The organism is Vreelandella piezotolerans (assembly GCF_012427705.1).
Classification (GTDB): domain Bacteria; phylum Pseudomonadota; class Gammaproteobacteria; order Pseudomonadales; family Halomonadaceae; genus Vreelandella; species Vreelandella piezotolerans.
The window spans coordinates 3,102,595-3,216,585 of record NZ_CP048602.1; the positions used below are offsets into that span (position 1 = coordinate 3,102,595).

At 59.3% G+C, this 113,991-nt stretch carries 107 protein-coding genes and 5 tRNA genes (2 of these 112 cut by a window edge); 53 read left to right on the top strand and 59 right to left on the bottom strand.

All coding sequences use genetic code 11. The annotated features are described in order from the left end of the window. Together GYM47_RS14225 and dapA are read right to left on the bottom strand one after the other, a co-directional pair. Window positions 1-641, bottom strand: the 5' portion of a protein-coding gene (locus GYM47_RS14225; RefSeq protein WP_139526361.1) for an outer membrane protein assembly factor BamC. 340 nt of this gene lie to the left of the window's left edge; 641 of the gene's 981 nt are visible here — the first part of the coding sequence; it begins with the start codon at window positions 639-641; the stop codon falls past the left edge of the window. 81 nt (window positions 642-722) lie between these two features. Continuing rightward, window positions 723-1,607: a 4-hydroxy-tetrahydrodipicolinate synthase gene (gene dapA / locus GYM47_RS14230; RefSeq protein WP_139526360.1), complete on the bottom strand. Its 885-nt coding sequence runs from the start codon at window positions 1,605-1,607 to the stop codon at window positions 723-725. A gap of 247 nt (window positions 1,608-1,854) precedes the next feature. On the opposite strand from dapA, the gene GYM47_RS14235 reads away from it, so the two are divergent. Further along, complete coding sequence (locus GYM47_RS14235) at window positions 1,855-2,328, top strand: peroxiredoxin (protein ID WP_153842505.1); 474 nt, start codon at window positions 1,855-1,857, stop codon at window positions 2,326-2,328. Window positions 2,329-2,368: 40 nt separating this feature from the next. On the opposite strand, the gene GYM47_RS14240 is transcribed toward GYM47_RS14235, so the two are convergent. Beyond that, window positions 2,369-3,472 (bottom strand): AI-2E family transporter, encoded by a 1,104-nt coding sequence (locus GYM47_RS14240; protein WP_139526358.1) that lies wholly within the window; start codon window positions 3,470-3,472, stop codon window positions 2,369-2,371. Further along, the gene (locus GYM47_RS14245; RefSeq protein ID WP_139526357.1) at window positions 3,469-3,747 is read right to left on the bottom strand and encodes a sulfurtransferase TusA family protein; all 279 of its coding nucleotides are present in this window, start codon (window positions 3,745-3,747) and stop codon (window positions 3,469-3,471) included. The genes GYM47_RS14240 and GYM47_RS14245 overlap by 4 nt, the downstream gene beginning before the upstream one ends. 182 nt (window positions 3,748-3,929) lie before the next feature. On the opposite strand from GYM47_RS14245, the gene GYM47_RS14250 reads away from it, so the two are divergent. After that, on the top strand, window positions 3,930-5,390 hold the full coding sequence (locus tag GYM47_RS14250) for a M48 family metalloprotease (protein WP_153842504.1): 1,461 nt from the start codon (window positions 3,930-3,932) through the stop codon (window positions 5,388-5,390). A gap of 76 nt (window positions 5,391-5,466) precedes the next feature. On the opposite strand, the gene nadA is transcribed toward GYM47_RS14250, so the two are convergent. The 8 genes from nadA to purL form a co-directional block, all read right to left on the bottom strand. Beyond that, window positions 5,467-6,495: a quinolinate synthase NadA gene (nadA, locus tag GYM47_RS14255; protein ID WP_153842503.1), complete on the bottom strand. Its 1,029-nt coding sequence runs from the start codon at window positions 6,493-6,495 to the stop codon at window positions 5,467-5,469. Window positions 6,496-6,768: 273 nt separating this feature from the next. Then, window positions 6,769-6,844 (bottom strand) — tRNA-Lys (locus GYM47_RS14260). A 108-nt stretch (window positions 6,845-6,952) separates the two neighbouring features. Next, window positions 6,953-7,028 (bottom strand) — tRNA-Lys (locus tag GYM47_RS14265). Window positions 7,029-7,146: 118 nt separating this feature from the next. Next, window positions 7,147-8,022: a 23S rRNA pseudouridine(2605) synthase RluB gene (rluB, locus tag GYM47_RS14270; protein WP_139526354.1), complete on the bottom strand. Its 876-nt coding sequence runs from the start codon at window positions 8,020-8,022 to the stop codon at window positions 7,147-7,149. Continuing rightward, on the bottom strand, window positions 8,009-8,809 hold the full coding sequence (gene scpB / locus GYM47_RS14275) for an SMC-Scp complex subunit ScpB (RefSeq protein ID WP_153842502.1): 801 nt from the start codon (window positions 8,807-8,809) through the stop codon (window positions 8,009-8,011). Before scpB ends, rluB begins: the two co-directional genes overlap by 14 nt. Next, window positions 8,806-9,771, bottom strand: coding sequence for a segregation and condensation protein A (locus GYM47_RS14280; RefSeq protein WP_153842501.1), 966 nt, complete (start codon window positions 9,769-9,771; stop codon window positions 8,806-8,808). Before GYM47_RS14280 ends, scpB begins: the two co-directional genes overlap by 4 nt. Window positions 9,772-9,837: 66 nt before the next feature. After that, window positions 9,838-11,646 carry a DNA repair helicase RadD gene (gene radD, locus GYM47_RS14285; RefSeq protein ID WP_153842500.1) on the bottom strand — a complete coding sequence of 603 codons (1,809 nt, stop codon included), beginning with the start codon at window positions 11,644-11,646 and terminating at the stop codon, window positions 9,838-9,840. 29 nt (window positions 11,647-11,675) lie between these two features. Next, the gene (gene purL, locus GYM47_RS14290) at window positions 11,676-15,602 is read right to left on the bottom strand and encodes a phosphoribosylformylglycinamidine synthase (protein ID WP_153842499.1); all 3,927 of its coding nucleotides are present in this window, start codon (window positions 15,600-15,602) and stop codon (window positions 11,676-11,678) included. A gap of 165 nt (window positions 15,603-15,767) precedes the next feature. Between purL and mltF the strand changes: the two genes are divergently transcribed. Beyond that, window positions 15,768-17,234, top strand: a complete 1,467-nt coding sequence (gene mltF / locus GYM47_RS14295) for a membrane-bound lytic murein transglycosylase MltF (protein ID WP_153842498.1) — start codon at window positions 15,768-15,770, stop codon at window positions 17,232-17,234. 5 nt (window positions 17,235-17,239) lie between these two features. Here mltF and tadA read toward each other — a convergent pair whose 3' ends face one another. Beyond that, the gene (gene tadA, locus GYM47_RS14300; RefSeq protein WP_269202165.1) at window positions 17,240-17,692 is read right to left on the bottom strand and encodes a tRNA adenosine(34) deaminase TadA; all 453 of its coding nucleotides are present in this window, start codon (window positions 17,690-17,692) and stop codon (window positions 17,240-17,242) included. A 110-nt stretch (window positions 17,693-17,802) separates the two neighbouring features. On the opposite strand from tadA, the gene GYM47_RS14305 reads away from it, so the two are divergent. Next, window positions 17,803-18,624 carry an acyl-CoA thioesterase gene (locus GYM47_RS14305; protein ID WP_153842496.1) on the top strand — a complete coding sequence of 274 codons (822 nt, stop codon included), beginning with the start codon at window positions 17,803-17,805 and terminating at the stop codon, window positions 18,622-18,624. 220 nt (window positions 18,625-18,844) lie between these two features. On the opposite strand, the gene GYM47_RS14310 is transcribed toward GYM47_RS14305, so the two are convergent. Both GYM47_RS14310 and rpmE read right to left on the bottom strand, forming a co-directional pair. Next, window positions 18,845-20,116 carry a malic enzyme-like NAD(P)-binding protein gene (locus GYM47_RS14310; protein WP_139526346.1) on the bottom strand — a complete coding sequence of 424 codons (1,272 nt, stop codon included), beginning with the start codon at window positions 20,114-20,116 and terminating at the stop codon, window positions 18,845-18,847. A 485-nt stretch (window positions 20,117-20,601) separates the two neighbouring features. Then, the gene (gene rpmE / locus GYM47_RS14315) at window positions 20,602-20,817 is read right to left on the bottom strand and encodes a 50S ribosomal protein L31 (protein ID WP_139526345.1); all 216 of its coding nucleotides are present in this window, start codon (window positions 20,815-20,817) and stop codon (window positions 20,602-20,604) included. A gap of 19 nt (window positions 20,818-20,836) precedes the next feature. On the opposite strand from rpmE, the gene GYM47_RS14320 reads away from it, so the two are divergent. The 13 genes from GYM47_RS14320 (at window position 20,837) to tatC (ending at window position 33,373) form a co-directional block, all read left to right on the top strand. After that, window positions 20,837-23,218, top strand: coding sequence for a primosomal protein N' (locus GYM47_RS14320; RefSeq protein ID WP_153842495.1), 2,382 nt, complete (start codon window positions 20,837-20,839; stop codon window positions 23,216-23,218). Between the two features lie 107 nt (window positions 23,219-23,325). Then, window positions 23,326-25,011 carry an arginine--tRNA ligase gene (argS, locus tag GYM47_RS14325; protein WP_153842494.1) on the top strand — a complete coding sequence of 562 codons (1,686 nt, stop codon included), beginning with the start codon at window positions 23,326-23,328 and terminating at the stop codon, window positions 25,009-25,011. Between the two features lie 3 nt (window positions 25,012-25,014). Then, window positions 25,015-25,779 carry an SPOR domain-containing protein gene (locus GYM47_RS14330; RefSeq protein ID WP_139526342.1) on the top strand — a complete coding sequence of 255 codons (765 nt, stop codon included), beginning with the start codon at window positions 25,015-25,017 and terminating at the stop codon, window positions 25,777-25,779. Between the two features lie 167 nt (window positions 25,780-25,946). Continuing rightward, window positions 25,947-26,480, top strand: a complete 534-nt coding sequence (gene hslV / locus GYM47_RS14335; protein WP_139526341.1) for an ATP-dependent protease subunit HslV — start codon at window positions 25,947-25,949, stop codon at window positions 26,478-26,480. Between the two features lie 9 nt (window positions 26,481-26,489). Beyond that, the gene (gene hslU / locus GYM47_RS14340; protein ID WP_139526340.1) at window positions 26,490-27,812 is read left to right on the top strand and encodes an ATP-dependent protease ATPase subunit HslU; all 1,323 of its coding nucleotides are present in this window, start codon (window positions 26,490-26,492) and stop codon (window positions 27,810-27,812) included. Window positions 27,813-27,897: 85 nt separating this feature from the next. Next, entirely contained in the window at window positions 27,898-28,281 is a 384-nt protein-coding gene (locus GYM47_RS14345; RefSeq protein WP_153842493.1) for a gamma-butyrobetaine hydroxylase family protein, read from the top strand. Between the two features lie 121 nt (window positions 28,282-28,402). After that, on the top strand, window positions 28,403-29,158 hold the full coding sequence (ubiE, locus tag GYM47_RS14350) for a bifunctional demethylmenaquinone methyltransferase/2-methoxy-6-polyprenyl-1,4-benzoquinol methylase UbiE (protein ID WP_139526338.1): 756 nt from the start codon (window positions 28,403-28,405) through the stop codon (window positions 29,156-29,158). A 22-nt stretch (window positions 29,159-29,180) separates the two neighbouring features. Beyond that, a complete protein-coding gene (locus GYM47_RS14355) occupies window positions 29,181-29,858 on the top strand; it encodes a ubiquinone biosynthesis accessory factor UbiJ (RefSeq protein WP_139526337.1) in 678 nt (225 codons plus the stop codon). Further along, a complete protein-coding gene (gene ubiB / locus GYM47_RS14360; protein ID WP_153842492.1) occupies window positions 29,855-31,477 on the top strand; it encodes a ubiquinone biosynthesis regulatory protein kinase UbiB in 1,623 nt (540 codons plus the stop codon). Before GYM47_RS14355 ends, ubiB begins: the two co-directional genes overlap by 4 nt. A gap of 52 nt (window positions 31,478-31,529) precedes the next feature. Next, the gene (locus tag GYM47_RS14365) at window positions 31,530-31,883 is read left to right on the top strand and encodes a phosphoribosyl-ATP diphosphatase (RefSeq protein WP_139526335.1); all 354 of its coding nucleotides are present in this window, start codon (window positions 31,530-31,532) and stop codon (window positions 31,881-31,883) included. A 24-nt stretch (window positions 31,884-31,907) separates the two neighbouring features. Beyond that, window positions 31,908-32,180: a Sec-independent protein translocase subunit TatA gene (gene tatA / locus GYM47_RS14370; protein WP_139526334.1), complete on the top strand. Its 273-nt coding sequence runs from the start codon at window positions 31,908-31,910 to the stop codon at window positions 32,178-32,180. A gap of 3 nt (window positions 32,181-32,183) precedes the next feature. Further along, entirely contained in the window at window positions 32,184-32,603 is a 420-nt protein-coding gene (tatB, locus tag GYM47_RS14375) for a Sec-independent protein translocase protein TatB (protein ID WP_153842491.1), read from the top strand. Beyond that, the gene (gene tatC / locus GYM47_RS14380; protein WP_139526332.1) at window positions 32,600-33,373 is read left to right on the top strand and encodes a twin-arginine translocase subunit TatC; all 774 of its coding nucleotides are present in this window, start codon (window positions 32,600-32,602) and stop codon (window positions 33,371-33,373) included. Before tatB ends, tatC begins: the two co-directional genes overlap by 4 nt. Before the next feature lie 102 nt (window positions 33,374-33,475). Here tatC and elbB read toward each other — a convergent pair whose 3' ends face one another. After that, window positions 33,476-34,135, bottom strand: a complete 660-nt coding sequence (elbB, locus tag GYM47_RS14385; RefSeq protein WP_153842490.1) for an isoprenoid biosynthesis glyoxalase ElbB — start codon at window positions 34,133-34,135, stop codon at window positions 33,476-33,478. 157 nt (window positions 34,136-34,292) lie between these two features. Between elbB and hemB the strand changes: the two genes are divergently transcribed. Together hemB and ppk1 are read left to right on the top strand one after the other, a co-directional pair. Continuing rightward, entirely contained in the window at window positions 34,293-35,300 is a 1,008-nt protein-coding gene (gene hemB, locus GYM47_RS14390; RefSeq protein ID WP_153842489.1) for a porphobilinogen synthase, read from the top strand. 122 nt (window positions 35,301-35,422) lie between these two features. Then, window positions 35,423-37,630, top strand: a complete 2,208-nt coding sequence (gene ppk1 / locus GYM47_RS14395) for a polyphosphate kinase 1 (RefSeq protein ID WP_139526329.1) — start codon at window positions 35,423-35,425, stop codon at window positions 37,628-37,630. A 52-nt stretch (window positions 37,631-37,682) separates the two neighbouring features. Here ppk1 and metE read toward each other — a convergent pair whose 3' ends face one another. Next, the gene (gene metE, locus GYM47_RS14400) at window positions 37,683-39,980 is read right to left on the bottom strand and encodes a 5-methyltetrahydropteroyltriglutamate--homocysteine S-methyltransferase (protein ID WP_153842488.1); all 2,298 of its coding nucleotides are present in this window, start codon (window positions 39,978-39,980) and stop codon (window positions 37,683-37,685) included. A 99-nt stretch (window positions 39,981-40,079) separates the two neighbouring features. Here metE and GYM47_RS14405 point away from each other — a divergent pair, with 99 nt between their 5' ends. After that, on the top strand, window positions 40,080-41,018 hold the full coding sequence (locus GYM47_RS14405; RefSeq protein ID WP_139526327.1) for a LysR family transcriptional regulator: 939 nt from the start codon (window positions 40,080-40,082) through the stop codon (window positions 41,016-41,018). On the opposite strand, the gene GYM47_RS14410 is transcribed toward GYM47_RS14405, so the two are convergent. Together GYM47_RS14410 and GYM47_RS14415 are read right to left on the bottom strand one after the other, a co-directional pair. Further along, window positions 40,981-42,600: an ATP-binding protein gene (locus tag GYM47_RS14410; RefSeq protein WP_139526326.1), complete on the bottom strand. Its 1,620-nt coding sequence runs from the start codon at window positions 42,598-42,600 to the stop codon at window positions 40,981-40,983. The genes GYM47_RS14405 and GYM47_RS14410 overlap by 38 nt on opposite strands. A gap of 13 nt (window positions 42,601-42,613) precedes the next feature. After that, window positions 42,614-43,372, bottom strand: coding sequence for a winged helix-turn-helix domain-containing protein (locus GYM47_RS14415; protein WP_139526325.1), 759 nt, complete (start codon window positions 43,370-43,372; stop codon window positions 42,614-42,616). 225 nt (window positions 43,373-43,597) lie between these two features. Here GYM47_RS14415 and GYM47_RS14420 point away from each other — a divergent pair, with 225 nt between their 5' ends. Continuing rightward, window positions 43,598-43,741, top strand: a complete 144-nt coding sequence (locus GYM47_RS14420) for a hypothetical protein (protein WP_168444470.1) — start codon at window positions 43,598-43,600, stop codon at window positions 43,739-43,741. 78 nt (window positions 43,742-43,819) lie between these two features. Here the strand turns inward: GYM47_RS14420 and GYM47_RS14425 are convergent, their stop codons facing one another. The 3 genes from GYM47_RS14425 to GYM47_RS14435 form a co-directional block, all read right to left on the bottom strand. Further along, a complete protein-coding gene (locus tag GYM47_RS14425) occupies window positions 43,820-43,999 on the bottom strand; it encodes a PLDc N-terminal domain-containing protein (protein WP_139526324.1) in 180 nt (59 codons plus the stop codon). Between the two features lie 71 nt (window positions 44,000-44,070). Beyond that, window positions 44,071-44,586, bottom strand: a complete 516-nt coding sequence (locus GYM47_RS14430) for a retropepsin-like aspartic protease family protein (RefSeq protein WP_139526323.1) — start codon at window positions 44,584-44,586, stop codon at window positions 44,071-44,073. Between the two features lie 16 nt (window positions 44,587-44,602). After that, window positions 44,603-45,949 carry an MFS transporter gene (locus GYM47_RS14435; protein WP_231125549.1) on the bottom strand — a complete coding sequence of 449 codons (1,347 nt, stop codon included), beginning with the start codon at window positions 45,947-45,949 and terminating at the stop codon, window positions 44,603-44,605. Window positions 45,950-46,092: 143 nt separating this feature from the next. Here GYM47_RS14435 and GYM47_RS14440 point away from each other — a divergent pair, with 143 nt between their 5' ends. From GYM47_RS14440 to GYM47_RS14450, 3 genes are read left to right on the top strand one after another with little or no spacing between them, the layout of a single operon-like run. After that, window positions 46,093-46,896 (top strand): substrate-binding periplasmic protein, encoded by an 804-nt coding sequence (locus tag GYM47_RS14440; RefSeq protein WP_139526322.1) that lies wholly within the window; start codon window positions 46,093-46,095, stop codon window positions 46,894-46,896. Then, entirely contained in the window at window positions 46,889-47,623 is a 735-nt protein-coding gene (locus tag GYM47_RS14445; protein WP_231125548.1) for a substrate-binding periplasmic protein, read from the top strand. The genes GYM47_RS14440 and GYM47_RS14445 overlap by 8 nt, the downstream gene beginning before the upstream one ends. Then, complete coding sequence (locus GYM47_RS14450) at window positions 47,620-48,885, top strand: GGDEF domain-containing protein (protein ID WP_139526321.1); 1,266 nt, start codon at window positions 47,620-47,622, stop codon at window positions 48,883-48,885. The genes GYM47_RS14445 and GYM47_RS14450 overlap by 4 nt, the downstream gene beginning before the upstream one ends. A 33-nt stretch (window positions 48,886-48,918) precedes the next feature. On the opposite strand, the gene GYM47_RS14455 is transcribed toward GYM47_RS14450, so the two are convergent. Both GYM47_RS14455 and GYM47_RS14460 read right to left on the bottom strand, forming a co-directional pair. Continuing rightward, window positions 48,919-49,065, bottom strand: coding sequence for a hypothetical protein (locus GYM47_RS14455; RefSeq protein ID WP_168444471.1), 147 nt, complete (start codon window positions 49,063-49,065; stop codon window positions 48,919-48,921). 44 nt (window positions 49,066-49,109) lie between these two features. Further along, the gene (locus tag GYM47_RS14460; protein ID WP_139526320.1) at window positions 49,110-50,735 is read right to left on the bottom strand and encodes a BCCT family transporter; all 1,626 of its coding nucleotides are present in this window, start codon (window positions 50,733-50,735) and stop codon (window positions 49,110-49,112) included. 294 nt (window positions 50,736-51,029) lie between these two features. Between GYM47_RS14460 and GYM47_RS14465 the strand changes: the two genes are divergently transcribed. Beyond that, on the top strand, window positions 51,030-51,380 hold the full coding sequence (locus GYM47_RS14465; protein ID WP_139526319.1) for a hypothetical protein: 351 nt from the start codon (window positions 51,030-51,032) through the stop codon (window positions 51,378-51,380). A gap of 58 nt (window positions 51,381-51,438) precedes the next feature. Here the strand turns inward: GYM47_RS14465 and GYM47_RS14470 are convergent, their stop codons facing one another. The 6 genes from GYM47_RS14470 to trmB form a co-directional block, all read right to left on the bottom strand. Next, complete coding sequence (locus GYM47_RS14470) at window positions 51,439-52,332, bottom strand: AEC family transporter (RefSeq protein WP_153842487.1); 894 nt, start codon at window positions 52,330-52,332, stop codon at window positions 51,439-51,441. A 143-nt stretch (window positions 52,333-52,475) separates the two neighbouring features. Continuing rightward, entirely contained in the window at window positions 52,476-55,439 is a 2,964-nt protein-coding gene (gene glnE / locus GYM47_RS14475) for a bifunctional [glutamate--ammonia ligase]-adenylyl-L-tyrosine phosphorylase/[glutamate--ammonia-ligase] adenylyltransferase (protein WP_153842486.1), read from the bottom strand. Between the two features lie 53 nt (window positions 55,440-55,492). Further along, window positions 55,493-55,864 carry a diacylglycerol kinase gene (locus tag GYM47_RS14480; protein ID WP_062362369.1) on the bottom strand — a complete coding sequence of 124 codons (372 nt, stop codon included), beginning with the start codon at window positions 55,862-55,864 and terminating at the stop codon, window positions 55,493-55,495. A gap of 28 nt (window positions 55,865-55,892) precedes the next feature. Further along, a complete protein-coding gene (gene dacB / locus GYM47_RS14485; RefSeq protein WP_422822479.1) occupies window positions 55,893-57,371 on the bottom strand; it encodes a D-alanyl-D-alanine carboxypeptidase/D-alanyl-D-alanine endopeptidase in 1,479 nt (492 codons plus the stop codon). 11 nt (window positions 57,372-57,382) lie between these two features. Continuing rightward, window positions 57,383-57,712: a DMT family transporter gene (locus GYM47_RS14490; protein WP_139526316.1), complete on the bottom strand. Its 330-nt coding sequence runs from the start codon at window positions 57,710-57,712 to the stop codon at window positions 57,383-57,385. Next, window positions 57,709-58,374 (bottom strand): tRNA (guanine(46)-N(7))-methyltransferase TrmB, encoded by a 666-nt coding sequence (gene trmB, locus GYM47_RS14495; protein ID WP_139526315.1) that lies wholly within the window; start codon window positions 58,372-58,374, stop codon window positions 57,709-57,711. The genes GYM47_RS14490 and trmB overlap by 4 nt, the downstream gene beginning before the upstream one ends. Window positions 58,375-58,596: 222 nt before the next feature. On the opposite strand from trmB, the gene GYM47_RS14500 reads away from it, so the two are divergent. The 7 genes from GYM47_RS14500 (at window position 58,597) to GYM47_RS14530 (ending at window position 65,790) form a co-directional block, all read left to right on the top strand. Beyond that, window positions 58,597-60,480 carry a beta-ketoacyl synthase gene (locus tag GYM47_RS14500; RefSeq protein WP_139526874.1) on the top strand — a complete coding sequence of 628 codons (1,884 nt, stop codon included), beginning with the start codon at window positions 58,597-58,599 and terminating at the stop codon, window positions 60,478-60,480. Further along, window positions 60,477-60,971: a pantetheine-phosphate adenylyltransferase gene (coaD, locus tag GYM47_RS14505; protein WP_153842485.1), complete on the top strand. Its 495-nt coding sequence runs from the start codon at window positions 60,477-60,479 to the stop codon at window positions 60,969-60,971. Before GYM47_RS14500 ends, coaD begins: the two co-directional genes overlap by 4 nt. Window positions 60,972-61,044: 73 nt before the next feature. Further along, window positions 61,045-61,293 carry a YfhL family 4Fe-4S dicluster ferredoxin gene (locus GYM47_RS14510; protein ID WP_016916102.1) on the top strand — a complete coding sequence of 83 codons (249 nt, stop codon included), beginning with the start codon at window positions 61,045-61,047 and terminating at the stop codon, window positions 61,291-61,293. A gap of 50 nt (window positions 61,294-61,343) precedes the next feature. Then, window positions 61,344-62,657 carry an MATE family efflux transporter gene (locus GYM47_RS14515; RefSeq protein ID WP_153842484.1) on the top strand — a complete coding sequence of 438 codons (1,314 nt, stop codon included), beginning with the start codon at window positions 61,344-61,346 and terminating at the stop codon, window positions 62,655-62,657. A 166-nt stretch (window positions 62,658-62,823) separates the two neighbouring features. Beyond that, the gene (locus GYM47_RS14520) at window positions 62,824-64,134 is read left to right on the top strand and encodes a short-chain fatty acid transporter (RefSeq protein ID WP_139526311.1); all 1,311 of its coding nucleotides are present in this window, start codon (window positions 62,824-62,826) and stop codon (window positions 64,132-64,134) included. Window positions 64,135-64,206: 72 nt separating this feature from the next. Further along, window positions 64,207-64,752: an acyl-CoA thioesterase gene (locus tag GYM47_RS14525; RefSeq protein ID WP_153842483.1), complete on the top strand. Its 546-nt coding sequence runs from the start codon at window positions 64,207-64,209 to the stop codon at window positions 64,750-64,752. Window positions 64,753-64,785: 33 nt separating this feature from the next. Continuing rightward, complete coding sequence (locus GYM47_RS14530; RefSeq protein WP_139526309.1) at window positions 64,786-65,790, top strand: ion transporter; 1,005 nt, start codon at window positions 64,786-64,788, stop codon at window positions 65,788-65,790. Here GYM47_RS14530 and GYM47_RS14535 read toward each other — a convergent pair whose 3' ends face one another. Beyond that, on the bottom strand, window positions 65,791-67,185 hold the full coding sequence (locus GYM47_RS14535; RefSeq protein WP_153842482.1) for an aminotransferase-like domain-containing protein: 1,395 nt from the start codon (window positions 67,183-67,185) through the stop codon (window positions 65,791-65,793). A 95-nt stretch (window positions 67,186-67,280) separates the two neighbouring features. Between GYM47_RS14535 and GYM47_RS14540 the strand changes: the two genes are divergently transcribed. Then, window positions 67,281-67,886: a LysE family translocator gene (locus tag GYM47_RS14540; RefSeq protein WP_153842481.1), complete on the top strand. Its 606-nt coding sequence runs from the start codon at window positions 67,281-67,283 to the stop codon at window positions 67,884-67,886. Here the strand turns inward: GYM47_RS14540 and GYM47_RS14545 are convergent. Then, window positions 67,883-68,242 (bottom strand): I78 family peptidase inhibitor, encoded by a 360-nt coding sequence (locus GYM47_RS14545; protein ID WP_231125547.1) that lies wholly within the window; start codon window positions 68,240-68,242, stop codon window positions 67,883-67,885. The genes GYM47_RS14540 and GYM47_RS14545 overlap by 4 nt on opposite strands. 121 nt (window positions 68,243-68,363) lie before the next feature. Next, the gene (locus tag GYM47_RS14550; RefSeq protein WP_139526306.1) at window positions 68,364-68,495 is read right to left on the bottom strand and encodes an entericidin A/B family lipoprotein; all 132 of its coding nucleotides are present in this window, start codon (window positions 68,493-68,495) and stop codon (window positions 68,364-68,366) included. A gap of 166 nt (window positions 68,496-68,661) precedes the next feature. Between GYM47_RS14550 and GYM47_RS14555 the strand changes: the two genes are divergently transcribed. Further along, on the top strand, window positions 68,662-69,081 hold the full coding sequence (locus GYM47_RS14555; protein WP_153842480.1) for an HIT domain-containing protein: 420 nt from the start codon (window positions 68,662-68,664) through the stop codon (window positions 69,079-69,081). A 2-nt stretch (window positions 69,082-69,083) separates the two neighbouring features. Here GYM47_RS14555 and GYM47_RS14560 read toward each other — a convergent pair whose 3' ends face one another. The 4 genes from GYM47_RS14560 to GYM47_RS14575 are packed head-to-tail and all read right to left on the bottom strand — an operon-like array spanning window position 69,084 to window position 71,759. Beyond that, window positions 69,084-70,094 (bottom strand): nickel/cobalt transporter, encoded by a 1,011-nt coding sequence (locus tag GYM47_RS14560; protein ID WP_153842479.1) that lies wholly within the window; start codon window positions 70,092-70,094, stop codon window positions 69,084-69,086. A gap of 59 nt (window positions 70,095-70,153) precedes the next feature. Beyond that, window positions 70,154-70,825, bottom strand: a complete 672-nt coding sequence (locus GYM47_RS14565) for a DUF1007 family protein (protein WP_153842709.1) — start codon at window positions 70,823-70,825, stop codon at window positions 70,154-70,156. Further along, window positions 70,825-71,199, bottom strand: a complete 375-nt coding sequence (locus GYM47_RS14570) for a hypothetical protein (RefSeq protein WP_153842478.1) — start codon at window positions 71,197-71,199, stop codon at window positions 70,825-70,827. Before GYM47_RS14570 ends, GYM47_RS14565 begins: the two co-directional genes overlap by 1 nt. Beyond that, window positions 71,196-71,759 carry a hypothetical protein gene (locus GYM47_RS14575; protein ID WP_153842477.1) on the bottom strand — a complete coding sequence of 188 codons (564 nt, stop codon included), beginning with the start codon at window positions 71,757-71,759 and terminating at the stop codon, window positions 71,196-71,198. The genes GYM47_RS14570 and GYM47_RS14575 overlap by 4 nt, the downstream gene beginning before the upstream one ends. Window positions 71,760-71,875: 116 nt before the next feature. On the opposite strand from GYM47_RS14575, the gene GYM47_RS14580 reads away from it, so the two are divergent. Both GYM47_RS14580 and GYM47_RS14585 read left to right on the top strand, forming a co-directional pair. Further along, entirely contained in the window at window positions 71,876-73,009 is a 1,134-nt protein-coding gene (locus GYM47_RS14580; RefSeq protein WP_153842476.1) for a glycerate kinase, read from the top strand. A 161-nt stretch (window positions 73,010-73,170) separates the two neighbouring features. After that, window positions 73,171-73,647, top strand: coding sequence for a Dps family protein (locus GYM47_RS14585; RefSeq protein ID WP_139526300.1), 477 nt, complete (start codon window positions 73,171-73,173; stop codon window positions 73,645-73,647). Between the two features lie 106 nt (window positions 73,648-73,753). On the opposite strand, the gene GYM47_RS14590 is transcribed toward GYM47_RS14585, so the two are convergent. Together GYM47_RS14590 and GYM47_RS14595 are read right to left on the bottom strand one after the other, a co-directional pair. After that, complete coding sequence (locus GYM47_RS14590; protein ID WP_153842475.1) at window positions 73,754-75,211, bottom strand: aminoacyl-histidine dipeptidase; 1,458 nt, start codon at window positions 75,209-75,211, stop codon at window positions 73,754-73,756. Between the two features lie 32 nt (window positions 75,212-75,243). Further along, window positions 75,244-77,445 carry a tRNA(Met) cytidine acetyltransferase TmcA gene (locus GYM47_RS14595; RefSeq protein WP_153842474.1) on the bottom strand — a complete coding sequence of 734 codons (2,202 nt, stop codon included), beginning with the start codon at window positions 77,443-77,445 and terminating at the stop codon, window positions 75,244-75,246. A 331-nt stretch (window positions 77,446-77,776) separates the two neighbouring features. On the opposite strand from GYM47_RS14595, the gene dctP reads away from it, so the two are divergent. From dctP to GYM47_RS14615, 4 genes are all read left to right on the top strand, one after another. Continuing rightward, on the top strand, window positions 77,777-78,880 hold the full coding sequence (dctP, locus tag GYM47_RS14600; protein WP_153842473.1) for a TRAP transporter substrate-binding protein DctP: 1,104 nt from the start codon (window positions 77,777-77,779) through the stop codon (window positions 78,878-78,880). 77 nt (window positions 78,881-78,957) lie between these two features. Further along, entirely contained in the window at window positions 78,958-79,461 is a 504-nt protein-coding gene (locus tag GYM47_RS14605; RefSeq protein ID WP_139526296.1) for a TRAP transporter small permease subunit, read from the top strand. After that, on the top strand, window positions 79,458-80,786 hold the full coding sequence (locus GYM47_RS14610) for a TRAP transporter large permease (RefSeq protein WP_196781559.1): 1,329 nt from the start codon (window positions 79,458-79,460) through the stop codon (window positions 80,784-80,786). Before GYM47_RS14605 ends, GYM47_RS14610 begins: the two co-directional genes overlap by 4 nt. 173 nt (window positions 80,787-80,959) lie before the next feature. Next, window positions 80,960-82,660 (top strand): ABC transporter permease, encoded by a 1,701-nt coding sequence (locus GYM47_RS14615; protein WP_153842472.1) that lies wholly within the window; start codon window positions 80,960-80,962, stop codon window positions 82,658-82,660. 25 nt (window positions 82,661-82,685) lie between these two features. On the opposite strand, the gene GYM47_RS14620 is transcribed toward GYM47_RS14615, so the two are convergent. After that, entirely contained in the window at window positions 82,686-83,783 is a 1,098-nt protein-coding gene (locus tag GYM47_RS14620; protein ID WP_139526293.1) for an ABC transporter ATP-binding protein, read from the bottom strand. 237 nt (window positions 83,784-84,020) lie between these two features. On the opposite strand from GYM47_RS14620, the gene GYM47_RS14625 reads away from it, so the two are divergent. Then, a complete protein-coding gene (locus tag GYM47_RS14625) occupies window positions 84,021-85,046 on the top strand; it encodes a Fe(3+) ABC transporter substrate-binding protein (protein ID WP_139526292.1) in 1,026 nt (341 codons plus the stop codon). 112 nt (window positions 85,047-85,158) lie between these two features. Here GYM47_RS14625 and polA read toward each other — a convergent pair whose 3' ends face one another. After that, window positions 85,159-87,924, bottom strand: coding sequence for a DNA polymerase I (polA, locus tag GYM47_RS14630; protein ID WP_139526291.1), 2,766 nt, complete (start codon window positions 87,922-87,924; stop codon window positions 85,159-85,161). A 173-nt stretch (window positions 87,925-88,097) separates the two neighbouring features. On the opposite strand from polA, the gene GYM47_RS14635 reads away from it, so the two are divergent. Next, window positions 88,098-89,057, top strand: coding sequence for a homoserine kinase (locus tag GYM47_RS14635; RefSeq protein ID WP_153842471.1), 960 nt, complete (start codon window positions 88,098-88,100; stop codon window positions 89,055-89,057). Continuing rightward, on the top strand, window positions 89,054-90,976 hold the full coding sequence (gene speA, locus GYM47_RS14640) for a biosynthetic arginine decarboxylase (protein ID WP_139526289.1): 1,923 nt from the start codon (window positions 89,054-89,056) through the stop codon (window positions 90,974-90,976). Before GYM47_RS14635 ends, speA begins: the two co-directional genes overlap by 4 nt. 80 nt (window positions 90,977-91,056) lie before the next feature. Here speA and GYM47_RS14645 read toward each other — a convergent pair whose 3' ends face one another. The 3 genes from GYM47_RS14645 to GYM47_RS14655 all read right to left on the bottom strand — a co-directional run bounded on the left by GYM47_RS14645 (window position 91,057) and on the right by GYM47_RS14655 (window position 93,955). After that, window positions 91,057-91,722: a fumarylacetoacetate hydrolase family protein gene (locus tag GYM47_RS14645; RefSeq protein ID WP_139526288.1), complete on the bottom strand. Its 666-nt coding sequence runs from the start codon at window positions 91,720-91,722 to the stop codon at window positions 91,057-91,059. A gap of 127 nt (window positions 91,723-91,849) precedes the next feature. Then, window positions 91,850-92,833: an ectoine hydroxylase gene (gene thpD, locus GYM47_RS14650; RefSeq protein WP_153842470.1), complete on the bottom strand. Its 984-nt coding sequence runs from the start codon at window positions 92,831-92,833 to the stop codon at window positions 91,850-91,852. A gap of 318 nt (window positions 92,834-93,151) precedes the next feature. Then, window positions 93,152-93,955: a Crp/Fnr family transcriptional regulator gene (locus tag GYM47_RS14655; protein ID WP_153842469.1), complete on the bottom strand. Its 804-nt coding sequence runs from the start codon at window positions 93,953-93,955 to the stop codon at window positions 93,152-93,154. A 425-nt stretch (window positions 93,956-94,380) separates the two neighbouring features. Between GYM47_RS14655 and GYM47_RS14660 the strand changes: the two genes are divergently transcribed. Then, window positions 94,381-95,673, top strand: a complete 1,293-nt coding sequence (locus GYM47_RS14660) for an ATP-grasp domain-containing protein (protein ID WP_153842468.1) — start codon at window positions 94,381-94,383, stop codon at window positions 95,671-95,673. 10 nt (window positions 95,674-95,683) lie between these two features. Then, complete coding sequence (locus tag GYM47_RS14665) at window positions 95,684-97,708, top strand: CocE/NonD family hydrolase (RefSeq protein ID WP_153842467.1); 2,025 nt, start codon at window positions 95,684-95,686, stop codon at window positions 97,706-97,708. Window positions 97,709-97,992: 284 nt separating this feature from the next. Here GYM47_RS14665 and GYM47_RS14670 read toward each other — a convergent pair. The 5 genes from GYM47_RS14670 to GYM47_RS18625 all read right to left on the bottom strand — a co-directional run bounded on the left by GYM47_RS14670 (window position 97,993) and on the right by GYM47_RS18625 (window position 101,143). Then, a protein-coding gene (locus GYM47_RS14670; protein WP_168444466.1) for an IS3 family transposase occupies window positions 97,993-99,158 on the bottom strand; the annotation gives its coding sequence in 2 pieces (ribosomal slippage) (window positions 97,993-98,897 and window positions 98,897-99,158; 1,167 coding nt in all). A 57-nt stretch (window positions 99,159-99,215) separates the two neighbouring features. Further along, window positions 99,216-99,650, bottom strand: coding sequence for a YciE/YciF ferroxidase family protein (locus tag GYM47_RS14675; protein ID WP_153844173.1), 435 nt, complete (start codon window positions 99,648-99,650; stop codon window positions 99,216-99,218). A gap of 42 nt (window positions 99,651-99,692) precedes the next feature. Continuing rightward, complete coding sequence (locus GYM47_RS14680) at window positions 99,693-100,529, bottom strand: manganese catalase family protein (RefSeq protein WP_153844174.1); 837 nt, start codon at window positions 100,527-100,529, stop codon at window positions 99,693-99,695. A gap of 52 nt (window positions 100,530-100,581) precedes the next feature. Further along, a complete protein-coding gene (locus tag GYM47_RS14685) occupies window positions 100,582-100,785 on the bottom strand; it encodes a hypothetical protein (RefSeq protein WP_153844175.1) in 204 nt (67 codons plus the stop codon). A gap of 76 nt (window positions 100,786-100,861) precedes the next feature. Next, the gene (locus tag GYM47_RS18625; protein WP_139526280.1) at window positions 100,862-101,143 is read right to left on the bottom strand and encodes a con-10 family general stress protein; all 282 of its coding nucleotides are present in this window, start codon (window positions 101,141-101,143) and stop codon (window positions 100,862-100,864) included. Window positions 101,144-101,414: 271 nt separating this feature from the next. Here GYM47_RS18625 and GYM47_RS14695 point away from each other — a divergent pair, with 271 nt between their 5' ends. Further along, complete coding sequence (locus GYM47_RS14695; protein WP_153844176.1) at window positions 101,415-101,864, top strand: META domain-containing protein; 450 nt, start codon at window positions 101,415-101,417, stop codon at window positions 101,862-101,864. Between the two features lie 249 nt (window positions 101,865-102,113). Further along, on the top strand, window positions 102,114-102,434 hold the full coding sequence (locus tag GYM47_RS14700) for a DUF4124 domain-containing protein (protein ID WP_153844177.1): 321 nt from the start codon (window positions 102,114-102,116) through the stop codon (window positions 102,432-102,434). A gap of 390 nt (window positions 102,435-102,824) precedes the next feature. Here GYM47_RS14700 and GYM47_RS14705 read toward each other — a convergent pair. The 7 genes from GYM47_RS14705 to GYM47_RS14735 all read right to left on the bottom strand — a co-directional run bounded on the left by GYM47_RS14705 (window position 102,825) and on the right by GYM47_RS14735 (window position 107,613). Further along, window positions 102,825-102,900: transfer RNA gene (locus GYM47_RS14705), tRNA-Thr, on the bottom strand. Window positions 102,901-102,972: 72 nt separating this feature from the next. Beyond that, window positions 102,973-103,047 (bottom strand) — tRNA-Gln (locus GYM47_RS14710). A 6-nt stretch (window positions 103,048-103,053) separates the two neighbouring features. Beyond that, a tRNA-Phe gene (locus GYM47_RS14715) sits at window positions 103,054-103,129 on the bottom strand. 152 nt (window positions 103,130-103,281) lie between these two features. Next, the gene (locus GYM47_RS14720) at window positions 103,282-103,557 is read right to left on the bottom strand and encodes an oxidative damage protection protein (protein ID WP_139526277.1); all 276 of its coding nucleotides are present in this window, start codon (window positions 103,555-103,557) and stop codon (window positions 103,282-103,284) included. Between the two features lie 48 nt (window positions 103,558-103,605). Then, window positions 103,606-104,697 carry an A/G-specific adenine glycosylase gene (gene mutY, locus GYM47_RS14725; RefSeq protein ID WP_153844178.1) on the bottom strand — a complete coding sequence of 364 codons (1,092 nt, stop codon included), beginning with the start codon at window positions 104,695-104,697 and terminating at the stop codon, window positions 103,606-103,608. A 102-nt stretch (window positions 104,698-104,799) separates the two neighbouring features. Further along, window positions 104,800-107,133: an AsmA family protein gene (locus tag GYM47_RS14730; RefSeq protein WP_153844179.1), complete on the bottom strand. Its 2,334-nt coding sequence runs from the start codon at window positions 107,131-107,133 to the stop codon at window positions 104,800-104,802. Next, the gene (locus GYM47_RS14735) at window positions 107,134-107,613 is read right to left on the bottom strand and encodes an acetyl-CoA sensor PanZ family protein (protein ID WP_139526274.1); all 480 of its coding nucleotides are present in this window, start codon (window positions 107,611-107,613) and stop codon (window positions 107,134-107,136) included. It abuts the gene before it with no gap. 172 nt (window positions 107,614-107,785) lie between these two features. Here GYM47_RS14735 and hisB point away from each other — a divergent pair, with 172 nt between their 5' ends. The 5 genes from hisB (at window position 107,786) to GYM47_RS14760 (ending at window position 111,181) form a co-directional block, all read left to right on the top strand. Beyond that, window positions 107,786-108,379, top strand: coding sequence for an imidazoleglycerol-phosphate dehydratase HisB (gene hisB / locus GYM47_RS14740; RefSeq protein WP_153844180.1), 594 nt, complete (start codon window positions 107,786-107,788; stop codon window positions 108,377-108,379). Window positions 108,380-108,473: 94 nt separating this feature from the next. After that, window positions 108,474-109,115 carry an imidazole glycerol phosphate synthase subunit HisH gene (gene hisH, locus GYM47_RS14745; RefSeq protein ID WP_139526272.1) on the top strand — a complete coding sequence of 214 codons (642 nt, stop codon included), beginning with the start codon at window positions 108,474-108,476 and terminating at the stop codon, window positions 109,113-109,115. Window positions 109,116-109,126: 11 nt separating this feature from the next. Beyond that, window positions 109,127-109,873 carry a 1-(5-phosphoribosyl)-5-[(5-phosphoribosylamino)methylideneamino]imidazole-4-carboxamide isomerase gene (gene hisA, locus GYM47_RS14750; RefSeq protein WP_139526271.1) on the top strand — a complete coding sequence of 249 codons (747 nt, stop codon included), beginning with the start codon at window positions 109,127-109,129 and terminating at the stop codon, window positions 109,871-109,873. Next, a complete protein-coding gene (hisF, locus tag GYM47_RS14755) occupies window positions 109,870-110,643 on the top strand; it encodes an imidazole glycerol phosphate synthase subunit HisF (RefSeq protein WP_139526270.1) in 774 nt (257 codons plus the stop codon). Before hisA ends, hisF begins: the two co-directional genes overlap by 4 nt. Before the next feature lie 31 nt (window positions 110,644-110,674). Next, window positions 110,675-111,181 (top strand): hypothetical protein, encoded by a 507-nt coding sequence (locus GYM47_RS14760; protein ID WP_153844181.1) that lies wholly within the window; start codon window positions 110,675-110,677, stop codon window positions 111,179-111,181. A gap of 4 nt (window positions 111,182-111,185) precedes the next feature. Here the strand turns inward: GYM47_RS14760 and GYM47_RS14765 are convergent, their stop codons facing one another. Beyond that, window positions 111,186-111,788 carry a YjaG family protein gene (locus GYM47_RS14765; RefSeq protein ID WP_153844182.1) on the bottom strand — a complete coding sequence of 201 codons (603 nt, stop codon included), beginning with the start codon at window positions 111,786-111,788 and terminating at the stop codon, window positions 111,186-111,188. A 153-nt stretch (window positions 111,789-111,941) separates the two neighbouring features. Here GYM47_RS14765 and GYM47_RS14770 point away from each other — a divergent pair, with 153 nt between their 5' ends. After that, a complete protein-coding gene (locus tag GYM47_RS14770) occupies window positions 111,942-112,634 on the top strand; it encodes a type 1 glutamine amidotransferase (protein ID WP_153844183.1) in 693 nt (230 codons plus the stop codon). Between the two features lie 25 nt (window positions 112,635-112,659). Here the strand turns inward: GYM47_RS14770 and mnmH are convergent, their stop codons facing one another. Both mnmH and selD read right to left on the bottom strand, forming a co-directional pair. After that, window positions 112,660-113,748 (bottom strand): tRNA 2-selenouridine(34) synthase MnmH, encoded by a 1,089-nt coding sequence (gene mnmH, locus GYM47_RS14775; protein WP_153844184.1) that lies wholly within the window; start codon window positions 113,746-113,748, stop codon window positions 112,660-112,662. After that, on the bottom strand, window positions 113,745-113,991 hold the 3' portion of the coding sequence (gene selD, locus GYM47_RS14780) for a selenide, water dikinase SelD (RefSeq protein ID WP_422822500.1). Its footprint extends 794 nt past the window's final position; only the last 247 of its 1,041 coding nucleotides appear in the window; its start codon lies off the right edge, out of view; it ends in the stop codon at window positions 113,745-113,747. The genes mnmH and selD overlap by 4 nt, the downstream gene beginning before the upstream one ends.

The following is a 113,991-nucleotide window of genomic DNA, read 5'->3' on the forward strand; positions in this document are numbered from 1 at the left end:
TCCTCACCTTGCTGACGTAGCTGAAGCGTTTGCTCATTGGCCAAACGCTGGGCAGTCCACGAAGAGGAGCTGGCAGTGGCACTGCGTGCGCCCAAATACTGTTCTAGGGCAGCAAGACAGCTCTCGACGCTTTGGCCGTTCTGGTCGCAGCGTACTTCGCTGCTACCGGCACGCAGAGCGCTTTGCAGCCTTAGCGTCGCTTGTGGGGTTACGATGACGCCTTGATTGGCACTGCTGTCTTGAACGGGAAGCTGGCGGCTGCGCACGAAGGCTTCCAGCTGTGGCCACACGCTGCCAGGGTCTGCCGCCACGACCAGCCAGCTTTGATCGCCGACTTGGCGACGCTCGACGTAGTCGGGCTCCAATCCGCTGCCAATGGCCAGTGACTGCGGCGGCTGAATCTCGGCCGGCTCATCGAGCCGCGTGCCCTGCATGGCCACCTGGGGGACCGGCATTGCGTCGCGGTAACGCTGGGTGTCGCGGGTGTCAGGCAGCACGAGAGGCGGCGCAGGAGCCGCTTCGGTGTAGTCCAAGTTGCGGTCGTGGTAGTAACCATCGCGCGCGCAACCTGCCAGTGTGACAGCGGCTGCGAGTGCCAGCGGTATCCATTTAAGCGCACGTTGTTCAAGCACAGAGCTCATCAAGCCACCTTAACAGTCAACAGATCGGTTACCCGGCAGGCACTGCCTTCACCGGGTAGCAAAAGGGTTTCGAGCGCCGGACTACTCCTCTACGACGCCCGCCAGCTGTAGCGCTTCGCTGACCGTGCCGTGGTACTTCTCCGACAGCCAGGTCAGCGGCAGGCGAATACCGGCGTCCATATAGCCCATGCGGTGCAACGCCCACTTGACGGGAATGGGGTTGGATTCGATGCCCAGATTGGTATGTAGCGGCATCAGGCGCGTATTGATTTGGTGCGCCTTGTCAGCGTCACCGGCCACAGCGGCCACGCAAAGATCGTGCATCGCTTTTGGGGCCACGTTCGCGGTGACGGAGATGTCACCGTGGCCGCCCATCAGCATGAAATCACAGGCCGTGGCGTCGTCACCGGAGTAGAGCATGAAGTCGCTACCTTTCAGGCGTGAGATTAGATCCTCAGCACGCTCAAGGTTCCCGGTCGCGTCTTTCAGGCCGATAATGTTGTTCACCTCGGCCAAGCGCACCACGGTCTCGTTATAAAGGTCGGAACAGGTGCGGCCCGGTACGTTATACAAAATCACCGGCAGCTTGCTGCCTTCTGCCACCGCCTTGAAGTGCTGATACAAGCCTTCCTGGGTAGGCTTGTTGTAGTAAGGGCAGACCGACAGGCAGTAATCCGCACCCACTTCACTGGCGTAACGCGCCAATTCGACGGCTTCCGAGGTGGCGTTCGCCCCGGTACCGGCAATCACCGGAATGCGACCGTTCACCTCTTCCACTACGCTGCGGATCACATCGAAGTGTTCGGCAAATGACATGGTGGTGGGCTCACCCGTGGTGCCCGCAGCGACGATGGCATCGGTACCATTGTCGAGGTGGAAGTTCACCAGACGACGAAGCGCCTCCCAGTCGATGTCGCCATTGACCTTCATCGGCGTCGCCAGGGCGACAATGCTGCCTGTGATCATCCGTATTTTCCTCACCTGCAAAAAGTTGAAATCAAGCTGCCACGTGGGATGCAATGACGTACATTGCGACAAGACGCAGCGTTGATGCCTTGAAGGAGCGCCGTCACCCCCGCCCACAAACAGCAAATGGTACTCAGGCGATTCGAGCCTGTACAGCGTAAAGCGCTGTGAGTTTATCGAACGCTTTGACAGTTGCGCGGCGCTTGCGTGTAATTCTCTATGAAAGTCACCCTTGAAAGGAGCCTTTATGACCATTGAACTTGGCCAGCCCGTCCCCGACTTTTCCGCCCCCGCCACCGGCGACACCACCATTACGCTATCCGAACTGCGCGGTAAGCAAGTGGTGGTGTATTTTTATCCGAAAGCCAGCACGCCAGGCTGCACCACCGAAGGCGGCGACTTTCGCGACCGCAAAGCCGCCTTCGATGCGGCCAACACCGTGATCATTGGCGTGTCACGCGACGGACTGCGTGCCCAGGAGAATTTCAAAGCCAAACAGGATTTCAATTTTGAGCTGATATCAGATAAAGACGAAACCGTTTGTCGGCTATTCGATGTCATCAAACTCAAGAAGATGTACGGCAAAGAGCACTTGGGCATTGAGCGCAGCACCTTCTTGATCGACCAGGACGGCAAACTGGCCCAGGAGTGGCGCGGCGTCAAAGTGCCCGGCCATGCAGAGGACGTGCTGAACGCAGCGCAGGCGCTTCACAACCAGTAATCACGGCGCTCAACGCGGTGCCCCTCGGGGGGCACCGCGCTTAGGGCGACTCCTGCTCCAACTGAGGTGGCTGCACTGCCTGTCGGCTTTCGAGCCCCCGTGGCCAGGCGTATACCAACGCCTTGAGCAGCGTGGCCAGCGGGATAGCGAAGAACACCCCCCAAAACCCCCAAATACCGCCAAAGAACAGTACGGCGACGATAATCGAGACCGGGTGAATGTTGTTGGTCTCCGAGAACAGTACAGGGGCCAGCACGTTACCATCCAGCGCCTGCAATATCCCGTAAGCCACCAGTACGTACACGAACTGCTCGCTAATGCCAAAATGGAACCCGGCCACCGCTGCCACGGGGAGCGTGGCCACCGCCGCACCAATGTAAGGCACCAGGACGGAAAAACCGACCAGCACCGCCAGCAGCGCCGTATAGGGCAGCCCGAAAAAGGCGAAGGTGATGTACGCCACCGTACCGACGATGACGATTTCGATGGATTTTCCACGAATATAATTAGCGATCTGACGATCCATTTCGTGCCAAATGCGGGTCAACAGCGTCCGCTTTTGCGGCAGCAGCGAGAGCGTAAAACCCACCAGCGCCTCACGATCTTTCAACATGAAAAAGACCAAAATGGGGACTAACACCAAATAAATGATCAGTGACATGATGTTGCCCAGCGACGTCAATGAAAGCGTTAGGGCACGCTGGCCAAGCTGACTGATCTCCCGCCCGGCCACGCCGATCCAGCTCTGTATCTGATCGGGCGTTACGATATTGGGAAAGCGCTCCTGCAACTGATCCAGCCACCCTTGACCACTAGCAAACATCCGCGGTGTCTCTTGGACGAGTCCCACCAGCTGATTCCAAATCAGCGGCATCAAAATGAAGGCAAGCGCCAGCAGGACGCTAACGAACGCCACAAACACCAAAATGACGGCCAGCAAGTGCGGCACTCGCCGCCTCGTCAGGGCGCTGACCACGCCTTGCAGCAGAAACGCCAACACCAGAGCGGTGAAAAAAGGCGCGAGCATACGCCCGAACCAGATGATCGCGGCAAAACCGCCCACCAAAACGAGCAGCAGAATCAACGCCTCTTCGTCTGAAAAATAGCGCTCGACCCAGCTTTTCAGAATGCTGCGCATGGTCATGAGCGAGCGTTCCCTGCTTTACGAATCCAAAACACATACACATCGCCGCGCTGCGTCCGCGCTTCCATGACATGCTCGCTTAGCTCGGTAAAGGCCGCCATATCGCGCCAAGACCCGGCGTCGGTGGCGCTTACTTCCAGCAGCTGACCGGGAGCCAAGCCAGCCAGTGCCTGCTTGGCTTTCAGCAGCGGTAGCGGGCAGTGCAATCCAGTGGCGTCCAATAATTGGTCAGGCTGAACCCCTTCGGCCAACCCAGACGCTATTTGCTCAGACATACTTCTCCCCAAAGGCAGCTTTTATGGTGCTCGATCGTTCGATGGCTACATAAGCGTCGCATTGTTGCATAAACTGTTTTTTTGCGATGCCCATCGTGACGATGATTTAACGGCACTTCCTGGCCCGAATCAATGTCACACCGCTGTTCGCCGCGCCCACTACTTGAACGAATGGGGACGTCATGCTGCATTTTAGACCCACCAATGCCCGCTGGGCCTGTGCGCTAGCCCTGTCGCTTGGCACCCTGTGCGCGAGCTTGCCCAGCCACGGGTATGATGACTATCGGCTGCCCACGCTAGGGGGCGCATCGGCCTCCGCGAGCAACGAAGAGTTTCGTTTAGGTCGCGCGTGGCTACGCCAGTTTCGCGCTCAGGCACCGCAATGGCAGGACCCCATCGTCAGTGATTACCTGGAAAGCCTAGTCGCACGCTTGGCCCCCTACAGTCAGTTGGGCAGCCTGCAAACCACCACGGTGATGGTCGATAACCGATCGCTCAATGCCTTTGCCGTTCCCGGCGGAGTCGTCGGCATCAACTCTGGCCTGTTTGCCTTCGCCGAGGATGAAGGGTCGTTCGTTTCGGTGATTGCCCATGAGCTTGGCCACCTTTCCCAACGACACTACGCCCGCGGTAGCGCCCGCGCGGAGCAAACCCAACTGCCCGCCATGGCGGCCATGCTCGCTGGGATGCTGATTGCCGCCAGCGGCGGCGGCGATGCGGGCATTGCCACCGCCATGGGATCTCAAGCGGCGCTGATTCAAGACCAGCTTGCCTACTCAAGGCGCTTCGAGCAGGAGGCCGACCGTATCGGCCTGCAGGCCATGGCCGACGCCGGTTACGATCCAGAGGCCATGGTGCGCATGTTCGATACCATGCAGCGGCTGTCACGCCTTCAAGGTGGTACACCGCCTGAGTTCTTGCTGACTCACCCGGTCTCGGACAGCCGCCTGAGCGACGCCCAAGCGCGGGCCTCTCAACTTAGCGTCGCCAGTCGTTACACCAGCGATACGCTGTACGACATGATGCGAGCACGAGCGCTGCTGAGCATTTATCGCAATACCCCCCAGCAGGCGGCCTCGCGGCTGGCACAAGAAGGTGCCGAGGCGCCTGCACTACGCTACATCGACGCGCTGATCGCAGCGCAAAACGGCCAAACCGACCGCGCGCTGCAAACCCTCGACCAGCTAGCCAACGAACTGCCTGATTACGGCATGCTGCCCGCCACGGCGGCGCAGGTAGCCCTGGAAGCACAGCGCTACGACGACGCCATCGACCGCAGCCAGCGGCTGCTGCGGCTGATGCCCCACTATCTACCTGCTCAACTCACCCTGGCGGAAGCGCAGTTACAGCGTGATCCTAACGCCGCCTACGATTTGCTCCGGGAGATCACTACGCAGCACCCGGAGAATCCGCAGGGCTTCAACCTGCTTGCGGAGGCTGCTGGGCGCAGCGGCTTTAACGGTTGGGGGCACTTGGCGCGCGCCGAACACCTCCAGCTCACCGGTCGCATAGACCGCGCCATCCGCCAGCTGGGTATTGCCAAAGACGCTGCCCAGCAGGAGAACGACGCCCAAGCGCTCGCGCGCATTGAGCAGCGCCGAGAAGCGTTTCTTGAGTATCGGGAGGCGCTGGAGAAGTTTTAATACCTATCAAGACATGCCAAACGCCCGAGTATAGCGTTCGGGCGTTTGGCTGACGATAGTGAGGTCGTGCGGTGGTTTAAGCGTTGAAATTCAGCATACGCTCGAGGGGTTTGAGGGCCTGCTGACGTAGTCCGTCGTCGACGAAAATTTCGCCGCTGCCTTCACGCAGCGCGTCTGCCAAATTATCCAGCGCGTTCATCGCCATCCACGGACAGTGGGCACAGCTGCGGCAGGTCGCGCCGTTACCAGCAGTGGGCGCTTCAAAGAGCGTTTTGTCAGGCACCGCCTGCTGCATTTTGAAGAAAATGCCGCGATCGGTCGCTACTATCAGTTGCTCGTTGGGCAGGGTTTTCGCCGCCTTGATCAGTTGCGAGGTGGAACCCGCCACATCGGCCAGCTTGACGACGGCCTCCGGCGATTCCGGATGCACGAGCACGGCAGCATCTGGGTAGAGGCGCTTTAGATCCTCGATACCTTTCGCCTTGAACTCCTCGTGCACGATGCAGGCGCCGTCCCACATCAGCATGTCGGCACCGGTTTTCTTCTGAATGTAGCTTCCCAGGTGCTTGTCCGGCGCCCAGAGAATCTTCTCGCCCTTTGCCTGCAAATGCTCGATGACGTCGACGGCAATCGACGAGGTCACGACCCAATCGGCACGCGCCTTCACCGCCGCCGAGGTGTTGGCATACACCACCACCGTGCGGTCAGGATGAGCATCGCAAAACGCGCTGAAATCTTCGATGGGGCAACCGACATCCAGGGAGCATGTCGCTTCCAGCGTCGGCATCAGCACCCGTTTTTCGGGGGAAAGGATCTTGGCCGTTTCGCCCATGAAGCGCACCCCGGCGACCACCAGCGTGGTGGCATCGTGACGAGCGCCAAAGCGGGCCATTTCAAGGGAATCAGCTACGCAGCCACCGGTCTCTTCGGCCAACTGCTGAATGGCGTCGTCGGTATAGTAATGCGCCACGAGCACGGCGTTGTTCGCCTTGAGTAACTGCTTGATCTCAGCGACTCGCGCTTCGTCTTCCGCTGGAATTCGGGTAGGGCAGTACGGGCTTGGCAGCGGCGCGTCTAGCGCCGCTTGAGAGGTCATCATAGTCATCGTGTCTACCACTGTGACGAACAGGGAATCCCCCTGTTAAACACCAGTCACGGCGTATGCACTCCGCATGCGCCGCACTCAGGGCAGCGGCCGCTGCGTCTCTCGCGGTGGCACGCTGCCAACCTGACTGCTGAGAGTCAGGACAATAACGTCGTTGTTATGACATTGTGGTGGACAACCCTTCGTTGCTGCAAGCACAACGTCACTTCGCCATGCACCACGATGCACATAGCAAAACGCCCCTGGCAGCAAGCTACCAAGGGCGTCGGAATTTGGTGGGTCGTGTAGGATTCGAACCTACGACCAATTGATTAAAAGTCAACTGCTCTACCAACTGAGCTAACGACCCAAATTTGCTGCGTCAGGACTATCGCCAGTATCCATGAAGGACGCATCGACTGGCATTAAAAACAACGCATTAAATCGAAGACGGTTTGATGCAATTGTTTGGTTCGTATGGTGGGTCGTGTAGGATTCGAACCTACGACCAATTGATTAAAAGTCAACTGCTCTACCAACTGAGCTAACGACCCGTCCGAACGGATGCATATAGTACGGATATGGCTTTTGAATAGCAAGCCCTTTTTTATCTTTCGTCTATATTCCGCTCCCTGCGGCGTTGTCAGCGCCAACGCCGCAGAGCTCACTTACTTAGCCGCGTTTGGGCTTTGGCTTACGCATCGCCTGCACCGGACGGCGCTTGTGCTTGTCGCGGCTCCAGCGATTCTTCTCATCTGGCGTCAGCTCAGGCACTTTACGGGTTTCCAGGTTGGCAAGCGTCGCCAAGTCGTCCACCTCGTCTTGAGAGAGTTCGACCCACTCACCGGCTTTCGCCCGCTTATCGAGGAAGATGTTGCCGTAGCGAACGCGCTTCAAGCGGCTAACGGTGAGCCCCTGGGACTCCCACAAACGGCGCACCTCGCGGTTACGCCCTTCCAAGATCACCACGTGGAACCAAGTATTGATGCCTTCCCCACCGAACTCCTGCACGTCGGTGAAGCGCGCCGGGCCATCTTCCAGCATGACGCCGTCGACCATGGCGACGATATGCTCACGCTTGACGTCGCCCATGACCCGCACGGCGTACTCACGCTCCACCTGAGTAGACGGGTGCATCAAGCGGTTGGCCAACTCACCGTCGGTGGTGAACAGCAACAAGCCGCTGGTGTTGATGTCCAAGCGGCCAATCGCAATCCAGCGCTCGCCTTTCAGGCGCGGTAGGCGCTCGAAGACCGTGCGGCGGCCTTCCGGGTCTTTACGAGTGCACAGCTCACCTTCCGGTTTGTTGTACATGATCACCCGGCGCGGCACGTCCTCTTCCGGGCGCAGCGTCACAGGGCGATCATCGAAACTGACCTTGTCCCGGGCCTCCACCCGGTCACCCAGTTTGGCGACCTGGCTATTTACCTTCACTCGGCCGTCGGCAATGGCGGTTTCCATTTCACGACGGGAGCCAAGGCCCGCACGGGCGAGGACTTTCTGCAGCTTTTCGCTGGTGGGGGGCGTGGTGTTGTTACTCTGACTCATGGTCGTCTGACCTCACATCGTTGGTCTGCGTGCTAGCGTCTTCGTGTTGACGCTTTGCACGTGCCGCTAGCCGTGCCTCTAAATCGGCAAAACTAAGCGGCTGGGTTAACGCCGTCTCGGCGTGGTGGTCGGCACTCGCTGCCGACGTGTTCTCATCTTGCTGGGGTGGCGCATCCTGCACGCTTTCCGTCGTTTCGTCCAGTGGTGGGGGCGGGTTTTGTTCACCCGACGCCTCTTCGACGGCGCGCTCTTCGTGATCGTCGCCGTTGACCAGCGTATGCATGGGCGGCAGCGCATCCAGGGTTTTCAAACCGAAGTCATCCAGAAAACTGCGCGTGGTGGCATAGACTGCGGGGCGACCCGGCACGTCCCGGTGGCCTACCACACGTATCCAGCCGCGCTCCATCAATGTACGAATGATCGAGCTGCTGACACTCACGCCCCGCACGTCTTCGATATCGCCCCGAGTCACCGGCTGGCGGTAAGCGATCAGCGCAAGGGTTTCCAGCAACGCTCGCGAATAGCGCTGGGGCCGCTCGTCCCACAGCCGCGAGACCCAGTGAGCCAAGCGTGGACGAATACGTAGCTGAAAGCCCGAGGCAGTCTCGACCAGTTCCAGCGCGCCATTCTCGTGGCGCAGCGCCAGCCGCGACAGCGCTTCCCTCAGCGCTTTTCGGCTGGGGCACTCCTCTTCTAAAAAGAGCGTTTCCAGGCGCTCGACCGGCAGCGGCTCCCCCGCCGCTAGCAGCGCCGCTTCAATGATGTCATCTAACGTGGTGTCTCTCACCGCGACTCCTCGTCAGGTTCAAACGCAGACTCTTCGAATGCCGAGGCGGCATCGCCCTGCTCCTCTTCCAAACGCTCGAAAGCACCCTCTTCCTCATCGGCCAGCGCCGCTTGGCGGGCGCGCACGTGAATGGGCGACAGCGGTGCGTTTTGAACGATCTCAATCATGGCCTCTTTGGCGAGCTCCAGAAGCGCCATGAAGGTGACGACCACCCCGGCCCGCCCCTCATCTAAAGTAAATAGCGCCTCGAAAGGCGTATAACGGCCGCTCTCTCCATCCTGGCTGAGCTGTTCCATGATTTTCAGCATTCGCTCGCGGGTGGAGAGCACTTCCCGGCTGATCTGGTGGGCCTGAGCCAGCTCGGCGCGTTTGAGAATATCGGACAGCGCCTCTAGCAGCTCGTCCAGCTCGACATCGGGATGGATTACCCGCGTTTCCAGCGGCGGCAACCCCGCCTGCACGCTGAACCAGTCTCGGCCGACGCGTGGCAGGGTATCCAGTGCTTCGGCGGCCTCTTTCAGACGCTCGTACTCCTGTAAGCGGCGAATCAACTCGGCACGGGGGTCCTCCCCTTCCTCGCCCTCCGCTTTAGGCGGGCGCGGTAGCAGCGTCCGCGATTTGATCTCCGCCAGCATGGCTGCCATCAGCAGGTACTCTCCCGCCAGCTCGATCTCCATGGCTTTCATCAACTCTACGTACTCGATGTACTGATGAGTGATGGTCGCCACGTTGATGGTCAGAATATCCAGGTTCTGGCGCCGGATTAAATAGAGCAGCAGGTCCAGCGGCCCTTCGAAGGCTTCCAGAAAGACCCGCAGCGCCTCAGGAGGAATATAGAGATCCTCCGGCAACTGCGTAATGGGCTCATCAAACAGGCGCCCAAGCGCCTCCACCACCGGCTCGGCAGTAGCTTCCGCCACGTCTTGGTCTTGCTCTGGCGCTGCGCTGGGCGTCTCGCTCACGCGGGTCGAATCCTTGATTGATGAGTTGAAAAAAGACAGTGTAACAGCGCGCTGTTAGCACGGCATCTAGCCCGCATCGGCGGCTTTACGATAGCGCCCTTGATAGTCGAACAGCTTGTCGCGGATTTGAAAGTGACGACCCACCTTTCGCCCCACCACGAAATCCGGGTGGCGCAATCGGCGCTGCTCGTTGACGACCTCATCAGGCGTCGTCGGTTGCCATTGACCACCTGGCGCGCGCAGGTGGGCACGTAAAAAAACGGCATAAAACGCGCGACGCTGGGCTGGAGTTTCCAAGGCAAACCATTCACTCAGGCTGTCGCCATCTTCATCGTGGTAGGTGGCTTTCAGGCGCGGCAGGCCACGGCCATTGGTGGTCGCTTCCAACTGCATGCCGCTGACGCGCAGCACTTTGGCATCTTTTAACTTCAGCGCATCCTTAAGCTTGTCGTCGGCGTCCACCAGCAGCTTCTCACAGCCATGACAGCGGCGGGCGGCAATATCGTTCTCGGCGCCGCACTCATCGCATACCTTGAAGCGAAAGCGGAACGTACACTGGCAGCGCCGCCCTGCGTCATCCTCCACCAGCCCCTGACAGCGGCGACCAAAGTGCTCGATCACCAGCTCGCCGTCGCGCTTTCCCCAAAACAGGTTCGCGTGACCACACTCCGGGCAGGGCACCTGCACCGGTTCGCTATCGCTATCCGGCTTGGGTTCGCCTACTTCCGGGGCGTAGAGATCCCACGGGTTGCCCGCATAGTCGAGAATCAGGCACTCCTCTTTGCCCGGCGAGAGGCGCAACCCGCGACCCACGATCTGCTGATACAGGCTGACCGACTCGGTGGGCCGCAATATCGCAATCAGATCGACGTGGGGAGCATCGAAGCCGGTGGTCAGTACCGCCACGTTGACCAAATACTTCAATTGCCGCGCCTTGAAGGCCTCGATCAGCGCGGTGCGCTCGGTCGAGGCCGTGGCACCGGTAATCAGCGCGGTCTGATCGGCGGGCAGATAGCCCATGATCTCTTCGGCATGGGCGACCGTAGCGGCGAAAATCATCACCCCCTGACGGTCAGCGGCGTACGCCACCACCTGGGCAATGATGCCCGGCGTCGCGCGGTGGCCCGCCACCACGCGGTTGAGCTCCTCCTCCCGAAACAGGCCGCTGGTCGAGGGCGCAAGCGCCGAGAAGTCGTACCCCTCAATGGCCATATCCAGCCGCTTGGGCGCGGCCAAAAAGCCCTGCTTGACCATCAGGCGCAGCGGCTGCTCGAACACACAGTCGGCAAAAAAGCTCTCTTCCGAACCGCGCACCATGCCATGGTGATGGCGATGGTAGATAAATCCTTGGCCTAGGCGAAACGGCGTCGCGGTTAGCCCTAAAATCTTCAGCTGTGGGTTTTGGCTCTGAAGATGTTCAATCACCTGCCGATAGCTGGAGTCCTCCTCCAGCGACACACGGTGGCACTCGTCGATCACCAGTAGCGTGAAGCTGGCGTCGTTGAACTGCCCCAGGTTGCGCACCACCGACTGCACCGAGCCAAACACCACTTGGCGGTTTGCCTCTTTGCGCTTTAACCCGGCACTGAAGATATCCGCTTTCAGTCCGTAGGCCTGATATTTCCCGTGGTTCTGCTCCACGAGCTCGCGCACATGAGCCAACACCAGTACCCGCCCACGGGCGAGCCTTGCCAGCTCGGCGATGACCAGTGACTTGCCGCTACCCGTGGGTAGTACCACCACGGCGGGGGCGCTGGTAGCGCGAAAGTGGGCGACCACCCGCTTCACCGCCTCTTTTTGATAGGGGCGCAGTGAAGGCGCTGCCGCGTTAGCCAAGAAAGGCGGCCCGGAGGCCGCCTTTTCAGAATGTGTCATCCATCACCTGTCGGGTTGGTCACATGACGTTAGCCTAGCCATACCCGCGCGTTGCGGAACAGGCGCAGCCACGCACCATCGTCGGTCCACTCCGCCGGACGCCAGGAGTTGGTGACCGCACGAGTCACTCGCTCGGGGTGCGGCATCATGATGGTCACACGGCCATCTGGGGTGGTCAGGCCCGTGATACCCGACGGCGAGCCGTTGGGGTTGGCCGGGTAGCGCGTAGTGACTTGGCCGTAGTTATCGATATAGCGCAGGGCAATTTGGCTGCTCGACTGCATGCTGCGCAGGTGCGCCGTATCGCGGAACTCGGCGCGGCCTTCTCCGTGTGCCACGGCAATCGGCAGCTTGGAGCCTTCCATGCCCGCCAGCAAAATCGAGGGGCTCTTTTCTACCCGTACCATCGATACGCGCGCCTCGAACTGCTCAGACTCGTTACGCACGAAATCGGGCCAGCTTTCAGCCCCAGGAATCAGCGTCTTGAGCTGCGAGAGCATCTGGCAGCCGTTGCACACGCCCAGTGAGAAACTGTCGTCCCGAGTGAAGAAGGCCTCGAACTGCTCGCGGGCGCGCTCGTTGAAGAGCACCGATTTCGCCCAGCCACCGCCTGCGCCGAGTACATCGCCGTAGGAGAAACCGCCACAGGCCACTAAGCCTTTAAACTCCTCCAGCGAGACACGACCTGCGAGGATGTCGCTCATGTGCACATCCACCGCGTCAAAACCCGCTTTGTGGAAGGCCCAGGCCATCTCGACCTGACCGTTGACGCCCTGCTCGCGAAGCACGGCCACGGCGGGCTTGGTGGTGTTGATATAGGGCGCGCTGATATCGTCGTTGATATCGAAGGTCGGTTCGGCGCTAAGCCCTGGATCGCGCGCGTCGAGCAGGTTATCGAACTCGTTTTTCGCGCACTCGGGGTTATCCCGCAGCGCCTGCATGCGGTAGCTGGTCTCGGACCAGGTGCGCTGGGTCAGCTGGCGGGTGGTTTCCAACAGCGGCTCTTCGAACAGCGTCACGCGCACTTGGTCGTCGTAGCGCGGGCGGGCAATCACCCCGCAGGTTTCGATACCGGCCATGGCGAACTGGGTCAATACCTCTTCGGTGTGCTGACGATTGACCTGAATCACCGCGCCCAGCTCTTCGGAGAACAGCGCGTTGAAGGCTTCCACCGGCTCGTCGATCAGCCAGTCGAGCTTGATCTCGAGCCCGGCGTGCGCGGCAAAGGCCATCTCCAGCAGCGTCACCAGAAGGCCACCGTCGCTGCGGTCGTGATAAGCCAGCAGCTTGCCGTCGCGGTTCAGGCCCTGGATCACTTCGAAAAATGCTTTCAGATCTTCCGGGTCGTCCACATCGGGGCACTCGTCGCCCACCTGGCCGTAAACCTGCGCCAGCGCCGAGCCGCCCAGGCGGTTCTGGCCGTTGCCCAGGTCGATCAGAATCAGATCGGACTCGTCCTGCTCCAGGTTGATCTGCGGCGTCAGCGTCGCTAGCGCATCGGTGACCGGCGCAAACCCCGTGACCACCAGTGACAGCGGCGAAGTGATGCTCTTCTCTTCGGCATCGCCGCCCTCTTGCCACGCGGTGCGCATGGACATGGAGTCCTTGCCCACCGGCACGGCGATCCCGAGCGCGGGGCACAGCTCCATGCCAACGGCATGAACCGCGTCGTACAGCGCCTGGTTTTCACCGGGGTGATCGGCGGCACTCATCCAGTTGGCGGAAAGCTTGATATCCGAGAGTTTGGCAATTGGCGCAGCGGCGAGGTTAGTTATCGCTTCGGCCACTGCCAAACGGGCACTGGCGGCAGGATCGATCAGCGCCACCGGCGGGCGCTCGCCCATGGCCATGGCTTCACCGGCGTGGGTATCGAAGCTCGCGGTGGTCACCGCCACATCGGCCACCGGCACCTGCCAGGGGCCGACCATCTGATCGCGGGCGACTTGACCAGTGATGGAACGGTCGCCGATGGTGATCAGGAAGCTTTTCGAGGCCACCGTAGGCAGGCGTAGTACCCGGTCCATCGCTTCGCGCAGGTCCAGGTTATCCAGCATCACGCCCGACAGCTCCGGCGTTTGGCGCTCGAACGAACGGGTCATTTTTGGCGGCTTGCCAAACAGCACGCTCATGGGCAGATCGACGGGTTTGGTCTCGAAGTGGCCGTCACGCACTTCCAGATGGTGCTCCGCCTGGGCTTCACCCACCACCGCGTAGGGGCAACGCTCGCGCTTGCACAGCGCGTCGAAGGTATCGAGATCCTCTGGAGCAACCGCCAGCACGTAGCGCTCCTGGGCTTCGTTGCACCAGATCTCTAGCGGGCTCATACCCGGCTCGGCGTTGGGCACTGCGCGCAGGTCGAACAATCCACCACGGTTGCCGTCCTTGACCAGCTCCGGCAGGGCATTGGACAGCCCGCCCGCGCCCACGTCATGAATAAAGCGAATGGGGTTTTTCTCGCCCAGCGCCCAGCAGCGGTCGATGACCTCTTGGGCACGACGCTCGATTTCCGGGTTTTCCCGCTGCACAGAGGCAAAGTCCAGATCCGCGCTGGACTCACCGGACGCCATACTGGACGCCGCACCGCCGCCCAGACCGATCAACATCGCCGGGCCGCCCATCACGATCAGCTTGCCGCCCACCGGAATCTCGCCCTTCTGGACGTGCTGGGCACGAATGTTGCCGTAGCCACCGGCAATCATGATCGGCTTGTGGTAACCGCGACGCTCGATGCCTTCGGCACTCAGGGCATCCTGTTCATAGGTACGGAAGTAGCCGGTCAAATTGGGCCGGCCGAACTCGTTATTGAAGGCCGCACCGCCAATCGGGCCGTCCAGCATGATAGTGAGCGCCGACTGCATACGCTCGGGTTTGCCGTAATCGAAGGCCTCCCAGGGTTGCACGAACTCGGGGATACGCAGGTTGGAGACGGTAAAGCCCGCCAGGCCTGCTTTTGGCTTACCGCCGATACCGGTCGCGCCTTCATCACGAATCTCACCGCCAGAGCCGGTGGCCGCACCGGGGAAGGGGGCAATGGCCGTGGGGTGGTTATGGGTCTCCACCTTCATGAGAATGTGGATGGGCTCTTGGTGGGCGTCGTAGCGCGCGCGCTCTCCCTCGGCCCCAGTAAGCGGCGTGGGGAAAAAGCGCCCGCCGTGGCTGCCTTTGATCACCGCCGCGTTATCGCTGTAGGCGGAAAGCACATTGTCCGGCGACGTGGCGAACGTGTTTTTGATCATCTTGAACAACGAATGGCTCTGAGCTTCTCCGTCGATGATCCAATCCGCGTTGAAGATCTTGTGACGGCAGTGCTCCGAGTTCGCCTGGGCGAACATCATCAGTTCTACGTCGCTGGGGTTGCGGCCAAGCTCGATGAAGGCGGCTACCAGATAATCGACCTCATCGTCTGCCAACGCCAGTCCCAGCTCACGGTTGGCGACCACCAGTGCCTCGCGGCCACCTTCCAAAATGTCGACGCCGCCCAGCGGCGCTGGCGCGTGATGAGCGAACAGCTTGCTGGCATCGGCCGCGTCGGCCAGCACGTTTTCGGTCATCCGATCATGCAACAGTGCGCTGATCGTTTCGAGCTGTTCGGCACTGGGGGTGCCGCGCAGGCCTACGCGGTAATCGATGCCCCGCTCGATGCGGCTGATCTGGTTGAGCCCGCAGTTATGGGCGATGTCGGTTGCTTTAGAGGACCACGGTGACTGGGTACCCAGACGCGGCACGACCAAAAAACGCTGTGCGTCATCGGGGGTTGCTTGGCGCTCGCGACTGCCGTACGCCAGCAGTTCCGCCAACCGCTCCTGAGCAGCCTGATCGAGCTCGTCGTGGTGGTCGATGAAGTGGACGTAGTGGGCAGACAGTGCCTCCACCTCTGGAACACGGTCACGCAACACCGTTAACAGCCGTTCATGGCGGAAGGCGGAAAGGGCGGGTGCGCCTCGCAGTTCGAGCATATCTGGGAGCCTCTAAAGCAGGAAGAGTTCGAGCAGGAAATCACCGGGCCGCTGTGCGGCAATCCCGCTATGATACTGGAAAGCGGCGTTCACACGAAATCAACAAGGTGACAGCGTCTAACAGGCTGGGTATCGTGGCAGACTGTTCCATGTTGACAAGCCCTCATGCCGACATCGATTACCCAACACTTTCTTGCCTATTACCGGGCGTATTTCGCGATGATCGCGACATTTTTACTCTTTTTGATGCCGCGCAGTGCGTCCCTGACGAGCGGTGAACATCTCGCGCAGATCCAAGCCAAAGAGTTCATCACGATCCACACTCGCAACACCCCCACCACCTATTATGAAGGCCGACAGGGCCCTACCGGTTTCGAGTACGAGCTGATGCACCGTTTTGCGGACTACCTGGGGGTCAGTCTCAACCTGAACGCGAGCCACCATCCGGAGAGCGTGCTACCCGCCGTGCGCGAACAGGGCGACCTGGGCGCCGCCGCCCTGCCCTTGCTGGCGGACTCCCCAGGCATCCACTACACCCGCTCGATCATTCACATGCAGCCCTTGGTGGTGTACCGACGCGGGCTCAACGGTATCGACGAACCCGCCGACCTCGTTGGCTTGGAGCTGGGCACGCTGAGTGAAGCGGGCACCAGCCAAGCGCTACGCTCGCTGCAGCGCGACTACCCCAACCTGAGCTGGAAGGAGTCCCACGAGCTCGAAGTGGCCGAACTACTGGCCCGCGTCGAGCGCGGCACCCTGGATGCCGCGATCATTTTCGATCACCAGTTTCGTTTGAACCGATTGTTTTTCCCTAACGTCGAGCGTGGTTTCTTTTTAGGCGAGCCGCTCTCGTTGGCGTGGGCCGTACCCAGCGGCCGGGGGCTAGGGCTGCTCGACGCCGCCAACCAGTTCCTGCAAGAGCTGCAGGAAAACGGCACGCTCGACGGGCTCGTGAGCCGCTATTTTGGTCACGATGACTACCTCGAATACGTCGGCACACGGACGTTTCTTGCCCATCTCGATGAACGCTTACCGAGCTACACCGAGCTCTTCAAACAGGCTGCCCGGGACACGGGGTTCGATTGGAAACTGCTGGCTGCCGTGGGTTACCAAGAGTCTCACTGGGACCCAACCGCCGTCTCCCCCACCGGAGTGCGTGGCCTCATGATGCTGACCAATCCCACCGCCAGCGAGATGGGCGTGGCCGACCGTACCGATGCTGCACAAAGCATCGACGGCGGCGCGCGCTACCTGCGCAGCATCAAAGATCGTCTGCCCGACAGCATTACGGGAGACGATCGACTCTATATGGCCATGGCGGCGTATAACGTGGGGCTTGGCCACCTTTACGATGCCCGTAAGATTGCCGAGATGCGTGGCGGCGATCCCGATCGCTGGCAGGACGTTCGCGCAGCGCTGCCGCTGCTGCAAGAGCGAGAGTGGCATAGCCAAACCCGCCACGGCTATGCGCGGGGCGGCGAGCCGGTGATCTACGTGCGCAACATCCGTCGCTACTACGAGATGATCGAGTACGTGGAGCGCAGCCGACAGCAATTCTTTCAGCTAGAGCAGGCCCCTGCTAGCGAAGAGCCGCTGCTGCTGTTCGATATCGTGCCACCCATCGAGCCGTAGCCCGGCTAGCGCTTCTCGGTGAAGAACTGCTTGAGCAGCCGCTTGGCGGGCGCGGCCAACACGCCGCCCGTCACCGCGATACGATGATTGAACCAGGGCTGCGCCAGCAGGTTGGCCTTCGACTCCACCATGCCGGTGCGCGGCTCAGGCGCGCCGTATACCAGCCGGGCGATACGCGCATGCACCATGGCGCCTGCACACATCATGCAGGGTTCTAGGGTCACGAACAGCATGCAGCCCTCCAGGCGGTAGTTGCCCAACCGCTGGCCCGCCTCACGCAGCGCGCGCACCTCAGCGTGGCCGCTAGGGTCGCAGCTCGCCAGCGGTGCATTATGGCCAGCGCCAATGATCTCCCCATGGGCATCCACCACCACCGCGCCCACCGGTACTTCCCCGGCGGCAAATGCCAGGTGCGCTTGGTCCATGGCGCGGTGCATGTAAAATTCATCGCTGCGTATCAAGGCAAACTCCGCTAAGGTAGCAAAACGATCGTTTTAATAGCGTGATGGCCGCACTGGGTGCGCTTCAATCATCGGTGGGATCACAGACAGCAGCAAGGATACAGAGAATGAACGATGCGCTGAAGTCACTGGTTGACTTGTTAGAGCTTGAAACCCTAGAGGAGACGCTATTTCGCGGCCAGAGCCAGGATCTGGGCTTTCCTCAACTGTATGGGGGCCAAGTATTGGGCCAAGCGCTCGCCGCAGCGGCGCGCACGGTGCCGGACGAGCGCCGCCCACACTCCCAGCATGGCTATTTTTTGCGGCCCGGCGACCCCCACCGCCCGGTGGTGTATCAGGTCGATACCATCCGCGACGGCGGCAGCTTTACCACCCGTCGTGTGACGGCCATTCAAAAAGGTCGACCGATCTTCTTCTGCAGCGCTTCTTTCCAGAGTGCTGAAGAGAGCCTCCACCATCAGCGAGCCATGCCCCAGGTGCCTACACCGGAAGCACTCATCGAGAGTGGCGATGCCAAGCACGCGCGCTTCCCCGGCCACCCGATCGAATTTTTACACTTGAAGGACAATCCAGACAGCGCTTCACCGGCGGGCCAATGTCTGTGGTTCCGTTTTGCTGGCGGGTCGCTGCCGGACGACCCGGCGCTGCATCGTCATCTGCTCTCGTATGCCTCGGATTTCAATCTGCTCACCACCGGCCTGATTCCTCACGGCATCAAGTACACCGACCCGAAACTGCGCATCACCAGTCTCGACCATGCCCTGTGGCTGCATGAAGATACGCGGCTGGACGAGTGGCTGCTTTACGCCATCGACTCCCCCTGGACAGGCGGCGCGCGGGGCTTGGCCCGCGGTCATATCTATCGCCGCGATGGGCGTTTGGTGGCATCGACGGCGCAAGAGGGGCTGGTACGCTATCCAACTTCGTGAACCACTGTCCCAAAAACGGCAACGCCCGCGATGAGCGGGCGTTGTAAAATACCGGTCAGCACAACCCTAGACGGGGGCGCTGTAAACCCATCCTTGGGCGCTACTTTCGCCATCTGACCGCCATGGATGGTGGAAATGCCGAAATTGCAGGGAGCATTTTTCGGCCATGGCGAAAGCCCCCCCCCGTTACGGGCTGTCCTGACCTAAGTGGCCTTGTTGATTATCCACCATACACATCATTAATAGTTTTCAGCGGGTAGTGAGCCGGATACGGCTTGCGGGCCACGCCGGAGTCGACCGCTGCTTGGGCCACTGCTGATGACACACGGGCCAGCAGGCGGATATCCACCGGCGTGGGGATGATGTAATCGCGGCCAAAGCTCATCTCGGTACGCTCGTAGGCATTGAGCACTTCCTGGGGAACAGGCTCGCGCGCCAAATCTTTCAGCGCATGAACGGCGGCCAGTTTCATGGCTTCGTTGATACGCGTGGCGCGAACATCCAGCGCACCGCGGAAGATGAACGGGAAGCCCAGCACGTTGTTCACCTGATTCGGGAAGTCCGAGCGGCCGGTGGCCATGATTACGTCCGGGCGCGCTTCGCGGGCTACGTCCGGGTGAATTTCCGGGTCCGGGTTCGTACAAGCGAAGATCACCGGGTCAGCGGCCATCTTTTTCACCTGCTCCGCCGAGAGCAGGCCCGGGCCAGAGAGGCCGATGAACACGTCCGCACCGTCGATGGCATCGTCCAGCGTACGCATGTCGGTATCGCGGGCAAACTCGGCTTTGTACTCGTTGATCCCATCGCGATCAGTGTGAATCACACCGCGACGGTCCAGCATGACCAGATTCTCTTTCTTGGCGCCGCAAGAGACTAGCAGGCGCATACAGGCAATCGCCGCCGCTCCCGCCCCCATGCAGACGATCTTCACGTCTTCGATGCGCTTGCCCGCGATATCCAGCGCGTTGAGCATACCTGCAGCGGTGACAATGGCCGTGCCGTGCTGGTCATCGTGAAAGACAGGAATGTTGCAACGCTCGATCAGGGCTTTTTCGATCTCGAAGCACTCGGGCGCTTTGATGTCTTCCAGGTTGATGCCACCCCAGGTATCGGCAATGCGCGCCACGGTGTCGATGAACGCCTGCGGGCTTTCAGCATCCACTTCGACATCCACCGAGTTGATGCCCGCAAAGCACTTGAACAGGACGCCTTTGCCCTCCATGACCGGCTTGCTGGCCAGCGGCCCCAGGTTGCCCAAGCCAAGAATCGCGCTACCGTCCGAAATGACCGCAACCAAGTTGCCCTTGCCGGTATAGCGGTACGCATTTTCCGCTTCGCGGGCGATTTCGCGAACCGGCTCGGCAACGCCTGGGCTATACGCCAGGGCCAAGTCCCGCGCTGTCGCAGTGGGCTTGGTCAGCTCCACGGAGAGCTTACCGGGAATCGGTTTAGCGTGATAATCCAAAGCTGCCTGTTTGTTTGCATCCGTCATGGTCAAGGTCTCATCAGCCTAAAGTAGAAAAGTCGTATCAGAATATAGAAAAAACCTAGGCGTCTCAAGCACGTAGTAAACTTACCTACGAAACGATCGTTTTAGCTACATTCCCAACAACTTCGGAACTTTTAAGCGATATTTGCTGCAACTTATGCTTCTCACTATTAGCCATAAAGGTTTCCTTATTGATGCATCGCAGTAATTTTGGAAATTAATTCCAGCAAACAGCGCAAACCAGTTATCCACACCCGGGCAGCAAGAGCACCCTGTGGAAAAGAGAGACAGAGGGAAGAGCGTGAAAAGGGGCAGACAGCGCGGGGGAGAAGAAGATAGATCGTTTTGAAGGTTTGGCGACGGGGGGTAAACGAAGAACTCGCCGTTGCCATGAAAGCCTAGTTCTCTAGGGGCAAAAAGCCCACGTCATAGCGTGGGCTTTTGCACAGGGCACGCGAAGTGCCTGCGATAGACTGAATCCGTTAGGATTAGCCGCGCTTGATAGCAGCGCCAAAACGCTTGTTGAAGCGCTCTACACGGCCACCGGTGGTCGCTTGCTTCTGCTTGCCGGTGTAGAACGGGTGGCAGTTAGAGCACACGTCCAGTGCGAAGTCCTGACCAGAGGTAGAACCGACCTGGAAGCTTGCACCGCAAGAACAGTTGGCGGTGACCGTGTTGTAATTCGGGTGGATACCTTGTTTCATCTTGAGCCTCATGAGCTATATGCCGCCACCTGATCCGTTGCCAGGCACCGCATACGGGTTTGAAAAAACTGCTAACCGGTTAACCGCTCCATCCGATAGATTCAGAGCGGCCGCGCATTCTAGCAAACTAATCGCCGGAGGCCAATTGTCCGACTCTGTTTCTTCAAAGCCCTCTACATGGGGGCAGCCTCAAGGCGCTTTTCAGGTCTTAAAAGTGGCGCTACCCTCGCCGCTGCGCCGCCTGTTCGATTATCTTCCCGCACCGCGTGCGCCCGCCTGCGGCTGGCAGCCAGGGCTACGAGTGCGAGTGCCGTTTGGCCGCCGAGAGGTGGTGGGCGTGGTGGTGTCGCTTGCTACCGGCAGCGAACTTCCCCGCGCGCAGCTACGGGCCATCAGCGAAGCGTTGGATGACGCCCCCCTGCCCAGCGACTGGCAGTGGCTCTGCCACTTCGCGGCGCGTTACTACCAGCACAGCCTCGGCGATACCCTGCAGCACGCCATGCCCGCTAGGCTGCGCCAGGGTCACCCTATGGCGGGTCGCACCCAAACCCTGTGGCTTCCGCTTCCCAACGATGACACGGCCCTGGGACGCGCGCCTAAACAGGCAGCGCTTTATGCGCTTCTTCGCCAGCACCCCCACGGCCTTCCAGGCCGCGCCGTGAGCGCCCACGGTTTCACTCGGGACCAGCTATTAGCGCTGCAAAAGAAGGGCTTTACCGAGCCTCAAGAGATCACTCTGACTGCCGCGCAACCCACCGGCGGAAGCTTGCTCGCCTCCCCGTCGCTGCCGCTCAACCGTGAACAGGCCGCTGCGCTTGCCGTACTGCATGAAAAACTCGACGGCTACCACCCCTGTTTATTGGAAGGCGTGACCGGTAGTGGCAAAACCGAGATTTACCTACAGCTCATCGAAGCGCTCGCCGCCAAAGGCAAACAGTCGCTAGTGCTCGTGCCCGAAATTGGCCTCACGCCGCAAACGCTTGCACGTTTCAAAAACCGCTTTCGCGTGCCGGTGGTGGCACTTCACTCCGGCCTTACCGACCCCGAGCGTCTGGATGTCTGGGAGGCCGCTGCCAACGGCCGCGCACTGGTGATCATCGGCACCCGCTCGGCCATTTTCACCCCGCTGGCGAACCCTGGGGCAATCATCGTCGACGAAGAGCATGATGGCTCGTATAAACAGCATGACGGGCTGCGCTATCACGCACGGGATCTTGCCGTTGCTAGAGCGCACTACCACGGCATTCCGCTGCTGCTGGGCAGCGCGACGCCCTCGTTTGAAAGCCTCCAGCAGGCGCTTACGGGCGCTTACCGCCACCTGCGGCTGACCCAGCGGCCCAGCCGTCACCCGCCCGCTAAGTTAGAGCTGATCGACCTGCGTCATCAGCGCCGTCAGGGCGGGCTGCTGCCCAGCGCCATCAAAGCGATCAAAAGCACGCTTGCGGCGGGCAAACAGGCGCTGGTGTTCATCAACCGGCGTGGCTTCGCGCCGAGCCTGGCTTGTCATAGCTGCGGCTGGATGGCCGAATGCGGCCAGTGCGATGCGCGTATGACACTGCACCGCCAGCCGCCGCTACTGGCCTGCCACCACTGCGACAGCCGCCGAGCGCTGCCCGATGCCTGCCCGGAGTGCGGCAGTGGCGACTTACGCGCCTTGGGTAGCGGTACAGAGCGCACCGAAGAGACCCTTCAAGGGCTATTCCCTGACACGCCCGTCCATCGCATCGACCGCGACAGCACGCGTAAAAAAGAGAGCTTCGAGCAGGTGCTCAAAGAGATTCAGCGCGGCGAGCCCTGCCTGCTGGTGGGCACCCAAATGCTCGCAAAAGGCCATCATCTGCCCCACGTCACGCTAGTGGTCGTCGTCAACTCCGATGGCGGCCTCTATGCGGCTGACTTCCGCGCCCTGGAGCACAGTGCCCAGCTACTGGAGCAAGTGGCGGGTCGTGCTGGCCGCGCGGCCCACCCTGGACGAGTGCTGGTGCAAACCCTACATCCCGACGATCCGTACTTGGGCCAGTTAGCCGAGCACGGCTATGGCGCGCTGGCACGCAACCTGCTGGAGGAGCGACGTATCGCCAAACTGCCGCCGTTTAGCTTCATGGCGCTTCTACGCATCGAGAGCCCCCAAGAGCAGGCAGCACTTGCGCTGGCTCAGCAAGCGGCACAAGCGCTGCGCCAGTGGCTAAACGACGCCAGAGTACCGGTCCGCTGCCTGGGCCCGGTACCCGCCCCCATGGAGCGCCGCCAAAACCGCTATCACCTGCATGTCATGCTGGTAGCAGACAAACGCAGCCACCGTCATGCCGCTGCCAACTGGCTGGTACAGTGGCTCGACGCCCACCGCGAGGCGCGCAAAGTGCGCTGGTCGATCGACATCGACCCACAAACCCTGGCCTAAGGGAATACGGCTTTGAAACTGCGCGCCAATTGCCGATAATGACCGCTTTATCGCTGCATTCTCTTAGCGACTGCACACGCCGCCACCGACGACATCCGGATGTTTACATGAAAGATACGATTATTTCTCTGCTCGAAGGCGCGGTCGACGCGCTCAAGCACCAAGGCGTGCTGCCCAACGATTTAACGCCCACCATCAAAGTGGACCCGACCAAAGACAAGGCCCATGGCGACTACGCCACCAACCTCGCACTGATGCTGGCCAAGCCCTCCGGCATGAAGCCCCGCGACCTGGCGGACACCCTCGTCGCCGCCCTACCCGCCAGCGACGCCATTCAAAAAACCGAGATTGCCGGCCCCGGGTTCATCAACTTCTTTGCCGCCGCCGACGCCGCTGCACAGATCGTTGCGCAGGTGCTGGACAGCGGCGACGCCTTCGGCCGCAGCCTGATCGGCAAGGGCGAAAAAGTGCAGGTGGAGTTCGTTTCCGCTAACCCCACCGGCCCGCTCCACGTGGGCCATGGACGTGGCGCAGCGATTGGCGACTGTCTCTGCCGCCTGCTGGAAGCTACCGGCTATGACGTCACCCGCGAGTTTTACTACAACGACGCGGGCGCGCAGATCAAAAACCTGGCGCTCTCCGTTCAGGCCCGCGCCAAACAGCTTGGCCCCGACGATGCCAGCTGGCCAGAAGATGGCTATCGCGGCGAATACATCATCGACGTCGCCAACGACTACATGGCCGGCAAGACCGTCACCGCCGACGACCGGGAAGTGACCGCCAAAGCCGACGCCGACGATCTGGAGGCCATCCAGGCCTTCGCCGTAGCGTGGCTGCGCCGCGAGCAGGATCTCGACCTCAAAGCCTTTGGCGTCGAATTCGACGTCTACTTCCTGGAGTCCTCGCTGTACGACGACGGCAAGGTCGAGGCCACCGTCGAGAAGCTGGTTGCCAATGGCCACACCTACGAAGAAGACGGCGCCATGTGGCTGCGTACCACTGACTTCGGTGACGACAAAGACCGCGTGATGCGTAAGCGCGAAGGGGGCTACACCTACTTCCTTCCCGACGTGGCGTACCATCTCGACAAGTGGCAGCGCGGCTTCACTACCGTCATCAACGAGCAGGGTGCCGATCACCACTCCACCGTGACGCGGGTGCGGGCGGGCCTACAGGCACTCGAAGTCGGCATCCCCAAGGGTTGGCCCGACTACGTGCTGCATCAAATGGTGATGGTCACCCGCTCAGGGGTCGAGGTGAAGCTCTCGAAGCGGGCGGGCAGCTACGTTACCGTGCGCGACCTGATCGACGAAGTCGGCCGCGATGCCACGCGCTTCTTCCTGGCGGCGCGCCGCGCCGATTCTCAGCTGACCTTTGACATCGACCTCGCCCGCTCGCAGTCGAACGACAACCCGGTCTACTACATTCAGTACGCCCACGCGCGGGTATGCAGCATGCTGCGCAAAGCCGAAGAGGCTGGCCACCCCTTCGATCACGGTATCGCCACGGCCCATTTGGCACTGCTCGACAGCGATCAAGAAAAGGCGGTGCTAAACCGCTTGGCCCGCTATCCCGAGGTGGTAGAGCACGCCGCCAAAAACCGCGAGCCCCAGCAAGTCGCCCAGTACCTTTTGGATTTGGCCGGTGACTACCACACCTGCTACAACGCGGTCAAAGTGATGGTCGACGACGACACCCTGCGCAACACCCGCTTGGCGCTGGGCTTGGCAGTGCGCCAGGTGCTGCGCAACGGTCTCGATCTGATGGGCGTCAGCGCCCCAGAGGAGATGTAAGTCATGGCCAGCCCGCGTAACAAACCCGCTCGCCGCGGAGCCACTACGCAGCGCAAGTCGGCCCGCCGCTCCGGCGGCGGGCTACGACTACCCGGCTGGCTATGGGGGATTGCCGGGGTGGCCGCTGGTTTCTTCCTGGCGCAGCATCAGCACGGCACGGCCCCTTGGCAAGAGCAGCGCGAAGCCCCTCAAGCCACGGTACTGCCTAAACCGGCAGGAAGCGATGAGCGCAGCGCCGCGCGGCAAACGGAAACGCCCGCCGAGCAGGCAATGCCCACCTTCGAATTCTACACGCTGCTGCCCGAGACCGAAGTCATCGCGCCGGGCGGGGCCATTCCCTCCAACGTCACACCGCCCACCGTGGCAGCCAGTGACGAGGACACCGGGAGCGATACGGCCACTACTGACCCATCAGAAAGTACCGCAAGCACCCCAGGAAGCGCGGCGGACGACCCCATTGCCCAGGTCATTGCAGCCAACACGCGTCCAAGTGACCAGGCCTCAGCCGTCCAACAATCACCGGCCAGCGCAACGAACCGCTACATGCTGCAGGCGGCCTCGTTTCGAGAGCTCAGTGATGCCGAACAATTGCGCAGCCGCCTACGCAACCTGAGCTTGCTGGCGCAAATCAGCGAGGTGCAAGCCAACGGCGATACCTGGCACCGGGTTCAGGTCGGCCCTTACGACGACACTCGCGAGCTCAACCGCGCCCAAGACCTGATGAGCACCCAAGGCATCGAGCCGCTGCTGATTCAGCTACAGAACTAAATCCCAAGGCGCTATTCGCCTCTCTCCACGCTTTATTGGGTGGCTTTCGCCTGCGGGCGGTTGATTTTTTATCGGCCGCCCGCATTTTGTTGGGAATCGCTTTTTATGCGGCCGCCAGTGCGGCCGATCAGTCATCGGGAGCGCGCCTCCCCCAAGGAGTTATCTCCATGACCACGATTGTTTCCGTTCGCCGCGGTAATCAAGTTGCCCTGGCAGGCGACGGCCAAGTTTCCCTCGGCAACACCGTCATGAAGGGCAATGCCAGCAAAGTACGCCGCCTATATCGCGGCAAGGTGCTGGCCGGTTTCGCCGGCGGTACCGCCGATGCGTTTACCCTGTTCGAGCGTTTCGAAGCGCAGCTCGAGAAGTACCAGGGCCACTTGACCAAAGCCGCCGTCGAGCTCGCCAAAGATTGGCGCACCGACCGCGCCCTGCGCCGTTTGGAAGCGCTGCTGGCGGTCGCCGACCACAGCGCTTCGCTGATCATTACTGGGAACGGGGACGTGGTCGAGCCCGAGCGTGGCATCATCGCCATTGGCTCCGGCGGCAACTACGCTCAGGCCAGCGCCCGTGCGCTGCTCGAAAACACCGAGCTTTCGGCACGTGAGATTACCGAAAAATCCCTCGCCATCGCGGGTGACATCTGCGTATTCACCAATCACCACGTGACGCTCGAAGAGCTGAATATCAACGACCGTTGAGGCCCCTTTATGACTCAGATGACACCCCGCGAAATCGTTCATGCGCTCGACCAGTACATCATCGGCCAGCAGGATGCCAAGCGCGCCGTGGCCATAGCCTTACGTAATCGCTGGCGTCGCATGCAGCTCGATGACGAGTTGCGCCCGGAAGTCACGCCGAAAAACATTTTGATGATTGGTCCCACCGGCGTCGGCAAGACCGAAATCGCTCGCCGTCTGGCGAAGCTGGCCCGTGCGCCGTTCATCAAGGTAGAAGCCACCAAGTTCACCGAAGTGGGCTACGTAGGCCGCGACGTCGAGTCGATCATCCGCGACCTGATGGAAGCCGCCATCAAGATGGTTCGTGAGCACGCCAAAGAGGAAGTGGGCCATCGCGCCGAAGACGCCGCCGAGGACCGTGTTCTCGACGCGCTGCTACCGCCGCCCCGTGGCCAGGAAGACAAGTCGCGCGAAGAGAGCAGTACGCGCCAGAGCTTCCGCAAAAAGCTGCGCGAAGGCCAATTGGATGATAAAGAGATCGATATCGAAATCTCGTCGCAAGGCCAGGGTATCGACATCATGACCCCACCGGGCATGGAAGAGATGACCAGCCAGCTGCAGAGCCTGTTCTCCAACATGGGGCAGCAGAAGCGCGAGCAGCGCCGCGTGACCGTCAAAGAGGCGCTGGTGCTGCTACGTGATGAAGAGGCCGGCAAACTGGTCAACGAAGAAGAGATCAAAGCCCGCGCGGTGGAAGCCGTCGAACAGCACGGCATCGTCTTCCTGGACGAGATCGACAAGGTCGCCAAGGGCAGCGGTCAATCCAGCGGTGGCGAGGTATCTCGTGAAGGCGTGCAGCGCGACCTGCTGCCACTGATCGAAGGCTCGACGGTATCGACCAAGTACGGCATGGTCAAAACCGACCACATCCTGTTCATCGCTTCTGGGGCTTTCCACCTGTCGCGCCCGTCGGACCTGATTCCAGAACTGCAGGGTCGCCTACCCATCCGCGTCGAGCTGGATGCGCTCACACCGGGCGACTTCAAGCGAATTCTCACCGAGCCTTCCGCCTCGCTGACCAAACAGTATCAAGCGCTGCTGGCCACCGAAGGGCTCGACGTCGAATTCACGCCCGACGGCATCGAGCGTATTGCCGAGATCTCCTGGCAAGTGAACGAAGGTACCGAAAACATCGGCGCTCGCCGTTTGCACACGGTGATGGAGCGTCTGCTCGAAGAGGCGTCGTTCAAGGGAGGCGACATGGATAGCCCGCTGGTGATCGATAGCGATTACGTCAACGCTCAGCTCGGCGAACTGGCGGTCGATGAGGATCTGTCGCGCTACATTCTGTAAGCGCCACTATCGGTAGAGCCCCGGTCGCCTTCCCGCTTGACGGGTAGGCGACCTTTGCGATTGATCGTTACGAGGTGCTGCATCCATGAACGCCCCCACACCCACTCGGGTTCACTATCATAAGCAGGCACGGGAGCTGGAGCTTGGCTACGCCAGTGGCGAGACGTACCGGCTCCCCGTCGAACTGTTACGGGTCTACTCCCCTTCTGCCGAAGTGCGGGGTCACGGCGGCGACACGGCCGTTCTGCAGGTAGGCAAAAAAGACGTTGGGTTACAAAATATCACCCAAGCCGGTAATTACGCCCTCAAGCTGCACTTCGACGACGGCCACGATAGCGGCTTGTATAGTTGGAACTACCTCTTCGACCTGGCCACCCACCAAGACGCTTATTGGCAAAATTATCTCGAACGCTTGGAAGCGGCAGGCGCTTCCCGTGAGCCTGCAGGCATTCAATTCAAACAGCTGTGACGCGGTGCCCCAGGTGCAGCGCAGACAAATCGGGGTCGAGAAGGCTACAATGTTGCCAACCATGACTTGCGATGACCTAACGGTCGACAACTAACGCCTCGAACTCGGGAGCCAGAGCCCCATGAGCCCCACGGAAAAGCGCACTACCCATTTTGGCTACCAAGAGGTGCCGGTCGACGAAAAAGCCTCCCGCGTGGCTGACGTCTTTCACTCGGTGGCCGCTCGTTACGACGTGATGAACGACCTGATGTCCATGGGCATCCACCGCGTGTGGAAGCGGCTGACCATCGAGCGTGCAGGCGTCCGCCCAGGGCATCAGGTGCTCGACATTGCGGGCGGCACCGGCGATCTTACCCTCAAGTTTTCCCGTCTCGTCGGCCCACGTGGCAAAGTGGTGCTGGCCGACATCAACGCCTCCATGCTCAACGTCGGTCGCGATAAACTGATGGATAACGGTGTGGGGGGTAACGTCGAGTACGTGCAGGCCAATGCCGAGTGCCTGCCCTTCCCCGACAACACGTTCGACTGCATCACCATCGCCTTTGGCCTGCGTAACGTCACCGATAAAGATGCGGCGCTGCGCTCCATGGCGCGGGTACTCAAGCCAGGCGGGCGCTTGCTAGTGCTGGAATTCTCCAAACCCAATAACCCGCTGCTCTCCAAAGCCTACGACGAATACTCCTTCCGCTTGCTCCCCAAAATGGGCGAACTGGTCGCGGGAGATGGCGAGAGCTACCGCTATTTGGCCGAGTCGATTCGCATGCACCCGGATCAAGAGACGCTCAAGGGCATGATGGAGAGCGCTGGCCTGGAGCGGGTGGAGTACACCAACCTGACCGGTGGTATCGTTGCCCTCCACCGTGGCATCAAACTATGACCCCTTGGAACATGAGGTCAGTATGCTAGTCACCCCGACCCTGCTGTTGGCCGGATGTGAACGCACGATCAATGCCCTGCTTTCCCGAGACCCTGCGGCGCCTAACCGTTTGGCGACGCTAGCGGGCAGCCGCTTGCTGATTCGACTGGAGAAGCCCCACCTCGCGCTATTGATCTGCTATCACGTGTCAGGCATCGACCTACAGCACGGCGATGAGGTGGAGGAAACCGATGTCGATGCCGTAGTGGAACTGACCCCCGAAACGCTCTCCGAATGGCTGAGCGGCGCGTCCATCGAACGGCTGATGTTCGATGGCAAGCTCGCCGTGCGCGGCCGTCTCCATCTGCTGGAGGCAACGCGCGATCTGCTGTTCGATCTGGATATCGACTGGGAGGGCGAGCTGGCCCACTGGTTGGGCGATATACCCGCCCACTCGCTGGCAGAAGGGATTCGCCGCGCCGCACGCTGGGGACTGCGTGCCAAAGACGAGCTGCTGCAGGATGTCTCGGAGTATGTCTTTGAGGAGGCTCGCCTACTGCCCGGCCGCCAACAGCGCGACGTGCTGCGCGACCATCTGACCGAACTAGAGATCGCCACCGACCGACTGGAAGCACGGCTAGCACGCTTGCATAAGCGGCTGACCCAACCAGCAGCGCCCTCAACGCCTAAGCCTTCAACGCCTAAGGAGCAGCGCGGATGAGCCTGCGGCTGTTTAAAATCGTCTGGGTCGTCACGCGGCACCGATTGGATACCTTGATTCCCGCCGAGCGCTTGCCGCTATGGATACGCCTACTGCTCAAACTGTCCCCGCTGCAGTTGGTACCCGTTGGGCAGCGAAGCCGTGGCGAGCGTTTGCGTTTGGCACTGGAGGCGCTGGGACCGATTTTCATCAAGTTCGGTCAGATGCTCTCTACCCGCCGGGACTTGCTGCCGGAAGACATCGCCGACGAGCTAAAGCGTTTGCAGGACCAAGTGCCGCCCTTCCCTGGCGAGCTGGCCGCTGCAAGGGTGGAGAAAGAGCTCGACATGACGCTTCCGGAGGCCTTTGCCGCCTTCGAACGCGTTCCACTGGCCTCGGCCTCGATTGCCCAAGTCCACGCCGCCACGTTGCACAGCGGCGAGGATGTGGTGGTCAAAATCATTCGCCCCGGCATCGACCGCATCATGCGCCAAGACATGGGCTTGATGTACCAAGTGGCCAAGCTGCTGGCCAAAGTGCCCGACGCCCGACGCTTACGGCCGGTCGAAGTGATCCGCGATTACGAGGCCACGCTGTTCGACGAGCTGGATCTCTATAAAGAAGCCGCCAACACCTCCCAGCTCAAGCGTAATTTCAAAGACTCACCGCTGCTATTCGTACCGACGATCTATTGGCCCTACACCCGTCGCCACGTCATGGTGCAGGAGCGTATTCGCGGCGTCCCGGTCGCCGACCTGGAGACGCTCATCGCACGGGGTACGAACCTGAAAAAGCTCGCCGAGCGCGGGGTGGAAATCTTCTTCACCCAGGTATTTCGCGATAACTTTTTCCATGCCGACATGCACCCCGGCAACATCTTCGTGAACTGCGACGACCCAGAGGATCCGCAATATATCGCCATCGACTGCGGTATCGTCGGCAGCCTCACCCGGGAAGATCAGGACTACTTGGCGCGTAACCTGCTCGCATTTTTTCATCAGGATTACTATGAAGTCGCCGCGCTGCACATCGAGTCGGGGTGGGTCGGTGAAAACACCCGCGCCAACGAGTTTGCCGCCGCCATTCGTACGGTATGCGAGCCCATTTTGGAAAAGCCGCTCAAGGACATCTCGTTTGGACAGGTGCTGCTCGGACTGTTCCAGACCGCCCGACGCTTCAATATGGAAGTGCAGCCGCAGCTGGTGCTGCTACAAAAAACGTTGCTCAATATCGAAGGTCTGGGCCGCCAGCTCTACCCGGAGCTGGATCTCTGGAGCACCGCCAAGCCCTATCTAGAAAAGTGGATGAAAGAGCGGGCAGGCATTGGTGGCCTGTGGCAATCGCTCAAGCGCCAAGCGCCAGAGCTGTCGCATCAACTGCCCGAGCTGCCGGTGCTGGCCCATCAAGCGCTGAGCCGTATGGAGCACGAACACCGCCAGCGCCATCAGCAGGTCACGGCGATTAGTCAGATGCGCCGCCAAATGAGCCAGCAAAGCAAACGTCAGCACCGTTTACGCATTGGCTTGGCCTTGGTCGCCATTGCCCTGGCCTGGCAGCCGCTCAGCAGTTGGGCCGCTACCCAGGACTGGCCGATCCTAGCCGCCGCCGGAGCGGGCTTACTCCTCCTGTTATGGCATTGATACGCTGACATCACTTGACGAAACGACGCCGCCGATCGATAAAGAGAACACCATGACCGACGCTAACCACGCTCCCGTACTCGACGCCCTTGCTGAGGTTTTAAAGCAGCGTCGCCACGCCAATCCAGAAGATTCTTATGTTGCCTCCTTGCATCATAAGGGTTTGAACAAGATACTCGAAAAAGTCGGTGAAGAAGCGACCGAAACGCTGCTGGCCGCCAAGGACGCCGAGCACGGCAGCGACGAGGCCCGTGAAGCGTTGATCGCCGAAACGGCCGACCTGTGGTTTCATAGCCTTGTCATGCTGTCGCATCTGGATCTCGACCACCAGCGAGTACTCGATGAGCTCGCTCGACGGTTCGGGGTCTCAGGTCACGACGAGAAAGCATCCCGATCACAACGTTAACCCTGCTCCCATGAGGAAATGCATATGTTAGGTGGTATCAGTATTTGGCAGTTGCTGATTGTTCTGGGCATCATCATCCTGATTTTCGGCACCAAAAAACTACGTAACGTGGGCACCGACCTAGGCGGTGCCGTCAAAGGCTTCAAGAAAGCCATGCACGAAGAGGAGAAAGAGGGCGACAAGAAGGATGCCGATCAGCCTCAAGCCAAGGTGAGCCACGAAGACACCGGCAACACCTACGACGTGCAGGCCGAAGAGAAACGCGCCGCTGCCGACCGCGACGAAGAGCGCAAATAAGCCATGCTGGATATCGGTTTCCTTGAACTCATGCTCATTGGCATCGTGGCGCTGCTGGTGCTCGGCCCTGAGCGGCTGCCCAAAGCAGCACGCACGACGGGGCTATGGATCGGCAAGATCAAGCGTACGGTATCCGGCATGCAGCGTGAGATCAGCGCCCAGTTGGAGGCAGAAGAGCTGCGCCAAAAGCTGAACGAGCAGCAGAAAAAGCTCGATGATAGCTTGAAGAAAGCCAAGCAGGACGTGGAGAGCATTGCCGAGTCTCCCGAGCCTAGCGGTCAAACGACCAAGCGCCAACAGGCAACCGAGCAGCGCGTGGCTAACGCTAGCGCCAGGCTGGACGACGCGCTCAAAACGGTGCGCGAAGAAGATACCCCTACCACTAAAACAGCCGATCATCATAAGGATAGCAACCCCCAATGAGCATGTCTGGCGATTCTCAGGAGCCGCACAACGACCAAAGCCAAGCGCCTCTCATTGAGCATCTGATCGAGCTGCGTTCGCGTTTGATGAAAGCCGTCGTGGTAATCCTGGTGGTGTTTCTCGGGCTGTACGCGTTTGCCAATGACATCTACAGCTTCGTGGCGGATCCGTTGATGTCGCTGCTGCCGGAAGGCTCGCAGATGATCGCCACCGAGGTGGCGTCGCCGTTCTTGGCGCCGTTCAAGCTGACCCTGGTGGTGGCCGTCTTCATCGCCATTCCGTTCGTCTTGCATCAAGCCTGGGCGTTCGTGGCGCCGGGGCTGTACGACAACGAGAAAATGCTGGCCATTCCCATTTTGGTCTCCAGCGTGGCGCTGTTTTATGCCGGTGCAGCCTTTGCCTACTACGTGGTGTTTCCGCTGCTGTTCGAGTTCTTCACGCAAACCGGCCCGGAAAACGTCGCGGTGATGACCGACATCAACCAGTATCTCAATTTCGTCTTGAAACTGTTCTTTGCCTTTGGGGTCGCCTTCGAAATTCCCATTGCCACGTTTCTACTGATTTTGTCCGGCGCTACCACCGTCGAGAGCCTCTCCAAAAAGCGCCCCTATATCGTGCTGGGTTGCTTCGTGATCGGCATGCTGCTGACGCCGCCGGATGTCATCTCACAAAGCCTGCTGGCCATTCCCATGTATCTGCTTTACGAAGTCGGCCTGCTGTTTGGCCGCTTGGTACGCAAACGACGCGCAGAGGCCGACACCGACGAGTAGGCGTCATCGCCCTTGCGACGTTCCACTAAAAAGCCTCTGCCATCCCACGATGACAGAGGCTTTTTCCCTACGAGTGGCCCCGCGCATGCGCTAGTGTGCCCCTCACCCCATCATTTCATCGATACGATCCACCAGCTTGAAAATCCCCGTCGCGGCTTCGCTAATACGCGTGGCGAGCATGTAGGCCGGGGTAGTGACCACCCGGTGCTCGTGATCCACGACGATATCTTCCACGCCGCAGCTACGGTGCAGACCACCCATAGCGCTGATCGCCCCTGACACGCCCGGATCATGGCCAACGGTCACGGCAATCCCATCGCCCAACAGGCGCGGCACCATTACCGGAGCAATACACATCAAGCCGATGGGCTTGGCGTCTTCTTTGAAGCCGGCAAGCGCTTCTTTCACGCTCTCCAAGACCTGCATGCTGTCGCCCTGCGTGGCAAAGTCAGAGAGATTTTTGGCGACCCCAAAACCACCCGGCACGATGACCGCATCGAAATCGTCGGCCTCCAGCTCGTTAATCGGGCTGATATCACCACGCGCCAAACGGGCCGATTCCTGCAGCACGTTGCGGCTCTCCCCCTCCACTGGCGACTGGTCCAAATGGTTGATCACATGATGTTGCGCTACGTCCGGGGCAAAACAGCGATAGCCGATACCCAATTGATCCAAACGCAACAGCGTCAGCGTCGTCTCATAGATTTCCGAGCCATCGAAGACGCCACACCCCGCCAATACGACCGCTACCTGCTTTGTCATGTTTATCTCCTTGCGTGAGCCATTCGTGCGGCTGAAGGGCTCACTTTAGACAGTCTCCATCGCCGCCACAAGGCGGCTTTCGCTGCATAGCATGGCTGATATACTCACAGCAAGCCTTAGACAAGGCACCCACATAGCTACTGCTTGGAGAGAGCCGTTGACTACCTCAACCCCACGCCACTTCCCCGCCACCCGGATGCGCCGCATGCGCCGGGACGATTTTTCGCGCCGCTTGATGCAAGAGTCGACGCTGACGCCCAATGACTTGATCCTACCGGTCTTCGTTCTGGAAGGCGAAAATCAGCGTGAAGCGGTGGCTTCCATGCCTGGCGTCGAGCGGCTCTCGATCGATCTACTCATCGAGCAGGCCCGAGAGGCGTATGCGCTGGGTATTCCCGCGCTGGCGCTATTCCCCGTCATTGGCGCCGAGCAAAAAAGCGAACTGGCCGAAGAAGCCTACAACGCCAACGGGCTAGTTCAGCGCAGCGTGCGCGCACTCAAGCAGGCGCTACCGAAGCTGGGCATCATTACCGATGTAGCCCTGGACCCCTACACCAGCCACGGTCAGGATGGCATTCTCGATGAGCACGGCTACGTTCAAAACGACCGCACCGTCGATACGCTGCTCAAACAAGCGCTCTCCCATGCCGAAGCAGGCGCTGACGTAGTCGCACCCTCCGATATGATGGATGGTCGCATTGGTGCCATTCGCCAAGTGCTAGAGCAAGAACACCTGCACAACGTGCGCATTATGGCCTACAGCGCCAAGTACGCCTCAAACTACTACGGCCCCTTCCGCGATGCGGTCGGCTCGGCAACCAACCTTGGCAAGGCGGACAAACGCACCTACCAGATGGATCCCGCCAACGGTGACGAAGCGTTGCACGAAGTGGCCATGGACATCGCCGAAGGTGCCGATATGGTGATGGTCAAGCCGGGTATGCCCTACCTAGACGTGGTGCGTCGGGTCAAAAGCGAGCTGCAGGTGCCCACCTTTGCTTACCAAGTGAGTGGCGAATACGCCATGCACCGAGCCGCCTTCGACAACGGCTGGCTGGAGGCCGAGCCGGTGATTCTGGAGTCGCTGATGTGCTTCAAGCGGGCGGGGGCCGACGGTATTTTGACCTACTTTGCATTGGAGGCCGCACGTCTACTGCAGCGCTGAGCGACGTTTATGCCCTTTAGATGACAACCGAGTGACACTCGTTTGTCATCTTTCCCCCGCATACTGCTTTAATGAACGTTATAACGCTATGATGGGCCAGTACCACGACTGCGGGGGCAACCATGGACGACAACGCAACAGATTCCACGTCGACACTATCGTCGACGTTACCGCCCAGTGAGACATCGAGCAGCGACGTCGATATCGTGCCGCTGCGCATCAACCGCACCCCCACGGGTGTACAGGCCAAAGAGTCGCATGTCGAAGCCGATTTGGACGACCCGCAGCTCTACTTCAATCGCGAGCTGTCACACCTACAGTTCAATATCCGTGTCTTGGAGCAGGCGTTGGACGACGCCCACCCGCTACTCAACCGGCTGATGTTCCTGCTCATCTTCTCCTCCAACATGGATGAGTTCTTCGAAATTCGCGTCGCCGGGCTCAAGCACCAGATGGCCCTGGGCGACGACACCACCGCCGCCGATGGCCGCTTACCAAAAGCCGTATTGGCCGAGATCTCCGAGGTCGCTCACCAGCAGATTGCCCGTCAGTACGAGATTCTCAACGACACGCTGCTGCCCGCGCTGGAGGCTCAGGGGCTGCGTTTTCGCCGTCGCGATCAGTGGAATGACAAACAAAAGGCCTGGGTACGTGACTTTTTCGATAACGAAATCATGCCGGTCATCAGCCCCATTGGCCTCGACCCCTCCCACCCCTTTCCGAGGCTGGTCAACAAGAGCCTCAATTTCATCGTCGAACTGGAAGGCAAAGATGCCTTTGGCCGCTCAGGGGGCATGGCGATTCTACCCGCCCCACGCTCATTACCGCGACTGATGGCACTGCCCAAAGAGCTGTGCGCCGAAGGCTTCTCCGAGTACGTCTTCTTGTCATCGATGATTCATGCACACGCCGAGGAGCTCTTTCCCGGTATGCGCGTGCGGGGCTGCTATCAGTTCCGCCTGACCCGTAACGCGGACATGACGGTCGACCCCGAAGAAGTGTCCGATCTAGCCTCAGCCCTGCGCGGTGAGCTGTTGGCCAGGCGCTACGGCAGCGGTGTGCGTTTGGAAGTCGCCGACAACTGCCCTGACGATTTGATCGACTTCCTCCTGCGCCAATTCGACCTAGAAAGCGGCGATCTTTATCGCGTCCAGGGACCCGTAAACTTGACCCGAATGATGGCCGTGCTGGGCGATGTCGACCGTCCCGAACTGCTCTACCGCCCGTTCACCCCCAGCGTACCCAAGGTGCTGAAAGGCGGCAGCTTGTTCAGCGCCATCGCTAAAAACGATATCTTGCTGCACCATCCCTTCCAATCCTTCTCGCCTATCGAAGACCTGCTGCGTGAAGCAGCCCGTGACCCCGACGTATTGGCCATCAAACAAACGCTTTACCGCACCGGCTCCGAATCGCCCATCGTCAGTGCCCTGGTGGATGCCGCCAGCCAGGGCAAAGAAGTCACTGTGGTGATCGAGCTGCGGGCGCGCTTCGACGAGGCGGATAACCTGCAGCTAGCGTCACGCCTGCAGGAAGCGGGTGCGATCGTGATTTACGGCATCATGGCGTACAAAACCCACGCCAAGATGCTGCATATCGTGCGCCGCGAAAAAGGCGAGCTGCGCCACTACGCGCACCTGGGCACCGGCAATTACCACTCCAAGACGGCCAAGCTCTACACCGATTACAGCCTGCTGACCGCCAACCAGACACTGTGTGCCGACGTGCATAAAGTCTTTCAGCAGCTTTCCGGTATGGGCCGGGCGCGTAAGATCGATACGCTGTTACACGCACCCTTTACGCTACACGAACGCCTCGTCGAGATGATCGACCGCGAGGCTCAGGTGGCGCGTAAGGGTAAACGTGGCCATATCATCATCAAATGCAACTCGTTGACTGAGCCCAAGTTGATCAAGGCGCTGTACCGCGCATCGCAAGCGGGCGTGGAGTGCGATTTGATCATTCGTGGCATGTGCTGCTTGAAACCGGGTATTCCGGGCGTGTCGGACAACATACGCGTCCGCTCAATCATTGGTCGTTTTCTCGAACATACCCGAGTATTTCACTTCCACAACGACGGCAAACCGGAAATCTGGTGCTCCAGCGCGGATTTCATGTCGCGCAACATGTTCCACCGGGTCGAAACCTGCTTTCCGCTGCTGGATAAGAAACTGGCCACCCGGGTACGCAAAGACCTGGAAACGTACCTCGTGGATAACTGCCAGAGCTGGCTGTTACAGAGTGACGGCAGCTACCAGCTACAGGACCCTGGTAGCGGCGACGCGATTAGCGCTCAGGAAACGTTGCTATACGCCTACGCGTCGAAGAGCTGACGACAACGCCCCGCTGTGGTACGCAGCGGGGCGAAGGTGAGAGGTGTTGGATCTAGGCGTAGCGCTGGCGTAGCTGCAAAGCAGCCTCGACCATATTGGCCAATGCAGGCTCGACTTCGGCCCAGCGGCGGGTTTTCAATCCGCAGTCCGGGTTGATCCATAGCCGTTCGGCTGGGATTTTCTTCAACGCTCTCTCCATGAGTGACACCATCCACGCTATATCGGGAATATTCGGCGAGTGTATATCGTAGACACCTGGCCCGATTTCATTGGGATAGGCAAAGTCCTGAAACGCATCCAGCAGTTGCATGTCCGAACGCGATGTCTCGATGGTGATTACGTCGGCATCCAGCGCGGCAATGGCGCCGATGATATCGTTGAATTCCGAGTAGCACATGTGAGTATGGATCTGGGTACTGTCGGCTACCCCGGCAGCACTCAGTTGAAAGCTCTCGACGGCCCAATTCAGATACGTTTGCCACTCGCTCTGGCGAAGCGGCAGCCCCTCGCGCAGCGCCGGTTCGTCGATTTGAATAATAGAGATGCCCGCTGCTTCCAGATCGCAAACTTCATCCCGCAGGGCCAGAGCAATTTGGCGGCAGGTGGTCGCACGGGGCTGATCGTCGCGCACGAACGACCATTGCAAGATCGTCACCGGCCCAGTCAACATGCCCTTCATCGGCGTTTGGGTCAGCGACTGGGCATACTCGCTCCAGCGCACGGTCATCGGCGTAGGCCGCGATACGTCGCCCACGATGATCGGCGGCTTCACACAACGGGTGCCGTAGCTTTGCACCCAGCCAAAGCGGGTAAACGCAAAACCGTCGAGCTGCTCACCAAAGTACTCCACCATGTCGTTACGCTCGGCTTCACCGTGCACCAACACGTCCAGGCCGAGCGCTTCCTGGCGCGCTACCGCGTGGGCGATCTCTTCGCGCATCTTCGCTTCGTAGTCCGTCTGACTGAGCTCACCTGCCTTGAACGCCCGACGTGCAGCACGGATGGCATCCGTCTGCGGGAAGGAGCCAATCGTGGTGGTGGGAAACAGTGGCAGTGCCAGCAGCCGTCGCTGGGCCTGTGTGCGCTCGACGTAGGGTGACTGACGCTGGCTATCTGCGGACGTCACGGCGGCCAAACGCTCGCCCACGGCGGGCTGGCGGGTACGCGGCGACTCGCGCCGTGCATCCAGCGCACGGGTGGCATCGCTCAACCGCTGCTCATCCTCCGGCGTGGCGCGGTTATCGATCAGCCGCGCTAGCGTCACCACTTCATCCAGCTTTTGGCGGGCAAACGCCAGCCAGTTCAAAAGCTCGGCGTCCAGCTCGGTCTCTTGACGCAGGTCGACCGGCACGTGAAGCAGCGAGCAGCTAGGCGCGAGCCACAGCCGCTTACCTAGCCGCACTTTCAGTGGTAGCAACCGCTCGCGCAGCGTGGCCAAGTCAGCGCGCCAGATGTTCCGTCCATCAACCACCCCCACCGACAGTACCTGCTGGGGGCTCAACCGATCGATCACACCCGCCACCTGCTCGGGAGCTCGCACGGCATCGATGTGCAGCCCCTCCACCGGCAACCGCGTCGCGAGCGGAAGGTTATCGCCCAGCGAACCGAAGTACGTGGCGACCAACAGCTTCAGCGGTGTCGACTGTAAGCGATAGTAGGCACGCTCGTAAGCCTGCTGCCAGGAGAGCGGCAAATCCTGTACCAGCGCAGGCTCATCGAGTTGCACCCACTCGACGCCTTGCGTCGCTAGGCGGGACAGCGCCTCGCTGTAAACGTCCAAAACGCTATCGAGCAGGTCGAGGCGGTCGAACTCGCTCCCCTTGGCTTTACCCAACCATAGCCAAGTCAGTGGGCCGATTAGCGTCACTTTGGGCGTAAAGCCCGCTTTCAACGCTTCATCCACCTCGTCAAACAGCCGCGAGGAGGCTAAGGTAAACGTCTGGTCACGATGCAGTTCCGGCACTAGGTAGTGGTAGTTGGTATCGAAATATTTGGTCATTTCACAAGCGGCCGCTGGCGTACCGCTCGGTGCGCGGCCACGGGCCATACGAAAGGCGGTATCCAGGTCGATACAGCCTGCGTTCACTTCATCCTCAGCCTGAAAGCGGCCAGGCACCGCCCCTAGCAACACGGAGACGTTTAGCACGTGATCGTAAAAGGCGAAGTCACCCACGCTGACCATGTCCAAGCCGGCCGCCTGCTGGGTTTGCCAGTGGGCAAGACGCAGTGCTTGACCTGCGGCTTCCAGCTCATCGCGACGGACCTCGCCCTTCCAGTAGGCTTCAGTGACTTTTTTCAGCTCGCGCTGTGCTCCGATACGGGGATAGCCGAGAATATGCGACACTGTCATGATGAATCCTTCCAACGTGAATGATTTCACACAGTTTGAGCACCGCACAAACGTGAATCAAACTAAAGATTCTAATACCAACCATGAAAATTAATCACAATGATTGAACTACGCCACCTGCGCACACTACTGGCCCTACGCGAGACCGGCTCGCTCGTCGAAGCTGCTGAGCGGGTGCACTTGACGCAGTCGGCCCTATCACATCAATTAAAAGATTTGGAAAGCCGCGTGGACGGACCGCTGTTCGTCCGCAAAACCCGGCCGGTGGAGTTCACTCGCGCCGGGCTACGGCTGCTAGCGCTGGCCGATGAGATTTTGCCCGAAGTGCGCAAAGCCGAACGGGATTTGGCCCGTCTAGCTGGCACCGAACAGGGGCGCTTACACATGGCCATCGAGTGCCATAGCTGTTTTCAGTGGTTAATGCCGACGGTGGATTACTTTCGTGATCACTGGCCGGAAGTAGAGATCGACATTCCCAGCGGGCACCATTTCGACCCCCTACCAGCGCTGGCTCGTGAACAGCTCGACCTGGTGATTACCGCCGATCCGCAGCCGTTGGAAGGTGTGCGTTATGTACCACTGTTTCGCTATGAGGGCCTGCTTGCCGTTGCCCGTCAGCACCGCTTCGCGGGACAAGCCTATATCGAGCCTGAGGCACTGGCCGATGAAACGCTCATTACCTACCCGGTGGAACAGTCGCGTCTAGATGTCTTCACGCAGTTTCTGGCGCCAGCCAACGTGCGCCCCAAAGAGATCCGCACGGCGGAGCTGACGATCATGATGATGCAGCTTGTGGCCAGCGGACGCGGCGTGTGTGCGCTGCCCAACTGGGCGCTCACCGAGTATTTGGAGCGCGACTATGTCAGCGCCGTAAAGCTCGGCGATCAAGGCATTTGGAGCACACTTCATGCGGCCATTCGGGAAGAGAGCGCCGAGGCGCCGTGGATGCAGGACTTTTTACGCACCGCCAAGGAGACCTCCTTTGCGGTACTCTCTGGCATTAAACCGGCGATTCGCGACGAGGAATCAGCAGCGTAAAGCGCGCTCCGCCCAGCGTGGGACTGCTGTCCACGGTAACGCTGCCACCGTGACCCGCCATGATTTTTTGTACGATCGACAGACCAAGGCCGTAACCACCGGAGCTACGAGCGCGGCTATCGTCCAGCCGCGCAAAGGGCTTGAAGACATCGGCCCGCGCCTCGAAAGGAATCCCCGGCCCGTCATCCTCGACATCGATACGCACCAAATGCGGCTCATCCCACAGGCGAATCACCACTTGGGATTTGCCGTAGCGACAGGCGTTACCCACCAGATTCTGCAGCGCCCGCTGAAGGTAGCGGGGCTCTGCCAGCAGCTCGATATCCGGCCCTGGCACCAGGGTCAGTTGCTGACGAGCATGCAGCGGGGCCAGCGTGTCGATCACCCTTTCGGCCATGGCTCGGCACTCAACCAGCGCCATTTCGAGTTCGGCGCCGTTAACCGTTTCACCGCCCAAGCGGGCGTACGTTAGAATTTCGTCCACCAGTTCATCGAGCTCGGCGATATCTGCATCGATACCCTGTAGCTGACGCTGAATAGCGGGTTGGTCGGTCATGTCTTCGACCATCTGCACCGCAAAGCGGATACGCGCTACCGGCGTGCGCAGCTCGTGAGATACCGCGCGAATCATCTCCTGCTGACCGCGCAGCAGGCTCTGCACCTGGTTCGCCATACCATTGAAGGCCATCCCCAAGCGTCCCAGAAAGTCGCCGCTCTCCACTTTGACCCGCGTCTCCAAACGACCGCTGGCGATCCGCGTTGCGGCCAATTCCAAACGTGCCATCCGCGACTCGATACTGCGCATGATCAGATAAATGATCAGGCTGAGGACCACCATCAGTGCGACAAGCAGCGGCAGATGCAGGTTCAGCGGCAGGGTGTCCCCCCGGGAAATGGGGCCTGCCTGCAACCACTGCTCCGCGCCACCTGTCTCATTCGGCAGTTGATAAAGCAGCGTAATGGAGAGTTTGTCCGAGACGAGCCGGGTAATGACCCCGCCCAGGGTGAGCTGAAACTGCTGTTCGGTGGTTAGATCGTCGGGAAGCGCATTGAGCAGGCTCAGCGGCCAGTTGCCCGGCCGCAAACGCGTGAGCGCCGTCAGCCGCTCCTCGGCAGGCATACCGGCTAGCCAATCACCTAACAGCACCATACTGCCCTGCCATTGGCGCTCGCTCCAGGCACCAAAGGTGGCTTCCAGCAGCCACTGCTCTCCACTGCCAGTCGTCGGTAGGCGCTGACGTAGCTGCCACGGCGGCTCTGACACCAGCACCGTGCCACGCTCGATGCGCGCCCGCTCAAAATAGCCAAGGGACGCGTCGCTGAGGCTACGCAGCGCGAGCTGCATTCCCAACTGTTCCGAAAACTCCCCCAGCAGCGCTTCCCGCCTCTCCATGGGCACGTCCGCTAACCGCTGAGTCATCAGCGACATGGGCAGCGCAGCGAGCTGCTCACGGTAATCCTCACGGCGCACCTGCTCGATAAAAGAGCGCCCGCCCAGCGCGATGAAAAACACCACGCAAAGCGCTAACCCCAGCAGCAGGTAGAAACGCAAAAACGTGCCGTGACTCAGCACTCGCCGCATGCCACAACCTCTCTTAACTGTCCTTTACGAACAGGTAGCCTTTGCTGCGCACGGTTTTGATGCGGTGCGGCTGATTGGGGTCGTCGCCAATTTTGGGACGAATCCGCGACACCCGCACGTCGATGGAGCGGTCCTGACCGTCGTACTTGATACCGCGAAGATCGCTGAAGATCTCTTCACGGGTCAGCACACGACCCGCATTCCGCGCCAACAGCCATAGCAAATCGAATTCGGCGCTGGTCAAGTCGATGCGATCACCAGAGAGCCAAGCTTCACGGGTGGCGTTGTCGATCTCCAAATTTTCGAACTTAAGACGCATTTCGCCATCTGGAGCAGGACCATCGGCACGCCGCAGCAACGCGCGCATGCGTGCTAGCAGCACGCGCGGCTGCACCGGTTTAGGCACGTAGTCGTCCGCGCCCATTTCGAGTCCTAATACCTGATCGAGATCGTCCGTTCGGGCGGTTAGCATCATGATGGGGCCGACAAAATTGGGCCGAACACGGCGACAAATCGCTAAACCATCTTCCCCCGGCAACATTAGATCCAAAATGACGAGATCAGGCTGCAGCGTCAAAATACGGTCGACTCCTTTGGCGCCATCCGCTTCTAACGTGACTTGAAAGCCGTTTGCCTCCAGGTAGTCGCGGGTGAGCTCCGCCAAGCGCTGATCGTCTTCGATGATAAGCACGTGATCCTGGTCGGGGTAGTCGGGGGTGACCGCATCCTGTTCCCCAAGTGCTTGAAATTGCTGTTCCAAGTGATCTACCATCCTTTTTCTTCACTCCGCTTAGGCAGTTTGTATTATCACCCGCTCACCCGATGCAAAAGCAGGTCGTGATAGCTCCCAGGATACCTCAAAACCTCGCCAGCGCCTGCCCTTTGATCAATGTTCCCTGGCTTTCGTTACTGGGCAGCTTGGGTCGGCTTGATTCTTCTAACATCAAGCGCTAATGTGAGGTGGCAGACTGTCGACAATCTGACAGGAGGAGATCCCATGGGAGATGGCAAAGCCAAAAGTGTCATTAAACGTGTTTATGTGCCGACACAGGTGCGTGACCTGCCCAACGGTGAGAAGCTGAAGATCCCCGGGCACTACAAGGCACCGCCTACCGATGCCAATAGCGCAATGGATGAATAGCCGCTATTCATGATGCTCAATACAGAAAAGGCAGGCCCTCACGGCCTGCCTTTTTATATCTCTACTGACTAACACTCGCTATCCCTTGGGGCCAAATAAGAACCAAGCGATTAGCCCGACAAGGGGAAAGACCAGTAGTGCGATGATCCAGAGCAGTTTGGCCAACCCACCGGCCGAGCTTTTAGCGACTTTTACGATGGCCCATACGACGATGACGAGCCAGATCAAACCTAATAAACCACCGACTTCGATACCCATTGTCACTCCTTGCGTTTAAGCGTCCATGAGCCTTCAGCTAAGCACATGAGTGCGCTTAACACAAACCAGCGTTAAGGTTCTGGCAGTCTAAGCACCATCTCTCCGCCACGGATCTCGATGGCTAACTGATTCAGAAAACTCATGCCTAACAGCACCGTATCCCGTTCCATGCCTGGACTGATGGAGCCTTGCACGTTGCTCATGCGTATTCCACCGAGCGCGACTTCCTCCAACTGGGTCAGGTTCCCCTCTACTCGCCCGTTGGCCGTATTGAACCAAGCACGCCGCCCTGGCTCCAGACGCAGGCGTTCGGCTAGCTCGCTGGGCACCGCCACATAGGTGGCCCCGGTATCCAACAAAAACGTAACGGGTTCTCCGTTGATACGGCCAGGTGCCTCGAAGTGCCCCGCTCGGTTTCGTTTGAGAGTGACCGGCGCATTGTCGGGAGCGGTATTCATCAGATGTACATTTGGCTGCCACATCTGCTCCAGGCCGCCTTGGATCCACCAAGTGCCCACTGCCATGAGCAGCACCCAGAAGAGCAGCATCATGACGATGCCGCCGCGCTGTGCCCGGCCTGTCATCATCGCTCACCTCGTGGCATTAGACACTTTTCCAGGCCACCGCCGCCTGACGCCCGCGGCGCTCGTTGACGCCTAAGCAGATCAGCATGGCCGCCATGAACAGCCCCACACAAAGAAGAATAGACGCTTGTAGTCCAATTAGCGTTTGCAGTATGCCCAGCATGACGATGCCTAGCACCCCGGCGAGCTTGTTGGCCAACCCCCAGAAGCCGAAAAATTCTGCTGACTTCTCCAGCGGCGAGAAAACACCCACCAGCGCGCGGCTGGCCGACTGGCTGGAGCCCAAGCTCAAACCAGCCAGGCAGCCCACGATTAGAAATACATGCTGCGCTTGCCACTGCCAACCCAACTGCCGATTGAGCCATGCGGTCACTTCGGGGGTCGCCCAGATGGCCACGATAGCAGCCACCCACAGGGCCAGGGTCATTTGGTACGTATGCTTGGCCCCGAGTTTATCCTGCAGAAAGCCAAATCCGATCGCACCAGCAGCAGCGGTGACTTGCACGATGATGAACATGATATTGCGCACGCTCTCATCCCATCCGATGACTTGAGCACCGTAAATGAACGCGAAGGCGATGATGATGTAGACCCCCGCCATGGAAAACAGCAGAGAGACAAGAAAGATGCTCAAATCCTTGAAGGTGCGCAGCTCCTTGAAGGTGCCCACTATTCGCTGCTGAGCGATTTGGCGATAAGAGACACCGTGGGGTTTGGGCACACCGCGCTCTTTTAGCCACAAAAACGTTGGGATGGCAGCCACCAAAAAGAAGCCAGCCGCAAATGGACCCACCCAGCGGATGCGCTCGAAGTTGTCGGCCGTCGCCTCTCCCAGCACGATGAGCGTAAAACCAGCAGCGACTAACCCTCCGATATAGCCCAGTGCCCAGCCAAAGCCAGAAATCTTCCCCAGTGCATCCGGCGGACCCAACTCAGGTAAGAAGGCGGCAATGAACGACTCTCCCATGGAGTAGGCATAGTTGGAGAGCACGATCAATAACAGGCCCAGCACCACGTAGCCAGGCTCGACAAAGTAGAGCATCGCCGTCGTGGCCACCGTTGCCAAATAGCTAAACAGCAGAAAGCGTTTTTTCTCAGCGCGATAATCCATAACGGCACCGCATAGCGGGGCACTGATCACGACCATCAAATAACTGATGGCAAGCGCAAGACTCCATAAAAAGTTGGCGAGCCGATAACCATCGTTGCGTTCGCCCACGATAACCGTGGTAAAGAGTTCGCCAAATACCACGGTAATAATGAGCAGTGTGTAGGCTTGATTAGCAAAATCAAACATGGCCCAGCCGAAAATTTCGCGCCGGGTCGCATAAACAGTGGCATTGGGCATGACGGGGGCAGACGACATATCAGCGCTCTCTTAAAAAGAGCCATAAGAGTATCAGTTCGCCGTATCGCTTCGCTATCCAGTTCGTTAACAGATTAGAGGTGACAGACACACAAAGTTACTCTAACTTTGCTAGATTAAATTAATAACAGGGACGCTATTAGATGGCGCATGGCAACGTTATAAAAAAGCGTTTACTGGCCACCCTTTTTCTACTGCTAGGGTGCGCTGACGTCACCGCCTCTCTTTTTGACGACCGTGTGTTCGCGGACGACTCAACGGTATCCCTGGCATCGCTGACGTTTATCACGGAAGAGTATCCGCCTTACAACTACTTAGACGGGGACCGCTTGATGGGCAGCTCCGTCGAGCTGCTTGAAGCCATGCTGGCCCATGCGGGCTCTCCCCTGGGCAGGGATGACATCCGCTACTACCCTTGGGTACGCGGCTACGAACTCGCCCTGCATCGGCCCAACACCGTCCTGTTTTCCACGACCCGCACGCCGAGCCGAGAATCGCGGTTTCACTGGGTAGGTCCCATCGCGCGAGACCATGTCGTGCTGCTTGCACGTCAGGGAGCGAACATTCGAGTGTCCTCACTGGACGATGCCATCGAACAGGGATTGAGCGTGGCGGTCATACGCGAGGACATTGGTGCCCAAGCCCTAACCGAGGCAGGCTACCCAGAGGCACTGATACGACCAGCCATGGATAATCGCAGCGCCCTGCATATGCTGCTCCACGAGCGCGTCGACCTGTGGGCTTACAGCAGCGATGTCGCCCAGTGGATTGCCGAGCAAGCAGGCTATCCCGCCGAGATCGTGGTACCTCTCTATACCCTGAGCGAATCTTATCTCTACTTCGCGCTCAACGCTGAGACGGACTCACGCCTCGTTGCCCAACTCCAGCAGGCTTTCGAACACGTCACGACTCTCCCGGTGGCCATACAGGCAGGTAGCGATGGTTAATCGAACGCTCTTGTACGTGATGCCCTATGGGGTGATCGTTGCAATCGGCTTGCTGCTCATCGGTATCAGTCTCGCCAGCCGTGCTCAATCACCGCTGCTCACGATCAATACCGAAGAGTATCCACCGTTCAATTATCAGACGCCTCAGGGCGACATCGACGGGATTGCCACACGACAGCTACGCCATGCATTGACGCATGCCGGGATCGACGCTCGCTTTCGCCTCTTACCCTGGGCGCGGGCGTATACCGAAGCACGGCTACGCGAGCACCACTGCGTCTACTCCACCACCCGTACCTCTGAAAGAGAGCCGCTGTTTCACTGGGTTGGACCACTGGTCATCAACGAGTGGTCGGCATTCGGCCTATTGTCGAGACACTGGGAGCTTACAGAGCTTGATCAGTTGGGTAAGTGGCGGGTAGGCAGTTTTCGTGAAGATGCCGTGGGAGATTACGTGGCTAACCAAGGGGTCGAGGTGCTGCGCGCGCCCACCGAGCGTGAAAACATGGTGAGGCTAGGGGCAGGGTTGATCGATGTCATCGTCACTGGACGAGCGACCGCAGAGCGACTGGCAGCAGAAGAAGGCGTTGCCATCGAGCACCTGTTTACCTTCCATTACGCTCCGCTTTATCTCGCCTGTCACCCCAGCGTCGAACGCAGCGTGATCGAGCGACTACAGCGCCACCTAGACACGCCGCCCACCCCGAAAAGGGAGCCACTGTCGTGAGTATCACCAAGCCTTATCTCGCCAGCGGTCGCTTGACGCTCAAGCAAGCCCTGCTAACGCTGTTAATCGCCATTTTGATCAGCTTGGTATCCGGTAGCATCGAGCTACTCGGTCACGCCAGTAGCATGCGCGAAGACGTACAAAAACGCACCTTACAGCAATTGGCCATCGTCAACGGCGCAGCGGCCGAAGCCGCTTTTCAGCTCAATCCCGATTTAGCGCATCAAATCGCGTTTGGCTTGTTCAGTAACAGCGACATTGCTCACGTGGCGATTCGCGACGATTTTGGTCGTGCTCTGGCAGAGTTTTACCCCACTCGACCAGCCGCCGCTAGTTGGCTCAGTCAGCGGTTATTTGGCGACATTGTCAATCATGACATGCCGCTACGCTACTACATCGGCAGTGACATGCCCGACGCGACGGTGGGCGATATCTCGCTCACGCTGGATGCGGACTACCTGACACAAGAGTTTTTAGAGCGTAGCTACGAGGTCGTGGGACGAAGCGTGGTGGAAGCCTTTTTACTGAGCGGCTTAGTCATTGCGCTGTTCCATATTTTCATTACCCGTCCGCTCTTGAAAGTGCACGCCGCAATTACTCAAACCGACCCCGCACGGCCAGGACAGTGGCCCAAACCATCGTTGAAAGGCCATCACGACGACGAGCTGGGCCATTTGGTCGAGAGCTTGGACCACCTCCTCAATGCCTTTCAATCAGGGCTGGAGCAGCGCGATCATCTTCATCAGCTTTCTCAATACGATGGACTGACGGGCGTGGCCAACCGCCGTCACTTCGATATGTTCATCGCTCAACAGTGGCAGTGGGCGCATCGCGCCAAACGGCCCCTGTCGGTGATTTTCATCGATATCGACAATTTCAAAGAGTTCAACGACCACTATGGCCACGCCATGGGAGATGACACGCTGCGGGCGGTCGCAACGGCGCTGAATCAGTGCATCGACCCCAGCCGCGACCTGCTGGCACGTTACGGCGGAGAAGAGTTCATTTGTGTGCTACCAGGCACCGCGAGCGCTGGAGCGCTGGACGTCGCCAACTGTCTTCGCCAAGCAGTGCTCTCACTCGCCATTCCTCACGTTTACTCCAGCACACATTCACATCTGACGGCCAGTATGGGGGTAGCCAGCATGTCCGCCGAGCGGCCGCTGAGTACCGACGACCTGCTGAGCCTTGCCGACCAACAGCTCTATTTGGCCAAACGGCGTGGCCGCAACCGAGTCGAGATACACGAACGCCCGGCATAGCCGGGCGTTATCACACTCTCCTTGGACACTGCATCATAACAGCCAGTGAGCCATCACCGCCGAGATGCCCACCACCATGGCCGTGATCACCGCCACGGTGACCAAGCGATCCAGCCAGCGGTCGAAAGCAGCGCCTTTGGGCTGTCTTCGCGTGGCTCCGTGGCGTCCTTGTCGAGCCATTAGCACGCTGTTTCCATGAGTGCTTCCTCTATTGAAGCCATTGCTTAGCTATTGATACGCCGGTTGACCACGCTAGGGGCACGACGCAACCGCTCCTCTTCACCCAGCTGCTCGGCCTCGAAGGCGTCGGCCCCTACGGGCGTTTCGCCGTGGCGACGATAGAGCTGGGTCAGCATGGCTTTACGGTCAGCACGCAGCTCACGTACCAGTACGATGACCATCATATACAGAATAAAGGTAAACGGTAGAGCTGACAGCACGGCGGCAGATTGTAATCCAGAAAGACCGCCAGCGACGATCAGCGTCAAGCAGATCGCTGCAATCAGTACACCCCATGCCACGCGCTTGTAGAGCGGCGGATTGATCGAGCCGTTGTCGGTCATCTGCGCGACGATATATGAAGCGGAGTCTGCCGACGTCACCAAGAAAATGAAAATCAGCAGCATGGCCACCACGGACAGTACCCCAGAGAACGGCATGAGATCGAACATCTCGAACAGGGCGACGGTGATGTTGGCTTCCGTTGCAGCCGCGAGGCCCACATCGCTCCCGCTCATTTCCAAATTGAGCGCGGCCCCGCCAAATACGCCGATCCACAGACACGCCAGCAGCGGCGGCACGAACAGTACGCCGAACACGTACTCCTTGATGGTACGACCACGCGAGACGCGGGCAACGAACGTGCCGACGAAGGGCGACCAAGCGATGACCCAGGCCCAGTAGAAAATGGTCCAGCTACTGGCCCACTGATTATCACTGTAGGGCGAAATTCGTAGGCTCATACCAATGAAGTTCTGCAGATAATCGCCGATACCCAGCGTAATGGTTTCGAGAATCGCGATGGTCGGGCCGGTGAACAGCACGTAGAGCATCAAACCGATACACAGCGCCATATTAAGATTCGAGAGCCGTTTAATGCCCTTGTCGAGCCCTGACCAAGTCGAGGCCATGTAAGCACAAAACATCACGAATAGAATGGCAAACTGCCAAAGCCCGTTCTCAGGCAGGCCAAACACCGCATTGAGCCCACCATTCATTTGCAGGACGCCTAGCCCTAACGACGTTGCCACGCCCATGACGGTCGCCACTACCGCAAAAACATCCAGCCAAGACGCATAGGGGCGAATACGCGGATGTTTGGCTGTCACCGATGAGAGAACGGACGACACCAGCCCTGCTTGCCCTTTGCGGAATTGAAAGTAAGCGATGATCAGTCCCACCACCGAGAAAGCGGCCCACTGGTGGATCCCCCAGTTGAAGTAGCTGTATTGGATTGCATAGCGCGCGGCAGCCTCGCTTTCGGCAGGCACATCCCCGTAGGGCGGGTTGATGTAGTGCGTCATGGGCTCCGCCATGCCGTAAAACACCAAGCCGACTCCAAACCCCGCGGCCAGCAGCATGCTGATCCAGGAAAAAAAACTATAACTGGGTGTACTGTCCTGAGGCCCAAGGCGCACTTTGCCGTATTTGCTGAGCGCAAGACCGATCAGAAAAACGACAAAACCGAATACCGAGAAGAGATAGAACCAGCCAAACAGTTCGGTAATGGACGTCAGCGCCGTCTCTGCGGCGCTGCCAAACGCATCGGGAAAAGAGGCCCCTACGATTACTAAGCCAAAAATGATCACCGCCGATGCGATAAACACCGACTTACCTCCATGGTTTGTCATAGCACCACCCTGGTTAATGAACGAAATATACGCATGTAGTGCGTTCGTTTATTTAGATCCCTCATTCGCTGTTCTTAAAACATTAGCTCATAAAAACATGACGCATCATGTTAGTGTTTTCATGTAAAGCCTAACATTCAGCGCGTGTCATCGCATGTCGAGCGCTCAAGAGAGCCCATTTAGCCACCTCTGATTGATGACGCTTTAAAAGAAGTCGAGTGGAAAATTCGACCGGCAGTGAACTTGCCTGCCTGAACAAGCTCCAAAGGGGGCAAACGAACGATGGAGGCTTTCATGCCACAGATGAATCGCGAACAACGTAATGCCGCTTGGCAAGCCGCGCACCAGTGGCGTGCCCGGGCTGCCCAAACGCAGCCGACCGGGCTCGTGGGCAGCTTAAAGCTTTTACTGACATGGCTTGCGTTTGGCGTGCTGATGATCGTTGGCGTCGTCTTAGGGCTATTTTTCTTGCTCGTTGGCTGGGCAATGATGCCGTTCGTGCGCCATAAGATGAAAAAACGCATGGAGCAGATGCGCGCCGACCAAGCTCAAGACATCGGCGGTAGCTACGCTGGCAAGGAGTCCACGGGGCAGCGTGATGCGCTCGAAGGCAGTTACGAAGTCAAGGACGAGCCGCGCCACTAATCCGTTTTTCTTACTCCGTACCCTGTTGAGTGTGTCCCCTTGTTTGCACCAGCCGCTGTCAGGGTGGCGGCTGGATCCAGGCAAAGGCCGCCGCCAGGGTCAGCGGCATGACAATCAAGCTCCCCAGGTTACCAATCAACACCAGCGATGCGACCTTGTGCGGTGCAAGTCGATACTGCTCAGCGACCAAGTAATTCAACACGGCTGGTGGCAGCGCTGCGAACACGAGTAATGTGGCGGTTTGCAGCGGCGTCAGCGGCAGCAGCCACATCAGCGGAAGCGCAATGATGACCCCGGAGAGCGGGCAGAGCACTGCCCCCAACAAGCCCGTACGCCAATCGCTAAAGTCGATCTCCAGCAGGCGTACGCCCAGGGCGAAGAGCATCAGCGGGATACATACGCCACCGAGCATATGCATGGCCTCTAGCAGCCACCCCGGCAGCGGCACGCCTCCAACGTTGACCAGTAGTCCCGCCACACTGGCCGCGACGATAGGCATTTTAAGCATCCGCCACAGCGACGTGCGCGGGTCCAGCATATAAAGGCCCACCGAAAAGTGCAGCAGCATCTCCACGATGAAGACCACCACGGCTGCCGGTAGCGCTTCTGGCCCGAAGGCCAACACCAGCAGCGGCACTCCCATGTTGCCAGAGTTATTGAACATCATCGGCGGCAGGAAGACCTTACTTTCCAGCCCAAGCCACTTCACCACGGGCCACAGTACGACTCCTGACCCCAGGACCACCAATGCGGCAGCGCTGGCGAGCCACGCGTACTCTGCCAGCGGCGCTTGGCGGTCAGCCAGAACGGCAAATACTAGCAGTGGAACGAACAGCTCCATATTGAGCGTATTCAAACTGCGGATATCAGGCGATCGGAAACGTCCATAGGCGGCGCCACTTCCAGCAATCAAAAAGACCGGCAGCAGCGTGGCTATAATTTGCCCAATCATTGGCAAGCCGCCTCATGGTGAGGCCGCGCGGATGGGTGAGTGCGCATACGTTCATCCTTGTTTTTATTGGAATAGCCGCTCTGGAGCAGTCGTTAACAGGCTAGCTTTTTACCGATGCTACTGAAAAATGCTTGGCGCGCCAATCAAGGCTCCAAAAAACGCTGCCACAGCGCCGTCACCACTTGGCGATGCTCTGCAAACTCGCTGACTTGGCCCAACGCCTTCTCTCCCGTCAACGCCGCGCGGTGCGTTCGGCTGCGGTAGGCCAAATACGCCTCGCGCAGCTGCTCGGCCTCCTCTGGTGTGATATGCCCACTTTCCGCCAGGGTTTCCAGGATACGAATGTTATCGCTATAGGTGATCAGCGCTGGCGTTTGGTGGGAAAGCGCCAGCACGGCGTACTGACACAGGAACTCGATGTCCACCATGCCACCGGTGTCATGCTTCAAGTTAAAGGTGGCGTCGGGACCACTCTCCAGCGGCCCTTTGGTCCCCAAGTGGTCACGCATCTTATGGCGCATGCTGACCACATCGTCGCGCAGTGCGTCGGGATCGCGCTCATTGCGTAAAATATCGCCGCGCAGGGCGTCGAATTTCTTGGCCAGCGCCTCGTTACCTGCCACGACGCGCGCACGCACCAGCGCCTGATGCTCCCAGGTCCAGGCGTTTTGGTGCTGATAATCGGCGAAGGCATCCAGCGAGGTGACCAATAGCCCCGCATTGCCTGACGGTCGTAGACGCATGTCCACCTCGTACAGGCTTCCTGCGGGGGTCACCGCGGTGAGCAGGTGGATGATGCGTTGGCCCAGACGAGTGAAGAACACCGGTGTATCCAGGGGACGTGGACCGTCGGTACTGCCTTTGCCGTCACTGTCGTGCAGGAAGACCAAATCCAGATCCGAGCCGTAACCCAGCTCGATACCGCCGAGCTTCCCATAACCGATCATCAAAAAAGCAGGCTCACGGCTATTACATCCGGCAGGGGCGCCGTGCTTGCGCGTCACGTGCTTCCACGCCATGGCCAGCACCGCCTCCAAGATCACTTCGGCGATGTAGGTCAAGTAATCGCTGACTTTCATCAAGTGGCGGGTACCGGCGATATCGGAGGCGGCGACGTGGAGCATCTGGGCATGCTTGAAGACCCGCAGCGCCTCTAGCTCTGCCTCTTCGTCATCTTCGGGTATCCGGTTGAGTGTCTGGCGTAGCTCGTCGCCCAAACGCGCCTTGTCGGCGGGCGTGTAGAGCGTGTCGGGGGTCAATAGCTCGTCCAGCAGGATCGGGTAGCGCGCAAGCTGCTCGGCTATCCAAGGGCTCGCCGAGCAGAGTCGCATGAGATGCTCCAGCGCCTGAGGGTTTTCCCGCAGTAGCGCCAAGTAAGCGGTGCGGCGCAGCACGGCCTCGATGAGGGGCTGCACCCGCGCCAGCGCGGTATCCGGCATATCGCTCTCGGCAGCGGCACTCAGCAGAAGCGGCATCAGGGCATCCAAACGCTCGAAGCCGATGCGCTGCATGCTCTGCACGGCCCGGGAGCTGTAGAGGCTCTGCACACGCTTGAGCGCCCGCTCGGACGTCTGAAACCCCGCGTCACTAAGCAGAGCCAGCGCTTCGCCCTCTTCCAGCTCGCCGCGCCAAAGCAGCCGCCACTGGGCAAGGCCGGCCTCGCTCTGTTCCTCCTCTACGTCCTCCTCCGGGTCGGCAATCACTGCATCGAAATGCTGACGAACGCGCTCGCGCACCTCGTCGAGCTGGGCGATGAGTCCAGGCCAATCCTCATGCCCCATGGCCAACGCCACGCGCTCGCGATCTTCGTCATCGCTGGGCAGGGTTTGGGTTTGGCGATCTTCGAGTGCCTGCAGAGCGTGCTCCACGTCGCGCAGAAAGGCGTAATCCGGCAGCAGCTCGTCCACCACGGCTTGGGGCAATAACCCAAGCTCCGGTAAGCGCTCGAGCGCCGTATGCAGCGAGGTGACCTGCAGCTCGGTATCGCGGCCGCCACGAATCAGTTGGAACGCCTGCACCACGAACTCCACCTCGCGAATGCCTCCCGGCCCCAGCTTGATGTTGCTCTGCATGCCTTTGCGCTTCACTTCGCGGTTGATCATTGCCTTCAGCTCGCGCAGCGATTCGATGGCGCCAAAATCGAGGTAGCGGCGATAGACGAACGGCCGCAGGCTGACCAGCAGCTCATGCCCGGCGTCGAGGTCCCCGGCAATGGGCCGCGCCTTGAGCATCGCGTAGCGCTCCCACTCTCGGCCCTGGTCCTGATAGTAGCTGGAGAGCATCGAAAAACTGCCCACCAGCGGGCCGCCGTCGCCCAGCGGACGCAGGCGCATATCCACGCGGAACACGAAGCCATCCGCCGTCATGGCATCCAGCGCAGCGATCAAACGCTGGCCCAACTTAGTGAAGTACTCTTGATGTTCCAAAGGCTTACGGCCGCCTTCGGCCTCGCCCTTTTCAGGGAAGGCAAAAATCAGGTCGATGTCCGAGGAGAGGTTGAGCTCGCCAGCCCCTAGCTTGCCCATCCCCAACACGACGAGGCGCTGGGGCGAGCCGTCGCGGCGCGGAGCAGGCGTGCCCCAACGGGTGGCGTAGAAACGCTCCAGCCAAACCAGCGCCGCGTCGGTGCATACTTCTGCCAGCCAAGAGACCGACCGGGCGGTGTCCCACATGGAGGCGCCGTCGGGGCGTTCAAGATCGCGCCAAACGATACCCAGCATGCGCGCACGGCGAAAACGGCGCAGGACCCGGTGCAGCGCCTCTTCGTCCTCGGCGCTCTCTAGGGCTTCATCCAACCACTGGGTCAGCGCTTCCTTACTGGGGGCGCTATCCAACTCTCCGGCAGCATCCAATTCGGCCAGCCAGTGGGGAAACCGCGCGAGCGTATCGAGAGCAAAGGTGGAAATCGTCACCACCCGCGCCAACGCCTTGCGGCGGGCAGGGGCTAGAGCGTCCCAATGACGGGAGGGTAGCGATTGTTTGGTCATCGAGGCGATGTTATCCGCTTGGCTCAGTGCCTCACTCAGGCGCTGGTGGGCCTGGGCGGCCGCCGGTGCGAGCGACTTGGGGAGCGTATCCGTGGGAAATAACGCATCGTGGGACTGCATAAGCACCTCTTTGCCAAGCGATTGTTATGATTCTCAACGACATTCTAGGCCAACTAGCCCATCCATTTTTCCCAGCCTAACAGCCCCCAGGTCAGCCCCGCCATCATCAGCGACAGCATCACCGCGGCCGAGCCGATGTCCTTGGCGCGCCCTGACAGCTCATGGTGTTCGGTGCCGATACGGTCGACCACGTTTTCGATGGCGCTGTTGAGCAGCTCGACAATCAGCACGAGAAACAGACTGCCGACCAGCAGCAGCCAACTGATCGGGCCTTCGCCAATCCACCAGGCAAATGGCAGCAGCACGGCAGTAATCGCCAACTCCTGGCGAAAGGCAGACTCATTACGAAACGCTGCTTTCAGGCCTTTCCAGGAGTAGCGTGTGGAGTGCAATAAATGGGTTAACCCCGTGTGACGTGGTTTCATGCCCGTTGTGCCTCAGCTAAGCGTTTCATTAATTGGCCAGTATCATTGCATCGAGATCTAACGACAGTGGGTCGAGCACCTCGGGCCAGCTGAGATAAGGCGTGCTGCCGCTACCATTCACCAGCACGCTGAACACGCCCCAGCGCCCCTGGGCCGTGCGGAAATAGCCTGCCGCAGCGCGCACGGCAAACGGCTGGTTGAGCGTGCCGGTTTTCAGCATGACGTTATGTTGGAACGTGGATGAACCGCGACGAATAAAGCGCATCACCCCATTGGCGGGCGATTGAAAAGAGGCTACGAAACTGGGGAACAGCGCGCTTTGACGGAACATGTCCTCCAGCATCACGTTGACACCATGAGCTGAGGTGCGATTGTCAGTGGTCAGCCCACTGCCGCTGTGTAACGTGATCGGGCCATGCCCGGGCAGGCTCTGCACATAGGTTTCGATGGCCTGCCCTGCTTGACGAAGCTGCGCTTGGGGTGTTTCCACCAAGTTCAGCGCCAGCACGTCGGCCATGTAATTGTTGGAGTAGTTCATGGTGCGTAGCAGCAGCTCCTGGAGCGGCTGGCTATCCACGGCGGCTAGGCGCTGGGCGCTACTCGGCGGCTGGCTGGCGCTGACGCGCCACGGATCGCGCACACTGATACCGGACTGGTTGAGCATACTGAGCAGTACCTGGGCCGTCTTCTCTGCGGCATCGCCCGCACCACGGTAGACATCCCGCGCCACCGCGTTGGTGGAAATCTGCCCCGTCAAGCGCATGACATCACCGCGTTCGTCGGTTAGGCGCTCTGCGCTGATCTCGGTGCCGCTATTGGCCGGACGCGTGACGACCTGATTATCGATGACGATCAGCGGATCTTGGCTGTCGCACAGACCCACCCGCGCAGGCGTCCCCGGCTGGGCCGCCGGGGCGACGTTGACGCACCAGGTGCCAAAGTTGACACCCGCCGAGGAGAGCGGCGCACTATAAGCGTTGGTCACTCGGGTACGGGCATTGCAGCGGTCCGTGGTGATGCACTCCACCGGGCCAAAGCGCCACTGGCTGACGATGAGTGCCCCGTCGACATGGGCAACACCTGCCAGCCGCAGCCGATGAACGAGCCGCCACAGGTCTTCGGTCGTCAATCCAGGGTCGCCGCCGCCCTCGAACACGAGATCGCCACTCAACACGCCGTCCTGTACCTGCCCAGTACTGACGAGCTGGCTGGTGAAACGATGCTGGGGGCCAAAGCGGTTCAGCAGGGCCGCCGACATATACGCTTTCGTGACCGAGGCGGGCGAGAGCTGACGCTCCGGATTCAGGCTACCCAACAGCGGGTTACTGCCGCTATCGGCATCCAACAAGCGCGCCTCGGCGCTGATGGCAAAGCCTTTTGCTTCGAGTTGGCTCAGCCGAGTGAAATCGGCCCAAAGCGCTGAACTGGCGCAGAGCGCAGCGGTCGTCACCCCGGCAACGACGCCGTTACGTAGCCAGCGTGTGGAGAAAGTCAGAAAACTCGTCACGTCGAGCAACCTCAATGAACGTTCATTTTGGAAAAGACCTGCAGCGTTACCACACCCGCCACGATCAGCGTGATACCCAGCACGGCGGGCAGGTCTGGCGTTTCACCAAACACCACGATGCCAACCAGCGTCACCAGCACGATACCCAAGCCCGCCCAAATGGCGTAGGTAATGCCGACGGGTAGCGTGCGCAGTACCAAACTCAGTAAATAGAACGCGACCCCGTAGCCCCCTACCACCAGCAGACTCGGCAGTGGGCGGGTAAACCCCGCCGAGGCTTTCAAGGCACTAGTGGCGATTACTTCCGCCACGATCGCGAGAATCAGATAGATAAATGTCATGGGCGCTCCAACTCGATGCACAAACGCCAGAGCGTTTGGCCACTTTGGTCATATTTGGCTTCGAACGGAGTGAGATAATCACCGTTAGGTTGCAGCGCGGTGACGCTAGCTGCTTGGCCTGTGACGATGTTCACGGCCTGGGCAAACTCTTCCACATAAAGCTGCCAATTCGAGCGCAGCTCCAGCCGTCCTCCCAAGGCTAATAGTGTGGGGAAAACAGGATGGCCATGCCAGCGCATTTTCAAGTGGGCCGACTTAGGGTACGGGTTGGGATACAGCAAATAGTGGCGCTCGGGCGCCCAGCCTGCTTCCAGTGCTAGCCGCCAAAAATCGACCAAATCGGCACGCACCAGTAACGCATTGTCCGGCAACTCGCCGTGCTCGCGCCCCAGCCGATCTTCGCTACGATCGACGCCGATGACACTGCACTCAGGGAACCTTAGTGCCAATCGTCGGGTCGATAGGCCCACCCCGCAGCCCGCGTCGAGGATCAAAGGCGCACCGCGCTGCTGTCGCCACGCGTTGGCCCGTTCGAACGCTCGCCGCGTGTGATCAGCAACGGGTTTGCGCAGCGGATGTGCGAGCGCGCGGGTGACTCGCCGGGCCACATCGTGATGCGGCCCGGGCTGATTGGACGTCACTGGCCGTGAGGTGTGCTGCATGCCATCCCCTGGGTTAAAAAAAGCGTGATTCTATCAGTCTCCCGCGCGCTCGGCATGACGCCGTTGCACGCCCGGTGCTATGATCACGCCCGAGCCATACGTTCAGCTCACTGATTAAGCTCGGATCGGTCGCCATTATCGACTCGGTCTGACAATAACTGTTATTAAAAACCACCGCACCACGAGGAACCCGGCTTGTCACACTTACCGGTGATTGTCGGCATGGGCGGCATCAATCCCGCCGGCAGAACCTCGGGCCATCAGGCCTTCCGCCGCACCGTGCTTGATGCTTTACCTGCTGACCAGCAGCGCCAGACCCTGGAAGGCTTGGCGGCGCTCATGCGTCTTGCCGAGCACTCCGACAACGGATGGCACGACAGCGCAGGACAGCCCATCGACGCCCCTGCCCTACGGCTGCGTAATCAGGTGCTTAATCACACGCTGATTCGCCGCAACGAAGACCCGCGCTTTCTGGCCCCGGGCCTGCCAGCGAATCGACGCGCCGACATGACCCTAGCCGAGCCGATGTGCGTCACGCTGCGCCGCCGCCAGCTTCCCGATCAGTTGCCCGACGGATGGCAAGTGCGCGAGATCGACGCGCGGCAGGTCGAAGTCACCCTCCCTGCCGGTGCTTTCGACGTGCTGTTGCCTGACGCGCAAGAGCCCAAAGTCAGGGCGGCGGCCCAGTTGCCCAGCGGCTTCGATCCCGCCAGTCTGTACCGCAGTGTTCACCACCCGCGCGGGCTCTCCATGGCGGTCTTCGGTGCCAGTGATTGCCTGGGGGCCAGCGGCCTCTCTTGGGAAACACTGCGCCAGCAGCTCAACCCCGACCACATTGCCGTCTATGCGGGCAACTCCATTGGTCAGCTCGATGACCAGGGGTGGGGAGGGCTGCTGAAAAGCTTGGTAACCGGTCAACGAGCCACCTCCAAGCAGATGCCGCTGGGTTATGGGCAAATGCCCGCTGACTTTCTCAATGCCTACGTGTTGGGTAGCGTCGGCGGCACCGGCGCGGCGCTGGGGGCGTGCGCGAGCTTCCTCTACAACCTGCGCCTGGGCATCGAGGATATCCGCGCGGGTCGCCGCCGGGTGGTGATGGTGGGCACCGCCGACGCGCCGATCACGCCGGAGATCATCGAAGGGTTCCGCGCCATGGGCGCGCTGGCCGATGACGCCAGCCTGAAAGCGCTGGATGCCTTGGAGCTGCTTACCGACACCGACTACCAGCGCGCGTGCCGCCCGTTCGCTCGCAACTGCGGTTTCACCATGGCCGAAGCCAGCCAGTTTGTGCTGCTGATGGACGACAGCCTCGCCCTAGAGCTAGGGGCCGATATCCTCGGCGCGGTGCCCGAGGTCTTCGTCAACGCCGACGGCTACAAGCGCTCTATCTCTGCGCCCGGCATCGGCAACTACATCACCTTGGGTAAGGCAGCCGCACTGGTCAAAGACATGCTGGGGGAGACCGCGCTAAAAGAGCGCACTTTCCTGCATGCCCACGGCACCAGCACGCCGAAAAACCGCACCACCGAATCCCACGTGTTCGATGAAATCGCCCGCGCGAACGGCATTGAGCAGTGGCCGGTGGTGGCTATCAAAGCCTTCATTGGCCACTCGCAAGGCTCGGCGGCGGGCGACCAGCTGGCCAGCGCTTTGGGCAGCTTCGCCCACGGCCTGCTGCCAGGCATCCCAACGCTGGATGCGGTGGCCGATGACGTATATGCCGAGCGGCTGCGCTTTTTCACCACACCGCAAGCGTTTACCGCCGATGCCGCCTTCGTCAACGCCAAAGGCTTTGGTGGTAATAACGCCACAGGTGTCGTGCTCTCGCCCGATGTCACCGAGCGCCTGCTGGTCAAGCGCCACGGCCGCGCGGCCATCGATGCATGGAAAGGCCGCCGTGAAACCGTCCGCGCCAACGCCGCAGCGTATCTGGCCGACGCCGACCGGGGGCACTACGCCCCTCGCTACCAGTTTGGCGACGCGGTACTCGAAGGCCCGGAACTCGAGATACACGCTGACCGTATTCACATACCTGGCTACGATCAGGCGGTGTCGCTGGCCCCCAACAATCCGTTTGGTTCGCTAGACGAGGAGACGCCGACATGAGCCTGCGCCGCGAGAATATCGCCGTCTATCCCGGCACGTTCGACCCGATCACCAACGGTCATTTCGACCTGATCGAGCGCGGCGCGCGCATGTTCGACAAAGTGGTGATTGCCGTAGCGGCTAGCCCCGGCAAACGTCCCAGCCTGGATTTAGAACAGCGAATCGCGCTGGCGAAAGCGGTATGCGCGTCGCTGCCCAACGTCAGCGTCATTGGTTTCTCGACGCTACTCACGACCATGATGCACGAGCAGGGCGCTACGATCATTTTACGTGGTCTGCGCGCCGTCTCCGATTTCGAGTACGAGCTGCAGCTGGCCAACATGAACCGCGCTCAAAATCCCGAACTCGAGAGCGTGTTTCTCACCCCCGCCGTGGAAAACTCTTATATCTCCTCGACCATCGTGCGGGAAATCGCCAAGCTGGGCGGCGATATTTCACCGCTCGTGCATCCACAGGTCGCAGAGACGCTGCGTAAGCACTACACTACCTAGCTATCGATAATTGTTGAGTAAAACACTCGGGTATCTCACTGCTCGGGTGATACGCCATTCGTGAGGTATGCCCATGGCCCTGATGATCACCGACGAATGCATTAACTGCGACGTCTGCGAACCGGAATGCCCCAATGACGCGATCTCTCCCGGTGAGGAGATTTACGTGATCGACCCCAATCTGTGCACCGAGTGCGTCGGCCACTTCGACGAGCCGCAGTGTCAGCAGGTATGTCCGGTGGACTGTATCCCCCTTGACCCAGAGCGCCCCGAGACCCAAGCGCAGTTGATGGAGAAGTACCGCATCATTACTGCCGCTTGAACCGCCTACTCAAGGTGCGCCTCGACCGCTGCAAGCGAAGGTCACTCTGAATGGGTATTTGGACCCTCGCTTGGCCCATCATTCTCTCCAATATCACCGTACCGCTACTCGGTTTGGTGGATACCGCCGTGGTCGGGCACTTACCCGACTCTCGCTACCTAGCCGGCGTGACCCTTGGCGCGACGCTATTTAGCTTTCTCTACTGGGGCTTTGGCTTTTTACGCATGGGCACCACCGGACTGGTCGCCCAGGCCATCGGGCGCGATGCGCCGAGCGACGTGCGCAACCTGCTTGGCCAATCGTTGATCATGGCGGGCGTCATCGGGACGCTTTTGATCGTGTTGGGCTCGCCGCTGATCTCGCTTGGCCTGTGGCTTCTGGATGGCAGCGCCGACGCGACACCGCTGGCGCGGGAATACGCCGAGATTCGTCTTTGGTCGGCCCCTGCCGTACTGGCCAACTACGCCATTTTAGGGTGGTTTTTAGGGCAGCAGAACGCCCGCGTTACGTTGATGATTCTGCTGCTGACCAATAGCGTGAACATCCTGCTCGACCTGGGGTTCGTGGTGGGCTTGGGGATGACCAGTAACGGCGTGGCGCTAGCCAGCGTGTTCGCAGACTACAGCGCGCTGGCCTTCGGCGGCTACTTGGTGCTGCGCCAGCTAGGGTATGTGGAAGGCCACTTTCAGCGCCAGCGACTGCTAGCACTTAAGGCTTACTCGGCGCTGTTCAACGTCAACGCCAACCTGTTCGTGCGTACCCTGGGGCTGCTGTTTGCCATGGCGTTTTTTACCGCGCAAGGTGCCCGTCAGGGCGATACCGTGCTCGCTGCCAATGCCGTGCTGCTGCAATTCATCATGCTCACCAGCTACGCGTTGGATGGCTTTGCCCATGCCGCCGAATCGCTGGTGGGGCGCGCTTACGGCCGCCAAGACTGGCGCGAGTTTACCGCCACGGTACGCGCGACGGCCCACTTTTCGTTCTGGACCTCTGCCGCTGCGGCACTGCTATTTGCCTTAGGGGGAAATCAGCTGATCGCCCTGCTTACCGGGCTCAGCGACGTGCGCGCTACCGCAGCGACCTATCTGCCATGGATGGTCGTCATGCCACTGATTGCCGTGTGGAGCTACCTGTTGGATGGGGTCTTCATCGGTACCACGGCAGTGCGAGAGATGCGTAACAGCATCTTTGCGGGCCTTGCCGTCTACCTGCCGGCCTGGTGGTTCTGTCAGGGTCTGGGCAATCACGGCCTTTGGCTAGCCTTCACACTTTTTATGCTCACCCGCTCGGCCGTGCTCATTGGCTATTATCGGCACTACCGGCTGACCCGCTGGCGGCCGTCATCCGGCGTTTCTCACCTTTGATCAGCAGCGTTGAACGTCACAACGGGCAGGGCGAGCGAACTGCGCTAACGTAAGGTGATGTGACAATGTTAAGCACCCCACGCATTGGCCGTGGAGGGATGAAAATTGTACCGCACCACCGTATATTAGCCGCGCACTTCCTAATAACGAATAAAGTGAGCACTCCATGCTAAAACTCATATCAAAACCAGCGGTCAAGCTGGTCGAGCGTTATTTGCCAGACCCGTATATCTTCGTTCTCCTGCTAACCCTGATTGCTGCCGTCGCCGCCATCGCGGTAGAGCGCCAAACGCCCTTGGCCGTGCTGCGTATGTGGGGCGACGGTTTCTGGGGCTTACTGACCTTCTCGATGCAGATGCTGCTCGTGCTGGTTACCGGCTTCATGCTGGCAAGCTCTCCGCCCGTGAAACGCATTCTGCAAAAAATTGCCGGTACGGCGAAATCACCCGGCGGCGCGATCATTCTCGTCACGCTGGTCTCGCTGGCGGCTAGCTGGATCAACTGGGGCTTTGGCTTGGTGGTCGGCGCACTGTTCGCCAAAGAGCTGGCCCGTCTGATCAAGGTCGACTACCGCTTGCTGGTGGCCAGCGCCTACTCCGGCTTCGTGGTGTGGCACGGTGGCCTGGCCGGTTCCGTGCCGCTGACGATCGCCACCGAAGGCCACTTCTCTGCGGACCAGATCGGCGTCATCGGCACCGGTTCGACCATTTTCGCCTTCTTCAACCTGGCTATCGTCATCTGCCTGTTCATCGCCGTACCGCTGGTCAACCGCATGATGCTGCCGGATGAGAAAGACAGCGTCTACGTCGACCCCAAACTGCTCGACGACGAACCAGAGCCCGTGGGCCGTCTCACGCGCCCTGCCGAAAAGCTCGAAAACAGCATGCCGCTGGCGCTGCTGGTGGGCGTACCGGGCCTGCTGTTCTTGCTCGACCACTTCCTTCTGCGCGGCGGCGGCCTGAACCTGAACGTGGTGAATTTCATGTTCCTGTTCTTGGCGATCGTGCTGCACCGCACGCCCCGTAACCTGCTCACTAGCCTGAACGAAGCCATTAAAGGCGGCGCAGGCATCGTCATTCAGTTCCCCTTCTATGCAGGCATCATGGCGATCATGGTGCAGTCAGGCTTGGCCCAGAGCATGTCCGAATGGCTAGTCTCGTTTGCCACCGCTAACTCGCTGCCGTTCTGGTCGTTCCTCAGCGCCGGTATCGTCAACCTGTTCGTGCCCTCCGGCGGCGGCCAGTGGGCGGTACAAGCGCCGGTCATGCTACCTGCCGCAGAAGCGCTGGGTGCCGACATTGCCCGCGTGGCCATGGCGGTGGCCTGGGGCGACGCCTGGACCAACCTGCTACAGCCCTTCTGGGCCCTGCCGGTGTTGGCGATTGCCGGCTTGAAAGCCAAGGACATCATGGGATTCTGTCTGATCCAGCTATTCATTACCGGTATTATCATTTCCGTAGGCTTGGTCTGGTTCTAAGCAGCTAAGCACGACGTCAACGCCCGCCCCTATCGCCTGGGGGCGGGCATTTTTAATCGTAGGGTAACTTTTATGTCCAACGCCTCTGATGTACCCAACGCCTCAGACCAGAGCCTTGAACACAGCGCCTTACCGGGCCAGCACGAGCTTTCCATGACGGTCTTGATGACGCCGGACATGGCGAACTTCAGCGGTAAAGTGCATGGCGGTGCTATTCTGAAGAAACTCGATGAAGTCGCCTACGCCTGCGCCAGCCGCTACTCCGGCCACTACGTGGTGACGCTATCGGTGGATCAAGTGCTGTTCAAACAGCCAATCCATGTCGGCGAGTTGGTGACGTTTCTCGCCAGCGTGAACCATGTGGGGCGCTCCTCCATGGAAATTGGCATCAAAGTGGTGGCCGAGGATATTCGCCAGAAGCTGATTCGTCATACCAATAGCTGCTACCTCACCATGGTAGCCGTGGATGCCAACGGCAAGCCCGCCCGGGTGCCGCCGCTGGCGTTGGAGACCCCGCTACAGAAGCTGCGCTTCGAAAAGGCGGCGCTGCGCAAGAAGCTGCGTAAGCAGGCCGAGCGCGAAGAGGAGCTGACTCAACAGCATCACCAGCAGCGCTAAGCGCTACCCTACCCGCGACGACAAGGAGTCATCATGCCCATCAGGCAGCGCTACCCCCACCTGCCCAAGGCCGTCGAGTATGCGCACATCGGCTGGGATCTCTTGATCCTTGCCGCCGTTGTCCTCAACCTAAGCCTGCTGCTGTTTGACTCGCTGTTCCTTATCGGTCCAATCAACCAGTCGCTGGCCACCATCGCACCTGGCTTTCACGAGTTTTACGATACGACGATTCACAGCCGCTTCATCACCATCGACTTGGTTTTCGTCAGCGTCTTCATTGCCGATGTACTCCTGGGCTGGGCCGTCGCGATTGCCGAGCGGCGCTATCACCGCTGGTTTTTCTATCCCTTCGTACACTGGTACGACGTGCTGGGCTGCATCCCACTCAGTGGGTTTCGTTGGCTACGCGCCTTACGCGTCATTTCGCTCCTACACCGGTTACATCGACTGCGCTTGATCGATGTGACCCGTTGGTCGGTCTATCGATTTTTTGCCAAGTATTACGATATTTTGTTGGAGGAGCTCTCAGACCGTATAGCGCTGCGTTTGCTAGGCAACGCTCAGGAGCAGATCATGTCCAGCGATTCGCTCACCGAACGCGTCATCGAGCGGGTGATCATGCCGCGCAAAACCCAGTTGATCCATGAAATTGCCGAGCGCCTCGAGGCGACGGCCGGACGGGCGTATCAGCAAAATCGCACCGCCATCATGATGGCCATCGACGATCTGGTGAGCCGCACGCTGCGGGAGAGCCCGGAAATTCAACGACTACACCGCTTACCCATGGGAAAAACCGCATCAAGCGCGATGCAAGCTTCTATCAGCAGCGTCGCCCAGCGGCTGGTGGATGAAATGGCGCAAGGCATGCACTCCCCCGCCTTTCGTCAACTCGTCGAGCGCACCGCCGACACCAGCTTTGACAGTTGGTTGACCGTCGACGACACCAGCGCCAAAGTGACCGAACAGGTGCTTTACGACGTGCTCGACATGCTCAAAGAGCAGGTGCGCCATCAGGGTTGGAAAGATCGCTATGACTAGCTAGACCGTTGCGGTCGCAAGGGGCGTCTGCTCTAGGCTCGCGCGCACAATGGACAGCGCACGCGTAAGCGCCGCCTGATCAACGGCCGCTCCGATGCAAATCCGCACCGCCTGGGGGGCCGGTGCGCTGCCTACGCAGAAGGGTTCCGCGCTGGTCACTTTGACGCCCTGCTGGTTGAGCCGCTCGCACAGCTCGAGCGCCCGTACGCCATCGGGTAGCGTTAGCCATACGTTGCTGCCGTTTGGCCGACGGCTCAGCGAGTAGCCCGCCAGGTGGTCCGTGACGAGCTGCTGCCGTGCCGCCAGCTCCTGGGTTTGCCACGTCAGCAGCTCGTGTGACGCGCTTTGGCTCACCCAGTGGCAAACCACATCCACCATGAGCGGTGGCACCATCCAGCTTTGCGCTCTTAAGGCCGCCGCCAGCCGCTCCAGCAGCGCAGGTGGCGCGCGCAGCACGCCCATACGCAGCCCGCCCGCCAGCACTTTTGCCGTGCTAAAGACGAACAGCGTGCGCTCTGGCGCTAACCGATAGAGCGGCGTGCCACGCTGCTCGACGGGTAGGTACTGCACGCCATCCTCTAGCAGCCATATATCGTAGCGCCTTGCGAGCGCCACGAGCTGCTCTCGGCGCGCTTCGCTCAGGCAGATGCCGGTGGGATTATTTTGATCAGGCGTAAGGTATATCAATCGCGGCGGCTGACGCGCGCACTGGGCCGCCAGCGCCTCCATACACATCCCCTCCTGGTCGAAAGGGATGGCGACCATCTTGAGATGCGCCTGTTGGGCTGCGCTGATCGCCCCTGGGTACGTCAAGGCATCGGCGGCGATCAGCTCTCCGGGGCGTAACAACGTGCCGATGGCCAGGCTAATGCCGTGCTGCCCGCCTTGAGTGATCAGCAGTTCCTCAGCGTCGAGGGCCATGCCTAACTGGGTGAGCCATTGAGAGAGAGCGGCGCGGTGGTGGTCGCTACCCTGGGAGCTTGAGTAAGCCACGCTGCGCCTGAGCGCATCCGCCGAAGTACTGAGTGTGGTCAGAGCCGCACTCAGCGCCTGCTCTCTTAAAAGATGCGGTGGCGGCAGGCTGAGGCTCAAATCGATCGTATCGTCACCGGCTTGCGTACTGGGCTGACTGCCAAAGACGTGGCTTGGTCTGCGCTCTTTCACATAGGTGCCGCTGCCTACCCGGGCGCTCACCCATCCGCGATGCTCTGCTTCGGCATAGCCCCGGGTGACGGTGCCCACGGTGACGCCTAACGCATCCGCTAACCGGCGTTGGGGCGGCAGTTTCTCTCCTGGCGCCAAACCACCCCTGGCAATGGCATCGCCAATGGCCTGGGCAATCGCCCGATAGCGTGGGCCGGTCATGTGTTCAATGGAAGGCACCCAAATTGTCATGGTGACAATAAAACCTTTGACGTAAAAAATAGCCACATTATGCTAACAAAAATGCCCACCAACAACCCAATTCATCAAAATTGTATGGATACAAAATGAATAGCGAATGGCTCATCCTTGGCCCCGCAGCGCTCTATATGATGTCGATGACGCTCACACCTGGGCCCAATAACATCATGCTCACCGCCTCGGGGGCCAACTTTGGCTTTCGGCGCACCATGCCGCATATGTGGGGCATTTTAGGAGGTTGTTTCTTACTGTTTGCCAGCATTGCGCTGGGGCTAGGCGTGCTGTTCGAACGCTTCCCGGTGGTGCAAACCACGCTGCGCTGGGTAGGGAGTGCGTATTTGCTCTACCTTGCCTGGAAAATCGCCACCGCCCCGCCGCCCAACTTACACGCCAGCCAGCACGGGGTGCCGCTGACGTTTTGGCAGGCAGCCATGTTTCAGTTCGCCAACCCCAAAGCGTGGGTGATGGGGTTGGCGCTGATGGCGGGGTTTCTACCGGAGAGCGGCCAGCCGATCGTCAATGCCCTGGTACTGGCCGGGTTTGCGGAAGTGGTGGCGCTGCCCTGCATTGCGCTGTGGGCCGCATTTGGTAGCGCCATTGGGCAGTGGATCAAAAGCGACCGGGCGTGGCGTGGGTTCAACATCACGATGGGCGTTCTCACCGCCGCCTGCGTATGGCTGATTTTGCGTTAGCCGCAGCGCAGCGCCTCGATCATGTCGTTGCTTTCCAGATGAATATTGAGTCGATCGTCACGGTAATCCATGGTGGCGGCGCTGCCCGGGCGCAGCACCCGCACTTGGTTGGCGCCACTTTGCGCTTCAAGTGTTTCGACGTTGGCTTCATCGAAGGGCGCACCGATGGCGTACTGCACGGCGCTAGCATCGCATGTTGGTCGAGCCGGTGCCGTTTGATCGACCGTTGGCGGTGTCGGCGCGGCCGTTTCACTGGGTGCGCTGCTGCACCCTGCAAGCAGCAGCACGGCCAGCGCGCTGCTCAAGCGTTTCATATGGCCCTTTGCGATCATCATCCCCGTGCTTCCTGGCGTCATGATTGATGTTCCTCGATGAAGTTTGTTCTGACTCACACGTGTCACTGGCTCACTAAGCAGTGCGGGCTAGGCATTGCTGCCTAGCCCGCACGTAAACACGACAAGCCGTTGAGGCCGAGCCTTAGCTTGCGGCGTCTTGAACGGCTTGGCCGCCTTCTTCCACGTCTTGTCCTGCTCCTGCAATGGTGTTGCAGCCCGCGAGTGCGCCTGCCGTCATGAGCAGAATAAAGCTAGTCGCCAGTAATTTTTTCATGGTGTTCTCCTTAACAGGTCATTCGACATCGGGAAGCTCCGGCGGCAGCCTTACCGCCTAGGAGTGTTTTCAGCGTAACAGATTTTAATCATTTCGCCTGTTTTCCCTGACATAATCACTGCCTGCTATGATGCTAGTCCAACCGTTTGGCTTAGGAGCACTCCGCTTGGCAACCTTCGAACTCGATTCACGCTTAGAGGCCGATACCTTTCCCCTCGCTGACCTACCGCTTTGCCGCGCTCTGCTGATGAACGATGCTCGCTACCCTTGGGTGGTGCTCGTGCCCCGCGTGGCCTCGATCAGTGAGGTATTCGAGCTGAGCCAGGCCGAGCAGGCCCAACTTTGGCAGGAGGCGACGCAGCTGGGCGCCGCCATGAAAGAGGGCTTTCAAGGCGACAAGCTCAATATTGCCACGCTAGGCAACGTGGTTAGCCAGCTACATATCCATCTGGTGGTGCGCTATACCGATGACGCCAGCTGGCCCGCGCCCGTGTGGGGCAACGGCACCGCCACGCCTTACGAGCTCGACCAGCAGGGTGAGCGCCGTGAACAGCTTCTGGCGCACATCGAGAGCCTGACGCTTTAAGCTTAGCCCCCCAGCAGAGAGCTGCGCGCGGGTGGCTCGTTGAGTAATGTGCCGCTGGCGGGCTGCGCCGCACCTGCCAGCGCCAAGGAAACACCCAAGGCAATGATCACGACCCCACCAGTGAGCGCCGCCCAGCCCGCCGCTTTCTCGACCCGCTGCTGGCTCTGCTTGTGTAGCCGCTTGGTCGCCCACCCTCTAGCCACGATGCTGGCCAGGGCCAATATCGACACGGTGATACCCGTGCCCAGCGACATTGCCACCACCGATGCAACCCCCACATAAAATTGCCCCAAGAGACTTGCGGCCCCCAGCATCAGAATGGCGCCACTGCAGGGGCGCATACCGATCGCCCCAACGGTCATCAACGCCGTATGCCAATCCAGTGCCTGCGCGGGTTCGACGTGATGAGCCCCGCCACAGCAGTGGGTATGATCGTGGCTGTGGCTGTGATCGTGGCTGTGGTCATGAGAATGCGTATGTTCTATCACGGGCTCATGGCGAGCCGCATAGGCGTGGCGCAGCTGCTGCACCGCCCGCCAACAGAGCCAAGCACCCAATAGCGCTACCAGAAGAAAGCTGGCCTGTTCCACCCAAGCCACACTGCCCATGGCTTGTCGCGTCACCCAGCCTAGCCCGTGTACCAACACCGCCACCATCGCGATAGCCGTGAGGCCCTGCAGTAACGAGGCAGCAAACGAGAGCCCCAGCGCCCGGCGAGTCGCACCGCCATGGGACGCCAAATAGGTCGCCAATACCGCTTTACCATGCCCCGGCCCGGCCGCATGAAAGACGCCGTACGCAAAGCTCACGCCGAGCAGCGTGACCCACGTGGCGGTGGTGGGCGTCCGCGACAGCTCGGTAATCGCCAGGGTCAGGCTACGGTGTAGCTCCCGCTGCCACGCCAACAGCTGAAGGCTAACGCTCTGTAAATTCACCTGTATGGCCCATACCAGCAGCGCCACGCCCACTATCGCCACAGCGCCGATAGTAAGTTGTCGTCGGCTTAACGGCATGCCCCCTCCGCATAAAAGATATAAAGTAACACTTTATACACGACTCGCCCGTTGGGCGGCTAGCGACAATCCACGCGGCCCGTTTCCGCAAAGTGGCGGCCTAACCCTGGCTCGCCCTCTTCGTCTACATCCAACAGCGCCGCCTGCATGACCCGCTCAGGGTCGGGATCGGCAGGCAAAACGCTGAGCGCGCAGTCAGGGTCGCCGTTGAGAATCAGCGCCCGAGGAGAGGGCTCGTTGTCCTCTTCCTCATGTACCATCTCGATGTAGTACGTGGGGTCGAAGACTTGGTACTCCAGCACCTGCCCGCTGAGCGCTTGGGGAGTCGCCAGCGGCAGGATGAACATAAACGTCAAACGCCCGTCTCGCGCCAGCGCGGTGTACTCGGTGACCTCGCCAAACGTCTGTGGCTCTTCGCCGATCCGCACCTCGGTAAAGTAGTGCTGAGGAGTCAAGTTATCGCGAATCTCACTGCCCAACTGATCCAGCCCTTGCTCCAGGCTCGTGCCTGGTACCTGCTGCAACTCCTCCATGACGACCAAGCTATAAAAGGGGTCCATTCGCCACGTTTGATGAAGCCCGGTGACTGCACCGACGTCGTTGGTAATGACACGCACGCTCATGTCGATCCAGCCGTGAGGGTGGGCCTGTGCCATCGAACTGACCAACAGGCTGCCCACCAGCAGCGCTTGGCCAGTACGACGCAGCGTGGCAGGTGACCATGCATTCATCACGGCAATTCTCCTAAATTGCGCTGTAACGCCACGAGCCAGGGGTCTAGCACATAAGGCGGTATCGGCTGGCTACCGCGCAGTGCTGACACGCTGACCAGACTCCCCCCTTGAGCTTCGCTTACTTGAAGCTGAACCCGATATCCGGGCCAGCGTGCCAGGCTTGCCTCGGCGCGCCCTAAGGTCAAATCGGCGTGGCGTATCACATAGCCCTGCTCCATCATCAGTGCCACCGCCTCGCGGAAGGCTTGCTCCATTGGGGCATTGTAGCGCAGCTCTCTGGGTTCTAACGGCTGCGTCGTGGCGCAGCCTGCCAGCCACAACATGGTGCATAGCGTGAGGGCTGCCAATACGGTGGGACGGGACGGTGTCATGATGCCCCCTGAGGCGTGGCGGACGAATAAAAGGCTTCCTGGAAACGGCCACAAAAATCATCGTTACTGGCGCTGTAAGACTCGCGCAGCTCGCCCAGATGGTCGAAACGACGAATGTCACGAGAGATGCGCAGATGGCCATCGCGGGCAAGCAGCGATACCCGCTCTACTTCAACCGGCTGCTGGCCAAAACCTGGGCCGAAGGAGCCTCCCACGCCAATCCCTACACCGCGACCAATACCAAATCCGCCAAACAGGCGGAAGCCGCTGCCGTAGCCATAGTCGTAGTCATAGCGGTCGTAGTAGCCGATCAGCTCGCGCTCCCGGGAGGCACTCACTAGCCCAAGTTCAGTATCAGTGGTTTCCAACGAAAATCCCCAGGCTTCCAGGACGTCGATGCTTTTCGTCAAAACGTGCAGCGTTTCATCAGACGCAGGCTGGTCGGTGGGAAAGAAGCACGCCGCCGCTGGCGCAGGCTCTGCTTGGGGCAGACGGTCGGGAACCGTTTGGCAACCTGCCAGTGCCAATAGGCAGGTGATGCTAAGGGGTATGGCCTTCATGAAAAATCCTCTCGCTACCGTCATGGCTGGTGTGTCGCCAAGCAGCGCGCTAAGCTCGCCAACAGACATTAAAAGAACGACAACACGCTGAGACAACGTTTTAAGGAGGTCGTGCGATGAATGTACTGCTTTGCCCTGACAGTTTTAAGGACGCCCTAAGTGCCGACGAGGCCGCCAAGGCCATGGCCAAGGGCATCAAACGGGCAGCTCCCAGTGCCATCACACAGCTTTGCCCCCTGGCCGATGGCGGCGAAGGCAGCCTGGACGCATTGATTGCCACCACGCGCGCCGAACGCCGCACCCTTACCGTCAAGGACGCCCTGGGACGGCCCCGACAAGCCGCCTGGGGCTGGCTCGACGAGCAGCGTACCGCGTTTATCGAGCTGGCAGAAGCCAGCGGCTTACAGCACCTGACCCGCGAAGAGCGCAACGCACTGCACACCACCACCTACGGCGTAGGTGAACTGTTTCGCGCTGCCTTGGAGGCAGGCGCCACGCATGCCCTGTTGCTGCTCGGCGGAAGTGCTACCAACGATGCTGGCGCGGGCATGCTCCAGGCCCTGGGCGCCACGCTGTTGGATGCCCAAGGCCAGCCGTTGCCCCGCGGCGGCGCGGCGCTCCAGCAGCTGGCCACCTTGGATCTGTCGACGCTGGATCCACGCCTCGCCGACTTGCACGTTGAAGCCGCCGTGGATGTGGATAATCCGCTGCTGGGCGAACACGGTGCCAGCGCCGTCTTCGGCCCACAAAAAGGCGCGACGGAAGGCGATGTCGCCATACTCGACCGCGCGCTTGGCCACTTTGCCGACCTGACGGCCAAAGCGCTGGGCCGCGATGAACGAGAGCTCCCAGGGGCGGGGGCGGCAGGCGGCATGGGCTTTGCAGCCCGCTGTTTTCTGAACGCCACGCTGACACCGGGCATCGAGATGATCATGCAACAGGCGAACGTTGCCCGGTTGATGAATGAGGCCGACGTGGTCATTACCGGTGAAGGCCGCTTGGATGGTCAGAGCCTAGCGGGCAAAACGCCGATTGGCGTCGCCCGCGTCGCTAAACGCCTGGGTAAACCGGTGGTCGTGCTCGCGGGTAGCCTGGGCGATGGCTGGCAGGCGTGTACCGACGAGGGGGTAACCGCCGCCTTTGCCCTCGCCGATGGATTGATGACGTTAGAGCAGGCGCTGCCACGCACTGCGGAGCTGCTGGCAGACCGCTGCGAAAGCATTGCGCGGCTTTGGCTCGCCTGCCGCTAAGCGCCCCTTGAAATCCTGTGATGGTGCCTGCACGTATACCTTATCCGCTATGACGGCGATGCAAAAAATCTGTTTCACCTCGCCGTTGCAGCACTCTAAGCTGAACTCGGCACGAAACAGACACACGTTGAAATGCAGCGCCCACCAAGGAGGAGCAGACAATGGACGATACCAATAGCATTGGTTTACACGAAGGCAGCGCCAGCCAGCTCGCCGAGAAACTCAACCACCTGTTGGCCAATTATCAGATTTTTTACATGAACGTTCGTGGCTATCACTGGAACGTGAAAGGCAACGACTTCTTCGAATTGCACGCCAAATTCGAAGAGTTCTACACCGACCTGCTGACCAAGGTCGACGAGGTCGCTGAGCGTATTTTGACCTTGGGCCACAAACCGGTTCACGCGTACAGCGATTACACCAAGCTGTCGCGCATCCAAGAAGACAAAGACGTCCACGATGGCAAGACCTGCGTGCAAGGCGTTCTGGCAGGCTATCAAACGCTGATCGAACTGCAGCGCGAACTGTTGGCGCTAGCGTCCGACGCCGATGACGAGGGCACCGCCGCCCAAGCGGGCGACTACATCCGCGAGCAGGAAAAAACCGTGTGGATGCTCAACGCCTATCTAGGCAAATAAGCGAGGCGATTGGCCGCCATCGATATCGCAGGCGGTCATCACGCTTCATCAAAAACGGCACCTCTAGGGTGCCGTTTTTGATGGTGTTGGGCATGGCGAGAGGACGTTACTTCGCCAGCGCCGCCACCAGATCGCGCAGCATGGCCCAGAACTCCGCCACGGACTCGATCTCCACCCGCTCATCCGGCGAGTGCGCGCCGCGAATCAGCGGGCCGAAGGAAATCATGTCCAAGTGCGGGTATTTGCTGCCCAAAATACCGCACTCTAGCCCCGCATGGATCACTTTCACCTCGGGCTCGTGGCCCATCAGCGCCGCGTGGCGCGCCTTGAAGGTGGCCAGTAGCGGGCTATCCGGGTTGGGTGCCCAGCCGGGGTAGCCGTTTTCGACTTTCACCCGTGCGCCCATGAGCCCAAACAGCGCCTGAAAGCGCTCGGCCATCGCTTGGGCAGCGCTATCGTGCAACGAACGCACCAGGGCACAGAGATGAAAGCGACCGGCTTCGACGCTTAACACGCCCAGGTTGTTGGAGGTTTCGACTACGCCTGGCACGTCGGCGCTCATGCGCTCGACGCCGCACGGGGCGGCATGCAGCGCCGCCAGCAGCATCGCGCTGGCATCGAGCGTCAGCGGCTCGGCGTCGGCCTGCTCGGCGCGCTCGGCGGTCAATACCAGGCCGCTATCGCCACTGCCCAGCTCGGCCTTGAGGGTGGCGGCCAGCCTCTCGACGGTGGCCAGGGCGGCCTCCATATCGTCGGCGGGCAGCGCCACCTGCGCAAAGGCTTCACGGGGAATGGCGTTGCGCAGCGTGCCGCCCTGATAGCTCACTAGACGAGCATCGTACTCTTCTAGCGCCCAAAGAACGCGCACCAACAGGCGATTGGCGTTGCCCAGAGGCTGGTGAATGTCCATGCCCGAGTGGCCGCCTTTAAGGCCCGTCAGCGAGAGGGAAAGCAGTCGCTCATCGGCTTGCAGGGCGGTGCAAGGCAGCTGCGCATCGACCACCACATCGGCGCCGCCAGCACAGCCGATATACACCTCGCCACGGTCTTCACTGTCCAAATTGAGCAGCAGCGAGCCTTCCAACCAGTTCTCGGCAAGATTCAGCGCACCGCCCATGGAGGTCTCTTCTTCTAGGGTGAACAGGGCTTCGAGTGGGCCGTGGGTCAGGTCGGGGTCTTCCAGCACGGCCAATATCGCGGCCACGCCCATTCCGTTGTCCGCTCCTAGCGTCGTGCCTTCGGCGTGCAGCCAGCCCTCTTTAACCACGGTGCGAATGGGGTCGCGGGTAAAGTCATGCGCATGCCCCGCATTGGCCTGGGCCACCATATCCAGATGGCCCTGCAGTACGATTCCCGGCGCGCCTTCACAGCCAGGGGTGGCAGGCTTGCGGATACGCAGGTTGCCGAAGGCATCCTGGTCGTGGGCAAGCCCTTGCGCATCCGCCCAGGCTTCCAAGGTAGCGACCAACGCGGCCTCATGACCGGAGGGGCGCGGCGTGTTACACAGAGTACGAAAGTGCTGCCATACAAGGCGTGGCTCGAGCGCTGCTAGATGTGCGTTCATGGAAACTCTTCATTATCGATAACCGACTTACTTTACCGCTCTGGCTCACTGGGGAAAAGCTCGCACGCGGTGATCACCTGTTGCGCCGACTCGCGCAAGCGCTGCACGGCGAGGTTCTGGGTCTTGTCCAGCGGCTGGTTTTGGTAGGCCCAGGCGGCGAGCTGCTGGTGCGCCTGCTGAGCCTCGCCCAGCGGCTGTCGACTGGCTTCCCGCGCTAGCGCCTGGAGCGCGGGTCGGGCCAGCGCAGGGTCGCGACGGGCATAAGCCACGTCATGAATGGCTTGGCGCTCGGCCGTGCCGAGCGGCTGAGCGGGCAGTGCAGCGAGCAGCAGCGCCACGACCGACGCAGGCAATGCGGCCAGCTCGAAGGCCAGCAGGCTAGGCAGCGAAGCGGCAAAGCCGCTCCTCAAGGTGTCCAGCACCGCGTGCCCCTCGGGGTTGAGCGCCCTGGCGACCATCACAGCATACTCGCCGGTGGCGGCTTCGCGGGTCATGCCCAAACGGACAGGTACGAACCCTAGCGCCAGCCAAAAGCGCAGTAGCGACGCTTCCGCCCCGAAGGTGGCGCCATACAGGGACAGCCCTTGCTGGGTGGCGCTATCGATATCCTCTTCCAGGAGCTGTCGCCCCAGCCCTTCTCGGCGGCGCTGGGGATGCGTGGCAATACGCGCCACCCGCCGCCAGCGGGCGATGAGGGCCGCTCGACTGCCACCATGGGCTGCGAGCGACTGCGCCAGCAAATGCCCCTGGGGCCTGCGTTCGCCCCTGGCCACCTGGTCGGCCAGCTCGGCCGCGAAGCCGCCCTCCTCGCGGGTGACCAGAACGGCTTGCGGGTCGTCCCCGTCGCGGCTGGGTATCATGCGTAGTCCCGTGCCGGGGCCATCCAGCAGTTGGCGTAAATCGCTCGGCGTGGTGCGGTAGTGGGACTGCACCAGCAGACCAAACAGCGTTTCTAATCGTGCATCCTGACTCGCGAGCTGCGCTTGGCTGAGCACGACGCTCGCTGGCAACTCGTCTTGTGAAGGAGTTGCGTTAGGTAGCGGCGCATCCAATAAGAGCAAGCGCTGGATGAGCGCCTCCAGCGGGTCTCCGGTCGACCAGCGTATCGGCGTTTGCAGCGTTAGCTCGCGCCAGTGGGGTGCTTGGCGGTCCAGCACATCGCGAAAACGCAGCGCAAAACCGCGCCCAGAACCTTCGTAGCCATGCACCGTGGTGGCGAAGGCAATGCGCGGAAACGCCGACAGCCAGCGCCCCAACAGCGAGGCGGGAATGGCAGCGGCCTCATCGACCAGCAGCGTACTGCCACTGCCCCCCAACGTACCCTGTTCGACGAGCTCCGTTAGGACATCCGGTGGCAAAAAGCGCAACCGACTGCCGTTGGCCAGCGACACCTCGGCGGGGCCGTGGCGCTGCAGCGCCGGGCACAGCGCCGCCACACGGTTGAAGACGCTTTCCACGGCGCTTAGCCGAGGCGCGGTGAGCAGCCACTCGCCACCGTCGCTTTGCTGCAGTAGCCGTGCGCAGGCGATGCCCAGTGCGGCGCTCTTGCCCCGACCTCGGTCGGCAGTCACGACCAGCGGCCGACGCCGCTTGAGCTTGACCAGCGCGCTCACCGCCAAGGCTTGGTCCGCGGAAAGACAGTCAGCGTCTTCACTGGGCTCAGGGGCGCTTGGCCGTTTGCCCAGGATCGGCAACCGCAGTGCCCCTCCCACAGGCCAGCGCACCACCTGATTCGACGCCCTCAGCAAGCGCGCCAAACGCGCCAAATAGTGGGCACTAAAGTGCTCCCAAGGCCAGGGGTAATCGGCAAAGCGAGCGTAGTTGGGATCGGGATGGCTACCCCAAGCCGAGGGCGTCATCAGCACCAGAAGACCGCCCGCACTCACCGTCCCCGCCAGCGCGCCCAGCGCATCGGGATCCAGCCCTTCGTGGCCACTGGCATCGAGAATCACGAGCTGGTGCTCGGCCCCCAGCCGGGTACGCGCTTTACGGCTAGATAAACTGGCTGAGACAGGGGCCTGTTGGGCATCGCCTACCCACAGTGGCGTCTGCCAGTCGGCGGCCTGCCACAGCGCCAACGCTTGCTGACGGGCCTGCTCCGGCACACCGCTTAACCACACCAGTCCGCGCCAGCCCCGCTGCTTTAAACGGCGGGCATGGCAGATGAGCGTGGCGGCGTCTCTGTCGATGCGTTCGCGGGATAAGGTGGGCTCGGCGTGGCGTGACCCGCTCATAGCGGCTCCTTAGGCAAGAATTCTCTTACAACTTTGGTTGAACAAACCCGGGCTTTTCAACGTTTTCTCACCCCTCAAGACGGGGTAAAGATCGTAGAAGTACCTTTTAAAGCAATGTTTTAACGGCTTTTTCCACATTATCTCTGCGATGGCTGTCGCGTTAACTTCCTTGATTTACTGATATTGCGCTGCAGCGGGTGGAGTGTGCTAGCTTAGCGATGCAGCGCAGCGTTGTTTTACTTTACGTAAACGTCAGCATGCTGCTGTACTTTCCTGCTTTCAGGTCTCCAACACTAATAACGCTAACCGCCAAAGTACCAGGAAACATACAATGAAAAAGACCACAAAATTCGCACTCACCAGCCTTGCCGCTGGCGTCGCCTTCGTCGCCCTCACGTCTACCGCTCAAGCGCAGGAGCAGTGGACCATGACCACCACGTGGCCGGAGAACCTCGACCTGATCAAGATCGATCAGCACTGGGCCGAGCTGGTCAACCAACTGGCGGGCGATGAAGTCCAAATCAATTTCCGCGCAGGCGGCACCTTGATGCCGGGCACCGAGGTATTCGATGCGACCGAAACCGGTGCGATTCAAGCCGCAGGCGACTGGCCCGGCTACTGGGCGGGTCTGAACCCGGCGTTCTCGCCGCTGGCCACCACCACCAGTTTGTTCAACGGTGTCGATTATCTGAACTGGATCCAACAGTGGGGCGGCTTCGAGCTCTACCAAGAGATCTACGGCCAGTACAACATGGTGTACCTGCCCTACGGCATCACCAACAACGAATCGGGTTTCATGGGCCGCACGCCCATCGAGAGCATCGCCGACCTAGAAGGCAAGCGCCTGCGTCTCTCTGGCCGTGACCAGGGCCGCGTACTCGAAGAGCTGGGCGGTTCCCAAGTCACGCTGGCCGGTGGTGAAGTATACCAAGCCATCGAGCGTGGGGTGATCGACGCAGGTGAGTTTTCCACCCCTGGCGTTGACTTCAATGCAGGCTTTGCCGAAGTCGCCGACTACTGGGCGACCCCCGGCTGGCACCAGTCAGCGAGCGTGTTCGGCGTCATGATCAATAAAGACGCGTGGGATGCCCTCTCCGAAGAGACCCAGGCCAAACTGCGTATTGCCGCCGAAGCCACCATGGCGTGGTCACTCTCCTGGTCCGAGCGCGAGTCCACCGAAGCGACTCAGAAGTTCATCGACGCGGGCGTGACCATCAACCAGTTCTCGGAAGAGGATCTGGCGCGCATCCAGGAGATCACCAACGAGGTCATCGTACGCGGCGCCTGTGAGAATCCAGACCATGCCAAGGTCTACCACTCCATGATCACCTACCTGCAAGAGTACGCCGCATGGCGTGATGTGACGGCCCCCTTCAACATGAGCCGTACCATGGACAACCTCCCCTCACTGGAAGAGATCGAAGCCTGCTTATAAGGCACTCACTATAAAAGCGTAACATGGCCGCCCCTCCCCTTGTCGGGGCGGCCTTAGCTCAGTTGCGGAGATCTTCCATGAATGCGATTGCCAAGGCGATCGATGCGATTAACGAGCTGTTTGGCCGCATCATTGCGCCGTTAATTGCCATCATTACTCTTATCGTGCTTTACGACATCGTGTCGCGCTTTTTCTTTGGTCGCCCCAGCGACTGGGCGTTCGATGTGACGAAGATGCTGTTTGGCGCCCACTTCATGCTCATGGCCGCCTACGGGCTGCGCCATCACGCCCACGTGGAAGTCGACGTGGTGAAACGGCTGCTATCCCGTAAAAAGCAGGCCGTGCTGGATCTCATTGGGTATTTGGTCTTTTTCGTCCCGTTCATTTGGCTGCTGCTGACCTACGGCTGGGCCTTTTTCGAGCGCTCCTTCAGCCGTGGCGAAACGACTTACGGCATGGTCTCGATTCCCGTTTACCCGGTGAAAGGGGTCATCGTCGTGGCCGCTGCGCTGATTTTGCTGCAGGCGATTGCCATCGTCCTACGCGCCATCATGCAACTGCGTGAGGAGACATCCGCATGAGTGCAGAACTACTAACGCTGGTGATGTTTGGCGGACTGCTGGTCGGGCTATTCATGGGGCACCCATTGGCGTTCGTACTGGGCGGTATGGCGGTCATCGGCGCGTATCTAGGCCCCGGTATCAATACCCTGGGCATCATCATCAACAACGTCTATGGCAACGCCATGGACAACTACGTGCTGGTCGCCATTCCACTGTTCATTTTGATGGCGCGCTTTCTCAACGACTCCGGCGTCACGGAGAAGATGTTCGACGCCATGCGACTACTGTTGGCCAACGTACGCGGTGGCCTGGCGCTAACCGTGGTCGTGGTCTCGGTACTGCTGGCCGCCACCACCGGCATCGTCGGGGCGTCCATCGCCGTCATGGGGATGATCGCGCTGGTGCCGATGCTGAAGTATGGCTACAACAAAGAGCTCAGCGCGGGCGTGATCATGGCGAGCGGCTGTCTAGGCATTTTGATTCCGCCCAGCATCATGCTGATTTTGATGGCCAGCTACTCGCCCGTATCGGTGGGCGCGCTGTTTGCCGGAGCGCTGGTGCCCGGCCTGCTGTTGGGGGTGATGTACGCTCTATACGTGGTGCTGATCTGCTGGCTGAAACCCAGCTACGGCCCCAAAGTGCCGAAAGAAGAGCGCGCCGAGGTCAGCACCAAAGCGCTGCTGATCATGCTGGGTAAATACGTCGTACCGCCGATGTCGCTGATCCTGGGCGTGCTCGGTGCTCTATTTACCGGGATCGCCACCGCGACCGAGGCCTCGGCGATTGGCGTGTTTATCGCCTTCTTGCTGTTCTTGATCTTTGGCGACCGTAAGCTCTCGACTTGCTACAACACGCTGATCGAAGCGGGCAAAACCACCACCATGGTGATGCTGGTACTGGTGGGCGCCACGGCGTTTACCGGCGTGTTCTCCATTGGTGGCGGTATGACGGTGATCAGCGACTTCGTCCTGGCCATGCCGGGTGGCACCTTTGGTGCGCTGCTTCTAATGCTGTTCCTGGTCTTCATTTTGGGTATGTTCCTGGATTGGACCGGCATCGTACTGCTGAGCTTCCCGATCATGCTGCCCATCATCGCCCAAATGGGCGTCGACGTATTGTGGTTCGTGGTGATGGTGGCCGTGGTGCTGCAAACCTCCTTCCTAACCCCGCCATTTGGCTATGCGCTGTTCTATCTAAAAGGAGTGGCGCCGCCTGGGGTCGAGATCGTCGATCTCTATAAAGCGGTGGTGCCGTTCGTCATCATCATCCTTTTGGCGTGTATCTTGATGTCGATCTTCCCCGGCTTGATTACCGGCCTGCCGAGCCTGATGGTCGGTTACTGACCGCGTCATTTTCGGTACCACACATCCCTTCGCGCTGCGGAGGGATTTTTTTTGCCTGTCGATGTGACGGCAGGAATGCTGGCTGCACCCTGTCAGCCCAGGTGATACTATTTGCAGCCGCTATCTTTTCGCATTGACGAGCCACGCTGCCTCTCGTCCTAGGAGTTCACGACGTGTCTACGCCTGCTCGCCGCTCACCCACGGCTCTGCTGTCAGGTTTCGCCTCGCGCTTTACGCTGTCGCTCAGCCCTTGGTCAGTGACGCTGTTCTTGATTGCGCTGATCGTGGCGCTGCCCATCTTAGTCGTACTCGCGCATATCGTGATGCCCACCGAAGGCGTTTGGCAGCACTTGGCCAGTACCGTTTTACCGCGCTATCTTTCCAACACGTTTTGGCTGGTACTGTGGGTCGGGCTAGGCACCTTGGTGATCGGCACCGGCACCGCCTGGCTGGTGGTCATGTGTCGCTTTCCCGGCAAGCGTCTGTTCGAGTGGGCGCTTCTACTGCCGCTGGCCGTGCCGACGTACGTGATCGCCTACGCCTACACCGACTTTCTACAGGTGGCCGGGCCGCTACAAAGCCTGCTGCGGGAGTGGTTCGACTGGCAGGTGGGCGACTACTACTTCCCCAACGTGCGCTCGTTGGGCGGTGCCGCCACGCTAATTACCTTCGTGCTCTACCCCTATGTCTACCTGCTGGCCCGTGCCACCTTTTTAGAACAATCGGTGTGTGTGCTGGATGTGGGACGAACATTGGGGCGAGGCCCCTGGCGGCTGTTTGCCAGCGTGGCGCTGCCGTTGGCGCGCCCGGCGCTGGTAGGCGGCGTCTCGCTGGTCTTGATGGAAACCCTCAATGAGTTCGGCGCGGTCCAGTTCTTTGGCGTGGATACCTTCACCACGGGTATTTACCGCACCTGGTTTGGCCTGGGTGAGCCGATTGCTGCGGCCCAGCTTGCCGCCTGCCTGCTGACCTTCGTGATCGCCTTCGTGCTGCTGGAGCGCTGGTCGCGGGGTAAGCGCCGCTACTTCCACACCACCAACCGCTATCAACAGTTGCCTGAGTACCGGTTGCACGGCTGGCACGCCGTCGGGGCGACGCTGGCCTGCCTGTTACCGATCACCGTTGGCTTCTTGCTGCCCAGCGGCATTCTGTTGGAAATGGCGATCACCACCGGGGACCGGCTGTTCGGTACGCGCTTCATCAGCTTTGCCATGAACAGCCTGAGCCTCGCGACGGTTGCAGCGCTGATTGCCGTGGGGCTAGCGGTGCTGCTGAGCTACGGCGTGCGGCTGCACGACTCCCCCAGCGCGCGGCTGTTTACCCGCATCGCGGCCATGGGCTACGCCATTCCGGGGTCGGTGGTGGCCGTGGGGATTTTGATTCCGTTTGCCTGGCTAGATAATGCCATTAATACCTGGCTGCACACCCATTACGACACCATCATCGGGCTAGTCTTCAGCGGCACGGCGTTCATATTGATTTACGCTTACGTCGTGCGCTTTCTGGCCGTCTCGTTCAACGCGGTCGAGGCAAGCTTGGGCAAGGTCACCCCGAGCATGGACGCCGCCTCACGTACACTGGGACAAACCGCTGGAGGGACGCTACGGCGCATTCATACGCCGCTGATGCGCAGCAGCCTGCTGGCGGCCGGCATTCTGGTGTTCGTGGATGTGATGAAGGAGCTGCCCGCCACGATCATTCTCCGCCCGTTCAACTTCGATACCCTGGCGGTGCGCGCCCATAGCTTGGCGTCCGACGAACGCTTGGCGGAGGCCTCCACGGCCTCGTTAACCATCGTGGTGGTGGGTATTTTGCCGGTGATCCTTCTTAGCTTGGCGATGCGCCGGGCGCGCCCGGGCAGCCAAGCCGAGTAAGCGGACGCCTTACAAAACAAGGCGCTTAACGCGGAAAGATAAACACCTGGGAGTGGTCGAGGTCGATATCGATCGGCTGTCCCTCTTGGGGGAGGAAAACACCCGGCACACGGGCGTGGAGGTGTGCCTCCTGGCCCTTTGCGCCGTGGGCGCAGAGGTGAATCAAACTCGTGCGGCCGAGCAGCTTTGCCATCACCACATGGCTGTGGCTATGAGCGTCGGCCGGCAGATCGCGCTCTTTGATGCGCAGCGCCTCAGGGCGAATCATCACCTGCGCGGCACTGCCTTCGGGCAGCCAGCTTGCGTCCACGGGCCCCACCGGCGTTTGCACGACACCGCCTTTTACCACGCCCTCGAGCTCGTTGACTTCACCGAAAAACGTCACGACGAACGGGTCGACCGGGGCGCAGTACAGCTCCCGCGGCGTGCCCGTCTGCACGATCCTACCATCGCGCATCAGGGCGATGCGGTCGGCCATGAACATCGCCTCTTCCGGGTCGTGGGTAACCAGCAGCGTCGCAGACCCCAGCTTTTTCAACACGTGCAGCGTATCGTCGCGAATCCGATCACGTAGCCGGGCATCCAGGCTAGAGAAGGGCTCATCCAATAACATCAATTTTGGGGTGGGCGCCAGGGCGCGAGCCAGCGCCACCCGCTGCTGCTGGCCACCCGAGAGCATATGGGGGTAAGTCTCGGCGTAATCGGCCATGCCCAGCTGTGCCAATAGCTCCAGCGCTCGGGCGCGGCGCTGGCCAGAGGGCAGATGCTTCAAACCAAAAGTGACGTTTTCCAGCACGCTCAAGTGCGGAAAAAGGGCAGAGTCTTGAAACGCCAGCCCGACATTGCGCTTCTCCGGCGGCACATGACGTCTACCGGGAGCAGCGATGGCCTGCCCTTCTAGACTGACGGTGCCCTCTTGAACCACTTCGAGCCCTGCGGCGATGCGCAGTAGCGTGGTTTTACCGCAGCCAGACGGGCCAAGCAAACAGACCACCTCGCCCTGGGCGATATCGAGATCGATGCCCTTAACGACGTGATTGGCTGCAAACGTATGCTGCACACCGCGCAGCGATAGCGCCGATGCGGGCGCAGCCACCTCAGAAAGGGACACTGTTGCCGTCATTCGTTCACCCATGAGTTGTTCGCAACATAGCGCTGAGCATATGGATATTGCAAACACGGTTGAAAGGTATTTGCATTCTATTTTCTATCAACGAGAGATGCACGTCTTGCGCGGACCCGCCTGACATAAAAAGGGATGCGTGTCATTACCATTTCACTTGACGTGTGTCGAACAAGACGTTTCAATAGCCTACGGCGCTAATGCAACTTATTATCATAAACATTCAGGATGCTATTTATGAAAAAGGCACGTCTCTCGGCTTCCGTTGCCGCCATCATGGCCGGCTCCGCGTTTGCCAGCAGCGCACTCGCTAACGAAGTCAACATCTACTCTGCTCGTCATTACGACTCTGATGAAATTCTCTACCAAGCGTTCACCGACGAAACGGGTATTGAAGTCAACGTGCTGGAAGGCGACGCCAACCAGCTAATGGAGCGTATGCAGCGTGAGGGCGTGGCCAGTCCTGCTGACGTCATGTTGACCGTCGATGCGGGCAACCTGTGGCGTGCCGAGCAAGATGGCCTGTTCCAGAGCGTCGAATCCGAGGTACTCAACGAGCGCCTGCCGGCCTCCATGCGTCATCCGGAAGGCATGTGGTTTGGCTTTAGCCAGCGTGCGCGGGTCATTTTCTACAACCGCGAAAACTTCGACCCGAGCCAGATCGCCACGTACGAAGACCTGGCCGATCCACAGTTCGAAGGCCAAGTGTGCATTCGCTCGTCCAATAACATTTACAACCAGTCTCTGCTGGCGTCGATGATCGAGCACCACGGCGAAGAGGGCGCGCAAGAGTGGGCCCAGGGCGTCGTGAATAACATGGCTCGCGACCCAGAAGGCGGTGACACGGATCAGATTCTCGGCGTTGCCAGCGGTGAGTGTAACCTCGCCGTCGCCAACCACTACTACTACGTGCGTCTGCTGCACTCTGACGATGCCGCCGAGCGTGAAGCCGCACGCAAAGTAGGCGTGATCTTCCCCAACCAGGATGACCGTGGCACCCACGTGAACGTGGGCGGTGCAGGCTTGGTTGCCAACGCTCAAAACCCAGAAAACGGTATTCGCTTCCTGGAGTTCCTGGCCTCCGACGAAGCGCAGGAAGTGCTGGCCGAGCGTAACTACGAGTTCCCGGTGGTCGAGGGCGTGAAGAAAAACCCGGTGCTGGAGTCTTGGGGCGATTTCGCCAAAGACGACATCAACATCAGCATCCTGGGTGAGAACAACCCGGAAGCGGTACGTATCTTCGACCGCGTTAGCTGGCGTTAAGCGCGGCCTGGGCACACGCTTTTGAAGCCGGTGCTTAAGTAACGCACTCAACACAACCCCCACAGCGACCGCTGTGGGGGTTGTGTGTTATTGGCGAGTGCTCTCTCGTTCGTTAGTGAGCTTCATCCCAATTCGCGCCGCTTTGCGCTTCTACAATCAGCGGGACGTTGAGCGATGCCGCCGCCTGCATGCGCGCCTGCACCTGCTCGATAAAGCGATCTACCTGGGCCTCGGCCACTTCGAACACCAGTTCATCGTGTACCTGCATGACCATCAGTGCATCGAACTCTCCCTCCGCTAGCAACGTATCTACGTCGATCATCGCCTGCTTGATGATATCCGCCGCCGTGCCCTGCATGGGCGCGTTGATCGCCGTACGCTCGGCGCCTTGTCGTCGGCTGCGGTTTTGTGAGTGGATCTCTGGCAGGTAAAGCCGCCGTCCCATCACGGTTTCGACGAAGCCATCTTCCGCCGCCTGGGTACGAATACGGTCCATATAGCGGGCCACACCGGGGTAGCGGTCGAAGTAACGGTCGATGTAGGTTTGCGCCTGGTTACGGTCAATGTGCAGCTGGCGAGAGAGCCCCCAGGCACTCATGCCGTAGATCAAGCCAAAGTTGATGGCTTTCGCACTGCGCCGCTGGTCGGCGGAGACCTTGTCCAGCGAGGTGCCGAAGACTTCCGCCGCCGTCGCGGTGTGGATATCGCGCCCTTCGGCAAACGCCTCTAGCAGCCCTTTGTCTTCAGATAGATGCGCCATGATGCGCAGCTCGATCTGCGAGTAGTCCGCTGCGACGATGCGGTAGCCAGGGCGCGCCACGAACGCCTGGCGAATCTTGCGCCCCTCCTCGGTGCGGATGGGAATGTTCTGCAGGTTGGGGTCCGACGACGACAGCCGCCCGGTCGCCGTGACCGCCTGGTGATAGCTGGTGTGAACCCGCCCCGTCGTCTTGTTGAGCAGGCGCGGTAGCTTATCGGTGTAGGTGGATTTCAGCTTGGCCAGGCCACGGTGCTGCATGATGACTTTAGGCAGCGGGTAGTCTAGCGCCAGCTCTTCGAGTACCGCTTCCGCCGTGGAGGGCGCGCCTTTGGGCGTTTTCTTGATCACCGGGATTTTCTGCTCGTCGAACAGAATCTGCCCTAACTGCTTGGGCGAGCCCAGATTGAACTCGCGGCCCGCCAGCTCGAAGGCCTCGCTCTCTAACTCACGGATACGCTGTTCGAGCTGCTGGCTCTGTTCGTGAAGGCGCTCTGCATCGAGGGCAACGCCATTGCGCTCGATGCGCGACAGCACGTTGATCAGCGGCAGTTCGAGGTGGTCGAGCACCTCGGCCAAACGCCCTTCCCGTTCGACCTGCGGGCGCAACGACTCTTGTAGGCGCAGGGTGATGTCGACGTCCTCACAGGCGTAAGGCGCCGCCTGCTCCAGGGCGATCTGGTTGAAGGTGAGCTGCTTGGCCCCTTTGCCTGCGATCTCTTCGAAGGAAATGGTTTTCTCACCCAGGTACTTCAACGCCAGCGAGTCCATATCGTGACGCGTGGCGGTGGAGTTGAGCACGTAGGAGGCCAGCATGGTGTCCGCCAGCGGCCCCACGACATGAATGTCCACGTTGGCGAGCACGGAGATATCGTACTTCAGGTTCTGGCCAATCTTGGTCTTGGCAGGATCTTCCAGTAGCGGCTTCAACGCCTGGAGAACCGTGTGGCGGTCCAACTGGGCCGGGGCGTCCAGATAATCATGAGCCAACGGAATATAGGCGGCCTCGCCTGCCTTCAATGCAATCCCCACGCCGACGATATCGGCATCCATATAGTTCAGGCTGGTGGTTTCCAGATCGAAGCAGAAGCGTTCGGCTTCGTTGAGCCGTTCGAGCCACGCCTCCAGCTCGGCCTGCTCGGTAATCACATGGTCGTGGCGCTCGGTCGGCGCCGTCTCCGTCGCGCTGTCGGCTGCTTCCGAGACGGGCTCGCCGCCTGCCACATCGTCCACGCCTTCGTCGTTACCTTCCAGCAGCTCGGCGAGCCACTGTTTGAACTCCATCTGTTTGTACAGCTCGACCAGCGCTTCGCGGTCCGGGTGGGCAATGTCCAAATCATCCAATCCCACGGGCAAGTCGCAGTCGGTTTTGATGGTGGCCAGCTGATAAGAGAGAAAGGCCTGCTCCCGATGCTCTTCCAGTTTTTTGGGTAACGTTTTCGCGCCACGGAAACCGAGGGTGGTCACGCGTTCTAAATCGCCATAAATCGTGTCCAAACCGCCGCCCATACCTTGCAGCAGACCGATGGCGGTTTTTTCGCCCACCCCAGGCACGCCGGGGATGTTATCCACCTTGTCGCCCATCAGCGCGAGGAAGTCGATGATCAGTGCGGGAGGAAGGCCAAACTTCTCCTCCACGCCCGCTTCATCGAGGGTTTCCTCTTTCATGGTGTTGACCAGCGTGATGTGACCGTTCACCAGTTGGGCCATGTCCTTATCGCCGGTGGAGATCACCGCGTCGCGGCCAGCCTGAGTGGCGTGGTGCGCCAACGTGCCGATCACGTCATCCGCCTCGACCCCTTCGATGCACAGCAGCGGCAGGCCGAGTGCTTTGACACAGGCGTGCAGCGGTTCGATTTGGCTGCGCAGGTCGTCCGGCATGGGCGGACGATGGGCCTTGTAATCGCTGTACAGCTCATCGCGGAAGGTTTTACCCGGCGCGTCAAACACCACCGCCATGGGGCTATCGGGGTAGTCTTTCATCAGCCGTTTGAGCATGTTCAGTACGCCCTTCACGGCCCCGGTCGGCTGACCGTTAGAGGTCGTTAGCGGCGGCAGCGCATGAAACGCGCGGTAGAGGTACGAAGAGCCATCGACGAGCACGATTGGGGCACGGGCCATAACCAAATTCCATAGTCAGCAAAACGGTAAGGATGTCTGCTCTCTATGATACGCGTTCAACGCCGGGCCTGCAGAAAAGAGCCGTAAAACACGAGGCGCATCGCCACACAACGCTGCCAACTCGTGCGGCAAGCCGCTACAATAATGGGCTTAGCAACCTGGGCGAGATCCTCATGGCAGTATTCACCCCGCTTAGCGACGCACAGGTCGCCGCGTTTTTGGAAAAATTCGATGTTGGCAGCTTTGTCGCACTTCAGGGTGTGGCCGGCGGCACGGAGAATTCGACGTTTTTCGTGACCACCGACCGCCGCGAGCTGGTGCTCACCCTGTTCGAACAGGGCGAGCACGAAGAGCTGCCGTTTTTCGTGGAACTGCTCGACTACCTAGACGAGCACCGCCTGCCGGTACCGGGCACCATTCACGACCGTGAGGGCGTTGCCCTACATAGCTTGGCGGGCAAGCCCGCGCTACTGTTCCCGCGCCTACCGGGCAAACACCCCAGCGCCCCCAACTTGGCGCAGTGTCATGCGCTGGGCACTGCTCTTGGTCAACTGCATAAAGTGTCGCAACGGTTTCCTGGGCACCGCCCCAACCCCCGCGACCTGCACTGGCTGCGAGCGGTCCACCATAAGGTACTCACCTACATTAGCCCCGACGATCAGACGCTGATGAAAAACGAAGTCGACGATGTCGAGAGCGAGTTCCATCAGCACGGCGCGCTGCCCCAGGGGGCGCTGCACGGCGACCTGTTCCGCGACAATACGCTGTACGAAGGCGACAGCCTCGGCGGCATCATCGATTTCTACAACGGCTGCACTGGCGACCTGCTGTTCGATCTCGCCATCGTAATCAACGACTGGGCCTCCAATGAGGATGGCTCGCTGAATGCCGAGCGCTACCATGCGATTTTGAGCGCCTACCAAGCACGTCGTCCGCTTACCGAGACCGAGCGCACCCTGTGGCCGACCATGCTGCGGATGACGGCTCTGCGCTACTGGCTGTCGCGGCTTCTGGTGGTGTATGTCGACCCGCCGGCCCACGACTTGACTCCCCATGACCCCGAACGCTTCCGCGTGATTCTCAAGGCACGCATCGCGTGGGGCGCACTTCCCATTCCAGAGGCATCTTCATGAGTGACATGGCAACGAGCAGTAGCCCCGCCGTGCGTGCCCGCCGCACGTGGAACATGGACCAGTGGGGCAGCGGTTACTTCGACGTCGACGACCACGGCCAGGCCCTGGTGCGCCCACTCGGCAGCGATGCGGAAGGCCCTGCGCTGCCCATCAGCGCGCTGGTCCGCCAGCTGCAAAGCGCCGGGCTGCGCCTGCCGGTACTGGTGCGCTTTAGCGACATTCTCCACGACCGCGTCGAGCAGCTCTGCGGAGCCTTCGATGCCGCCATGCGGGACGTGGACTACCAAGGCGGCTATACCGCCGTTTACCCCATCAAAGTGAACCAGCAGCGCCGCGTCGTGGAGGAGATTTTGGCGACCTCCGAGCGGGGTAACGGCCGCGTCGGCCTGGAAGCCGGAAGCAAGCCGGAGCTGCTGGCAGTGTTGGCGCTGTCGGATGGCGGCTCGTCACTGATCGTGTGCAATGGTTATAAAGACCGCGAGTACGTGCGCCTGGCGCTGCTGGGCGAGAAGCTCGGCCACAAAGTGTACCTAGTGGTCGAGAAACTCTCCGAGCTGGCGCTGATTCTCGAGGAGGCCCGCGAGCTGGACGTGACGCCGCGCATTGGCCTGCGAGCACGCCTGTCCTCGGTGGGTAAAGGGAAGTGGCAGAACACGGGCGGCGAGAAATCGAAGTTCGGCCTCACCGCCAGCCAGATTTTGGAAGTGGTCGACACCCTGCGCGTCGAAGATGCCTTGGCGAGCCTGCAGCTCGTGCACTTCCATCTAGGCTCGCAGATCGCCAACATTCGCGACATTCAGCGCGGCCTGCGCGAATGCGCCCGCTTTTATCAGAATCTAATGAGTCTGGGCGCGCCCATCGACACCGTCGACGTCGGTGGCGGCTTGGGCATCGACTACGAAGGCACCCGCTCGCGCAGCTACTGCTCGGCGAACTACTCCATGCAGGAGTACGCCCGCAACGTGGTCAGCGCGTTCTCCCAGCTCTGCCAGGAGGCTGACCTGCCCCAGCCGCACTTGATCAGCGAATCGGGCCGCTCGCTCACCGCCCACCACGCAGTGCTGATCACCAACGTGATCGGCGAAGAGCGTGTCAACGACACGCCGCCAGAGCGGGCAACGCAAGAGCAGGACCCGCAGGTCGAAGAGCTGTGGCGGGTGTTCGACCAGTTGGCCGAGACCCAAGAACCGCGGGTGCTGGTCGAGGCGTGGCACGACCTGTTGCAGGCAGTTAGCGAGCTACACGACCGTTTCGTTCTGGGTCTGAGCAGCATCAACGCCCGCGCCGAGGGCGAACGCCTTTACATGGCCGCCTGCACGCGCCTGCGCGGTAAGCTGGATACGCGCAATCGCGCTCACCGCGAGATCATGGACGAGCTGGCCGAAAAGCTCGCCGACAAGCTGTTCGTCAACTTCTCGCTGTTCCAGTCGGTGCCGGACGTATGGGGCATCGAGCAGATCTTCCCCGTGCTGCCTCTCACCGGTTTGGACAAAGCGCCGACTCGCCGTGCGGTGATTCAGGACATCACCTGCGATTCCGATGGGCGTATCGATAGTTACGTGGATGGACAAGGGGTAGAAAGCACTCTGCCGCTACCCGAGTGGGCCAACGATGACGAGCGCTGGCTGGGCTTCTTCCTAGTAGGAGCGTACCAAGAGATTCTCGGAGACCTACATAACTTGTTCGGCGACACCGACTCCGTCGATGCGGCGCTCAGCGCTGACGGCGAGTGGGTGCTCTCTAACCCCCAGGCGGGCGACACAGTGGCCAACGTACTGGCTTACGTCAATTTCGATGCCCGCGTACTGAAACAGAAGCTCACCGAGCAGCTGGTCACGAGCGGTTTCTCTCAGGAGGAGCAGGCGCACTTTGCCGCTAGCCTGACCGAAGGCCTCGAGGGCTACACCTACCTGGAGTAGCCCCTCTGGTTCAATGTGTATAAGAAAGGCCACCGAGATACTCGGTGGCCTTTGCGTTAAAAGCGAGCAGGTAGACGACGTTATTCGACGACGCTGGTGGTGATCTCCAAACCGCCAGTGAGCGTCAGACGTAGCGATGCGCCACGCGGCAGCTCGCCCACGCCCGCAGGCGTGCCGGTCAAAATCACATCGCCCGGTTCAAGGGTGAAATGGCGGCTCATTTCTGCCACCAGCGTGGGAATGGCAAAAATCATATCGGCCCCTTCGCCGTGCTGGCGCTCTTCCCCGTCGATTTCCAGGGTAAAGGCCAGCGCGTTCCAGTTAGGCACGCGGCTCAGTGGCAAAAAGGGCGATAGCGGGCAGGCACCATCGAACGCCTTGGCGATCTCCCAAGGGTGGCCTTTCTCTTTCAGCTTGGTTTGCACATCGCGCAGCGTCAGATCCATCGCCAAACCAATGCCCGCAATGGCACGCTCGGCTTCATCCTGAGTGGCGTGGGTCAGACGTTCGCCTACTAGTAGCGCCAGCTCGACTTCGTAGTGTACGTCACCACGTGAAAATGGCGGATCGAGCGGTTTGGTTAAATCTACCACGCTGGTGGCGGGCTTGATGAACAGAAGCGGCTCGCTAGGAACCGGGTTATCCAACTCTTTGGCATGGTCGGCATAGTTGCGGCCGACACAGATGACCTTGCCCAGCGCGTGGGGAAACTCCTGACCATCGGTAAACTGTGGAACAAAACGCATGGCGGGTCTTCTCCTTCTCGTTATGCGTGCCGTATTCGCAACGACAGGCGCATTAGTCTACCCCAGCCATGCCCATGTTCCACAGTATCGACCGCGTATTTCCGAATTGCAGGAGTATCTGGATCGCTTATGCCTCAGGATACCCGCTCTCCTCAGGCCCATGCGCCAAGAACGAAGGACGCTGTTTAGGCGCGGCAAACGGGGCAACGCAGCGGTTATCGGGCCGATTGAACACGAAGAACACGTTGCTGCGCGGATCCGGCGAGAGGTTGGCGTTGGACGCATGCAGCGTGTTGCAATCGAACAACAGCAGCCCGCCAGCTTTCCCTTTGGGGGCATCGATGCCGTATTTATCGACCAAGTGTGTCAACGCCTCTGGGCTCGGCACGCCCACTTCCTGCGCTTTCAACGAGCGCTTGTGGTTGTCTTCCGGCGTTTCTCCCAGGCAAGGCACGAATTCCATATGCGAGCCCGGAATCAACATCAGCGGGCCATTGAACTCGTGGTTGTCGGTCAAAATCAGCGAGGCGCTGACCGCGTGCATGTTGGGCATACCATCTTCAGCGTGCCAGGTCTCGAAGTCCGAGTGCCAATTGAAGCCTTTACCGGCAAAGCCCGGCTTGTAGTTGATACGCGACTGATGCACGTAGGGGTCGTCACCGATGATCTGACGAGCCGCACCAGCCACGCGCTCGTCGCTGGCAAGCGCCCCTAATCGCTCAGAAAGGCGATGCACGGCAAACAGTGAGCGAATCTCATGGCTTTCTGGCTCGGTGATGCTGAACGCCTTATCGCGATAGGCGTCGTTGCTCAGCAGGGCGTTCATCTCTTTGCGAAGCGCCTCCAGCTCTTCGCCATCGATCAAATTGGGAATGAACAAATATCCCTTGCGTTCGAACTCATCGAGCTGAGCCTCACTCAGCGGTCCCGGTAACGCACGCCCTTTTACGACGCCATCCTGGCGGGGCTGTGTGAGTGATGCAGGCGCTTGGGCCAAGCGTGTGGGATAAGCGTCTACCACCCTGGCATTGCCCGCCGTGGGCACGTCGGCCATCTCGCTATACTGTTTGTGGGCGGTCACATGGTTAAGCGGTGTATTGCTGACTGTCATCTAATCCACTCCTTGTATGATTAAACTTCAGTTAAAACGTGTCTCATTTAGAAACACAGCGCAGTAGATAGGGTAGCTAACCTTTCTGCGCTTGCAACCTAGGATGGCTCCTTTCATAACGTGGGTTATGACATTCACCCCCTCATCTCTGACTATCGCAAAAAAACGCCTTAAGAAAAATCCTTATTATTTATCGATATAACATATAACTTTAACGTCCGATAATAGTGACCTCTTGTTTCGCCCTGATCGATAGACCTAAAAAAACCAGAGAAGCCTTTACAAGCGCCGCTCTGGTTATTCTAGCTCTCGGAAAAGCTAACCAAGGCATAAATGGCCATAAATAAAATCGCGATCGAACCCGGTATTTCGCGCCATTTCCTCGGGCTTCAACAGTTTGATACTGCTACGTGTTTTACGGATTAGCTTTTTCTGCTCTAGTGCTGTCATACACCGGCTCACATGCACGCTCGTCATTCCCAGCAGTTCACCCACGACATCTTGAGTGACAGGGAACGAGAACACATTGCCTGTTAGCAATCCTTTAAAATTAAAGCGAGCATACACTTCTAAAAGAAAGTGTGCCACGCGTTCTTCCGAGCGATGATGCGTACAGCTTCTTAATCGCTCGATCGTAATATTGTCATTGACCATGACATAAGAGGTGATGGCCTTTCGTACTTCCTCATTGGTTTTAAGCAACTCGTGCAAGTCATCGACCGATACTTTTTCGAGTTTGCAATTAGTTAAAGAAAGAATCACGATATCATGGCTTTCAAAAAAACTTTCACGCATGCCAATGATATCGCCAGGCATGAAGACATTACATATGTCCTGCCCTCGTGTGCTGGTCGCATGCGAAAGGCTCGCCCACCCCTCCTTGACCACAAAAATGTCGGCGCGACCCTCGCATAGCGAAAACACTTTTTGGTTACGCCGTAGCTCGACGGGTTTTTGTCGAATGTTCGCCAATGCCTCTCGGGCATCGCCCCCCAGTTCACCGTAGAGGCCAAGTACCTCACCCAACCCTATACAAGAACTGTCACCACTCAAGCCGCCATGTACACTTTTGCGATTTCTATCTTCCACTTGCTGATACTCTTCTTCAGTAACCTTATCCATCTCTACACTCCTTTGTAGTTAGACAAAAGCTATACTCACCAGGAATTATTTATAATGCCGATATATAGAAAGGAAGATAACGCGACAAAAATATAGACAAATATAAATGACTAAACAAGACGGTTTTATAATCCATGCTAGCAAATGTCAAAAAACATCCGATTATTAACATTTGTTAAAATTTTCTCTACTACGCGTATTCGACAATAGTCAATTAATCCTATCGCACCCCGCAGCATAACAAAATCAAAAACAAACACACCGGCTGAAACATTCGCCCTCGTACATAACTCATTAAAAGTGCCACATACATTAATTTTTAAGCTTTAAAACTTACGTACCCTGGAAAATAAAAAAGGTCTTTCATACGCTCAGTGCGGGGCAATAGGGATCGTTCGCCCACTTACCGACTAATGGAGTAGCGCATGAAACGTCACGTTTTCGTCATTGCTTTAGAAGACAAGCAAAAAAAATCCATGCAAACACTAAGAGAGCAAAAGAACTTAGATATACATGGAGTATTAGATGTAAAGAGCGCCGTGGAAGCAGAGAAAATCTCTTTTAATCATCTACTTTCATTAGCCAAAGAGCACCTAGATGCGTATCCCGGCACGGTCGATGCGATTATTGCACAATGGGACTTTCCCACGAGTGTGATCGTGCCTATTTTATGCCAACAGTACCAAATTCCCTCACCCTCAATTACGAGCGTTTTAAAATGTGAGCATAAGTATTGGAGCCGCATAGAGCAGCAAAAAGTCGTGCCCGAGGTGGTACCTAAGTTTTGCGGGATCGATCCTTTCGCCGATGATCCGCTCTCCCAAGTGACGCTCGACTACCCGTTTTGGTTGAAGCCAGTGAAAGCGTTCTCTTCCCATCTAGGCTTCAAGATCGAAACGTCGGCTCAATTCGAAGAGGCTATCAAAGAGATTCGCGCGGGCATCCGCCAACTCGGTGACGCTTTTAATGAAGCACTTTCTTATATAAACGTACCCGATGAGATAGCGCATTTAGACGGCAATGCCTGTATCGCTGAAGAGATCATCAGCGGTGTTCAAGGTGCCCCTGAGGGTTCTGTCTTCAACGGGGAGTTCAATGTTCACGGCATCATCTCTCAACCTAAAGCCAAGAACTCCATTTCACTGTTCGATCGCTTGGAGTACCCCAGCAATCTTCCTGAGCACGTTCACCATAAAATGGTGGAAACCGCCAAAACCTTTCTTACCCATATCGGCTATAACAACGGTTGTTTCAACGTCGAGTTCATGTGGGACGAGGCACGAGAAAAACTATGGTTAATCGAAGTGAATACGCGCATCTCGCAATCTCATAGCGAGATTTTCGTCATGGTCGATGGCATGTCGAATCATGAAATCGCCCTGGATATCGCCCTCGGCCAACGCCCATCGCTGCTGAACCGTCAGGGCGTTGCCCCGATTGCCGCCAAATGCTTCATTCCCTTTGCCCACCAAGATGGCGTGGTCAAGCGCATCCCCAGTGACGCAGAGATCGCCGCGCTGAGAAAACGGCTGCCGCATACAGAGGTCGTGATCGATGTCGCGCCAGGCCAACAGCTTAGCCATCTGATGCATCAGGACAGTTTCTGTTACCGCCTGGGCACGCTTTACGTGACTGGCAACACTCATGAGGAGATCGAGCAGAATTATCAGTTCTGCCTGGATGTTCTCAATTTCGATATCGAGCCCATCGATACGTAAGGAGGCCCCTATGGAAATCGTTCGCGATTTTCCCTACCCCATCCGCGAGATTGAAAACCTCTTCATCCCCATGCGCGATGGACAACAGCTCGCCGCCAAGGTATGGCTCCCCGACACGCCCGACGCCACACCGTTTCCTGCCATCATGGAGTATATTCCCTACCGCAAACGCGACGTGACGCGAGGCCGCGATGCCAGCAACCACCCTTACCTGGCGGGCCACGGCTACGTTTGTGTGCGAGTGGATATGCGCGGAAGCGGCGACTCCGACGGCGTACTTATTGACGAGTACACTCAGCAAGAGCAGCAAGACGCGGTCGATGCTATCGCCTGGTTGGCCGAACAGCCGTGGTGCGATGGTAACGTCGGTATGATGGGTATCTCCTGGGGTGGTTTCAATAGTCTGCAAGTAGCGGCCAAACAGCCGCCCGCCCTCAAGGCGATCATCAGCCTGTGTTCTAGCGACGACCTTTATGCCGACAACATGCACTACATGGGTGGTTGTCTGTTGGGCGACAACCTTTCCGAGGCGACGGTGATGTTCGCCTTCAATGCACTGCCTCCCGATCCAGAGATCGTCGGCGACCGCTGGCGAACCATGTGGTTCGATCGCATGGAGCACAGCGGGCTATGGCTCGATCAGTGGCTGCGCCATCAGCGTCGAGACGCCTACTGGTCGACCAGCTCGGTGGGCGAACATTACGAGGCGATACAGTGCCCCGTTTACGCCGTGGGCGGCTGGGCCGATGGATTTACCAACACCGTCTTGCGGTTGATGGAGCATTTGGAAGTACCCCGGAAAGGGCTCATTGGTCCCTGGGGGCATAAATACCCTCACCAAGGCATTCCCGGCCCGGCCATTGGGTTCCTCCAGGAAGCGCTGCGCTGGTGGGACTACTGGTTGAAAGGTAAACAGAACGGCATCATGGAAGAACCCATGTTGCGTGTCTGGCAACAAGACAGTGTACCGCCGGATAATAGCTACGCCGAGCGGCCTGGGCGCTGGCTGAGCGAAGCACAATGGCCCTCCCCCAACCTCCACATGCAGCGCTACTACCTACAGCCCAACCGCCTGACGACCGAGCCGATGCCAGCACACCTCGTGCCGTCCACACTGGGTTTACAGTCGCCTGTTAGCGTAGGGATGTCGGCGGGAAAATGGTGCTCCTATGCCGCCACGCCAGACCTTCCCGGTGACCAGCGTGAAGAGGACGGAGGATCGTTAGTGTTCAGCAGCGAGCCGCTAGAGGAAGCGCTGGATATGTTCGGCGTCGCCACATTGTCACTGACGGTTTCCTGCGATCAACCCCAGGCCATGCTGGCCGCGCGCCTGTCCGACGTGGCTCCCGATGGCAAGGCGACCCGCGTGACCTACGGGCTGCTCAACCTGACCCACCGGGAGAGCGATGAGCACCCGAGCGAGCTGGTGCCCGGCAGAGAGTACCGAGTACAGTTGGCCATGAACGGTATTGCTCAGCGCTTCCCTAAAGGACACCAGCTTCGCCTGTCGATCTCGACCACTTACTGGCCGTTGGCGTGGCTATCTCCTGCGCCTGCTCAGGTCGACATCACACTAAAAGAGTGCCAATTGCATCTCCCCGTACGCACGGTGTCTCACGCAGAGACGCCCTTTGCCTTTGCCGCTCCCGAAGCAGCGCCACCGCTGGCCACCACCACGCTTGATCCCAGTCAACATAACTGGCTATTACACCGAGACCTGGCCACCAAACGATCGACGCTGGAAGTCATCAACGACCAAGGACGTTTTCGCATCGACGATACGGGCACCGAGATTCACCGGAGCGCGCGGGAGTACTACAGTACCGTGACCGATGACTTCACATCTGCCCAAGGCGAAACCCTCACCGAAAGCCACTTCAAACGCGGCGACTGGGATACCGAGGTGTATACCCGCACGGTACTTACCTGCACCGACACACACTTTTTGGTTCACGCCCAGCTAGATGCCTATGAAAACGCCTATCGTGTCTTTTCCAAGAATTGGTCGTCCAAGATTCCTCGAGACCACCTGTAACCTGTCAGGCTCTCAGTGATCGTCAGACCGCCCTTCGTTATTAGCAGGGGCGGTCTTGGCTCAATGTGCATGGATACATGCATAAAAAACCCCGGTCAGGGCTACCGGGGAAAAGGGCGTTGCCAAGTAAGCTACTGGACGTGCAAGTAAGCTACTGGGCTTGACAGCGTTGCTTCGCGCTATTTTTTAGCCTGCACGTCGTTGTCATCCGCGCGCGCCAGGAACGTGCGCGTGGTATCGTCCAGATGCTGGTCTGATCTTACCCAGCAACAGTGGACACTGGTTTAAGCGATCATTCGGGCTTCAAATGCCTCTGGGCTAATCATCCCAATAGCACTGTGCCGCCGTTGCTTGTTGTAGTCCAGTTCGATGTATTCAAACACCTGGCGCTTCATCGTATCCCGCGCTTTAAATGGCTCTCCGTGGATCGCTTCCACCTTGAGACTGTGAAAGAAGCTTTCGGCACACGCGTTATCATAGCAGTTGCCTTTAGCGCTCATGCTGCACCTAAGCTCATGACGGGTAAGCAGCGATTGGTAAAGCGTGGAACAGTACTGACTACCTCGGTCAGAGTGAACTATCACGCCTTTGGGCATTTTCCGTTTCCATAGCGCCATCTGAAGCGCGTCACAGACAAGATCGGCTGTCATACGCTCACTCATTGCCCAACCGACCACTTTCCGAGAGTAAAGATCAATGAGCACGGCTAGGTAAAGCCAGCCTTCGCCCGTCGCTAAATAGGTGATGTCACCTGCCCACTTTTGATTGGGGGCTGATGCCATGAAGTTTTGCTCTAGTAGATTCGGCGCCACTGGCAGCGAATGCCGAGAGTTCGTGGTGGCCTTAAACTTGCGGGCTGCTTTAGCGCGCAAGCCTTGACGCTGTAAGCTGGCAGCCACCGTCTTACGGTTGATCGGCATGCCATCATCTTGCAGGTCTAGAGCTAATCTCGGGGCGCCTGAGCGGCCTTTACGCTGGTGAAAAGCCTCAGCCACACGCTGATCGAGAATGGCCTGCTGGCTGCGTTTTGGAGACGATGCACCCTCGCGTTGCCGCCAAGCGTAGTAGCCGCTTCGAGCGACCCCAACAACATGGCACATCCGTTGAACGCTGAAAGCCTGACGATGACGATGGATAAAGGCGTACTTCACTTCAGGCTCTTCGCAAAGTACACCGCGGCTTTTTTTGTGATGGCCAGCTCTTCATTTGCTTCGGCTAATTGGCGCTTCAAGCGAGCGTTTTCTTCTGCTAACGACCGCTCTCGTTCAGATGTGTCTTGCTGCAGCTGTGCTTTAGAGCGCCATTGATAGAGCTGACTCGCGTGTATTCCCAGTTCACGAGCCGCTGCTGCAACGCCAATGCGATCAGCGAGTGCTAACGCTTCTTGACGGTAGGTATCTGAGTAACGGGTATAGGATTTTTTCTTCATTGATGTTGTCGATCTTGCCATGGTTCACCTCAGCGTAGCGTATTACATTTTTGAGGTGTCCACTGTTACTGGGCAGGATCAGTCCAACCAATCGGCCATGGCCTGTTCTTCTTCAAGGATCTCACGGCATACACGCACTACCTCCGGCTGATTGGCCTGCTCTGCAGCGGCAATCAATGCCTTATAGTTGGCAATTTCGAAACACTCGAAGGCGTAGCTCGCAATCCCGCCTTTGACCACTTCGTCCCCGGCCATCATACCGCCTAGCGATTGGCCGAAAGCGGTTAGCTTACCGCCCATATCTTTGACGGCGGACGTATCGATACCCAGCTCGTTCATTACCCGCTCTAGCTTTTCTGCCTGATGCTCGGTTTCGTGCAAATGCTGATCGATGCGGGCGCTCAGCGCCGGGTAGTGCTCTATCCGCTTGGCCTGCGCTTTCAACATCTCTTCCGCTTGCTTTTCCATAGCATGCGCATCGCGTAACCAATCTTCCAAATACTTGGCTTCCATCGTGTGCTCTCCTTGTTCATTCGCGGCGTAGGATACTTTCCCTTATTTGTTGGGGTCGATTTGCTCCTTCTGTGCCCCGGACTTTTCCTTGGCACTCCCCAGGCTAGGCTCTTGGCCTTCGGGGGCAGGCTGATTACGTACGCTGTACTGGCTCCGGCCATCCAACGAGGGGCCTTCGGACCAACGACCCTTCGGCGCCTCCTTGTCCATCAAGGTGTTGAGGTAGTAATAAGAGTGCTGCATCGCCTCATGATCTTCCGGCGTGGCATTGGGGATTGGCAGCTGTTTTTCGAAGCCGCCCAACTCTTCGATGACTGCGAGCCATTGCTGCTGATGGTAGGTGTCACGAGCAATCAAAAAGGATAGAAAATCCTTCATGCCGTGATCATCGGTCCAATTGTAGAGACGCGATGCCAAGACACGACCGCCAGCTTCGGCCGTAGCGTTGGCCAGCATATCAGCAGCGATATTGCCCGTGGCGTAAACGTGGCTCATATCAAAAGGGACGCCATTGGCATTCACTGGCATCGCCGACAAGCCCGATGAAAGCAGATGACGTGGATTGGCACCGCCCAAAATGGCGTTCATAACCGGGTCTTTAGCTGTCGCCTCTTGATAGGAAACCGGCGCCCCTTCCAAATTGAGCGCCACTGCATGACCCAACATCTCGATATGGGACAACTCCTCGGTGGCCGTGGACATCAACATATCGCGGATACGGTCATCACCACGAGCCCCCATTGCTTGAAAGAAGTACTGCATGGCCACTCGGATTTCACCCTCAATACCGCCAATAGCCTGCTGCAGCAGCATGGCAAATTCTGGGTTCGGAGTGTCGACTTTAACGGGATACTGCAACTTTCCAGAGTGGTGGAACATAGCGCTACTCTCCTTCGTGAATTGCCAGGGAGCGCACTCCCTGGCAACGTATTTAAAGCGTTTGCTTTAATAGCTTCCGTGCTTCGTCTGCAATGTCCTCATAATGCTGCGTGACGCGATCAAAAAACGCTTGCGCCTCTTGATCCGACTTTTCTTTGGCATCTTGAGAAAACTGCTGGCTTAGCTGAACGCCTTGAGAGGCATGATATAGCGTGCTCACCATATCGAAGTTCTTATCGTTCACAGGATGATTCATCCTTGACTCCTTGTGCCTTTTACCTAAAGGCAAAAGGCACTCTTGAACGTGTAAAGAGAACGCGGCAGCTACCTAGTTAGCGGTTGTTACCACCACCACTGTGGCTATTCTCACCGCCTTTCTTACCGGCTTCTGAAGCGCGCTTGGGATCATTGGCAAAGTTGCCTCCGCTGTTTTCACCGCCTTTCTGGCCAATATCTTCGTAAAACTCTTTGCCATGGCTATCAGCGGTGGCTTCGCCACCCTTTTGGCCGATATCCTGATAAAACTCTTTATCGTGGGTTTTGGAGGTGGTTTCACCCCCCTTTTGTCCTGCCTCTTCGCGACTCATTCCATTATCGTTGCGGTTATTCGCCATGATAAATCTCCTTTTCATGAATTCGGCAAAACCAACTCATTGACTCGCACTCGGTGTGTCACTCGAGTAATTTGAGACTAGCCAACCTCACTCTCTTATCAAGCGAATGGCGGATTAAACGACAACGTTTAACCTTTATGATCACAGCCAACCATTTCCGTCAAATAACGTTTTAACCATCTCCCCGTAACCAAAGATAAAAAGATTGACTAAATTCCTAAACTGACAACACACTTTCTGGGCATACCGACATCAAGGAACCGGCCATCCTATGCGCTCACGATTCGCCCTCGCCACCACGCTCAGCCTTTGGCTGACCGCATGCCAAAACCATGCGGCTTTGCAAGCCTCCATGGCAGTCGATGAATCGCTCATCAATACCTACTGGAAGCTACTGACCGTAAACGACGACCTCGTGGTGGCCGCAGACAATGTTCGCGAAGCACATATAGTGCTGCACATCGACAACAGCGCTCGTTTGGCAGGCGCCACCGGCTGCAACACGCTCAGCGGTCGCTACCAGCACACTCGCCAGCAGCTCACGTTCCACCCCATCGTCACAACGAAAATGACCTGCCCTGCTGCACTAATGCACATCGAGCAAGCCATGCTGAGCGCGCTCTATCAAACCACGCATTGGAAGATCAACGGAGAACGCTTAGTGCTCTTCAATGATAAAGGGGAGCCACTGGCAGGGCTCAAGGCAGTACACCTTTATTAAAAAATACAAAAAGCTTAGCGATAGTATGGACGCGGAAGAGCTACGCCGCGTTGCTACACACTAGTGAAATAGAAAAAAACAATTACTTAAAAAGTTTTTCATGTAGGCGCCCACCTGCCTTCTCAACTCACCCAAGCTATTACTATCTCCATCATAAGCAACGGGGTGTTTTCTCGTTTTTTAAGGTACATCTCTCTACTCATTACTGGTAACATTATGTTACCTATATTCGCTTAGGGTTCACGGACGATGAAGATTTTCGCGTTGACTGCGCTATTGGTATGGATACCTTTCTCTACTCAAGCAGAAGTACATAAGTGTATCGATGGCAATGGGCACACCACCTACCAGGATGCCCCCTGCGCAGATGGCACCTCAGAGACAGTCAATATCAACAACCTCACCATTATTCCGCCACCCAGCGTCACCGCTCGCGCCGAGCCATCCGTCAGGGCTAGCCCTGTTCCACGCCTTGCTGCGCCCTACAGAAACCAACACCAAACGGCTCTCGAACTGCGTAACAGCCGAGTGAAAACACGCGCTCGCTATCCATTGAGACGCGGCTGGTAAAGCGAGCGTGACGCCACGTCTTTCGGAAAGTTCTTTTATCGCTTCAGGAAAACGCTGATAAACAGGCCGCTCGATTGAGTGGCTTTTCTTCATAGCTATTAGATTGCTACCGGCATTAGAAATCGATTGAGCGCCTAGTCGATACAACTCTCAACTATTCAATAAATTTTAATGAACTTAAAATCGACTTCTTGCAGCGATTCGACACATAGTAACGGGAGAGTGAGATAACGTCAGAACAGCCTGAAACGCTTTCTAGAGCGGCTCGAAGGGTATAGAGAGGGCATGAGGCGTCATGCCAAAATAAGCGATATTAGTCGGCTATTCGTTTATCTCACACATACGAAAAAGGCCATCCGACTGGATGGCCTTTTATATTCTCTAATGCTTTGGTGCCGACACCAGGAGTCGAACCCGGGACCTACTGATTACAAGTCAGTTGCTCTACCAACTGAGCTATGTCGGCGCTTCGCATTTTCTTGAGAACTTGACTGGGCTGCCCTTAGACAAACCAATCAACAAGAAATCTTGTTGGCAATGGCTGGGGTACCAGGATTCGAACCTGGGAATGCCGATACCAAAAACCGGTGCCTTACCACTTGGCGATACCCCAACGTTGTGGTGGCCAGAGACGGAATCGAACCGCCGACACGGGGATTTTCAATCCCCTGCTCTACCAACTGAGCTATCTGGCCCTTGCCAACGGTGCGTATTAAACCAAAAGCTCCTCTTTTCGTCAACACCTTTGTGAAACTTTCTTTCTAGTCACATGCTTAGGGCACATCAGGTGCTTGCCGAAAAGCATTAAAGGCCACGTCATCCGTAGCTTAGCGCAGCGTTGCTGTTTTTATGCTTGGCTGGGCGGCACGTACCCTTCCGCTTGGTCGGTGGTTTCGTTATCCAAGAAACGTTGCATCTGCTCCATAAGGTAAGCGCGTGCTTCCGGCTCCAGCATGTTGAGGTGCTTCTCATTGATCAGACGGGTTTGCAACGCCTGCCACTCTTCCCAGGCTTGTTTCGATACGGTGGCCTGAATCTCTTGGCCCTGCTTACCCGGCAGCGGCGGGAAAGGCAGTGCGGGTAGCTCTTGCTGGTACTTGCGGCAAAAAACCGTGTTGCTCATGGTGTGCTCCTATAGAGTGTGTCTGTGTCGGCCAATCGCCCGTATCGTTTAAGGCCCGGGGGCAGGGTCTAGGGTAAACGGCGTTAGCTGGCTCAGTAGTGATTTGACCGGTGCCGCCAAGCCTAGCGCAGGCGGGTGGTGAACGTCATACCATACGCCGTTTTCACGCACGCCGCTGATACGCTGGCAGCTCACCGGCTGCGGCGTAATCGACAGCTTAAAGTGGCTGAAAGCGTGAGTGAAGCTAGGCAGCGCGGCTTGACGCTCGGGGGCTTCGGTGTTGTCTTCCAGCCAGTCGTTGAGTTCGCTGTGGCGCTCAAACTGCGGCAGGCTCCATAACCCGCCCCACAGGCCGCTGGGTGGGCGCTGCTCTAGCCAAACGCGGCCTTGGGGATCGCGCAGCAACAGCATAATGGTATCGCGGGTAGGCGTGGTTTTCTTAGGTTTAGATTCCGGATAGCGCTGCGGCTCCCCTTGGGCATAGGCGCGGCATACGTCATTGAATGGACATATCACGCAGTCAGGCTTGCTGCGCTTACAGAGCGTCGCGCCGAAATCCATGACTGCTTGGGTGTAATCCGCCAGTCGCGTGGTGGGCGTAAAGTAGTCGGCCAGCACCCACAGCGAGCGTTCTACCGCGGGCTTGCCGGGCCAGCCGGTGACGGCGTGTAGGCGCGTGAGCGAGCGTTTGACGTTGCCATCCAGTATGGCCGCCTGCTGCCCGGTGCTTTGAGCGATGATGGCGCCAGCAGTGGAGCGGCCTATGCCGGGCAGCGCCATCAACGCATCTACGCTAGCGGTGGGCAGCTCACCCCCGTTCGTTTCCATGGCAACCTGAGCCGCTTTGTGCAGGTTGCGGGCCCGAGCGTAATAGCCCAGGCCCGTCCAGTGGTGCAATACGTCATCTTGCGGCGCGGTGGCCAGGGCTTCCAGCGTGGGAAAGCGAGCCATGAAACGCTCGAAGTAAGGAATGACCGTTGCGACCTGTGTTTGCTGCAGCATGATTTCGGAGACCCACACGCGATAAGCGCTGCGGGGTGACTGCCAGGGCAGATCGTGACGGCCATGCTTGTCGAACCAGGTGAGCAGCCGTTGTTGAAACTCTTCCGCCGGTAGGCAAGGCGTGGGCATCTCGGCCATTGGGCTTCCTTTGAACACTCGCTTTGAACGACAGCGCCGGCCCAAGGCCGGCGCATACGGTGCATCGTGCGTCAACGCGGTCGTCGTCAACGCAGGCTTCGGTTAATTGAAGAGGCGACGAATGCCTTCGCGCAGCTCTTGACCTGCGCCTTCGCCCAGGCGCTCATCGATGCGGTCGAGGGATTCGCCAAGCCGCTCTTCCAACTCTTCTTCTACCCGGCTGCCGGCTTCGCCACGCAGCAGATCGACCACCGAGGCCTGAAAGGCGGTCCGGTCGAAGCGGCACCACTGGGTTTTATCGTCGCCAACGTGGCCTTCACAGCGCACCGGTAACGGTAACTGTTGAAGCCGTGGGTTTACTTGGCAAGCAGCATCGCCGGTATCTACTAAGCGTGCATTGGCTTGCGTATTGAAATCAAGGCTGTTGAGGTTGAAGCTCCCCTCCCCTTGCACATCGATTCCCGGTAGGCGAACCAGCAGATCGTCACTCTCTACGACTCCATTACGCACTTGGAAAGTGGCGTCGAAACGCTCGAAGCGGGTATCAGGGTGCCATTCGCGGTCTACCTCCCGCCCTTCTAGCTCCGCCACCAGCTCACACATCTCACGGGAGACGTTAGAGCGCAAAATGGCACCGTCGTTCAGCCGGGCGTCAAGCTCGCCGTTGAGGTTGCTCACCAGCACATCGCGGCGGTTGCCTTGGGTGGTCAGCGCGCCTTCCAAGTTGAAGCGGCCACGCAGCGGAGCCTCTTCCTCGCTGAAGGTTTCGATCAGCGGGGCGACCTGCACGTTACGGACGTTCGGTGAGAGCTGCCACTCCAATACGTTACCAGTGGCGTCCAGCTGGCCGGTGGCGTTGAGCTCCCCTTCGTAGAAGCCGGACTCGAACGATGTCAGGCGATGGCTACCGTTCTCACCGCGTAGTGCCAATTGGGTATTGCTGAAGGTCAATCCGGCCAACACTAGTTGCTCGACACTCAAATCGCCCTGCAGCGTGAGGGTTCTGAGCCACTCTTGGGGCAACAGTGCTTCTTCACTTTGAGCAAATGCTTTACGCAGTAACCCACGACTGGCCTGCTGCGCGGTGGCCGCCCCAGGCAGGTAGTGATCGAGGTTAAGTGCATCTCCTTCAAGAGTAAAAGAGAGCTGATTACCATCCAGCGCCGCACTGACGTCACCGGTAAAGGTGCTGTCATCGACGACTAACGAAAGGCGCGGTAGCGCTACTCGCTCCAGGCTCCCTTCGATGGGGCTGGTCAGCGCAACATCGCTCAGTGCGGCTTCGCTGGCGGTATCGAGCGATGCGCCGGTACGCGCAATCCAGGGACGCAGGTTGAATGGGGCGGCGGTGAGCTGGCCGCTATATTGAGGTGCATCGAGCAGTTGCTCGAGATTGAGATGACCACTGACTCGCAGTCCATCAGGTCCGGTCAATTGCAGATCCTTTAATTGGGCCGTTTGCGCAGCGAAGTCGCCATCGAAACCAAACGCCAACGAAAGCGCCAAGCTCCCTTGCCAATTGTCGGCATGCCGAAGGCCGGTTTCCAACACACCCTGGCGAATGCTGAGCTGTCGCTCGCCCATACGCGCAACGATCTCAGCCGCTTTCAGGGCTAGCTGCTGCGGCTCGCTATCGGCACCGCGCCGAGTTTGGGTGGTGAGCTGGGTATTTTCGAAAACGATTTGCTCCTCTTCAAGGCCCAGCCGAAGGCGTGTTTCTAGGTTGACGTCGCTGGACAGGTCCGGGCCTCGCTCTAGCACTTCGGCATCCAGACGGTTGTGCTTGGTCAACGTAAACATCGCTTTCAACGGAAACGAGCGCACCGGGTTGACGTTGGTGCCCGACATATTCAGCGGCTGTATCCGCCAAAGCGCTTGGCTCTGCTCGTCGCGGTAGCGAATATCGGCCTCTTTGATGTCGACGCTGGCGATATTCAACACCACTGAAAGGTTGCCTGCATCGACATTGGGGCCAGCGCTGGCAGGCGCCAGCACGGTTTCGGCGGTTTCGTTGTTGTGCTCGGAAAGACGCTCCAAAAGCGGCTGCCAGTTGGCCTCACCCTCGGCGTTTTTCTCTAAATTCAGGCGCATGCCATCCAACGTCAGGCCATCCACAGCGATCTCGCCACGAAGCAGTGGCGCAAAGGCAACGCTCACTTCTGCACGGTTGATGGCGGCAAAGGCGGTATCGTCTTGAGACTGCTCGGGCAGCCAAGCGCGGGCCTGCTCGACGCTCACCCCAATACGCGGGTAGAACGACCAAGTGATGGGGCCTTCCAGGGCAAGATTGAGGCCGGTTTGCTCTTCGACCACGGCCGTCAGGCGTGGCTTGAAGTCTTCGGGGTCTAAAAAGGTGGTGACATAGACCACGGCGGCCACGGCCACCATGGCGAGAATGCCCACTGCCGCCAGCAAAATGCGTAATAGCTGTTTCATTTACCCTTTCCCTTGTGGGTCTAGCTCGACAAAATCACTGGTCGCCGTTAGGCCCGGCTCGGACGACTCATCGGCCATTGGCCGATAGCCAAGCTTCGATAGCAGGACGCGGTCCGCCAGCGGCAGCGTCGTCGTGGCTATACGCAGCACGCGGCCGTCTTGCTTGGCCTGCTCGCCCAGCAGCGCCATGAGTCGAGAGCCGACGCCGCGGCGGCGCGTGGTTTTACGCACGCAAAGTTCAGAGAGCCACCATGCCCGGTCATCGGCTTCCTGTATGGCTACCGCACCTAATAAACGGTCGTTGAAATGCGCACAGGCAAAAAAGTGCTGGCCGCTCAAGTGCTGTTCGATGAAGGGCAAAACCGTGGGGGTGGGCATGCGCTCTTGAGGCGCATCTTCATAAATGCGCACCAGATCGATGCGTACCTGCTCGTCTGCTTCCCAACGGGCCTGGTCGACATATTGCAGTGTCACCGGCATGGTGAAATCCTCGTTGCCAACGCAGCTAGGCTGCTATTTAGCGCCGCAAACGGCGGCGACATTCCCCGCATTGTAGCGGATGGGGGCGCCGATTCTCTATAATGGCTGCTTTGGCCTCAGTTGCCGCCCGCCGATTATTCCTCAGAGTGCGCCACGGCGCAGGAGATGCAACATGTCAGCGCGTATTGCCACGGTAAGCCGTGACACCAACGAAACGCAGATTACGGTCAGCGTCAACCTCGATGGCGAAGGCCGCTTGAATTGCAACACTGGCGTTCCGTTCTTGGACCACATGCTGGACCAAGTGGCTCGGCATGGCATGGTGGACCTCGATATCGATGCCAAAGGCGACCTGCATATCGATGACCACCATACCGTCGAAGACTTGGGCATCACCCTCGGCCAAGCATTCAACGAGGCCATCGGCGACAAGCGCGGCATCTACCGTTACGGCCACGCATATGTGCCGCTGGATGAAGCGCTGTCTCGCGTGGTGATCGACTTTTCTGGCCGCCCTGGTTTATTCATGAACGTCGAGTTCACCCGCGATACCATCGGCCGACTGGACACGCAGCTGTTTTGGGAGTTCTTTCAGGGCTTCGTCAATCACGCCCGGGTCACGCTGCATATCGACAACCTGAAAGGCTTCAATGCTCACCACCAGGCCGAGACCATTTTTAAAGCCTTTGGCCGCGCGCTACGCATGGCCGTTGCAGAAGATCCGCGCATGGCGGGCCAGATGCCGTCTACCAAAGGAAGCTTATAATGTTGGGCGTTGCGATTAGCAGCGTGGCGGCACGCATCTCCTCCGCGACTCCCAAGACCATGACCTTCTCGCCTACGACCTCAAGGAGCGCTTCATGACCATTGCGGTAATCGATTATGGAATGGGCAACCTACACTCGGTGGCCAAGGCGCTCGAGCACGTCACCCATGAAAACGTGATCATCACCCGCGACCCGCGCCGCATTCTGGGCGCGACCCGTCTAGTGCTGCCCGGCCAAGGGGCGATTCGTGACTGCGTTGGCGAACTCGAACGCACCGAACTGCGCGGCCTAGTGGATGACGTGTTGACCCGCCAAGCCAAACCGCTGCTGGGCATTTGCGTGGGCCAGCAGATGCTGATGGAGCGCAGCGAAGAGAATGGCGGCGTGGACTGCTTGGGCTTTTTTCAGGGCAGCGTGGACCGCTTTCCGGCCAACATGCGCGACGCGCAAGAGCAGCGCCTAAAAGTACCGCACATGGGCTGGAACTTGGTGGATCAGCACCACGAGCATCCGCTCTGGGCAGGCATCGATAATCATGAGCACTTCTATTTCGTGCACAGCTATTACGTCAATGCCGCCGACGATGCCCAAGTATTCGGCACTACCCAGTACGGCAGTGTGAGTGCTCACGTCGCGATTGGTCGCGACGCTACTTTCGCCGTACAGTTCCACCCGGAAAAAAGCTCCCGTGCTGGCCTGCGCCTGCTGGAAAATTTTGTCACCTGGACGCCCTGAGAGGTTTCACTATGTTGGTAATTCCCGCGATCGATCTCAAAGACGGCCAGTGTGTGCGCTTGAAGCAGGGCCGCATGGATGATGCGACCTCCTACGGCGACGACCCGGTCGCGATGGCGGCGCGTTGGGTAGAAGCCGGCGCGCGCCGTTTGCACTTGGTGGACTTGAACGGTGCCTTCGAGGGTAAGCCCGTCAACGGTGAAGCGGTCACGGCCATCGCCCGCGCCTACCCGAACCTGCCAATCCAAATTGGCGGCGGCATTCGTTCGGCGGAGACCATCGAGCACTACCTCAGCGCCGGTGTGTCTTACGTGATCATTGGTACCAAAGCCGTCAAAGAGCCCGAGTTCGTGACTGACATGTGCCGCGCCTTCCCCGGTCATATCATCGTGGGGCTGGATGCCAAAGATGGCTATGTGGCCACCGACGGCTGGGCGGAGGTCTCCACCGTCAAAGCCACCGAGCTTGCCAAGCGCTTTGCCAACGACGGCGTTTCCAGCATCGTTTACACCGATATTGCACGCGATGGCATGATGCAGGGGGTCAACGTCGAGGCCACCGCGGCGCTGGCCCGTGACGGCGGCCTGCCAGTCATCGCCTCCGGCGGCGTGACCAACTTGGAGGACATTCGCGCGCTGTGCGACGTGGCCGACAGCGGCATCCTCGGTGCGATTACAGGCCGGGCCATTTACGAAGGCAGCCTGGATGTGGCGGAGGCCCAGCGCCTGAGCGACCAACTCAGCGGAGGCCAAGAATGAGCTTAGCCAAACGGATTATTCCCTGCCTAGACGTGGACGCAGGGCGGGTGGTGAAAGGCGTGAACTTCGTCGGTATTCGTGACGCGGGCGACCCGGTCGAGATCGCCCAGCGCTACAACCAGCAGGGTGCCGATGAAATCACTTTTCTCGACATCACCGCCAGCCATGAAGATCGCGCCACCACGGTCGAGATGGTCGAGCGCATCGCAGGCGAGGTGTTCATTCCCTTGACCGTGGGCGGCGGTATCCGCACCTGCGACGACATTCGTACCATGCTGAACGCAGGTGCAGACAAAGTCTCGATCAACACGGCTGCCGTCACCAACCCCGAGTTCGTACGCGAAGCCGCCGAGCGTTTCGGCAGCCAGTGTATCGTGGTGGCGATCGATGCAAAAAAAGTGTCTGAGGAGGGTGAGCCCGATCGCTGGGAGATTTTCACCCACGGCGGCCGCCGCCCTACCGGCCTAGACGCGGTGGAGTGGGCCAAAAAAATGGTCGAATTTGGCGCAGGCGAGCTGCTGCTCACTAGCATGGACCGTGACGGCACCAAGATTGGCTTCGACCTGGGCGTCACCCGCGCCATTTCTGAGGCGGTCAGCGTGCCGGTGATTGCTTCCGGTGGTGTCGGCAACCTAGATCACTTGGTCGATGGCGTGCTCAAAGGCGGTGCCGATGCAGTCCTAGCGGCCAGCATTTTCCACTTTGGCGAATACACCATTCCGGAAGCCAAGCGCTACATGGCCGAGCGCGGCATCGAAATGCGTTTGTGATGACTCTTATCCCTTTACTGAGGGGCTGTTAATGCGCCGCAATATTCCATGGATTGGAGGAGTGGCAGGAGTTTGGCTGAGTGCATCTGCCTCAGCCTTCTCTTTGCCGGACTGGCCTCCCACTCTTACGCTCGATCACACGCTCGTGCAAACCAGCCTGCTGACACGCCACTTCGAGCCCGACCCAGAACACACCAACCAGCAAAATCTAGTGAGTATCGAGCTTCACAATCCAGAGCGCTGGCTAGCCGGTGCGGCTTGGTTCAAAAACTCGTTCGATCAACCCACTTGGTACTTTTACGCTGGCCGTGAGTTTCCACTATGGCAGCTCACCGATGAGATTAGCGTGCGCGCCAAGCTAACGGGCGGTTTACTACGCGGCTATAAAGACGAATACCGCGATAAAATTCCTCTCAATCATTTAGAGATTGCCCCCGCGCTTCTGCCCAGCATTGGCGTTCAGTGGGGGCGAGTGGAGTCTGATCTCATCGTCTTCGGAACGGCGGGCGTGATGATAACGGCAGGCATGCGCTTTTGATGCTCTAGCCGTCGGCGTCTTCCAGGCTCAAACCCAAATTACTAATACCGCCATTGCGACCCAGCGTGCGAATCTCTTTGAGCGTCGTTTTATTGATCGGCCCGCTGACCGCTTCAAGCACTGCGTCTTGGAAGTCGTTTTCGTCCTCCATCAACGGATGGTCGCGAATGATCAGTGCCAGCGCTTGCGCGTCCACTTCGCCCTCGGTGAGTTCGATGAACGCTCGCACGCCAGCCCGCGACGTGCGGCTGACGTCCAGCACGGCTTCGGGGGATTCACCTTGCAGCGTATCGAGTAGCGCAGAGATCGACACCACCGCGTCCAGCGCCCGACGTGCACCAAAACTCTCGTCCCCCTCCGGCGGCTCGCACTCGGCCAACTTGTCTGCTTGGCGGGCAAAATCGATGCTGGCGTGGGGGACGCTCAAGCGCTCCCACACCAAATTCAGTACGGTGCGAAGGGTGTGCCCATCGCCCTGGCCACTAGTTTGCTCGTACAGGGCGTAATTCGGCAGTAGGCGCTCACACAGCGCTGCCATGAAGGCTTGTTGGGCGGGCAGCGGCAGCAGTTGCAGCCGCTGATAGAATCCTTGGGGTTTAGCCACCATGCTGATGTCCTGAGTCACTCTGTTGGTGAAAGTATGTGGGTGAAACTGAGTTGGCGAAACTGAGTTGGTGAATCGAACACGATACGTTATCGTCGCAGCCACGCGGCGGGTACACCGCTGCACTCGATGTGCTCGGCCGGCGAGGAGATTACCATGCATATTCATCTGCTACAGCACGGCCCTGACCATGGCCCCGCCCGTCTGACCGACTGGCTTGAGAGTATGGGCCATAGTTACACCGTTTTTCATCTTTACGCGGGAGAACTCACGCCCCGCCCTGGGGAGTCCGATGCGCTCATCGTGCTGGATGGCCCCGATAGCCTAGTTAGCGAGCCTCCCGCCTGGCACAAAGCGGAGCGTAAACTGATCCATCGTTATCTAGATGGACAAAAGCCAATGCTGGGCATTGGCTTGGGAGCGCTTTGGGTAGCAGAAGCACTCGAGGCCGTCATCGCCCCCGGCACCTACCCCGAAACCGGTTGGCACACCGTTACCCTAGCGCCGGAAAGCGGCTTCGATTTACCCGAGCAGTTCGAGGCATTCATGTGGCATCGTTTGGTATTCAGCCTACCCGATGGTGCGATTCCGCTGGGCGGCAGCGCGGCGGCGCCGCTACAGGGGTTTAGCTGGGATGTCGGTCGGGTAGTAGGCTTGCTATGCCACGTCGAGACCACCCAAGCGAGCCTCGCTCCGCTGCTTCGCGATCCCGACCGACCCAAGGCGAAAAGCACCTCCACCGGGCGTTTTTTGCAAACCGATGAGGAGATACTGGAAGACCCCGCGCGCTTTCAGCGCTTGGCACCGCTGCTGGATCGCGTCATGACCCAGTGGCTTAAGAGCGCTTGATGCCCCACCGCTCGGGGCGTCATCGTTAAGTACTCCACTGCCGCGCAGCGGCAAGACAGCTCTCCCAATCGCCCACGAAGAGCTCTGCGGGCCGACTGTTCTGCTGCTTTTCCAGGTGGTAACGGTAAAGCGGGTCGTAATACTCGGTGAGTAGCGGGGCGAGCCACGCCTCATGGGCCTGGATATCGCCAGCGGCATGAGCTCTGAACGCCATGGCCTGCAGACGCTGCAGGCGCTGTAGACGCGCATTGCCCAGGCGCTTGGCCAGCCGTTCCAGGGCGCTCGACAGTTGGCGCTGCATACGTCGTCGTCCCTCTTCCGGGCCAAAGCGCGCTGCATAGCCCTGCTCTAGCGCTTCGATATAGTCGCGACGCAACTGATCTAGTCGCCAATCGAGCGGCATCTCGATGCGAATACGCGGCGCGCGCTGCAGGGCGTACCAAACCTCTAGCGGAATGTTGGCGTTGCCGATTTGCCGCGACTCATCCTCAAAGACGAGCTTGCCCGTCTGCCCTATCAAACGCTGGGCCAAGGCATGCTCGAAGTCGATTTGCGTCGTGGGTTCCTCGGGCTGTCGGCCAAACGCAGAGCCTTTGTGATTGGCACAGGCTTCCAAATCGATCCCATTGGGCAGTCGATGGATCAGTGCAGTCTTCGCGCAACCGGTCAGCCCGGCGATCACCAGCATGGGTTGGCGAGCGGCTTCATCGATTCGCTGGCAAAGCCGTTGGCGAAGCGCCTTCCAACCTCCCTCGATACGCGGACGATGAACTCCAGTATCGGCCAGCCACTGCTGAGCAATTTTCGAGCGTAGCCCGCCGCGAAAGCAGTAAACGATCGCCTCTGGGTGCTGGGCCAAGTACTGCTGCCAAGCAGCGATCCTGGCTTGTTTCACCTCACCACTGACCAGCCGCTCACCTAACGCAATGGCGGCCTGTTGGCCCTGCTGTTTGTAAGCAATGCCAACCTGATGGCGCTCTTCGTCTACCATCAGCGGCAAATTGACCGCCCCCGGAAGGCTGCCTTGGGCAAACTCAACTGGGGCGCGCACATCGATCAGCGGTATGTTCGCTGCAATCAGTTCAAGAGAGGCTGGCGTGGTCGACAGCGTCATCCAACGACCTCGATGCTTATCTTGCCCTGGGCTGCTTTGAGGGTGCCGAACGGCGCTAGCGTGAGCCCATGCTCGCGTCCAATACGTTCTACGTCATCTTCCCAGGCGGGATCCACACTGATCAGCAGGCCACCAGAGGTCTGCGGGTCGCATAGCCACTGCCAGTGGGCGTCATCCATCGCCGGTAGCGCGCTCCCCAGTGCGTCACGATTACGCAAGGCACCACCAGGCACGGCGCCTTGG

Coding starts and splice junctions, on each gene's coding strand:
- thpD (WP_153842470.1), bottom strand. CDS start 92,833: ATGACAGTCAGCAATACACCGCTTAACCATGTGACCGCCCACAAACAG.
- GYM47_RS14550 (WP_139526306.1), bottom strand. CDS start 68,495: ATGAAAAAATTACTGGCGACTAGCTTTATTCTGCTCATGACGGCAGGC.
- GYM47_RS14545 (WP_231125547.1), bottom strand. CDS start 68,242: ATGACGCCAGGAAGCACGGGGATGATGATCGCAAAGGGCCATATGAAA.
- GYM47_RS14245 (WP_139526357.1), bottom strand. CDS start 3,747: ATGTCTGAGCAAATAGCGTCTGGGTTGGCCGAAGGGGTTCAGCCTGAC.
- tatB (WP_153842491.1), top strand. CDS start 32,184: ATGCTGGATATCGGTTTCCTTGAACTCATGCTCATTGGCATCGTGGCG.
- GYM47_RS14730 (WP_153844179.1), bottom strand. CDS start 107,133: ATGAAACAGCTATTACGCATTTTGCTGGCGGCAGTGGGCATTCTCGCC.
- GYM47_RS14465 (WP_139526319.1), top strand. CDS start 51,030: ATGCCACAGATGAATCGCGAACAACGTAATGCCGCTTGGCAAGCCGCG.
- GYM47_RS14440 (WP_139526322.1), top strand. CDS start 46,093: ATGGCGCATGGCAACGTTATAAAAAAGCGTTTACTGGCCACCCTTTTT.
- nadA (WP_153842503.1), bottom strand. CDS start 6,495: ATGACTATGATGACCTCTCAAGCGGCGCTAGACGCGCCGCTGCCAAGC.
- GYM47_RS14540 (WP_153842481.1), top strand. CDS start 67,281: ATGAATAGCGAATGGCTCATCCTTGGCCCCGCAGCGCTCTATATGATG.
- GYM47_RS14625 (WP_139526292.1), top strand. CDS start 84,021: ATGAAAAAGGCACGTCTCTCGGCTTCCGTTGCCGCCATCATGGCCGGC.
- GYM47_RS14355 (WP_139526337.1), top strand. CDS start 29,181: ATGCTAGTCACCCCGACCCTGCTGTTGGCCGGATGTGAACGCACGATC.
- GYM47_RS14500 (WP_139526874.1), top strand. CDS start 58,597: ATGGGCGGCATCAATCCCGCCGGCAGAACCTCGGGCCATCAGGCCTTC.
- elbB (WP_153842490.1), bottom strand. CDS start 34,135: ATGACAAAGCAGGTAGCGGTCGTATTGGCGGGGTGTGGCGTCTTCGAT.
- GYM47_RS14655 (WP_153842469.1), bottom strand. CDS start 93,955: ATGGATAAGGTTACTGAAGAAGAGTATCAGCAAGTGGAAGATAGAAAT.
- GYM47_RS14420 (WP_168444470.1), top strand. CDS start 43,598: ATGGGAGATGGCAAAGCCAAAAGTGTCATTAAACGTGTTTATGTGCCG.
- GYM47_RS14695 (WP_153844176.1), top strand. CDS start 101,415: ATGCGCTCACGATTCGCCCTCGCCACCACGCTCAGCCTTTGGCTGACC.
- GYM47_RS14310 (WP_139526346.1), bottom strand. CDS start 20,116: ATGACGGATGCAAACAAACAGGCAGCTTTGGATTATCACGCTAAACCG.
- GYM47_RS14685 (WP_153844175.1), bottom strand. CDS start 100,785: ATGAATCATCCTGTGAACGATAAGAACTTCGATATGGTGAGCACGCTA.
- GYM47_RS14570 (WP_153842478.1), bottom strand. CDS start 71,199: ATGACACCGTCCCGTCCCACCGTATTGGCAGCCCTCACGCTATGCACC.
- dapA (WP_139526360.1), bottom strand. CDS start 1,607: ATGATCACAGGCAGCATTGTCGCCCTGGCGACGCCGATGAAGGTCAAT.
- GYM47_RS14720 (WP_139526277.1), bottom strand. CDS start 103,557: ATGAGCAACACGGTTTTTTGCCGCAAGTACCAGCAAGAGCTACCCGCA.
- purL (WP_153842499.1), bottom strand. CDS start 15,602: ATGCTCGAACTGCGAGGCGCACCCGCCCTTTCCGCCTTCCGCCATGAA.
- GYM47_RS14240 (WP_139526358.1), bottom strand. CDS start 3,472: ATGACCATGCGCAGCATTCTGAAAAGCTGGGTCGAGCGCTATTTTTCA.
- GYM47_RS14490 (WP_139526316.1), bottom strand. CDS start 57,712: ATGACATTTATCTATCTGATTCTCGCGATCGTGGCGGAAGTAATCGCC.
- GYM47_RS14330 (WP_139526342.1), top strand. CDS start 25,015: ATGGCCAGCCCGCGTAACAAACCCGCTCGCCGCGGAGCCACTACGCAG.
- GYM47_RS14515 (WP_153842484.1), top strand. CDS start 61,344: ATGGGTATTTGGACCCTCGCTTGGCCCATCATTCTCTCCAATATCACC.
- GYM47_RS14525 (WP_153842483.1), top strand. CDS start 64,207: ATGTCCAACGCCTCTGATGTACCCAACGCCTCAGACCAGAGCCTTGAA.
- GYM47_RS14660 (WP_153842468.1), top strand. CDS start 94,381: ATGAAACGTCACGTTTTCGTCATTGCTTTAGAAGACAAGCAAAAAAAA.
- GYM47_RS14415 (WP_139526325.1), bottom strand. CDS start 43,372: ATGGTAGATCACTTGGAACAGCAATTTCAAGCACTTGGGGAACAGGAT.
- GYM47_RS14770 (WP_153844183.1), top strand. CDS start 111,942: ATGCATATTCATCTGCTACAGCACGGCCCTGACCATGGCCCCGCCCGT.
- GYM47_RS14585 (WP_139526300.1), top strand. CDS start 73,171: ATGGACGATACCAATAGCATTGGTTTACACGAAGGCAGCGCCAGCCAG.
- GYM47_RS14410 (WP_139526326.1), bottom strand. CDS start 42,600: ATGCGGCGAGTGCTGAGTCACGGCACGTTTTTGCGTTTCTACCTGCTG.
- ubiB (WP_153842492.1), top strand. CDS start 29,855: ATGAGCCTGCGGCTGTTTAAAATCGTCTGGGTCGTCACGCGGCACCGA.
- ubiE (WP_139526338.1), top strand. CDS start 28,403: ATGAGCCCCACGGAAAAGCGCACTACCCATTTTGGCTACCAAGAGGTG.
- trmB (WP_139526315.1), bottom strand. CDS start 58,374: ATGCAGCACACCTCACGGCCAGTGACGTCCAATCAGCCCGGGCCGCAT.
- GYM47_RS14565 (WP_153842709.1), bottom strand. CDS start 70,825: ATGAATGCATGGTCACCTGCCACGCTGCGTCGTACTGGCCAAGCGCTG.
- GYM47_RS14445 (WP_231125548.1), top strand. CDS start 46,889: ATGGTTAATCGAACGCTCTTGTACGTGATGCCCTATGGGGTGATCGTT.
- speA (WP_139526289.1), top strand. CDS start 89,054: ATGAGTGACATGGCAACGAGCAGTAGCCCCGCCGTGCGTGCCCGCCGC.
- glnE (WP_153842486.1), bottom strand. CDS start 55,439: ATGCAGTCCCACGATGCGTTATTTCCCACGGATACGCTCCCCAAGTCG.
- polA (WP_139526291.1), bottom strand. CDS start 87,924: ATGGCCCGTGCCCCAATCGTGCTCGTCGATGGCTCTTCGTACCTCTAC.
- GYM47_RS14765 (WP_153844182.1), bottom strand. CDS start 111,788: ATGGTGGCTAAACCCCAAGGATTCTATCAGCGGCTGCAACTGCTGCCG.
- hslV (WP_139526341.1), top strand. CDS start 25,947: ATGACCACGATTGTTTCCGTTCGCCGCGGTAATCAAGTTGCCCTGGCA.
- rluB (WP_139526354.1), bottom strand. CDS start 8,022: ATGAGTCAGAGTAACAACACCACGCCCCCCACCAGCGAAAAGCTGCAG.
- GYM47_RS18625 (WP_139526280.1), bottom strand. CDS start 101,143: ATGGCGAATAACCGCAACGATAATGGAATGAGTCGCGAAGAGGCAGGA.
- GYM47_RS14595 (WP_153842474.1), bottom strand. CDS start 77,445: ATGAGCGGGTCACGCCACGCCGAGCCCACCTTATCCCGCGAACGCATC.
- GYM47_RS14665 (WP_153842467.1), top strand. CDS start 95,684: ATGGAAATCGTTCGCGATTTTCCCTACCCCATCCGCGAGATTGAAAAC.
- radD (WP_153842500.1), bottom strand. CDS start 11,646: ATGACACATTCTGAAAAGGCGGCCTCCGGGCCGCCTTTCTTGGCTAAC.
- GYM47_RS14635 (WP_153842471.1), top strand. CDS start 88,098: ATGGCAGTATTCACCCCGCTTAGCGACGCACAGGTCGCCGCGTTTTTG.
- GYM47_RS14760 (WP_153844181.1), top strand. CDS start 110,675: ATGCGCCGCAATATTCCATGGATTGGAGGAGTGGCAGGAGTTTGGCTG.
- GYM47_RS14435 (WP_231125549.1), bottom strand. CDS start 45,949: ATGTCGTCTGCCCCCGTCATGCCCAATGCCACTGTTTATGCGACCCGG.
- hslU (WP_139526340.1), top strand. CDS start 26,490: ATGACTCAGATGACACCCCGCGAAATCGTTCATGCGCTCGACCAGTAC.
- GYM47_RS14425 (WP_139526324.1), bottom strand. CDS start 43,999: ATGGGTATCGAAGTCGGTGGTTTATTAGGTTTGATCTGGCTCGTCATC.
- GYM47_RS14680 (WP_153844174.1), bottom strand. CDS start 100,529: ATGTTCCACCACTCTGGAAAGTTGCAGTATCCCGTTAAAGTCGACACT.
- mutY (WP_153844178.1), bottom strand. CDS start 104,697: ATGGCCGAGATGCCCACGCCTTGCCTACCGGCGGAAGAGTTTCAACAA.
- tatC (WP_139526332.1), top strand. CDS start 32,600: ATGAGCATGTCTGGCGATTCTCAGGAGCCGCACAACGACCAAAGCCAA.
- GYM47_RS14620 (WP_139526293.1), bottom strand. CDS start 83,783: ATGACGGCAACAGTGTCCCTTTCTGAGGTGGCTGCGCCCGCATCGGCG.
- GYM47_RS14520 (WP_139526311.1), top strand. CDS start 62,824: ATGCTAAAACTCATATCAAAACCAGCGGTCAAGCTGGTCGAGCGTTAT.
- GYM47_RS14405 (WP_139526327.1), top strand. CDS start 40,080: ATGATTGAACTACGCCACCTGCGCACACTACTGGCCCTACGCGAGACC.
- metE (WP_153842488.1), bottom strand. CDS start 39,980: ATGACAGTGTCGCATATTCTCGGCTATCCCCGTATCGGAGCACAGCGC.
- GYM47_RS14530 (WP_139526309.1), top strand. CDS start 64,786: ATGCCCATCAGGCAGCGCTACCCCCACCTGCCCAAGGCCGTCGAGTAT.
- GYM47_RS14480 (WP_062362369.1), bottom strand. CDS start 55,864: ATGAAACCACGTCACACGGGGTTAACCCATTTATTGCACTCCACACGC.
- GYM47_RS14735 (WP_139526274.1), bottom strand. CDS start 107,613: ATGCCGGTGACACTGCAATATGTCGACCAGGCCCGTTGGGAAGCAGAC.
- GYM47_RS14510 (WP_016916102.1), top strand. CDS start 61,045: ATGGCCCTGATGATCACCGACGAATGCATTAACTGCGACGTCTGCGAA.
- GYM47_RS14250 (WP_153842504.1), top strand. CDS start 3,930: ATGCTGCATTTTAGACCCACCAATGCCCGCTGGGCCTGTGCGCTAGCC.
- GYM47_RS14365 (WP_139526335.1), top strand. CDS start 31,530: ATGACCGACGCTAACCACGCTCCCGTACTCGACGCCCTTGCTGAGGTT.
- GYM47_RS14700 (WP_153844177.1), top strand. CDS start 102,114: ATGAAGATTTTCGCGTTGACTGCGCTATTGGTATGGATACCTTTCTCT.
- GYM47_RS14580 (WP_153842476.1), top strand. CDS start 71,876: ATGAATGTACTGCTTTGCCCTGACAGTTTTAAGGACGCCCTAAGTGCC.
- hisA (WP_139526271.1), top strand. CDS start 109,127: ATGTTGGTAATTCCCGCGATCGATCTCAAAGACGGCCAGTGTGTGCGC.
- hisB (WP_153844180.1), top strand. CDS start 107,786: ATGTCAGCGCGTATTGCCACGGTAAGCCGTGACACCAACGAAACGCAG.
- GYM47_RS14470 (WP_153842487.1), bottom strand. CDS start 52,332: ATGATTGGGCAAATTATAGCCACGCTGCTGCCGGTCTTTTTGATTGCT.
- rpmE (WP_139526345.1), bottom strand. CDS start 20,817: ATGAAACAAGGTATCCACCCGAATTACAACACGGTCACCGCCAACTGT.
- GYM47_RS14455 (WP_168444471.1), bottom strand. CDS start 49,065: ATGGCTCGACAAGGACGCCACGGAGCCACGCGAAGACAGCCCAAAGGC.
- coaD (WP_153842485.1), top strand. CDS start 60,477: ATGAGCCTGCGCCGCGAGAATATCGCCGTCTATCCCGGCACGTTCGAC.
- GYM47_RS14305 (WP_153842496.1), top strand. CDS start 17,803: ATGAACGATGCGCTGAAGTCACTGGTTGACTTGTTAGAGCTTGAAACC.
- GYM47_RS14590 (WP_153842475.1), bottom strand. CDS start 75,211: ATGAACGCACATCTAGCAGCGCTCGAGCCACGCCTTGTATGGCAGCAC.
- GYM47_RS14560 (WP_153842479.1), bottom strand. CDS start 70,094: ATGCCGTTAAGCCGACGACAACTTACTATCGGCGCTGTGGCGATAGTG.
- hisF (WP_139526270.1), top strand. CDS start 109,870: ATGAGCTTAGCCAAACGGATTATTCCCTGCCTAGACGTGGACGCAGGG.
- GYM47_RS14320 (WP_153842495.1), top strand. CDS start 20,837: ATGCCGCCACCTGATCCGTTGCCAGGCACCGCATACGGGTTTGAAAAA.
- GYM47_RS14430 (WP_139526323.1), bottom strand. CDS start 44,586: ATGATGACAGGCCGGGCACAGCGCGGCGGCATCGTCATGATGCTGCTC.
- GYM47_RS14345 (WP_153842493.1), top strand. CDS start 27,898: ATGAACGCCCCCACACCCACTCGGGTTCACTATCATAAGCAGGCACGG.
- GYM47_RS14675 (WP_153844173.1), bottom strand. CDS start 99,650: ATGGAAGCCAAGTATTTGGAAGATTGGTTACGCGATGCGCATGCTATG.
- GYM47_RS14605 (WP_139526296.1), top strand. CDS start 78,958: ATGAATGCGATTGCCAAGGCGATCGATGCGATTAACGAGCTGTTTGGC.
- GYM47_RS14645 (WP_139526288.1), bottom strand. CDS start 91,722: ATGCGTTTTGTTCCACAGTTTACCGATGGTCAGGAGTTTCCCCACGCG.
- ppk1 (WP_139526329.1), top strand. CDS start 35,423: ATGGACGACAACGCAACAGATTCCACGTCGACACTATCGTCGACGTTA.
- mltF (WP_153842498.1), top strand. CDS start 15,768: ATGCCGACATCGATTACCCAACACTTTCTTGCCTATTACCGGGCGTAT.
- tatA (WP_139526334.1), top strand. CDS start 31,908: ATGTTAGGTGGTATCAGTATTTGGCAGTTGCTGATTGTTCTGGGCATC.
- GYM47_RS14610 (WP_196781559.1), top strand. CDS start 79,458: ATGAGTGCAGAACTACTAACGCTGGTGATGTTTGGCGGACTGCTGGTC.
- GYM47_RS14235 (WP_153842505.1), top strand. CDS start 1,855: ATGACCATTGAACTTGGCCAGCCCGTCCCCGACTTTTCCGCCCCCGCC.
- mnmH (WP_153844184.1), bottom strand. CDS start 113,748: ATGACGCTGTCGACCACGCCAGCCTCTCTTGAACTGATTGCAGCGAAC.
- GYM47_RS14535 (WP_153842482.1), bottom strand. CDS start 67,185: ATGACAATTTGGGTGCCTTCCATTGAACACATGACCGGCCCACGCTAT.
- dctP (WP_153842473.1), top strand. CDS start 77,777: ATGAAAAAGACCACAAAATTCGCACTCACCAGCCTTGCCGCTGGCGTC.
- argS (WP_153842494.1), top strand. CDS start 23,326: ATGAAAGATACGATTATTTCTCTGCTCGAAGGCGCGGTCGACGCGCTC.
- GYM47_RS14460 (WP_139526320.1), bottom strand. CDS start 50,735: ATGACAAACCATGGAGGTAAGTCGGTGTTTATCGCATCGGCGGTGATC.
- GYM47_RS14575 (WP_153842477.1), bottom strand. CDS start 71,759: ATGAAGGCCATACCCCTTAGCATCACCTGCCTATTGGCACTGGCAGGT.
- hisH (WP_139526272.1), top strand. CDS start 108,474: ATGACCATTGCGGTAATCGATTATGGAATGGGCAACCTACACTCGGTG.